Source organism: uncultured Sphingomonas sp. (assembly GCF_937871615.1).
Taxonomy (GTDB): Bacteria; Pseudomonadota; Alphaproteobacteria; order Sphingomonadales; family Sphingomonadaceae; genus Sphingomonas.
Map to the genome: position 1 here is coordinate 56747 of NZ_CALMPA010000039.1, position 85528 is coordinate 142274.

Sequence of the window (85528 nt, forward strand, 5' to 3'; positions counted from 1 at the left end):
CAGCGCGGCGTCGACGTGATCGTCGATTCCGCGCACGCCTGGGGGCAGCTCGATTTCAAGGTCGATGATCTTGGCGCCGATTTCGTCGGGTTCACCTGCCAGAAATGGATCGGCGCACCGCTCGGCGTGGGCGTGATCTATATCCGACGCGATCGGCTCGATGCGATAGACGTGAATATTGGCGAGGATGCCGCGCCGCGCGATACCACGCAGCAGCGCATCCACACCGGCACCACCGATATCGCCGCGCTGCTGACGGTCAACGACGCACTCGATTTCCACCAGCGGATCGGTGCCCGCGCCAAGGAAGCGCGCCTGCGCCATCTGCGGGACCATTGGGCCGAACAGGCCCGCGGCCTGCCGGCGATCGACGTTCTGACCCCGAGCGATCCGCGCATGACCTGCGCACTGACCTCATTCCGGATGAGCGGGCGCACCAGCATCGCCGACAATCGCGCGCTGGCGAAGCAATTGCTCGATCGCTTCGGCATCTTCACCGTCGATCGTGACGGGCCTGCGCGCGGGGCATGTGTTCGCGTCACGCCGGGCATCTTTACCGGGATCGGTGAGATCGACCGCCTGGTAAGCGCCCTGCGCATCCTGTCTCGATCCTGATATCCGGGAGTGAACGGCGGCCCGTGCGGCTTCGCCGCGGGGCCGCGCTTTGCAGCTTCTGCCGCGATATCACCGTATCTGTCCGGAGGAACCGCTTCGACGAGCGGTGGTGGAAGGGGCTGGATTCGAACCAGCGTACACTTGCGTGGGCAGATTTACAGTCTGCTGCCTTTAACCACTCGGCCACCCTTCCCAGGTGTCGCTTCGTCGAAGCGAGGGCGCCCAATGCCGAAGCCGGGCGGCGGTGTCAACGCACTGGTGTTCATCGCGGGCGACGGGCATAGCATCGCGCAACAAAATAACGCCGGAAGGGAAGACACAGGCATATGCGACATCTGTTGCTCGCGGCGGCGGCGGTCATCACCGTGCCGTTTCAGGCTCTCGCCCAGGATCAGGCGGCTACCGCGCGAATCATCGACGAGGGCATGAGCCATTCGCAGGTGATGCTAACCGCGCAGCATCTGACCGACGTGATCGGCCCGCGCCTCACCAATTCACCCGCGATCCGCAAGGCGGAGGAATGGACGCAGGCGAGATTTCGCGACTGGGGGCTGAAGAACGTCCACAAGGAAGGCTATCTGTTCGGGCGCGGCTGGTGGATCGAAAAATCGAGCGTGCGGATGGTGACGCCGCGCCCGATCCAGTTGACCGCGATCCCGATCGCCTGGACGCCGCCGACCAATGGCACGTTGAGCGCGCCGATCTTCGTCGCGCCAATGAAGCGCGTGCAGGATTTCGCGCAATATAAGGGCAAGCTCGCCGGCAAGATCGTGCTGGTCTCGCAGCCCGGCACCGGATCGGAGAGCACGCGGGCGCCGTTCCGCCGCTATACCGGCGAGGAACTCGCCAAGCTCGACGAGTTCGAACAGCCGAAATTCGATCCCGATGCCGACAAGCGCACGCTGGAGCACGCCGATTTCGAGGAACAGCGCGATGCCTTCCTGAAGGCGGAGGGCGCGCTCGCCTATGCCACCATCTCCTATCGCGACGGGATGCTGCTGCACGGCGAAGGCTATATGTTCGAGGCGGGCAAATCCCCCGCCCTGCCCGGCGTGCAGATCGCGGCGGAGGATTATCGCCGGCTCGCGCGGCTGGCGAAGACCGGCGATGCCCCGACGCTCGAAATCAACAGCCTGACGCATTATGACGACAGCGACGTCAACGCCTACAATATCTTAGCGGAAATCCCCGGCACCGATCCCAAGGCGGGATATGTGATGGCCGGCGCGCATCTCGATAGCTGGGTGGCGGGTGACGGCGCGACGGACAATGCCGCCGGTTCGGCGATGATAATGGAGGCGGCGCGCATCCTCTCCACGCTCGGCGTGCGCCCGAAGCGGACGATTCGCTTCGCGCTATGGACGGGCGAGGAGCAGGCGCTGCTCGGCAGCCTTGCCTGGGTGGAAAAGAATCTCGCCACGCGCGGCGCGGCGAACGATCCGCCGCTCACCGGCCAGCGGCGCTATTACGAATGGGGCAAGCGTTGGCCGATCAACAGGCAGCCGGGCTATGATGCGCTTGCGGCCTATTTCAATATCGACAATGGCTCCGGCAAACTGCGCGGCATCTATGCCGAGAACAATCCGGCGGCGGGCAAGATATTCGCCGAATGGATGGCGCCGTTCCGCGCGATGGGGATGACGCAGGTGGCGATCGCGCCGACCGACGGGACCGATCACGTGTTCATGCAGGCGGTTGGCGCGCCCGGTTTCCAGTTCATTCAGGATCCGCTCGATTACGGCAGCCGCACGCATCATTCGTCCGCCGACACCTTCGATCACCTGAAGGCGGATGATATGCGGCAGGGCGCGACGATCCTTGCCTCCTTCCTGCTGAATGCGGCCAATGCCGAAAAGCCCTTGCCCCGGCCGCCGCTGCCGACCAAGCCGGTTGTCACCGATCCCTTTGCCTATCCGGAAAACAACTGATGGCCCGTCGTGGACACCGCCCCTCCAAGCCCAGCGGAGGCCGCACGCGCTTCTGGGGGCGCCACGCCGTCATCGCGGCGCTGGCCAACCCCGAACGCGTCGTGCGCAAGATGTGGGGCACGCGCGAGGCGCTGGCCGGTCTCGATCTCCCGTCGGACCTGCCGGTGGTCTTCGCCGATGTCGCCGATCTCGGTCGCATGGTGCCCAGCGATGCGCCGCATCAGGGGCTGGTGGCCGAGGTCGATCCGCTGGAGGAAATCTGGCTGGGCGACCTGCTTGAACAGGGGCGCGACGATCGGCGCCCGCTAGTCGTGCTCGATCAGGTGACCGATCCGCATAATGTCGGCGCGATCATGCGCTCGGCGGCGGCATTCGATGCGCTGGGCATCATCACGCAGGATCGCCACGCGCCGCCCGAATCCGGGGTGCTGGCGCGATCCGCCTCGGGCGCGCTGGAAACCGTGCCATGGGTGCGCGTGGTGAATCTCGCCCGCGCGCTGGAGGAAATCGCGGAGGCGGGTTTCTGGCGCATCGGGCTGACCGGCCATGCCACGCTGACGCTGGGCGAGGCGATCGGCAATGAGCGGATCGCGATCGTGCTGGGCGCCGAGGGCGAAGGAATGCGCCAGAACACCGAGGCGCATTGCGATCAGCTCGCCAAGCTGCCGATCTCACCGAAGGTCGAGAGCCTGAACGTATCGAACGCCGCCGCGATCGCGCTCTATGCGGTCGCGGCGCGCGGGTAGGAAAGCGCTGCGCCGTCACCGTGCGGGCGGCGCGCCGTGAACCCCGGCGCGAAGCCGGGGAAGCTATCCTGCCACCAAGCGACGACGGCAAAGCCGCCGTCGGACGGGTCCGCTGGCGCGGCCCGCTGGCCGTGTCGGGCGATACGCTTTGCGCACCGGCGTGCGGCCCGCGCGCCTTCGCCCGTCAGTCTTCTTCGGCGATGCGCACCTTCAGGCCGTCAAGCTCCGCGGTGAACGGAATCTGGCACGACAGGCGCGAGTGCGCGTCGCGATCGCTTGACGAATCGAGCAGGTCGTTCTCGTCCTCGCTCATCGCCGGCAGTTTGGCCGCAAATTCCGGGTCGACATGGACGTGGCAGGTGGCGCAGCTGCAGCAGCCACCGCACAGCGCCAGGATCTCATCAATGCCGCCATCGCGGATCACCTCCATCACCGACAGACCCGCTTCGCCGTCCAGCGCGCGCTCTTCCCCATCCCGCGTTACGACGATAAGCTTCGGCATCATGCTCTCCGTTGAAATTTCCCAGCCCCATGCCTTCCTTCGCGAGATGCCGCAATGGGGCTGAGCGAGGCGCAACTTCGCGCGGGTATCGACGAATTGGGGGTGATCGAGCCCAAATTCGCGTCCGCGCTCGCCCGCGTCGGCTATCCCGCGCCCCGGATTCGCGATCGCGGCTATGCCACGCTGTTGCGCACGATCGTCGGGCAGCAGGTGAGCGTGAAGGCGGCAGACGCCGTTTGGCGCAAGCTGGAAGCGCAGATCGGCGACCCCACCGATCCGGCAATCGTCGCGCGCGCCAGTGACGAGGAACTGCGCGCCTGCGGCTTTTCGCGCCAGAAATCGGGCTATGCGCGCAGCCTCGCCGATGAAGTGCTGAGCGGGCGGCTCGATCTCGCCAACCTTCCCGCTGACGACGAGGAAGCGATCGCGAACCTGATTCGCGTGAAAGGCATCGGTCGCTGGTCGGCGGAAATCTATCTGCTGTTCGCCGAAGGGCGCCCCGATATCTGGCCGGCGGGCGATCTGGCGGTGCAGATCGAGGTGGGGCGTATCCTCGGCCACGAAACCCGCCCGAGCGAGAAACTGACCCGAGACCTCGCCGAAGCATGGCGCCCCCATCGCGGCGCGGCGGCGATCTTCACCTGGCACCATTATGGCGCGGGAGTGGATGCCGCGCCGGTGTGAATGTGGGGGAGCGGCATAACCTGACCAGGCGGCGAGGTTGGCGTGTCCGGGCGTTAGCAGGGCAGTTCGTGCCCGCGTGAATTTGCGGGGCAAACAGCCAGGATTGGGTGGGAAGCAGCCTAGCGGCTTTCGTCGAAGATAAGCGAAAACCGGCCACTTATCCTGACGCCTCGACCCATTGCCGAAAGACTCCAATGGCAGCCAGTAAGTCCAGCGGTCCGCAGGCAACGGCAAAGGTGTCGCCTTCTAGGCGCGCGACCCACCAGCTTCCGGTCCGCTGCCATTCCTCCAGATCACCGCTAGGCTCACCATGTTCCGCGCGCTCGAAGGCTCGACCTTGCATCTGCGTGTCGGCCAAGTCGATCTTCAGCGACCAGCCGGGGTTGTCGATCGTGTCGATCTTTACTCCGTAGGAGAGCTCCCAGTCGCTATCGCATTGGGCCAGATACCAGCGGCTGAGCCAGGCTAAATTGTCGTCGCTCATACGAGCAGCATCAACCAGCGCGGCTATGTCTGCAATCGAGAATGGCCAACCGCACCGGAAACGGCAACAACTGCGGCGCCAACGGCCTGCCCGGTGCTGGCGGCCGGTTTCGCGCCAGCGAACGGCTTGAGGTAGGTGGTTAGCTGCCGATCCCGTGAGGCCAAAGTACCATCGCAGCGGTGCCGATAATTCCAAGGCAGAAGGGGATTGCGAGTAGCGCGGTTGCGGCCCAGAATTTACCTGGCTCGCTTTGGCGGTTCCCCGATAGATGGAGGCCGAAATAACCGCACTCCATAGTGCCGAAGCGAAAGCCATTGACGAGGAGCCATCCGAACAAGCCGGTGACGCAAACCATCAGCATTGGGCTGTAAACGCCTTCACTCATCATTTCGCCCTCCGCTTCGCGCGGCAAAATGCGCCACCTTGCGAACGGCCATTATTGCGGCGCTTCCCGCCGCCGCCAGTCGCCCGCCCTCACCGCGCCGGTCGCCACACCTGCGTCTGGCAGAACATCGCGACGCAGCCCTGCACGTTGAGCGAGCCATCCGCGTTGCGGACGACGATCGACTTGAATGTCTTGCCCCGGCGTGGATCGTAGATTTCGCCGCGCCAATCCTTGCCCTGATCGGTGAGGCCCAGCAGGATCGGCATTCCGAGGAACGGGCGCGTGCGGAGCGCGGGATCGGGATTCTTCACATCCGTCGTCGGCGCTCCCGGCGTCGGCTTCACGATCGTCGCGAGCTTGCCGCACATCGCATTGTTGCACGCGACGACAGCGACGATGCCCGATCCATCGGCTGTGAAATAGCGCCCGGCGATCGGCTCCGCGGCATAGGCGCTCCATGACGAAGCGGCGAGAACCAGCGCGGCGGCGAGCGGGGGGAGGCGGTGCATCGGGCGAAGGTGCCGCCAGCGGCGGCTTTCGGCAAGCCTGTTTCCATTGATCGTGAATCGCGGTTGAACCGCATCGCACCGTCCCGCATTGAGGCCGGGATGACCCGGTCCCTCATTCAGACGATGCGTTCCCTGCCGGAAAGCCATGCCACGATCCCCGTGCCGCGCGGCGCCGGTTTCTGGCGTAAATTCCTCGCCTTTGCCGGGCCGGGCTGGCTGGTCGCGGTCGGCTATATGGACCCCGGCAACTGGGCGACCGACATCGCCGGGGGATCGGCGTTCGGCTATGCCCTGCTCTCGGTCGTGCTGCTGTCGAACCTGATGGCGATCGTGCTTCAGGCGCTGGCCGCGCGGCTTGGAATTGGGGCGGGGCTCGATCTCGCGCAGGCGTGTCGCGCTTATTATTCGCGCCGCGTGTCGATGGTGCTGTGGGTGCTGTGCGAGATCGCGATCGTCGCCTGCGATCTGGCGGAGGTGCTGGGCACGGCGATCGCGCTCCAGTTGCTGTTCGGCCTGCCGCTGGTCGCCGGCGTCTGCGTCACCGCGCTCGATGTGCTCCTGATCCTCGCGTTGCAGCGTTTCGGCTTCCGGCGGCTGGAGGCGTTTATCGCCGCGCTGCTCATCATCATCGCCGGCTGTTTCGCGCTGGAACTGATCTGGGCCGGGCCGGACTGGCGCGCGGCGGCGCGCGGGCTGGTGCCGACCGCCGAGATCGTCCGCAATCCGGCGATGCTCTATATCGCGATCGGCATCCTCGGCGCCACGGTGATGCCGCACAATCTCTACCTTCATTCCGCCGTCGTGCAGACCCGCGCCTTCGGGCCCGCCGAAGGGGAGCGGCGCGAGGCGATCCGCATGGCGACGATTGATTCCACCGTGTCGCTTGGCCTTGCATTCTTCATCAACGCCGCGATCCTGGTGCTGGCGGCGGCGACCTTCCACGTAGCGGGGCGCACCGATGTGGCGGAGATCGAGGATGCGCACCGCCTGCTGGCGCCGATGCTTGGCGTGGGCGCGGCGAGCACGGTGTTCGCCATCGCGCTGCTGGCGAGCGGGCAGAACTCAACCGTAACGGGCACGCTCGCCGGGCAGATCGTGATGGAGGGGTTCCTCGATCTGCGGATGCCGATGTGGCTGCGGCGGGTGGTTACGCGCGGGCTGGCGCTGGTGCCGGCGGTCGCGGTGGTGGTGGTGATGGGCGATGGCGGCGCGACCAGGCTGCTGCTGCTCAGCCAGGTGATCCTCAGTATGCAATTGCCGTTCGCGGTCATCCCGCTGGTCGCCTTCACCGGCAGCGGCAGGGTGATGGGCGCCCACGCCGCGCCGCGCTGGCTCCGGGCGCTCGCCTGGGTGATCGCTGGCGTGATCGTGGTGCTGAACGCGATCCTGCTATGGGGTCTGGCGTTCGATCGCTAAGCCGGCTCAGCCGATCATGCGCGCGGCGATCGCCTCCCGTCGGGCGGCGTCCACGCCCAGCACCTGTTCGGCATAGCGCGCGATATCGCCATGCCGCTCGCGGATCGCGGCAAAGGCAGTGCGGAGATAGTCCGCCTCGACCGACATGAGCGCGATCACCGCCTCATCGCTCATCCGCGGGCCGTAACGCTCGCGGACCGAGCCCGCCGCGCTGGCGATGCGGCGCGCGGGATCGCCGGCGGTGTTGGTGAGGAGATAATCCGCCATCACCTCATCGTCGTTCACGCCCAGCAGATGGTGAAACAGCGCGACCGCCAGCCCGGTGCGATCCTTGCCGGCAAGGCAGTGGAGCAGGCTCGCCGCGCCGCGCGTCTCCAGCGCTTCGAAATAGAGCCTGAGCGAGCGGATCAGCACATCGCGATACGGCATGGTGGCGTAAAGCCGCTTCATCCCGGCGCGCGCCTCATCGGCGGTGGTGATTCCGGCCCCTGCCTCCTCATGCGGGGCGAGTTCGCTGCCGGTCGTCTCGCCGGGGGCGAAGATCACCACACCATCGAATCCGGGATGCCGCAGGCACGGGCTGATCCGCCGCTCCATATCGCCGCGCAGATCGACCACGGTGGCGATGCCGAGCGCGGCGACACTGGCGAGATCGCCCGGCGTGGCGTCGCCATGCTGGCCGGAGCGCCACAAAAGCCCCGTGCGGATGCGGCCCGCTGGCGTGTCGTAACCGCCATAATCGCGGAAATTGTGGATGCCTTCGAAGCTCAGCACGCGATCAGTCATGCAGATTGGCTAGCCGATCCGCATCGCATTGTCGCCACCGCCCAGGCGAAATGGCTCAGGATTCCTCGCCGCGATATTTGATTTCGAGATAGCGCCCGCGCGTGGCGAGCGAATCGAGATCGCCCTGCGCGAGTTCCTCGGACATCTGCCCGATCTCGCGCTCGATCAGTTCCAACCCGTCGACAAGCTGCCGATCCGGGGTCTTGCCGTTGCGCGGGGTGGCGCGCAATTCGCGCGGAACACGCTGATAATCACGGACGAATTCCGGAAGCTGCTCGCCCACCAGCCGGCGGATTTCGGCGGTGGCGGGTGTTTCCTGTTGCAGCGCGGCCAGTTGCGCGCCGAGCGTATCGAGCCGCACCCCGATCCGATCGGCGACCGATATCGCCGGTGCGGGAAGCGCCAGGCGTTGCGCGTCGAGCCAACGCGCGGTTTGCGTCGGCAGCGCGCGGATATCGGCCTGGCGCAATCGCTCCGGCGCGACCGGCGCGTCAGCCGGCCAGATCGCCAGCGTCACCGTCGCGGCGAGCAGCAGGGCCATCACCGCCGTCGCCCCCATGATGCCAAGCGGCATGACCAGCCCGATCGCCACCGCCGCGATCAGGATCACCGCATCGGCGATCGCGATCCGCGCCAGCCGTTGGCCGAGCCGCTTCGCGCCCGCGCCGCGCCGGCGACGCGCCATATAGTTGCTGTCGTAGCGCGCGCCGGTGATCCGCTCATATGCCGCGCGGGCCGCGGCGATCGTTTGATCCGGGGTGTCGTTCACACCGACTCCAGCTTGAAATCATCCTGCGGCGCGGCGATCTGGTTTTGCGCCGCACCCTCGGCCCGCGCGATATAGCCGCGCGATTTCTCCACTTCGCGGCCCAGCGTGTCGACCGTGGTTTTCATCGAATCGAGCGCCTTCATCTTGAATGTGTCGATCGCGTCCATCGTGTCGTAGATATTCTGGAATGCGCGTTGCAGCGTTTCCAGCGGGATCGCGGAAGACGCGGCCTGCTCATGGATGCGCGCGGTGTTCGCGCGCAGCAGCTTGCCGGTCGAATCGATGATGTTGGCGGTGGTGGTGTTGAGCTGGGTGATCTGATCGAGCACCAGCTTCTGGTTGGTCATCGCCTGCGCCACGGTGACGGCGGTGCGCAGCGCCGAAACGGTGGTGGTGGAGGCGCGATCGACGCCCTTGATAAGCTCGACATTGTTCTTCTTGACCAGATCGAGCGCGAGATAGCCCTGCACCGTCACCGCCATCTGCGTCAGCAGATCCTGCGTGCGCTGGCGGGCGTAGAACAACGCCGTCTCGCGGATCGCCTTCGCCTTGGCCGGCTCGGTCGCGTCGAGGTCGTTCGCCTTGTCCTCAAGCTTGCCGTCCATCAGCTTGGACAGATGGATCATCTGTTCCAGCCGGCCCATCGCGGACCACAGGTTCGCGCGCTCGGTGTCGATCGCGGCATTGTCCATCAGCAGTTCGTCCTTGCCCGATGCAAGGCTGCGCAGGATCGAGGAAATGTGCGTCTGGCTCGACTTATAGGAGTCGAAATAATTGCGCATCTTGTTGCCGAAGGGGATGATCCCGAACAGCTTCTGCGGCGCGGAGAGATTGCCCTTCCGGCCGGGATCCAGGTCTTCAACGACGCGGCGGAGCTGTGCCAGATCCTTGCCGACCCCGGTTTCCTGATCCATCGCGCGCACCGGGCGATCGAGGAAGCGGTTCGACTGGCCGGCGGCGTCGCGGATTTCCTTCGCGCCCATCGCGGTGATCGCATCGACGCGCTTGCCGAATTCGGGCGAATTGGCATCCTGTGCCACCAGTTGCTCGACGAAATGGTCGACGCGTTCCTCCAGCCTGGATTTCGTGCCATCGTCGACCGGGACGAGGCCGGCGGCCTTCTCGGCGGGCACGGTCGGAACCGGATCGGGCGGCGTCAGCTTCAACGCCGGCTCGTCGGTGATCGTCTCGGGGGTCGTCGCCATCATTTCCTCCAGCGCTCCGCGAACATGACGCGTTCGCGCATCGCATTCAACTGTATTGCATATGTAACACGGCAGCGATCCGGTTCAACAGGGTCAATGACACAGCTTCGCCACGCGATATTTCAGTCGTTACCTGGGGCGTCCGGACGGATACGAACATCAACGGACAATGGGAGGATGGAGCGGGTAACGGGAATCGAACCCGTGTATTCAGCTTGGAAGGCTGCTGCACTACCATTGTGCTATACCCGCGCGCCGGGCGCTCGCCTGCCACAGCAATGCCGCATGGGTCAACCATGGGCGTGAATTAGGGAGAGGATGATGAACGAGGCGATCACCCCGTATTACCTGAATGTCGCGCAGGCCGAACTGGACGATCTCGCAGCGCGCCTCGCGCTTACGCGCTGGCCCGAACCCGCGACGGTGGATGGCTGGGATCAGGGCGTGCCGCTCGATCGCGCGCGGGCGCTCGTCGCCTATTGGCGGGACAGCTATGACTGGCGCGCGTGCGAGGCGCGGCTCAACGCGATCGGCCAGTTTCGCACCACGATCGACGGCGCCGGCATCCACTTCCTCCACGTGCCTTCGCCCGAGCCGGATGCGCTGCCCCTCGTCATCACCCATGGCTGGCCGGGATCGGTGATCGAATTCCTGAAGGTGATCGGCCCGCTGACCGATCCCGCCGCGCATGGCGGGAACCCGCGCGATGCCTTCCATGTCGTGGTGCCCTCGCTCCCCGGTTACGGCTTTTCGGATCGCCCCGCGGATCGCTGGCCGGTTCCGCGCATCGCGGCGGCCTGGATCACGTTGATGAAGCGGCTCGGCTATGATCGCTTCGTCGCGCAGGGCGGGGACTGGGGCTCGGCGGTGTCTTCGGCGATCGGCGCGAGCGGCGATCCGGCGGTGGCGGGCATCCACGTCAACATGATCGTCTCGCCGCCCTCTCCCGAAGACATCGCCGGCGCGACGCCGCAGGAGCAGCAGGCATTGGCGTCGCTGCAACGCTATATGGCCGACGGCAATGGCTACGCCCGCCAGCAGGCTACCCGCCCGCAAACGCTGGGCTACGCCCTGACCGATTCGCCCGCCGGCCAGGCGATGTGGATCTTCGAGAAGTTCCGCGAGTGGAGCGATTGCGGCGGCGATCCGCTCAACGCGCTGACGATGGACGAATTGCTCGACAACATCATGCTCTACTGGCTGCCCGGCACCGCGGCTTCATCGGCACGGCTCTATTGGGAGAGCTTCAACGATTTCGCCGCCGGCAGGATCGAGGTGCCTGTAGCGTGCAGCCTGTTCCCCAAGGAGATTTTCGGTGCCTCGCGGCGTTGGGCTGCGCGGCGCTATCCGAACATCGTATATTGGGGCGAGCCGCCGCGCGGCGGCCATTTCGCGGCTTTCGAGCAACCCGAACTGTTCGTCGAGGAATTGCGCGCCGGTTTCCGCGCGATGCGCTGAACCCCGCATCCTTCACGCGATCCTTACCATTGCCGCGCTAGGCGAACGCGCGATGCTGCACGATCCCGCGCTTGCCCTGAACCTCGGCGCCGATGCGCGCCCCGCCTCCGCCGTGTCGCGCGGCGTAGGGATCGCCGGGCTCGCCGGGCTGATCGCGTGGATCGCGGTGGCGCGGCATTTCGGGATGGACGGCCCCTATGCCGCCCTGGTCAACGTCGCGGCCTGCGCCGTGCCGATGATCCTGTGGTCGCTGCTGGTCGACAAGGTGCACCGCAACCCCTCGACCGGGATCGACTGGGCCACGGCCAGGCCGTGGCGCGAAACGATCGACATCAGCCTCACCAAACTCACCGGCCTGTGGGTGACTTGGGCGGCGATCGCGCTGATCTATGCCACCGGGCGCTTCTATTGGGAGGGCAATTTCCAGTTCGCCATGTGGTGTTTCGAGCGTGCCGCGCCCTTCCTGTTTGCGCTCTCGATTCCCTATGTGCTGTGGCTCGACCGCCGGCTGATCGAGCCGCGCGACGGGGCATGGGCGCTGGGCGCATGGTTGCTCGGGCAGGGCAGGCCGGATCGCGAGGCGATATATAACCACCTGCGCTCATGGGCGGTGAAGGGCTTCTTCCTCGCCTTCATGCTGGCGATCGTGCCGCCCGGATTCGGCGAGTTCATCCGCACCGACACCTTCGGGCTGGTCACCGATCCCGTGCGGCTGGCGAACTGGCTCATCACCTTCATGTTCGTGATCGACGTGGCCTTCGCGACGGTGGGATATCTGCTGACCATGCGCCCGCTCGACGCGCATATCCGCACGGCAAACCCCTATGCGGCGGCGTGGATGGCGGCGCTGATGTGCTATCCGCCGTTCATCCTGATGGATGCGGGCGGCCCGCTCGATTATCATCCCGGCACCGCGGAATGGACATATTGGCTGGCGGGCCACCCGATCCTGCTCGCGGCGCTGGGCGCGGTGCTGGTGGCACTGACCGCGATCTACGCCTGGGCGACGGTGGCGTTCGGGATGCGCTTTTCGAACCTCACGCATCGCGGCATCCTGACGCATGGGCCATATGCGTGGTCGAGGCATCCGGCGTATCTGTCGAAGAACCTGTTCTGGTGGCTCTCCACCATCCCGATCCTGTCAACCGGCAGCCTCGTAGATGCGACGCGCGCGACGCTGCTGCTTGGTGTGGTCAGCGGCGTCTATTACTGGCGCGCGCGGACGGAGGAGCGCCACCTGTCCGCCGATCCCGATTATCGCGCCTATAGCGCGTGGATGGCGCGCAACGCGCCGGTGCCGCGCTTCTTCGCATGGGCGAGCGGCAAAGCTCGCGAAATTCACACGAGCGAATTATCGGGATGAACGAATAATAGCCATTAACGCGTTGAAATATATACACCACACTCAACGCACCTTAGAAGCTTTCCTCGCCATATACCCGCGACACATCGCCGCCCCATGCGCCGTGATAACGCTCCAGCAGCACCTCCGCCGGCACCTTGCCGCTGCGGACGATCTCCCGCAGCGGATCGAGGAAGCCGGTTTCGTTGTCGCCGGAGCGGCTGAGCCGCGCGCGCGCCGCGAGGCCGGCGCTGGCGATATCCAGCACCGCGCCCGCGATATCGCGCAGCGTGCCGCCGCCGGGGAGCGGCGCGGCGAGGCCGAGCTTCGGCGCGGCGCTCCGCAGCGCCTCGCGCTCCTCCATCGTCCAGTGCTTCACCATATCCCATGCCGCGTCGAGCGCGCCCTGATCGTAGAGCAGCCCCACCCAGAATGCCGGCAGCGCGCAGATGCGGCTCCACGGCCCGCCATCCGCCCCGCGCATCTCAAGGAAGGTCTTGAGCCGCACTTCGGGAAAAGCGGTGGAAAGGTGATCGTTCCAGTCCTCCATCGTCGGCTTCTCGCCGGGCAGGACGGGCAATTCGCCCTTCAGGAAATCGCGGAACGACAGGCCCGCCGCGTCGATATATCTGCCCTCGCGATAAGCGAAGTACATCGGCACATCGAGCATATATTCGGCGTAACGCTCATAACCGAAGCCATCCTCGAACACGAACGGCAGCATCCCCGTGCGCGCGGGATCGGTATCCGACCAGATATGGCTGCGATACGAAAGATAGCCGTTGGGCTTGCCTTCGGTGAACGGCGAATTGGCGAACAGCGCGGTGGCAAGCGGCTGAAGCGCGAGGCCGACGCGGAATTTCTGCACCATATCGGCTTCGCTGGCGTAATCGAGGTTCACCTGGATCGTGCAGGTGCGCAGCATCATGTCCAGCCCCATCGAGCCGACGCGCGGCATATGGCGCAGCATGATGGCGTAGCGGCCCTTGGGCATGATCGGCAGTTCGGCGCGGGTCTTGTCCGGCCACATGCCGAGGCCGAGGAAGCCGATGCCGAGCTTCTCCCCCGCCGCCTTCACCTGTTCCAGATGGCGCCCGGTTTCGGCGCAGGTCTGGTGAAGGTTGTCGAGCGGCGCGCCGGACAATTCGAACTGCCCCGCCGGCTCCAGGCTGACGGCGCCATCCGGGCCGGTAAGCGCGATGAGCTTGCCGCCCTCCTCCACCGGCTGCCAGCCATATTGCTGAAGCTCGGTCAGCAACGCGCGAATGCCGCCCGGCTCGTCCCATGACGGGGCATGATGATCGGCAATTGAATAGACGAACTTTTCGTGTTCGGTGCCGATGCGCCAGCGTTCCCTTGGCTTCTCGCCGCGCGCGAAGCTGGCAATTAGCTGATCGCGCGATTCGATGACCGGCGAGTTGCTTTCCGAAACGGTCTTGGTCGTCATGCTCGCGCCTTACGCGGGGATGAACGGGTCCGCTAGAGGGCCTGTTGCGCCCGCGCGCGACCGATCAGGTTGACCGTCAGGAACTGCGCCGCGAACAACAGCAGCTTCGAGGCGAGCGGGAAGATGCCGATGAAGGCGGGCCACGCCGCGGTGAAGGCCAGCGCGAACAGCAGGTTCAGCCCGGCGGTCAGCAGCATCAGCGCCGCCCAGACGAAGCCGAACAGCGTCATCAGATCGCCGATTCGCGCCAGATCCGCCGGCGAGACATAGCGGTTCATCCACCCCCGGCGCAGCATCGCCACCCCGACGACCGCATAGATGACGCTGGGCTTCACCATCACGAAACGTGCATCGCCGCCAAGTATCACCGCCCCTGCGGAGAGCAGGATCAGCGCGAGGCTCACCCATTGCAGCGCCGGCACGCGCCGATGCCGCAGAGCCTCCCACCCCACCACCGCGCAACCAACCGCCGCACCCACGATCGTCGCGGGAACCAGCGCAACATGCGCCGCCAGCAGGATCGCGAAGACGATCACGCCGAGCGAATCGAGCAGCAGTGGCACCAGAGCAGAGACAAGCGGCCTGAGCATGATCGTATCGCCCAATGTTTTCGCTGTTAACATCGTAATGCCGCGCGCCGCCGCCGGAGTCAATCACGAAGTTTCCGCCGTAAACATTGCGGCGGGGAGAGCGTTACCGCCAGTCGCCAGCGCCGGCCATCCATATCGCAACGGCAGCGGCGGCGGCGGTGTCCGCACGCAGGATGCGCGGGCCAAGCGAGATCGCCACCGCGCCCGGCGTCGCGCGAATCGCCGCGCGCTCATCATCATCGAAGCCGCCTTCGGGACCGATCAGGATCGCCGCCGCGCCCGGCTTCATCGCCACGCGCGCGGGCGCCCCGCCCTGCTCGTCGGCGAAATAGAGCGCGCGATCTGCCGGCCACTCCCGCAGCAACGCGGCGAGCTTCACAGGCTCCGCCACTTGCGGCAGCGCGGTGCGACCGCATTGCTCCGCCGCCTCGATCATATGCGCGCGCAGCCGATCGGTGTTCGGCTTGTCCACCACCGTGCGCCGCGTGACCACCGGCACCAGCCGCGCGACGCCAAGCTCGCACGCTTTCTCCGCCATCCAGTCGACGCGCCCCTTCTTGAGCGGCGCAGCGATCAGCCACAGATCGGGCACCGCCTCACGCGGGGCGAGTTGCTCGCGCACGTCGAGCATCACCTCGCGCCGCCCGACGCTTTGCGCCACCGCGAGCCATTCGCCGGTCGCGTCATCAAACAATTTCACCGGATCGCCCGGCTTCATCCGCATCACCTGCCCCAGATAATGCGCCGCTGGCCCGTCGATCCGCCGCGCGCCGGGCGCAAGCGGCTCGGCCACATAGAGGCGCGGCGTGGAGCGCGGCGGCCAGGCGGGAGTAGCGATCACTTCGTTCGGCCTCGTCCGATCATCCATCGCGCGAGCATGAACAGGAGGAAGCCGGCGAAGGCAATGCCGATCACCGCCAGCGTAATCACCCCCGCCACCCGCAGGATCGCGTAGAACAGGGCCTCGACGAATCGACCGATCGCTACCGACAGATGGATCAGCGGACGCGCTTCCAGCTTTGCGTCTTGCAGCCGAAGCCCGCGAACAGGCAGCCCGTGCCGACGATCGTGTCGCGATCGACCAGTTCCAGCGTGCCATCGAACGTCCTGTCGATATCCGGCACATAGACCTGGCCGTACCACAGGCCATCTTCCTCACGCTGAAAATCGTGAAACAATTCGGTGCCGATCAGCCGATCCGTGCCGCCGCGCGCGGCATCCGCCTTGGCCTTCTCGTTCGCCGCCACGACGCGACCGCACAACCCCCGCCCGCATGGCGCGATACGGATACGCACGCTATCCGCATCATTACGCCACGTGCCCGCGAGCGCCGGCCCGCGCTGCGCCGCGACCGGCATGGCAATCGAAACCAGCGCGGCCATCGCCGCGATCCGCATCAAGGACATACGCAAACACTCCCTTTCGCCGACGCCCATATCTAGGGGCAGCCGATCAGGAACGGCAAACCCTGCCAACCGGCTGTGGCGGAAGCGAGGCGCGGCGGATAGGAAGCATCGCGTGACCGACACATCCGATATCGTCCCCGATACGCAACATCGCGGGATCGTCGCCGCGCTCCCGGCGCGATTGCGCAACTTCGCGCTGCTCGCGCGCTTCGATCGCCCGATCGGCTGGTGGCTGCTGTTCTGGCCGGGCGCATGGGCGGTGGCGCTGGCTGGCGGCGCGGCGGAACGCTGGCCGCTGATCCTGTGGCTGCTCGCGGGCAGCATCGCGATGCGCGGCGCGGGCTGCGTCTATAACGATATCGTCGATCGCGAACTGGATGCGAGCGTCGCGCGCACGCGATCGCGCCCGCTGGCGAGCGGCGCGGTGTCACTCAAGGCGGCGTGGGCCTGGCTTGCGCTGCTCAGCCTCGTCGGGCTGGCGGTGCTGCTGCAACTGAGGGTGGATAGCGCGATCATCGCGGTCGCCAGCCTGGCGCTGGTCGCCGCCTATCCGTTCATGAAAAAGATCACCTGGTGGCCGCAGGCCTGGCTTGGCCTGGTGTTTTCATGGGCCGCGCTGGTCGGCTGGAACGAGGCATGGGGCGGGGTCGCGCTGCCGGGGCTGCTGCTCTACGCCGGGTCGATCTGCTGGGTGATCGGCTATGACACAATCTATGCCCTGCAGGATCGCGAGGATGACGCGCTGATCGGCATCCGTTCATCGGCGCTGGCGATGGGCAGGCATGTGGTGCCGGGGGTCTCCGCCTTCTACGCCGTGGCGCTGGCGCTGTGGAGTGGCGCCTTGTGGCTGGTTCGGCCCGATCCGCTGGTGTTCGTCGCGCTGTTGCCGATGGCGGCGCATCTCGGCTGGCAGGTGCTGACGCTCCGGCCCGACGATGGCGCCGGCGCCCTCGCCCGCTTCCGCGCCAACCGTTTCGCGGGGCTGCTGATGTTCCTCGCCTGCGCCGTGGTCGGCACGCGGCTGTAGCTCACACCTTGCATCCCTTCCCGCGTGCAAGGCCGCGCAGGAAGCCACGCCGCGCCAGCCCGGCATAGGTCGCCGCCTGCATCCGGCGCTGCGCGGCGGCGGCGCCGCTCACCTCGCGCACCAGCCCGCGGAACGGGATGATCGTATCGACCACCGTTTCCCCGGCCACCTTGGCGATCTGCCCCGCCTTTGTGCCCGATACCGGCGCCGCTTCGCCGAAATCGGGGCCAAGCGCCGCATCGAGCGCGGCGATACCATGTGAAAGCTGGGCGCACGAAGCGGTGCCCTGCATGGCATAAGGCGCGGCGGCGGCGCGCTGGAGCACCGGCGGCACCTTCTTGTTGGCGATGCCCACATCATGCGCGGGACGCGCGGCGATCTTCCCCGCTTCGGACAGGGTGGAGGCGTTGTTGTCCTGCACTTCCTGCGCGGAAAGCGCGGCGGGCAGCGCCACGGCAATCACCCCCAGAACCGCGATGGCGATACGCATCGTTCGTTTCCCCTTTTTCCGATTCGGCCCGCACCCTCCGCATGTCGCACGGGCAATCGCCGATTGAACGCAGCAATGCGCGGTGCGATCCGTCCGCGCGGCACATCGCAAAGCGCGCCCGCGCGTTGCACGATCGCGCGCCTTTCGCTCAGCCGTGAAGCCTATTCATTGCCGATTGGAGCGATTCTCCTGTTTGCGGCACTGGCCTGCATCATGTACCTGACGCGAAATCTCGACTGGAGCGGCCTCCGCTCCGCGACCGCAACAGACTGAATCGGGAAGAACGATGGCCGAATTCACCTTGCCCGCGAACAGCAAGATCAAGGGCGGACGGAAAATCCCCTCGCCCCAGCCCGGCGGCAAGATGCGCAATTTCAAGATTTATCGCTACGATCCCGATTCGGGCGAGAATCCGCGCTACGACACGTTCGAGGTGAATCTCGACGAATGCGGCCCGATGGTTCTGGACGCGCTCATCAAGATCAAGAGCGAGCAGGATGCGTCGCTCACCTTCCGCCGCTCGTGCCGCGAAGGCATTTGCGGCTCGTGCTCGATGAATATCGACGGCAAGAACGGCCTCGCCTGCACCACCGCGATCGAGGACATGAAGGGCGAGGTGAAGATCACCCCGCTGCCTGCGATGGACGTTATCAAGGATCTCGTCCCGGATTTCACGCATTTCTACGCGCAATATGCCTCGATCACGCCGTGGTTGCAGACCGTGACGCCGGCGCCCGCCGGCAAGGAACGGCTCCAGTCGCCCGAGGATCGCGCCAAGCTCGACGGCTTGTACGAATGCATCCTGTGCGCGTGCTGCTCCACCTCCTGCCCGAGCTACTGGTGGAACAGCGACAAGTTCCTCGGCCCGGCGATCCTGCTCCAGGCCTATCGCTGGCTGGCCGACAGCCGCGACGAGATGACCGGCGAGCGGCTCGACGCGCTGGAAGATCCCTTCCGCCTGTATCGCTGCCACACGATCATGAATTGCGCCAACGCCTGCCCGAAGGGCCTCTCCCCGGCCAAGGCGATCGCGGAAATCAAGAAGATGGAAGCCGAACGCGTCGTCTGATGCGGCCCTTTTGGAATGCACCTGCGATGCATGTCGCACCGTAGGTGCCGCCGGAAAACAGAATGACCGAGCCGAAACCTGAATTCCTCTACGAGGAGCACCCCGATCATCCCGGCTGGATGAAATGGGGGTTCAAGGATTCGACGCGCTACAACGCGTTCCTCGGCGACATGATCGTCCGCGTGGAGAACGGCATCGCCCACGTGCGGATGACGCCGGAGCGGCAACACTCAAATCTCGCCAATGTCGTTCACGGCGGGGCGATGCTGGGCTTCATCGACGTATCGCTATTCGCCGCCGCGCGCAGCTTCGGCCTGGTTGCGGCGGGCACCGCCGTGACGCTCGATCTCAACACCCATTTCATCGGCGGCGGCAAGATCGGCGAGCCGCTGGAGGCGCGGGTGGAGTTGTTGCGCGAAACCGGGCGGATGCTGTTCCTGCGCGGGCTGATCGTGCAGGGCGATGATGCCGGCGTGGTGGCCGAATTTTCCGGCACGATCAGAAAGCCCGGCGCGAAACGCTGACTCGCTATCAAGGCCGGGTCGCCCCGCTCATCGCGCCGGGGCGGCGAATGGAGCAGATAATTGGGTAAAGTCCTTTCCGCTTATGACGCGCTGATCGCTGCCGGAGAATTGCGCCCCGATGCCGAGCAGGGCGCCGCCGCGCGCCGGCTCGACGCGCTGGCGAGCGAACTGGAAAATCCAAAGACCAAGGGACTGTTCCGCCGCCGCCCCGTGCCGCCGCGCGGCATCTATCTGTGGGGCGATGTCGGTCGCGGCAAATCAATGCTGATGGATCTGTTCTTCGCCAATGTGGCCTGTCAGCGGAAACGCCGGGTCCATTTCGGCGAGTTCATGCTTGAGGTCCATGGCCGCATCGCGATCGAGCGCCGCAAGGAAGCGGGCGACCCGATCATCCCCGTCGCCACCGCGCTGGCGGCGGAGGCGCAATTGCTCGCGTTCGACGAGATGATGGTGACCAATTCGCCGGACGCGATGATCCTGTCACGGCTGTTCACCGCGCTGATCGAAATGGGCGTTACCGTCGTCACCACATCGAACCGCGTGCCCGCCGACCTCTACAAGAACGGGCTCAACCGCGAACATTTCCTGCCGTTCATCGCGCTGATCGAGCAGCGGCTCGACGTGCTCGCGCTCAACGGCCCGGTCGATTACCGCCGCGACCGGCTAGGGCAACAGGATACCTGGCTGGTCCCCAACGGCGCGAAGGCAACCGCCGAACTGTCCGCCGCCTTCTTCCGCCTCACCGATTATCCGCCCGAGGATCGCGCTCACGTGCCAAGCGAGGATATTCTCGTGCAGGGCCGCGCGCTGCATGTGCCCAAATCGCTGAAGGGCGTCGCGGTGTTCAGTTTCAAGCGGCTATGCGCGGAGGCGCGCGGCAGCGCGGACTATCTGGCGATCGCAAGACGCTATCACACCGTCATCCTCGTCGGCGTGCCCGTGCTCGGCCCGGAAAACCGCAACGAGGCGGCGCGCTTCGTCAGCCTGATCGACGCGCTGTACGAATATAAGGTGAAGCTGCTCGCCGCGGCGGACGCGCAGCCGGACCAGCTTTATCCGAGCGGCGACGGGCGGTTCGAATTTCAGCGCACCGTCAGCCGGCTGGAGGAAATGCGCTCCGAGGAATATCTCGCGACGGGCCACGGGAACTGAGCCGAGCCGGCAATGGAACAGCTTGAAACGCGATGAAATGCACCTTATTGCTATTGCGAACTGATTGCAGTAAATTCCTTAACCTGCGATCTTTATAGGTTGCCCCCAGCGTCGGATGGGCGTAGGCGACCTATCCATTCACGCCGCAACTACTGACGGAAAGGGATGGAATGGCCCGCAAGAAGATCGCGCTGATCGGCGCCGGAAACATCGGTGGCACGCTCGCGCATTTGGCGGCCCTCAAGGGCCTTGGTGATATCGTCCTGTTCGACGTGGTCGAAGGCGTGCCGCAGGGCAAGGCGCTCGATCTGTCGCAGTGCGGACCCGTAGAGGGCTTCGATGCGAAGATCACCGGCACGAACGATTACAAGGATATCGCGGGCGCCGATGTCATCATCGTCACCGCCGGCGTCGCCCGCAAGCCGGGCATGAGCCGTGACGACCTGCTCGGCATCAACCTGAAGGTGATGAAGTCGGTCGGCGAGGGCATCAAGGCCAATGCCCCCAACGCTTTCGTCATCTGCATCACCAACCCGCTCGACGCGATGGTGTGGGCGCTGCGCGAATTCTCCGGCCTGCCGCACAACAAGGTCGTCGGCATGGCCGGCGTGCTCGACTCGGCACGCTTCAGCCACTTCCTCGCCGACGAATTCGGCGTGTCGGTGAAGGACGTGAACACCTTCGTGCTCGGCGGCCATGGCGACACGATGGTGCCGGTGCTCGAATATTCCACCGTCAGCGGCATCCCGGTCAGCGATCTGATCGCGATGGGCTTCTCCACCAAGGAGAAGGTCGACGAGATCGTGAAGCGCACGCGCGGCGGCGGCGGCGAGATCGTCGCGCTGCTCAAGACCGGCTCGGCCTATTACGCGCCCGCCACCAGCGGCATCGCGATGGCGGAAGCCTATCTCTACGATCAGAAGCGCATCCTGCCGTGCGCGGCCTATCTCTCGGGCCAGTATGGCGTCGACGATCTCTATGTCGGCGTGCCGGTGGTGATCGGCGCGGGCGGCGTGGAGAAGATCGTGGAGGTCAAGCTCGGCGACGACGCCAAGGCCGGCCTTCAGGTCTCGGTCGACGCGGTGAAGGAACTTCTCGTCGCCTGCAAGGGCATCGACGAAACACTGAAGTGATCGTGCCCCCGGCCCCGTCGACGCGGGGCCGGGCCACCGAAAGAGACAACCCGGCTCCCGCGCGCGCGGGAGCGCAGTCCCGGCCCCCGGTTACGCGGGAGCACAAGAAGTTGGGAACCCGCATGAGCATTCTCGTCGATAAGAACACCAAGGTCATCACCCAGGGGATGACCGGCAAGACCGGCACCTTCCACACGAAGGCCGCGCTTGATTACGGCACGCAGATGGTCGGTGGCGTGACGCCGGGCAAGGGCGGCACGATCCACGAAGAACTCGGCCTGCCGAACTTCGACACCGTCGCCGAAGCCGTCGCCAAGACCGGCGCGACCGCCAGCGTGATCTACGTGCCGCCGCCCTTCGCGGCAGACTCGATCCTTGAGGCGATCGACGCCGAAGTGCCGCTGATCGTCACGATCACGGAGGGCATTCCGGTGCTCGACATGGTGAAGGTGAAGCGCGCGCTTTCCGGCAGCAAATCGCGGCTGATCGGCCCGAACTGCCCCGGCGTGCTGACGCCGGGCCAGTGCAAGATCGGCATCATGCCGGGCAACATCTTCAAGCAGGGCTCGGTCGGCGTCGTCTCGCGCTCGGGCACGCTCACCTATGAGGCGGTGTTCCAGACCTCGAACGCCGGCCTTGGGCAGACCACCGCGGTCGGCATCGGCGGCGATCCGGTCAACGGCACGAACTTCATCGACGTGCTCGAACTGTTCCTCGCGGACGAGGCGACCAAGTCGATCATCATGATCGGCGAGATCGGCGGCTCGGCCGAAGAAGAAGCGGCACAGTTCCTTCGCGACGAGGCGAAGCGCGGTCGCAAGAAGCCGATGGCCGGCTTCATCGCGGGCCGCACGGCGCCTCCGGGCCGCCGCATGGGCCACGCCGGCGCGATCGTGTCGGGCGGCCAGGGCGGCGCGGAAGACAAGATCGCGGCGATGGAAGCAGCCGGCATCAAGGTTGCGGCGAGCCCGAGCGAACTCGGCTCGACGCTGCTTGAGGTGCTGAAGGGCTAAATTGATGTGTCAGGCCGCCGCCCCCGGCGCAGTGCGGGGGGCCGGCGGCCTGAGGCTCCGGCACCTGCCGGGGCGGCGGAGTTGAGTTGAAATGGGCTACGAAGGCCAGGATTTCTCGGATATCGCAGGCGGCGTTTCGCCCGCGTTCATCGACGCGCTCTATGCGCGCTACAAGACCGCGCCGGAAAGCGTTGAGCCGGGCTGGCGCGGCTTCTTCGAGGGGCTGGAGGGTGCCGCGACCGGCCCCTCGTGGGAAAGCGACCGCTGGCCGCTGACCACGACCGACGACCTGACGGCAGCGCTCGACCCGACCCAGATGGAGCCGGCGCCCAGGCCCGCCAAGGGCAAGCCCGCCGCCGCCGCGTCGGCGCCCGCCCCCAGCCAAGATGCGATCGTCAAGGCCGCCGCCGATGCGATCCGCGCGCAGATGCTGATCCGCACCTATCGCGTGCGCGGGCACCTCGCCGCCAATCTCGATCCGCTCGGCCTGTCGGGCCTGCGCGAGCTGCCGGCGGACCTCACCACCGAATATCACGGCTTCTCCGACGCCGATCTCGATCGCCCGGTCTATCTCGGCGGCACGCTAGGCCTGCAATGGGCCTCGGTGCGCGAACTGGTCGCGATCCTGCGCGCCAATTACTGCGGCAACGTCGGCCTTGAATATATGCACATCGCCGACGTGGAGGAGCGCCGCTTCCTCCAGGAGCGCATGGAAGGCAAGGACAAGGCGATCCAGTTCACCGCCGACGGCAAGAAGGCGATCCTGAACAAGGTGATCGAGGCCGAGCAGTGGGAACGCTTCCTCGGCAAGAAATATGTCGGCACGAAGCGCTTCGGTCTCGACGGCGGCGAAAGCATGATCCCGGCGCTGGAAAGCGTCATCAAATATGGCGGCCAGATGGGCGTCAACGAAATCGTCTACGGCATGGCCCATCGCGGCCGGCTCAACGTGCTCGCCAACGTCATGGCGAAGCCGCTGCGCGTGATCTTCCACGAATTCGCCGGCGGCTCGGCCAACCCCGATGATATCGGCGGTTCGGGCGACGTGAAATATCACCTCGGCACCTCCACCGACCGCGAGTTCGACGGGCACAAGGTCCACATGTCGCTCGTCGCCAACCCGTCGCACCTTGAAGCGGCGGACCCGGTGGTGCTCGGTAAGACCCGTGCGATCCAGACGATCGCGGGCGATCTGGCCGAACATTCGAAGTCGCTCCCCGTGCTGATCCACGGCGACGCGGCCTTCGCCGGCCAGGGCATCGTATGGGAATGCTTCGGCTTTTCCGACATTCGCGGCTACAACACCGGCGGCTGCCTGCACTTCGTCATCAACAACCAGATCGGCTTCACCACCAGCCCGCAGTTCGCGCGCTCCTCGCCCTATCCGTCCGATGTGGCGAAGGGCGTGCAGGCGCCGATCTTCCATGTGAACGGCGACGATCCCGAAGCCGTGACCTTCGCGTGCAAGATGGCGATCGAATATCGCCAGACCTTCCACCGCGACGTGGTGATCGACATGTGGTGTTATCGCCGCTTCGGCCACAACGAGGGCGACGAGCCGAGCTTCACCCAGCCGCTGATGTACAAGGCGATCCGCAGCCATCCGCCGGTGAGCGAGATTTACGGCCAGCGCCTGATCGCCGAAAAGGTGATCGACCAGGCGTGGATCGACGAAACCGTGAAGCAGCAGACCACGCTGCTCGAAGGCGAGTTCGAGGCCGGCGCCAGCTACAAGCCGAACAAGGCGGACTGGTTCGCCGGTCGCTGGTCCGGCCTGTCCGTCCCGGCTGACCCCGAAAGCGCGCGCCGCATCGCCGACACCGGGCTGGAGCCGAAGCTGTTCGACGCGCTAGGCCGCCTGCTGACGACTGTTCCGGATTCGATCTCGATCCACAAGACGCTCGCCCGCGTGCTCGACGCCAAGCGCGAGATGTTCCGCTCCGGCGAGCATTTCGACTGGGCGACCGGCGAGGCGCTGGCTTATGGCGCGCTCTTGTCGGAAGGCTATGGCGTCCGCCTCTCGGGGCAGGATTCCGGGCGCGGCACCTTCTCGCAGCGCCATGCCGTGTGGGTCGATCAGAATGACGAGCACAAATATGTGCCGCTGGCGAACGTCGAACATGGCCGGTTCGAGGTGCTGGACAGCCCCTTGAGCGAATATGGCGTGCTCGGCTTCGAATATGGCTATGCGCTCGCCGATCCAAAAACGCTGGTGCTGTGGGAGGCGCAGTTCGGCGATTTCGTCAACGGCGCGCAGATCATGATCGACCAGTTCATCGCGAGCGGCGAGGCGAAATGGCTGCGCGCCAACGGCCTCGTCATGCTGCTGCCGCATGGTTACGAAGGGCAAGGGCCGGAGCATAGCTCCGCGCGGCCGGAACGGTTCCTCCAGCTCTGCGCCGGCGACAATATGCAGGTCGCGAATTGCACCACGCCGGCGAACTATTTCCACCTGCTGCGCCGGCAGATGCACCGTTCGTTCCGCAAGCCGCTGGTGGTGTTCACGCCGAAATCGCTGCTGCGCCACAAGATGGCGGTATCAAGCGCGGCGGACTTCCTCGGCGACAGCCACTTCCGCCGTATCCTGTCCGATCCGTCGGCCCCGGCGGACGTGGATACGAAGCGGGTGGTGCTGTGCACCGGCAAGGTCGCCTATGATCTGATCGAGGCGCGCGACGCGGCGGGTGACAAGAACACCCAGATCATCCGCATCGAGCAGCTCTATCCCTTCCCCGGCGAGCCGCTGACCGCGCGCCTGGCGCGGATGCCGAACGTTGAGGAAGTGATCTGGGCGCAGGAAGAACCGCGCAACAACGGCTATTGGTTCTTCGTCGAGCCTTATATCGAGCAGGCGCTGGTCAACGCGAAAAGCCCGGTGAAGCGCCCGCGCTACGCCGGTCGCGCCGCCGCCGCATCGCCCGCGACCGGGCTGATGAAGCGCCACCAGGCCGAACAGGGCGCGCTGGTGGCCGATGCGCTCGGCCACAATGTTCGCGAGGAAATCCGCCGCACCCGCGAGGGCGATTCGGCGAAGAAGACCGGCAACGCCGGCGCGTGACCTTTCCGTTGCCCCGGCGCTTGCCGCCGGGGCCTCACAGTGACAGCAATATCCCGGCTCAAGCAGGGATGACGAGGTAGAGATGGCAATCGAAGTTCTGGTCCCAACGCTGGGCGAATCGATCACCGAGGCGACGCTGGGCGAATGGCTCAAGCAACCCGGCGACAAGGTCGCGGCTGACGAGCCGATCGCCAGCCTCGAAACCGACAAGGTATCGGTGGAAGTCCCCTCCCCCGTCGCGGGCGTGATGGGCCAACATGCCGTGCAGGTCGGCGATACGGTTCAGGTCGGCGCGATGATCGCGACGATCGAGGCCGGCGGCGCTGCTGCCGCGCCGGTCGCCGCGCCGGCGGCTCCCGCGGTCGAGCCGGCTGGCGACACCCCTGCCGCGCTCTCCCCCTCGGTGCGCCGCGCCGTGCTGGAGCATGGCGTCGATCCCGCGACGATCAAGGGCACCGGCAAGGACGGTCGCCTGACCAAGGAGGATATCGACGCCGCCGCCGCGACCGCCAAGGCCGCCCCGGCTCCCGCGATCGCCGCGCCGGCCACGCCGTCCGCCACCGCCTCGACCGGCCGCAAGGAAGAACGCGTGCGCATGACGCGCCTGCGCCAGACGATCGCCAAGCGCCTGAAGGAAGCGCAGAACACCGCCGCGATGCTCACCACGTTCAACGACGTGGATATGACAGCGGTGATGGAAGCCCGCGCCAAATACAAGGATCTGTTCGAGAAGAAGCACGGCGTGCGCCTTGGCTTCATGGGCTTCTTCGTGAAGGCCGCGTGCATGGCGCTGAAGGATATTCCCTCGGTCAACGCCTCGATCGAGGGCGATGAGATCATCTATCACGATTATGCCGATATCTCGGTCGCGGTCAGCGCGCCGAACGGGCTGGTCGTGCCGGTGATCCGCGATGCCGATCAGCTCACCGTCGCGGGAATCGAAAAGACGATCGGCGATTTCGGTCGCCGCGCCAAGGACGGCACGCTCAAGATGGACGAGATGAAGGGCGGCACCTTCACCATCTCGAACGGCGGCGTGTTCGGCTCGCTGATGTCCACCCCGATCATCAATCCGCCGCAGTCGGCGGTGCTCGGCCTCCACCGGATCGAGGATCGCCCGGTGGTGCGCAACGGGCAGGTCGTGGTGCGCCCGATGATGTATCTCGCCTTGAGCTACGATCACCGCCTGATCGACGGACGCGAGGCGGTGACCTTCCTCGTCGCGCTGAAGAACGCGATGGAAGATCCCACCCGCATCCTGATCGACCTCTGATCCTTCCGCCGCCGGCCTCCACCAAGAGGCCGGCGGTTTTGGTTTGAGGGGACGGAGCGCGAGGTGACGGCTTATGGTGGGTGGTTACGTTTCGGGATGGTGATACGGCATTAGCTGCCATCCCACAGGCTCAGTCGTAGGCTCGGCGCGGTCGACCACGTCGGATGTCACGAGCCGCGCCATGGGGCAAACGGGTCTCGAAATGACAAAGCTGTCGCCGTGCATCTTCGTCGCCCGCTTTGGCCGCACGACGGATCCAATGCCGATAACCTCGCAAATCGCGTTGATTAAAACACAACATCGCCATGTTGTAGGCGGCGACCGGATCGCCTCGACGAAACGCTCGATAGTTTAAGCCTTTAACCGAAAATGGGTCGGACGCCGAAAAACCATCATGACCAATACGCCGGCTTAGCTCAGTCATGGCGCTCGGATAGCGCCGGAGGGCCAAATGCCACAGCAACCCCATACCATTCCCCGGCGAGCGACCGTTCAGCCAAGCATCGGCTAACCTCTGAAGCTTTTCGTCTGACGCATGGCCCATGCCCCAGCCTATGACGCTACCCGATGTTTCTCAACGTCCAGTGCCAGTGAAGTTGCGATCCTGCTTCAACGGCAAAAAGTGACGCGAAACCAGCCCCTTCCCGATCAGCGCCGCGTTTCGCTGAGCGGCTTGAGCGAGGTGCCGCTCAGATACATCATCGTCACCGAAATCTCGGTCACCCCCTGCCCCACCTTCACCGCCGTCTGCTTGGGTGACGGCTTCCTGCCGAAGATGAAATCCCAGATCGTCACGCGCGGATTGCCCGAGGCACCGCCCCCGTCCGAGCGATCGGTCTGATTGTTGGCGTTCGCATCATGCCGCACGTCGATCGCATAATTGCCCGGCGCGGCGACCGCCATGCAGACGCGGATCGGCTCTGTGCGCGGCGTGGGAATTTCCACCTTGGTCCGCCACTTCACCTTGTCGAACCAGGTGGACGTATCGCCGCCGAACGTGCGGACGCGCACCGTGCCCTGGCGATTCTTCAGCCCGGTGATGTTGACGAGGATCGCCGGGCCACCGCCCGGCGCGCAATGCGCCGCTTCCGGCCCGAGGATCGCGGGCGTTTCCGCCATCGCAGGAGCCGCCAGAAGAAGAATTGCTCCAAACGCCATCATTGAACGATAGGCCATCAAGACCCCATCGCCGCGAGTTGCGGCAGTTTTGCGGCGTGACGCGGGAGAATTGCGGCGTCAGTTCGCCGCCAGTTTGCGCAGCGCGCCAAGCGTATCCTCCACGCCCTGCGCCTGGTCTCGCGTCGCCGCACGGCGCGTCGCGCCGCGCTCCAGCCGGTCGAGCAGCGCGCTGATCGACGCGGCGGGCTGATCCGCCACCTCTCGCGCGCCGGGCAGGGGAAAGGTTTCAAATCGTTCGCCGCGTTCCGCCGCCCCGGTCGCGATCGGCACGCCCGCCAGCGCATCGGGATCGAACGCGGCGAGCGGCAGATCAAGATCGTCGGGCAATGATTGTTCCGGCCCATCCGGCACCGCGCCCTCGCCAATGATCGGCAACGGATCGCCAAGCTCGCTGCGCGCCGCGATCGGCGCGCGCGCGGGTGCATCGGGATGCGCATCCGCCCGGCGCAGCAGCGGCGTCGCGCCAAGCCGCGTGGCGCGGCGCGAGCGGCCCACGAACAGCGACGACACGAGGCGCGGCATCAGCCCGAGCAGCGCGATCGCCCCACCACCAGCAAGCGCGAGCAACGTCCGCCCGGTCACCCCGATCGGCGGCGCGGCAAGCGGCACGAACATCGCGAGCCGCGATCGCTCGATCACGCCATCCAGAAGCGCGGCGGGCGCGGCGGCGATCAGGCCCGCCGCGACCAGCCCGATCGCCAACGACAGGACGGGAAGGATTCCCTTCATGCGGAACTGCTTGTAGCGGTTATCTGCGACCATGACTCGTCCATACGCGCGGCGTTGCTCAGCCGCTGGTAAACCGGATCGTAACGAGAAACATTTGACAACCAGTTACGCTCCGCCTCGACGAAGGCGCGCGCGCGCTGGCGCCGGGCATCCCACTCATTCCGATCGGCAAGCAAGGCGGCCAGCGCGGTCGCGATCGCCTGCGGATTGTCCGCCGCGAACAAGGTGCCCGTATCGCCATCGCGGATCAGTTCGCGGTGGCCGCCGACATCGGATGCCGCGACCAGCCGCCCCTGCGCCATCGCCTCCAGCGGCTTCAGCGGCGTGACGAGATCGGTGAGCCGCATCCGCTTGCGCGGATAGGCCAGCACCTCGATGAGGCCGTAATAACGCTCGACCTGATCGTGCGGCACGCGGCCCACGAAGCGGATGTGCGCGCCCACCGGAGACGCCGCCGCCTGCGCGCGTAGCGCCTGCTCCATCGGGCCGCCGCCTACCAGCAGCAGTTGCGCCTTCGGGCGCGCCGCGACGAGCGCGGGCATGGCGGCGATCAGATCGTCCAGCCCCTCATAATCATAGAAGCTGCCGATAAAGCCGATCGTATCGCCTTCCAGCCCGAGTTCGGCGGCAAGCGCGTCGTCGCGCGGGCCGGGCGCGCCGAACAGGCCGAGATCGACGCCGTTGGGCGACACCATGATCTTCTCACGATCAATGCCGCGCGCGATCAGATCGTCGCGCAGCCCCTCGCAGATCACCGCCACCGCGTCGGCGCGGCGCACGGCCCAGGTTTCCAGCGCACGGGTCGCGCGATAGCGCGCGGAGCCTTCGCGCCCCGTGCCGTTGCCCACCGCCGCATCCTCCCAGAACGCGCGGATCTCATAAACCAGCGGCAGCCCCCGCCGCCGCGCGACGCGCAACGCCGCGAGCGCGCCAAGCACCGGCGAATGGGCATGGAGCACGTGCGGGCGGAATTGCTCTGCCACCGCCTCGATCCGGCGCGAGAAAGCCGCGATCTCCGCCAGTTCGCCGATCGGCGCGGGAAGCGCGCGCGGCGGAACGGTGCGGTGGAAGTCGATCCCGTCCACGCGCTCGAAGCGCGCCTCGGTCGGCCCCTGTCGCGGCCCCGTAACGGCGGCCACTTCCAGCCCGCGCGCCATCTGCGCGGTGAGGATCGCGCGGGTACGGAAGGTATAGCCGCTATGCAGCGGCAAGCCATGATCGAGGATGTGGAGAATACGCATCACGCGCAAGCTCTTGCCACGCGATCATTTAACGCCGCGTCAACCGCATCGCGGCTAGAGCGGGATCGACCACGGCGGACGCAGCAATATGGAACGCAGGCGCAGATGATCGACAATTTCGCGCTGGGCCTGACGCACGGATTGCTGCTGCTCGCCGCATTTCTGCTGTTGCGCCGCCCCGATCTCGATCGCGAGGCTTCTCCGCGCGATGAAGCGCCGCGCAAGGGGCGCCGCCCGCGTGCGTGATCTGGCTTTCATCGGCTTCCTGGTCGCGCTGCTCGGCATGGGGCTGCGCAAACCGTTCCTGTTCGTGCTCGCCTATGTCTATATCGACATCGTCTCGCCGCAGCGGCTGACCTATATGCTGCTCAACAGCGTGCCGATCTCGCTGATCGCGGTGGCGCTGGCGGTCGGTGGGTGGCTGCTGTTCGACGACAAGCGCGATTCGCGTTTCGCCCCGCGCCAGGCGCTGATCCTGCTGCTGATGCTCTATTGCGGCATCACCACGCGCAATGCGGATTTCCCGGTGGAGGCGCTGGATAAATGGGATTGGGTGTGGAAGGCGCTGGTTTTCGCCGCCTTCCTGCCGCTCACCCTGCGCACGCGGCTCAGGATCGAGGCACTGCTCCTGTTCATGACGCTGTCCGCCGCGTCGATCATCATCGTCGGCGGGATCAAGACGCTGGCGTCCGGCGGTGGCTATGGCGAACTGAACCTGATGGTCGCCAACAATTCCGGGCTGTACGAGGGCAGCATCATCTCCACCGTCGCGATCTGCATCGTGCCGGTGGTGCTGTGGCTTTCACGGCATGGCACGTTGTTCGGCACCGGCTGGCGGGTGAAGATGTTCGCTTATGCCCTGATCTTCGCCTGCCTGCTGATCCCGGTCGGCACCTCGGCACGCACCGGGTTGCTGTGCATCGCGCTGCTTGCGGCGCTGATGCTGCGCGAGGTGAAACGCCCGATGCTCTATCTCGCCGCGCTGGCGCTCGCCGGGGTGGTGGCGGTGCCGTTCCTGCCATCGGCGTTCAGCGATCGCATGGCGACGATCAAGACCTACAAGGCGGATGAATCCGCCTCCACCCGCATCGCCGTGTGGCAATGGACATGGGAATACGCCAAGACCCATCCGTTCGGCGGCGGCTTCGAGGCCTATCGCCAGAACCAGATCCGCTACGATACCGTGGCCGTGAAGGGATCGGGCGCATCGACCACCGTGGAGCGCAGCCTGACGGTGGACAAGAGCCGCGCCTATCATTCCAGCTATTTCGAAATGCTCGGCGAACAGGGGTATCCCGGCCTTGCGCTGTGGCTGACGATCAGCGTGATCGGGCTGATCCGCATGGAGATATTGCGGCGGCGGCATCGCGAGGGCGAATATGCCTGGGGCGGCGCGCTGGCGGGAGCGCTGCAACACGCGCATCTGATCTATCTGCTCGGCGGCGCATTCGTCGGAATCGCGTTCCAGCCGTTCATCTACATGCTGCTCGGCGCGCAGATCGGGCTGGATAGCTATCTTGGCCGTCGCCAGCGGGAAAGCGTGTGGCGCCAATCATATCGCGTCCGTGCGGCGCACGAACCGACCGCCGCCGCCGCCGGATAGGCATCCGCGCACAGCAAAGGATCGACGCGCGCGAGAGAGATTCAGCCGAACGCACGCTGACGGCGTTTCACAAGGCCTTGCGCGCGCGCTGAAATACACGCCACTTGAGCGATGACGAACGCGGCGTCATTGCGTTCCCGATAACCGGAACGCCAGCCGCCCCGGCGGCCTGACCAAAGGAATGCAGATGAGCAACAGCAGCAGCGCGGCGAAAGCGCCCCTCCTGCCCCACCGGAACTGGGACGAGCAGTTCCGCGCGCTCTATCATTCGAGCGCCGAATGGTTCGCGGACCATTGGGCGCAGATCGCGGTCGCGATCGCGATCGCAACAGTGATCGCCGCGATCCTGATCTGGGCGCGCAGCCTCGGGCCGAGGCTCGCCAGCCGCAGCCGCAGCGGCAAGGGCTGGCCAGCGGTGTTCGGCCGCGCGATCCAGCGTACCGGCAATCTGTTCATCGCGCTGCTCGCGGCGAAACTGGTGCTGGGCTATGCCGACGCGCCACGCCCGGTCGCCGGCACGATCAACTTCCTGTTCACCATCGTCGCGGTGTTTCAGGCGGCGAGTTGGGCGCGCGAGGTGATTATCGGCGCGATCGAACGGCACACGCATTCGGACAATTATTCCGGCGAGGCGCTGATGAGCGCGATGGGCGTGATCCGCGTGCTGGTGAGCTTCGCGGTGTTCGCGATCGCGCTGATCGTGGTGCTGGACAATCTCGGCGTGAACGTGACCGGGCTGGTCGCCGGGCTGGGCGTGGGCGGCATCGCGATCGGCCTTGCCGCGCAGGGCATTTTCGCTGATCTGTTCGCGGCGCTGGCGATCATCTTCGATCGTCCGTTCCGGCGCGGGGATTCGATTTCCTATGACACGTCCTCCGGCACAGTGGAGGAGATCGGGCTGAAATCCACCCGCGTGCGCGGCAATGACGGCGAACAGCGAATCATCTCGAACCGCAAATTGCTCGACAAGGAAATCCTCAACCTTTCCAAGCGCGATTATCGGCGCAGCAAGTTCGTCCTGCGGCTGGCCTATGAAACCCCGGTGGAAAAGCTCGAACGCTTCCCCGCGCTGGTGAAGCAGGTGATCGAGGAATGCGGGCTGGTCTATATCCGCTGCGGGTTCATCCAGTTCTCGCCATACAACCTCGATTTCGAAATAGATTTCGACAGCGAATCCGCCGATTACGCCGCGTTTTTCGAGGCACGCCACAAGGTTGGCATCGCGCTGCTCAGGATGTGCGAGGAACAGGGCATCACCATCCCCTATCCCACCCAGTCCAGCGTCGCGCTCGCGCCGGACGGTCAGCGTATCATGCCCTATCCCGATCCGGCACAGGGCGCGGCGGCGCCTTCCGCCGGATAGCCGCCCGCCGGCGCATTTTCGAACATCGGGTTCGCGCGGGCCACTGGTGCGGCGTGCATTCTTAAAGCCTGCGGTCGGGAAAGCTTGCGACCCCCCGCGTTCCACGCCTAGAGGGAGCGAGATCGCGCTTCAGGCGTGAGGTCAAACCAGTGGAGGGTTCGTGACGATCGACGAGATGAAAGCCAGCATCGGCAAGGAAACCGTGTCCGACTGGATCGACGTGTCGCAAGACATGATTGACAAATTCGCCGACGCCACCGGCGACCATCAGTTCATCCATGTCGATCCCGAGCGCGCGAAGCTGACGCCGTTCGGCACGACGATCGCGCACGGCTTCCTCACGCTGTCGCTGCTGCCGCTGATGTCGGCGAAGAACCCCGACGCACCGAAGCTCGACGGCGTGAAGATGGGCGTCAACTACGGCGGGAACAAAGTGCGCTTCCTCGCGCCGGTGCCGTCGGGCTCGCGTGTGCGCGGTCGCTCGAAGATCACCGAGTTCGAGGAAAAGCGCCCCGGCCAGTTCCAATATACCACCGAAACCACGGTGGAGATCGAAGGCTCCGAAAAGCCCGCGATGATCGCCGAATGGATCACGCAGATATTCGTCTGACCCTTGCGGCCAGCGATTGATTTTCCCTCCCCCGGAAAGTCCATGTTTCAGGAGAAATAAGCCATGCGTTCCGCCGTCATCGTTTCCACCGCCCGCACCCCGATCGGCCGCGCCTATCGCGGGGCGTTCAACAACACTTTGTCGCCGACGCTCGCCGGCCATGCGATCCGCGCCGCGGTGGAGCGCGCCGGGATCGACGGCGCCGAAGTGCAGGACGTGGTGCTTGGCGCAGCACTCCAGCAGGGCGCGCAGGCGACCAATATCGCGCGCACCGCGCTGCTGCGCGGCGGGCTTCCGGTGTCGGTATCGGGCATGTCGCTCGATCGTCAGTGCGCCTCGGGGCTGATGGCGATCGCCACCGCCGCGAAGGAAATCATCGTCGACAACATGGATGTCGCGATCGGCGGCGGCGTCGAATCGATCAGCATCGTCCAGACCCCGCAGATGCGCGTGCAGCCCGATCCCGAACTGATCGCGATGCACAAGGACATCTATATGCCGATGCTGCAAACCGCCGAGGTGGTCGCCAAGCGTTACGGCATCAGCCGCGATGCGCAGGACGAATATGGCTTCCAGTCGCAGCAGCGCACCGCCGCCGCGCAGGCCGCCGGCAAGTTCGATGCGGAGATCGTTCCCGTCACCGCGAACATGGCGATCGTGAACAAGGAGACGAAGGAAGTCTCCTATAAGGAAGTAACCCTCGCCAAGGATGAGGGCAACCGCCCGGAAACCACGCTGGAGGGGCTGAAGGCGCTCACCCCGGTGCTCGGCCCCGATCTCAACATCACCGCCGGCAACGCCTCGCAGCTTTCCGATGGCGCATCGGCCAGCGTGCTGATGGAGGAAAAGCTCGCCGAGAAGCGCGGGCTCACCCCGCTTGGCCGCTATGTCGGCATGGCGGTGGCGGGCACCGAGCCGGACGAGATGGGCATCGGCCCGGTCTTCGCGATCCCCAAGCTGCTTGAGCGCTACAACCTCAAGATGAGCGACATCGGCCTGTGGGAACTGAACGAGGCGTTCGCGGTGCAGGTGCTCTATTGCCGCGACAAGCTGGGCATCCCCAATGAATTGCTCAACGTCAACGGCGGCGCGATCTCGATCGGCCACCCTTATGGCATGTCCGGCGCGCGGATGACCGGCCACGCGCTGATCGAGGGCAAGCGGCGCGGCGCGAAATATGTCGTCGTCACGATGTGCGTCGGCGGCGGCATGGGCGCGGCGGGGCTGTTCGAGGTTCTGTAAGGCTATTCGGCAATCTCTCCCCGTTCACCCTGCGTCTGTCGAAGCCCTGCCCTTTCTTCATTGGAAGAAGGCCAACCCTTCGACAGGCTCAGGGCGAACGGAGGCGGGAAACCATGCACCGAAGCCCCGGCCCCACCACGGGCCGGGGTTTTTCGCATGTTCGCCCCCTGTTCTCCCGCCGTGATTTTCGTGGCAAGGTGCCGCGCGTGTCGGACGCCCTTCCCCCGCGCAAGATCATCCATATCGACATGGACGCCTTCTACGCGTCGGTCGAACAGCGCGACGATCCCGCGCTGCGCGGCCGCCCGGTGGCGGTGGGCAGCGCGCAGGCGCGCGGCGTGGTGGCCGCGGCAAGCTATGAAGCGCGCGTATTCGGGGTGCGTTCGGCACTACCCTCGGCAACCGCATTGCGGCGTTGCCCGGAGCTGGTGTTCGTTCGCCCGCGCTTCGATGTCTATCGCGCGATCAGCCAGCAGATCCGCGCGATCTTCGCCGATTATACCGCGCTGATCGAGCCGCTCGCGCTCGACGAGGCGTATCTCGACGTGACGGAGGACCGGCGCGGGCTGGGATCGGCACGCGCCATCGCGCAGGAAATCCGCGCCCGCATCCGCGCCGAAACCGGGCTGACCGCGTCCGCCGGGGTGAGCTACAACAAGTTCATCGCCAAGCTCGCGTCGGATCAGAACAAGCCCGATGGGCTGTGCGTTATCCCGCCCGCGAAAGGCCCGGCATTCGTCGCCGCGCTCCCCGTATCGCGCTTCCACGGCGTCGGGCCGGTCACCGCGCGGCGGATGGCGGCGCTTGGGATCGAGACCGGCGAGGATCTGCGCGGGCAGAGCCGCGAGTTCCTCCGCGCGCATTTCGGCAGCCACGCCGACTATCTTTATGGCGCGGCGCGCGGAATCGACGAGCGCCCGGTGCGCGCCGACCGCCCGACCAGATCAATCGGCGCTGAGCGAACCTATGGGCACAACCTGATCGACACGGATGAAATCATCGCCGCGCTCGATTACGTCGCGGAAAGCGCGTGGGAGCGCGTCGCGCGCAGCGGCGAGCGCGGCCGCACCGTGACCCTGAAGTTCCGCCGCGCGGATTTCCGCACCTTCACCCGCGCGCGCTCGCTAACCGATCCGGTGGCGGACAAGACGCAATTCGCCGCGATCGGCCAGGCACTGCTTCTCCGCGAACTGCCGGTTGCAGGCGGCATCCGCCTGCTCGGCCTGACGCTATCGAACATCCTCGATGCAAGCGAAGCGGCGCAGCCCGCCTTACCGCTCGCCTGAGCGCGTCAACCGCGACCGAGCGCCTGCTCGCCGAGCAGGATCGCGCCGAGCGGCCCCGCATCGTCCCCCAGCGCGGCGGGGACGACGAACGTGTCCACCTCCGCAATCTCGGGCAAAGCGATATAGCCATTGAGTGAGCGATACAGCTCTGCGCGGATCAGCGGAAACAGAAACGGGTTGCCAGTAATCACCCCGCCACCCATCACGATCCGGCGCGGCACGCCGGTCATCACCAGCACGTGAAGCAATTGCGCCAGCGTATGCGCCACCGATCGCCATTCGGGATGATCGTGCGGCACCGCCTGCCCCGCGATCCCCGTCCGCGCGGCGATCGCGGGGCCGGATGCCAGCCCCTCGATGCAGGCGCCGTGAAACGGGCAGGCGCCGCGCCAGTCGTCCCCCGTCATCCGCGCCGGGCGGACGTGCCCAAGCTCGCCGTGCGTCAGCCCGTCGACCGCTGATCCTCGAGCGATCAGCCCCACGCCGATCCCCGTCCCCACCGTGACATAGGCAAGGTCCGCCAGCCCCTGCCCCGCCCCCCAGCGCGCCTCGGCCAGCGCCGCGCCGATCACATCGGTGTGGAAACCCACCGGCACATTGTAACGCGCGCGCAGCCGCTTCGCGATATCGGTGTGGGACCAATGCGGCTTGGTGGTGACGGTGATGCTGCCGTAATCCGCCGAATGGCGATTGATCGAAATCGGGCCGAAACTCGCGATGCCAAGCGCGGCGAAGCCCTGCCAGCCGTCAATCACCGCCTCCAGCGCGGGAAGCGTTTCCTCCGGCCGCGTCGTCGGCACGCGGATGCGCGCCACTATCTCATCCGGCCCGCGCGCGAGGATCGCGATACATTTGGTGCCGCCCAGTTCGATGCCCGCGATCAGCGGCGCTTGCGGCATCTCATTCGGTCTCCAGCACCGCGGCGTCGATGCGCCGCAGCAGCGCCATGAACCCCTCCAGTTCAGCGGGCGCGAAACTTGCGAAGATGCGCCGCTCCAGCTCAAGCGCCTTGGGCGCGACCAGCGCATAAAGCTCGCGCCCCGACGCGGTGAGCGACAAGAGGTGCGAACGCTTGTCGGTCGCGTTCGGCGCGCGCGCCAGCAGCCCGCGATCGACCAACGCGATCGCGGCGCGGCTGACGGTCACCTTGTCCATCCGTGTGCGCTCGCCGATTTCGGCCTGATTGATCGCGTCCCACTCGGCGATCACGGCCACCAGCCGCCATTCGGGGATGCTGAGCCCGAACATCGATTCATAAGCGCGCGCGATGCGGTCGCTCACCAGATTCGAGGTGATCGAAAGGCGATACGGCAGGAACCTATCCAGCTGAAGGCGATTGGTCATCCAGGGCATCGTAGCATTTGACACGACAGGCTCAACACACGATACTGGTTTCAATTGTTACCATTTATGGAAGATTCGCCATGACTGCCGACAACCCCCTTGGCCTGAACGGGTTCGAGTTCGTCGAGTTCACCTCGCCCGATCCAGCGGCGATGGGCCGGCAATTCGAACAACTCGGCTTCACCGCGACGCATCGTCACCCGACCAAGAACATCACGCGTTACAAGCAGGGCCGCATCAACCTGATGCTCAACCGCGACGAGGCCGGGCGCGTCGCGGCGTTCCGGGGCGAGCACGGCCCCTCCGCCAGCGCGATGGCGTTCCGCGTCGCCGATCCGGCAGCGGCGATGAAATGGGCGCTGGCGCATGGCGCCAAGCCGACCGATGAGGACGATACGGTGATCCAGGGGATCGGCGGCAGCTACCTCTATTTCATCAAGGACGGCACCGATCTTTATGCCGACTGGGCGGAAATGCCCGGCTGGCGCGAGGCGGAGGCGAAGAACAATGTCGGGCTCGATCTGCTGGACCATCTCACGCACAATGTCCGCCGCGGGCAGATGCGGGTGTGGAGCGAGTTCTACCGCACGCTTTTCGCGTTCGAGGAGCAGAAGTATTTCGATATCAAAGGCCAGGCGACGGGCCTGTTCAGCCAGGCGATGATCGCGCCGGACAAGGCGATCCGCATCCCCTTGAACGAAAGCCAGGACGACAAGTCGCAGATCGAGGAATTCATCCGCGAATATCATGGCGAGGGCATCCAGCACCTCGCGCTGACCACCCCTGATATCTACGATACGGTGGAGCGGCTGCGCGCGCGCGGCGTGAAGCTTCAGGACACGATCGAGACCTATTACGAACTGGTCGACAAGCGCGTCCCCGGCCATGGCGAGGATCTTGCGCGACTCAGGAAAAATCGCATCCTGATCGACGGCAATGTCGGCGATGAGGGCATCCTGCTCCAGATTTTCACCGAGAATATGTTCGGCCCGATCTTCTTCGAGATCATCCAGCGCAAGGGCAACGAAGGCTTCGGCAACGGCAATTTCCAGGCGCTGTTCGAAAGCATCGAGTTGGATCAGATTCGTCGAGGCGTCATCAAGGTCGATGCCTAAGCATCGACCGGATGCGAGCGCGAAGGCGCTCGGCCTCGACCGGCCGGCACGGCAAGCCGGGCTTCGGGCACGGCTTTGCCGGGTCCGACGCCCGGCGGGTTGCGAAGGAAAGCAATAGGATGACCACCGCCTATCTCCCCGGCTTCGGCAACCACCTCTCCACCGAAGCGGTGCCCGGCGCACTGCCGATCGGTCGCAATTCACCACAGAAGCCGCCGTTCGGCCTCTATGCCGAGCAGCTTTCCGGCACCGCTTTCACCGCGCCGCGCGCCGAGAACCGCCGCTCATGGCTCTATCGCCTGCGTCCGTCTGCCGAGCATCCGCCGTTCGTCCGCTACGATGGCGCGCCGCGCTTTTCACCGGCGACCGTGGCGGGGCCGCTCGCGCCCAACCGGCTGCGCTGGGATCCGATCGCCGCGTCGCCCGCCGGCACCGACCTGATCGACGGCATGACGACGATGCTCGCGAACGGCGACCCCGCGCATCTGGAGGGCGTCGCGCTGCATCTCTACGCCGCCACGCGCGACATGGCCGAGCGCGTGTTCGTCAATGCCGATGGTGAAATGCTGTTCGTGCCGCAGGAGGGGCGGCTGGAGTTGCTGACCGAACTTGGCCGCGTCGAGGTATCCCCCGGTCAGATCGCGCTCGTGCCCCGCGGCGTGCGTTTCCGCGCATTGCTGCCCGATGGCGCCGCGCGCGGCTATGTCTGCGAAAATTACGGCGCGATGTTCCGCCTGCCCGATCTAGGCCCGATCGGCGCCAACGGCCTTGCCAATCCGCGCGATTTCGAAACGCCGGTCGCGTGGTTCGAGGATCGCGACGCGTGCGTCGAGGTGATCCAGAAGTATCTCGGCCATTTGTGGCGCACCGAATTACGCCACTCGCCGCTCGACGTGGTGGCGTGGCACGGCAATCTCGCGCCCTGGCGTTACGATCTTGCGCGATTCAACACGATCAACACCGTGAGCTTCGATCATCCCGATCCGTCGATCTTCACCGTGCTCACCTCGCCCAGCGACGTGCACGGGCGGGCCAACGCCGATTTCGTGATCTTCCCGCCGCGCTGGATGGTCGCGGAGGGCACGTTCCGCCCGCCATGGTTCCACCGCAACGTGATGTCGGAGGCGATGGGGCTTATAACCGGCGCCTATGACGCGAAGGCGGAAGGGTTCAGCCCCGGCGGCCTCTCGCTCCACAACATGCTGTCGGGCCACGGCCCGGACAAGGCGACGTGGGAGGCCGCGTCGAACGCCGCGCTCCAGCCGCACAAGATCACCGGCACGATGGCCTTCATGCTCGAAAGCTGCTGGCCCTATCGCCCGACCGATTTCGCGCAGGCCCATGCCCAGCCCGATTACGACGAATGCTGGGCCGATTTCCCCAAGGCGATTTTGCCCTGAGCGAGCGCCTTTCCGCCACGCCGCCCGGCATCGCGCTCGGCCCGCTTGACCAGATCGCCGACGGCGCGGCGCGCAATTTCGTGATCGAGATGCGCGCCGGACGGTTCCACGGTTTCGTCGTGCGGCGCGGGCGCGATGCGTTCGGCTATGTCGATCGCTGCCCGCATATGGGCCTGCCGCTGGCGCAGACGCTCGACGATTATGTCACGGGCGGGATGATCGCGTGTAGCTGGCACGGCGCGGTGTTCGATATCGCAAGCGGCAAATGCCTTGGCGGCCCCTGCCCCGGCGCCACGCTGACGGCGTGGCCCGTCGCGGTGCGGGACGGCGCGATCGTTACCGCCTGACCCAATATGTTGCGATTTCGTGACGGACGAGGCATTCTGCCCCGTTGCTATGGAGGCACGGGCAAGATGGCGAAGGTTTCGGCCAACGGTATCGAGATCGCATATGACGAGTTCGGCGCGAAGGATGCGCCTGCAGTGCTCATGATTATGGGGCTCGGCGCACAACTCGTGCGCTGGCCGATGAGCCTCGTCGATGCGCTGGTCGCGCGCGGCTATCGCGTGATCCGCTTTGACAATCGCGATTGCGGCCTTTCCACCAAGTTCGATGCCGCTGGAACGCCCAGCCTTGCGCTGATGGCGGTTTCGCGCGTGCTGCGTCGGCCGGTGCGCGCGCCCTATTCCCTCTCCGACATGGCGGCGGATGCCGCCGGGCTGCTCGATGCGCTGGGTATCGAGCGGGCGCATATCATGGGCGCGTCGATGGGCGGCATGATCGCGCAGCTTTTCGCGGCTAACTGGCCGGAGCGCACATTGTCGCTCACCTCGATCATGTCCTCCACGGGCAATCCCGCGCTGCCCGGCGCATCATTGCAGGCGATGGCTATCCTGCTGCGCCGCCCGCGCGGCAGCGATCCGGCCGCGATCGTCGCGCATGGCGTGAAGGCATCGAAGGTGGTCGGCGCGCGTTTCCAGGAAAACGAGGCGCTGATGGCCGAGCGTTACCGCGAGGAGGTGACGCGCAACCATGAGCCTGCGGGTTTCATCCGGCAGATGGCGGCGATCCTCGCCGATGGCGACCGGCGCGAGCGGCTAAAGACGATCACCGCGCCCACCGTCGTCGTGCATGGCGTGGATGATCCGCTGGTGCCGATCGCCGGCGGACGCGACACCGCCGCGAGCATCCGCGGCGCCCGGCTGGTTGAAGTGCCCGGCATGGGCCACACTTTGCCGCCGCAGGTCATCCCGGCGGTTGTAGCGGCGTTCGAGAGCGTCGCGCGCCCGGCAGACCGCTTCGCCCGCGCAGCCTGAGCCGCGCGGGCGCGGACATCACAGCCGTACCAGCATTTTTCCTGTGTTGCCGCCGGTGAACAGGCCGCGAAACGCGGTCGGCATCGCCTCGATCCCGTCATGGATCGTTTCGTGGCGCTGGAGCTTCCCCGCCTGCAACAACGCACTCATGTCGCGATAGAATTCCCCCACGCGCCCGATGAAATCGCTGACGATGAAGCCGCGGATATTGATCCGCGCGCCGATCACCTTGGCGAGATAGCGCAGCTCCTGCGGCTTCCCGTCATTATAGATGTCGATCATGCCACAGATCGCGAAGCGCGCATTCATCCGCGCGGCTAGCAGCGCGGCATCAAGATGTTCGCCGCCGACGTTATCGAAATAAACGTCGATGCCCTCCGGCGCCGCTTCCATCAGCCCGCGCGTGACCGAGCCCGCCTTGTAATCAATCACATGATCCGCGCCGATTGATTTCACCCAGGCGCACTTTTCCGCGCCGCCGGCCGAGCCGATCACCGTCATGCCCTTCGCCTTGGCGACCTGCACCACCGTCGAGCCGACCGCGCCCGCCGCCGCGGAGACGAACACCACATCCCCCGGCTTCGCGGCCGCGATATCCAGCAACCCGAAATAAGCGGTTGTGCCGGGCATACCAAGTTGGCCCAGATATGCCTGATCCTCCACGCCCAGATCGGGCAGCTTCTGCGCCTCGCCGGCGTTCAGCACCGCTTCTTCGCGCCAGCCGAGCATATGCTGCACCTTCGCGCCCACCGGCAGATCGGCGTTCCGGCTTTCCACCACTTCGCCCACCGCACCGCCCTGCATCGGCTCGCCGAGCGCGAACGGCGGGACATAGCTTTTCACGTCGTTCATCCGCCCGCGCATATAGGGATCGACCGACAGCCAGCGGTTGGCGACGCGAACCTGCCCCTCACCAAGCGGCGCGGACGGCAAATCCAGCAATGCGAAATTGCCATCCTCCGGCATTCCCGACGGACGCGATTTCAAGCTCCAGGCACGCGGCATCGCTCTTATCCTCTCTCGCTGATTTTGAGCATCCGGTATGGCGCACGCGGCGGCAAAGACAAGAGCGAAGCACCCGCACGCGCACCGCACCAACCATTATCGGCGGGTGACGCGCGGGCCGAGGTTCAGAGGCGGCGATCCCATCTGCCGCCGCGATCGCCGCCGCCGTAGCGTGCCTGATCGCGATCCTCATCGCGCCAATGCTGTTTCACATCCTCCACCGTCTTGATGAGCGTCACCCGAGTGTCCACCTCCGCGATCCAGCCCGATGGGATCGAATGATGCCGGCCACCGGCATCCGCATCGCTTTTCGTCAGCACGATATGATCGCCCCGCACCTTGTCGACGGTGCCGACATGCGCGCCGTCCATACCGACGACCTCCATATGCTCGACCACCCGGCCCAGCGAGTCGCGCTGTGTCTGGCGATTGGCGCGCCAGTTGATGAACTCCTGCTCGAACTTCACCCGGTTTTCCCGGCGAAATTCCTCATAATCGCGGTCCAGCGCGGCGATCTGCGCGTCGCGCCAATCGCCGTAATGAACGTCATCGCGGCTCGCCGGCGCCCCGCCGAAACGCTCGTCCGACCACATATCGGCCTGCCGCCGGCGCTCGGCATTCTCGTCACCGAACCAGGAGCGGACCTCATCCCCCGCGCGCGCCAGGAATCCGCGATCGCGATAATCGTCGTCCCGCGCCGAGCGCGCATAACGGATGCCGCGATCGCGATGACGCGCGGCATGGCGCTCATCGTCGTCCCAGTCGCGGCGGTGGCCGACATCCTCGAACCGGCGTCCGCCCGATGCGTAGCTGCCGTGATATTCGGGCAGCGGGGCTTCCGGGCCATAGCGCTCGCGCTCGAACCGGGCGCGATCGGCGTCAGCCATCCCGGCGGCGAGATATTCGCGCGCGCTGGAATAGCTATAGTCGCGTCCGGATCCGTAATCGCGACCGAAATTCGATGGATCGCCACGGCGCGGATTGCGATCGTAGCGCATCGCTTTCTCGCCAAAAAATTCGTAGCTCATCGCTTTCCCTCCAGGAAAATAGGCGTTGTCGCCACGCTTTCCGCCCACACTTGTCGCGAGCGGGCATCGCTATGCGAAAAAGCGCCGGAAACCATTATTGTTCCATATGTTACACTTGCGTATCAAATGCTGGACGCACAGCGAAAACGCGTGCCTGCGGGTAAAGTTTGCCCGTGTCGCACGAGAGGCGTTGCATCGCCGCAAAGAGGTCGCTAAGGGCGTCGCTCCCGGCGCAAGCCGGAGACCGGGCGGGGCCGTAGCTCAGATGGGAGAGCGCTGCAATCGCACTGCAGAGGTCAGGGGTTCGATTCCCCTCGGCTCCACCACCCGCCCGATTTTCTCGATATCGCCCGATGCGATCACGCGGCCACGCTCGGGGGCGATCCCTGCGCGCAAAATCAATTCGTGCATTGACCATCCGCCCCGGCGGGTGATGATGCGATCCCGACGCGGAAGCGCCCGCCCGAACGGGCATACGGAAAGGCAGGCAATCCAAAGATGAGCGATAACGATCTGCCGGAAGCGATCCCTGCGTCGACTTTGGTGATTTTCCGCGCCGCCCCCGGCGCGCCGGAATTGCTGATGGTCGAACGCGCCAAGGCGATGGTGTTCGCCGGGGGCGCGATGGTGTTTCCCGGTGGCCGGGTGGATGCGGGCGATCATGCGCTCGCCCTGCGCTTCGGCGGCGGCGAGGAAGCAGCCGCGCGCATCGCCGCGATCCGCGAGACGATCGAGGAGGCCGGGCTGCCGGTGGGGTTGAAGAATCGCCTGCCCGTCGATGCGCTGGAGGCGATGCGCGGCGGGCTTCACGCGGGCAAGCCCTTCGCCGAGGTGCTGGCGGAAGCAGGTGCGGAGCTTGATCTTGAGCCGCTCGTCCCCTGGGCGCGCTGGCTGCCCGCCCATGCCCATATGCGGCGCTTCGACACGCGTTTCTACCTCGCGGAACTGCCGGCTGACGCGCCCCGCGCGACGGTCGACGCGACCGAGAATGTCCGGCTGGTATGGGCAACCGCGCAATCGGTGCTGGACGATGCCGACGCGGGCAAGCTCGCGATCATCTTCCCGACGCGGCGCAATCTGGAGCGGCTGGCCCAGTTCGGCAGCTTCGCCGACGCCGCCACCCACGCCAACAGCACGCCGGTCTGCACGATCACGCCATGGGTGGAGCAACGCGACGGGGAGCAGCATCTCTGCATCCCCGACGACGCCGGCTATCCGGTGACATCCGAGCCGATCGACGGCGCGATGCGCGGCTGATACGCGCCAACGCGATCAGTGCGGCAGCGCGCCTTCCTCCACTTTCTCCACCCAATGCGGGAAGAAACTGGGCTGGCGGGATGACCAGCCCGATGCGGTGGCGGCGGCCTCGCTGATCGACTGGAGCAGCTTGCGGCGCAATTCGGGATGGAGGTGCGGCAACGCGGCGGCGGCGCAGAACGCACCCGGCAGCCACGGCCTGACGTTCGCGCCGATCAGCCGCTCGTAAAGGAAGCGATAGGCCGAGAAGGTCAGCAGCCGCCCCTGCCCCAGATCGAAGGCGGTGATGGTGATGAGCGGCGCCAGAAACGCTTCGACGCGATCGAGCCCGCTGTCATCGGGGATCAACGCGCGGATTTCGGGGAGACGCTCATAATGATGCGCCTGTGCGCGGATGCTCGCCGCCTCAACCACATCGCGCGACCAGCGCGCCAGCGCATCCTCGCGATCCAGGCCGATATCGAGCGCGCGCCGGATATAACGCTGCGTCGATGCGGCGAACCCGGCGAACTCCTTCATTTCGGCCAGCGCCATCGCACCTTCCGCCGGCTTCATCCTGGCACTCATCGATCCACCTCGTCTCGTACCAATCGAGCAGGATCATCATGCGCCGGGATGGTTAACCCTTCCCTTAACGCCGTGATGTCCGGCGTTAATGATTGAATCACGGAGCCCGCGCCGCGACAACAAGCGAGCGACGAACCGAGGGATTTTGTTGCTTTTGAATGTCATGGTGCGCCTTTTGCGCAACAATCACGCATCCTGCTGGCGCTCCGCTTCCTCGCTATAGCCAGACGATGGCGCGGGATCGTGGCTATGTCGCGGCTGGATCGTCGACGGCGTATCAGATGCGTCCATCGACTCATCCAGCCCCACATCGAGCTTGGCCTGCTTGTCCGAAGGATTTTCCCGCAAACGCCGGGCGATCGACGCGTCCTGCCCGGCATCCTGCCGGGGATCGTGGCTTTCGGGGGGCATCGCTATCTCCTGATCTGTCGAGGAAAGAACGATGGAATGCTCGGCGCGTTCCTGCCCTTGTTCAACCGTTCACCGCGCCGACCAGCGCGAGCAGCGCGCGCAGGCGCGGCACGCCGCCGGGCGTGGCGATGTAGCGCGGCTCCCATTGCGGCTGGAATTTCTCCTTGAACGCGCGCAGCCCGGTGAAGCGATAGAGCCGCTCGCCGCGTTCGAACAGGGCGCGCCCGATCTTCGCCCAGATCGGCGCGAGGCGATCCTCCGGCATCCCCGAAAGCGGCGCGAGGCCGAGGTTGAACGTCTCATGCCCCTGCTCCCGCCCCCATTGGAACAGCCGCACGAACATCATGTCCATCGTGCCGGCGGGCGCATCGGGCAGGTGACGCATCAGATCGACCGACATCTCGCCCCCCGCCCCGTTTGCCCAGATATTGGCGAAAGCGAGCATCCTCTCGCCCTGTCGCACCACCGCGATCGGAAAGCGCGCAAGATAATCGGCGTCGAACGGGCCAAGGCTGAAACGCTTCTCCTCGCCCTCCTTGCCCGCCAGCCACGCATTGGAAACGGCACGCAGTTCCGCGATCGCCGCCGGAACCTGCGTTGGCGGGATCACGGCAAAGCTCATCCCGTCGCGCGTCGCCCGGCGCAAGGCGGCGCGGAAATCCTTCGCCCGCGGGCCTTCGAGCGAGAAATCGGCAAGATCGACATGCGCCTCCTCGCCATATTTCATCACCTCCAGCCCCATGTCGATCATCAGCGGCAGCATCTCGCTGCTGATCTGGTAGAAGCACAAGCGCCCGTGCGCCGCGTCGCAGGCGTGGCGGATCGCCCAGACCAGTTCGCCCCACGCCGCTTCCGGCCCCACCGGATCGCCCATCACGATCCAGGTGCGGCCACGCACACTATACATCAGGAAAGCATCGCCGGCGGCTGAGATCACGAACCTTTTGTCGCCGGTGAACGCAAGATTCGCATCGGCCCGCGCGGTATGCGCGAGTGCTGCCTGCGCCACCGCTTCCGGCAGCTCGGCGCTGGCCGCCGGGCGCGCGCTGCGCCCCACCAGCAGGTGCCAGATCGCGATCGCCGCTATCAGCACTCCGGCGGCGAAAGTCGCGCGCAGGAAGCGCGGCGCATTGCCGTGCAACGCGAACTTCCACCACAAGGCGTCGCTGTACGGCACGCGCTTATAGGCGAAGAAACCGGCCCATGCGCTCAGGCCCAGCGCGGCGGCGGCCGCGGCGAGCCAGCGCCCGTCGAGCGGCTCGGTCGCGATGCCGCCGCGGCGATAGAAGGCGGGCCGCGCATATTGCAGCACGACGAGAACGACGAACTGCAACATCGCCTCCTCGTAATCGAGCCCCTTGAGCAGCGAAAAGACGATCCCCGCGATCAGCAGGATTCGCGCCAGCACGAAGCCGCTGCGCAGCCGCGCGTTGAGCGCGGGCGCGACGAGCAGCAGGAGCGTGCCGACCAGGCTGCCGGCGAGATGCGATCCTTCGATGAACGGCAGCGGCAGCATTTCATCGAGATCGCTCAGCCGCCCGCGCGCACCGGGCAGCGCCCCCGATACGAGCAGGATGAACCCGGCCACGAACACCAGCAGCGTGATCGCATTGGGCGCCAGCGCCCGCCCCACCTTGTCGAGCATCGAGAGGCCGGCGCCGATCGGGCGGCGCAGCGCGCTCGCCTCGCGCAGCACGAGCACGATCGCGGCGAGGAACAGCGGCAGGAGATAATAGACCAGCCGATAGAGCAGCAGCCCGGCGAACACCGCCGGCTTGTCCGCCGGCAGCGCCGCGAGCACCACCGCCTCGAACACGCCCAGCCCGCCCGGCACATGCGCGAACACCGCAATGACGATCGCCAGCACATAAGCGACGAAGAATGTGGGATAAGCCTCGATCGACAGCCCCGGCACCAGCACGAACAGCACCGACGAAGCGAGTACCAGATCGACGATCGACACGCCGACCAGCGCGAGCAGATGCCTCGGCTCGGGCAGCGGCAGCGCGAAGCGCGCGATCCCGATGCGGCGGATGCCCCCCGCGCGCAGGATCGGCAGCACCAGCGCCGCCGCCAGCAGCGCAAGGCCGCAGCCATGCGCCGCCTTTGCCTCCAGCGTCCAATGCGCGATGTGCAGTGGCGCGTCCTGCACCAGCAATGCCGCGCCCGCTGTCGCGGCGATGCCGTTCCAGAAGGCGAGCGTGCCGATCGCCCCGACCTTCACCGCATCGGCGAGCGAAAGCCCCGCCTGCCCGTAAATGCGATAGCGCGCCGAATTGCCGGTCAGCAGCGACAAGCCGAGATTGTAGCTGATCGCATTGCCCAGGAACGAGGCCGTCGCGCCAATCTGCCACGGCTGCGGCCGCGCGATCACGCGCAGCGCGATCCAGTCGTGCAGGGTCAGCAACGTATAGCTCGCCGCGGTCAGCAGCATCGCGAGCGCGATCCGTTCCGCGGGCACCGCGCCGAGCGCCGCGCGCACCTCATGCAGATGAACTTCGGCAAGCACGAGCCGCAACGCGATGAAGCCAAGCAGCGCCATGCACGCCACCCCCGCGGGCACCCACCAGCGGCGATGGCGCGAAAGAAGCTCAGAAATCGCGAGGCCCCGGCGTTGCATCACCTGAGCCGATGCCACTCCTGCGAGCGGCAGAAATAATGCCGGACGAGACAATTGGAAATCTTCAGCCGGTCCGGCGCGATCAGGCTGATGTGCGAGGGGAAGCTGCGCCCCATATCCGGCACGAACAGCCGGCCGGACCATGTGCCGCCACGGCTGGGGTGATAGTTGCGCAGCAATTGCGTGCCGACAAGGTGGGTTATACCAGCCGCACGCGCATCCGCCATCGCCTGATCGTTGGCCCAGACGATCGTGCCGCACACGCCATTGTTGCACGGCATGGTGCGCACCGCGAGCGTGCCGCGCGGATTGCCCCACACGCCGATCGGCATGGCGATCGCCGCCGCCGCGCCGGGCGCCGCGAGCAGCGCGCCGAGCGTGATCGCCGCAACGGTCTTCCAGCCTTTCATCCCCGTCCCCCCGATCCCCGCATCGGCAATGCCGTCACGCGGGCGAGCGCGCTCATAACATTGCGCGTGATCGCAGCGGTATCGAAATCGAGGAAATGGCCGCCGGGCATCGCGATATTCGTCACATTCGGCTGGGTGATGCCCGCGCAGGCACTGTCGGCTTCCTCCGCGCCATGGATACAGACCAGCGGCGCCCAGGTGATTGCGCCGATGCCGCGCCGCGCGTCGCTGTCCGGCGTGCCGAGGTAGGTGATGTTGCTGGGATCGGCGCGGAAGAACACATGCCGCCCCGGCACGATCAGCACCACCGCCGCAACGCGGTGGCGCAGATTTTCGGGCAGGGCCGGGAGCGCGGCGGCAAGCACGTCCGCGCCGAACGAGCGACCGATCAGCACCAGCCGTTCGGCGTGGGAAGCCGCCAGCGCGGTGCGCACCGCATCGGCGATGATCGCATCGGTCTCGGCAGCGGTACGCCGGGCGCGGAACGCAACCGGGGTGTTGAACCCGATCACTGGAATCCCGCGCGCCGCCAGCAGATCGGCCATGGTGTCGCCCGGCCCGAAGCGCAGGCCCATGTCGCCGGAGAGATAAAGGGCCGCGACGTCTCCATGCGCTGGCCCGGTCGCCGCCATGGCTTCATATGGATCGCGATCGAAATAGCTGCCGCGCCAAAGCAAGCCGATCAGGATCAGCGCCAGCACCGCAAGGCCGGCCAGCAATCGCCGCACCCAGCGCCTGCCTTGCCTGTTCGCCACGATTTCCGGTTTTCCGTGCATGAGCCCGCAATATCAATCCACCTGTATTCACGCGGTTTCAGCAACATGACGAAATCGTCACGCTGCGGATGCGCGATTGACTCGCCCCCTTGGTGAGAACAAAATAGGAACTTATTTCCTGTTGCGAGTCCCGACCCTGTGTCCATCCCACCATCATTGTTAGTTAACAGACTGACCCAGGGTGCAGTGACATTTTAGAGATTCACAGGGGCCAGGATCTCCGATTCAACACTGGCTTTTGGATGCTGGTGTGACAGGCGAGGTACTTCGGGACGATCAATGGGAACGGCTGCGGGAGTTTGTGCCGGGCGGACGCAAGGGCAAACGTGGCCCTCGCAGCGACGGCGGGCTGTTTCTCGATCCACACTGACAGCACGCAACGGAACCGATCCGCCGTGCCGCTTGCCGTGACGCGCGGTTCGCCGTTCACCGACGCTGGCGGCAGTGGCCCCGGCGATCACGCCGGGGCTGTCATGCCCTTACTTTTTTGCTGAACGGTGATGAGCGCGATGCGCCTTCGCACGGTGATGCGTCGCGTGATGCGAACGCTTCACATGATGCTTTTTCGCGGCGTGATGCTTCCTCGCCTCATGATGCCGTGCCTGCCGCATATGATGGCTGGCCGAACGGACACCCTGCACGCAATTGTCGCGCACCGTGGCCGAACAGGGAGGATAATCCGCAGCCGACGCGGAGCCTGCCGCAGTCAACATCCCCAACGCGAGTGCTCCGAGAAGGACGATCTTTTTCATGATCTCTCACCTCCGTCTTGTTTTCTCTCGTCCGCGTCCGCCGAGCCATCGGCGGACACGCGACGCGACATTGCCCGCACATCGGGTAAAATCCCAGTTAATTCGTGGTCATCCTCCGGCCACCCGCGCCATCGCCCCGATCAACTGCCGATCACCTGCTCGATCACGCCGAAAATCGGGTGATGCCGATCGTCCTCCGCCCAGATGCGCACGGTATCGCCGCGTTTCAGGAACGGGGTTGCCGGTTTGCCGGCCAGGATCGTCTCCACCGTGCGCACCTCGGCGATGCAGCAATAGCCCACGCCGCCCTGCGCGATCGGCTTGCCCGGACCGCCATTCGCATCGCTATTCGATACCGTGCCCGAGCCGATGATCGTTCCCGCGCCCAGCGCGCGCGTCTTCGCCGCATGGGCGATCAGAGTGCCGAAATCGAACGTCATGTCGACCCCCGCCTCGACCCGGCCGAATGCAGCGCCGTTCACGTCGACCATCAGCTTGCGATGCAATTTGCCGTCCCGCCACCACTCGCCAAGGCTGTCGGGCGTGACGAACACGGGAGAAAAGGCCGACGCCGGCTTGGACTGGAAGAAACCGAATCCCTTGCCCAATTCCCCCGGAATGAGATTGCGCAGCGACACATCGTTGGTGAGGCCGATCAGCCGCACGGCGGCCAGCGCCTCCTCCCGCGTCGCGCCGAGCGGCACGTCGCCGGTGACGACCACCACTTCGGCCTCAAGATCGCAGCCCCATGCCTCGTCGGCGAGCGGGATCGCATCACGCGCGCCGAGGAAGCCATCCGACCCGCCCTGATACATCAGCGGATCACGCCAGAAGCTCTCGGGCATCTCCGCGCCCCGCGCCTGCCGCACCAGCGCGACATGGTTCACATAGGCCGATCCGTCCGCCCATTGGAAAGCGCGCGGCAGCGGCGCGGCGGCATCATGCTCGTGGAAACGTTCGCGCGGGATCGTCTGATGCTCCAGATCCGTCGCCAGAAGCTCAAGCAGTGGCGCGATCCGATCCCAGTCATCCAGCGCCGCCTGCAGCGTCGGGCAAAGGTGAGTCGCATCGGCACACCAGGCGAGATCGCTGGAAACCACGACGAGCTTTCCGTCGCGACCATGCTTCAGGCTTGCTAGTTTCATTTGTTACGATCTCCTTCGCCGGCTCTTTGCCGCGATCGGCCGGCTGAGTCGAGAGCGTGGGCCGACGCGCGCGTCCGCGCAAGCCGCCGCAACGCTCCATAACAAAAGTTACTTGACCCCCCGCCTGCGCACCGCGAGAAGGCTCACAACAGTTTTGGACATAAGGATTGCCCAGCATGTCGCTCGATACCGTCGCCGGTCGTTTCGCCTATAACGAGGATCACGAGGCGTTCCGCCAGACGGTCCGCAGCTTCCTCGCCAAGGAAGGCGTGCCCAATTCGGATCAGTGGGAAAAGGATCGGCTGGTGCCCAAATCCTTCTGGCAGCAGGCGGGCGAAATCGGGATGCTCTGCCCCACCGTGCCGGAAGCCTATGGCGGGCTGGGCCTCGATTTCGGCTATAACGCGATCGTCGACGAGGAAATGGCCTATGCGGGCGTGCCCGCCGGCTTCTCGCTCCAGTCCGATATCGTCGCGGGTTACATGGAAACCTACGGCTCGGAGGAGCAGAAGAAGGAATGGTTGCCCAAGATGGTGTCGGGCGACGTGATAACCGCGATCGCGATGACCGAGCCGGGCACGGGCAGCGATCTTCAGGCGATCCGCACCACCGCGCGCAAGGATGGCAATCACTATGTCATCAACGGCTCGAAGACCTATATCACCAACGGCCAGAACACCGATCTGACGCTGGTGGTCGCCAAGACTGATCCCAACGCGCAGCCGGCGTGGAAGGGAATGTCGATCATTCTGGTCGAAAGCGATCGTGAAGGCTTCTCGAAGGGCCGCAAGCTCGACAAGATCGGGCAGGACGCCGCCGACACTTCCGAACTGTTCTTTGAAGACGTGCGCGTGCCGATCACCAACTGCCTCGGTGAAGAAGGCATGGGCTTCATCTATCTGATGAGCCAGTTGCCGCAGGAGCGGCTGTCGATCGCGGTTTCCTGCCAGGCATCGGCGCAGAAGGCGTTTGACGACACGGTCGCCTTCACCAAGGAACGCAAGGCGTTCAAGGGCACGGTGTTCGATTTCCAGAACACGAAGTTCGTCTTGGCCGACATCAAGTCCAAGCTCCAGATCGGCTGGGCGCACCTCGACTGGGCGATCGCGCGCCACCTGAAGGGCGAACTGACCAACGAGGAAGGCGCGGCGGCCAAGCTGTGGCATACCGATCTTCAGTGGGAAGTGATGGACAAGTGCCTCCAGCTTCATGGCGGCGCGGGCTATATGAACGAATATCCGATCGCCCGCATGTGGCGCGGCGCGCGCGTCAGCCGGATCTACGGCGGCACGAACGAGATCATGAAGGAAGTGATCGCGCGCAAGCTGTAAGCGCGGCTACGTCCGCGCCGGTCGCGCAGCGAACAGCTTGCGCGGCCGGCGGACGGGCGCCCTTCAATGGCGCCCGATCCGGCCGACGGCGCGACGCCCCACTCCCCCGCGCGGACCAACGGAGCCGAAAGGCTGGCGTAAAGAAGCTGAGACATCGGCGCAGGCGCCTCTTGGCAAATACCCTCCAAACGCGGCATCCTCGCGCCATGCCGCCCGCGATCACCTTCACCGTCGCCCCGCGCGCCGATGGCGACATGTCGGCGATCCCGATCGACTTCGATCAGCGCGCGGTGTTCGGCACTGCGCGACCGCCGGTGGTGGTGACGATCAACGGCTACAGCTATCGCAGCACGATCGCGATCATGCGCGGCGAGGCATTCGTGCCGCTGCGCCGATCGCACCAGCAGGCGGCGGGTGTTGTGCCCGGCCAGCCTTTTGGCGTGACGCTCGCGCTCGACACCGAACCGCGCATCGTCACATTGCCCGCCGACCTCGCCGCGATGCTCGATACGGCGAACGCGCGCGCCGGATGGGGCCGGCTGAGCTTCACCGCGCAGCGCGAGCATGTCGAAGCGATCGAGGGCGCCAAACGCCCGGAAACACGCGCAAAACGCCTCGCCGCCGCGCTTGCCGCAGCCGCCTCTCGCGTGCCGTGACTTGACATTTCGCCGCCGCGCCCGCATCTGCGCCGCCGATCGAGGCGTTTAAAAACGCAGCGTGATCGGGCCTTTCGCGGCCCCGGCTCCGCCTCGATTGTCGTTCGGGCATCCCAAGTCACGCGGGGCGTCAATCTTCCCGCCTCCGCGCGCGCCCTTCGGCCCGCGCGGCCCGGCATATTTGCAGGTATTTCATTTCATGAGCTTTTCCGAACTCGGCCTGACCGACGCGCTTGTCCGCGCGCTCGACGCCAAAGGCTATGAGACCCCCACCCCGATCCAGCGCGACGCCATCCCCGTCGTGCTCACCGGGCGCGATCTGCTGGGCATCGCGCAGACCGGCACCGGCAAGACGGCGGCCTTCGTGCTGCCGTCGATCCAGCGGCTGGCGGAATCCCCCAAGAAGCTGCTGCCGACGCATTGCCGGATGCTCGTTCTCGCGCCGACGCGCGAGCTTGCCAGCCAGATCGCCGACAACGCGCGCGGCTATGCCCGCAATTCGCAACTGTCGGTCGCGACGGTGTTTGGCGGCACCAGCATTTCCAAGAACCGGCATGATCTGATGCGCGGCGTCGACATCCTCGTCGCCACGCCGGGCCGGTTGCTCGATCTGGTGGAGCAGCGTTTCTGCAACCTGTCGATGCTCGAAATCCTCGTCCTCGACGAGGCGGATCAGATGCTTGACCTCGGCTTCATCCATGCGCTGCGCAAGATCGTCCGCATGGTCCCGCGCCGGCGCCAGACGCTGTTCTTCTCCGCGACCATGCCCACGTCGATCCGCGAGCTGGCGAGCCAGTTCCTGCACGATCCGGCGACCGTTTCGGTCGTGCCCGCATCGACCACCGCCGAGCGCGTCGATCAGTGCGTCACCTTCGTCAACCAACAGGAAAAGCAGGCGCTCCTCACCATCCTGCTGACCGAGGAACCGATCGACCGCGCGCTGGTATTCACCCGCACCAAGCACGGCGCGGACCGGGTCGTCCGCCTGCTCGGCGGCAACGGCATCGCGGCAAGCGCGATCCACGGCAACAAGAGCCAGGCGCAGCGCGAACGCGCACTGGCGGCATTCAAATCGGGCGACGTGCCGATCCTCGTCGCAACCGATATCGCGGCGCGCGGGATCGACATTTCCGGCGTCAGCCATGTGTTCAACTTCGAACTGCCCAACGTGCCGGAACAATATGTCCACCGCATCGGCCGCACCGCGCGCGCCGGGGCCAGCGGCGTCGCGATCTCATTCTGCGCCGAGGATGAACGCCCCTATATGCGCGACATCGAGAAGCTGACGCGGCTGCGCGTGCCGGTGCGTGCGCTGCCCGCCGACTTCATGAACCGTGCCGAGGCGCTCAAGGCCGCGCGCGTGCGCGTCGCCGGCCCCGATCCCGCCCCGCGCGAGGATCGTCCGCGCGGACCACGCGGCCCGGCGCGACCCAAGGCGAGCCACAGCCCGACCGCGACCCGCGACTATTCGAACGCCAGCCGCCGGCGTGGCGGCGGCGGTGGCGGTCGCCCCGGCGGTGGCGCTGGTGGTGGCGGCGGTGGCCGCAATCGTGGTCGTGGTCGCGGCCCCGGCGCGCCTGCCGGCGCCTGAACGGGTCAGCGCGGCGCGGCGATGAACCCGGCGATGGCTTCGGCCACGCCGGGCGCGAGCGGCAGCGACTCATCGCCATAAGTGGCGAGATTGGCGGCGCGATCATCGCCCGCCACCGCCTTCAGCACGTGGTTCATGCCGGGGATGATCGCCAGCCGCGCGTGGGGCTGCGCCTCGTGCAGCGCCTCGGCATCGGCGACCGACACCTGAAGATCGCGATCGCCCTGCACGATCAGCACCGGCCCGGCATAGCCCGCGATCAGCCGCGCGGGGTCCAGCGCGAACAGGCTCTTTAGGAACCCCTGCACACGCGGCGCGAAGATGCGCTGCACCACAGGGTGCATCCTGCTCACATCTGCGTCGTGCCCGGCGGCAAGCGCATCCAGCGCGGCATCAGCATCGGCGAGGATCGGCGCGTTGGCCGGGTTGGCGTGAAACTGCGCGCGCATCACCACATCGAGCCGGCGACCCGGAGCGGAAATCAGCACCAGTCCGCAAATCGCAGCCGGCTGCCGCGCGGCGGCGAGCGCGACCAGCCCGCCCTCGCTATGCCCCGCGACCCACACGCACCGCGCGCCGGTTTGCGCACGGATCGCGGCGATCCACGCGTGAACGTCCGCCGCATAATCATCGAGTGTCACCGCATTAGGGTCCGCCACAGCGGCCTTGCTGCCGAACATCCCGCGCTTGTCGATCCGCACGCTGGCGATACCGCGTTCGGCCAATGCGTCGGCGAGCAGGCGATAGGACTGCGCGGTTATGCCAAGCGGGCTGTCGCCGTCGCGATCGGTCGGCCCGGAACCGGGGATAATCAGTACGATCGGCGCGCCCGGTTTCGTCCGCGCCCAGGTGCCGGCAAGCGCGCCCAGCGGCCCCGGCGCGGTGATCGCCTCCTCGCGTGGCGGTGCCTCGCCGATCGGCAACGCCACCATCGCGGCTGCCGCCGCCAGCGCGACCAGGCTCATCCCAACTCCGTCAACCACTCATCCTCGGGCGCGCGCGGGCTGCGCGTGCGATTGGCGGCTTCTTCCGGGTCTTCATAGCCGATCGCCACGCCGCAGAACACCATGCGCTCCGCCGGGGTGCCGAGGAAATTCTCCACCGTCTGCGGATAGACCGCCCAGCATTCCTGCGGGCATGTCGCCAGCCCCGCCTCCACCGCGAGCAGCATCAGATTTTGCAGGTACATACCAAGGTCCGCCCATTGCGGCGGCCCCATCCGGCGATCGACCGTGACGAAATAGGCGGCGGGCGCGCCGAAGAACTGGAAATTGCGCGCGAACCAGATCGCGCGGGCGCGGCGATCCTCGCGCGGGATGCCGAGATGGCCGTAGAGCAATTCCCCGATCTGGAAACGGCGCGCGTTCATCACCTCCGGAATCTCGCGCGGGTAGATATCATAGCCCGGCGTTTCGCTTTCGCGCCGTTCGATCTTGCCCCGCATGATCTCCTTCAGCCGCGCCATCGACGCGCCGTGGACGATATCGACATGCCAGGGCTGGAGGTTCCCGCCGGTTGCGGCGCGCGCGGCGGTCAGCGCCAGTTCGCGCAGCAGCGCCGGATCAACCGCCCGATCGAGGAAACCGCGCACCGATCGCCGCTCGCCTATCGCCGTGCTCACGTCCATTATGCTCTCCACCCCTTGCCGTTCGCGTCAATCCGCGCCAAATGCGGTGCCGGGATAACATCTGTTATGGAGAGTCGGAAGATGCCTGAGGCGTATATCGTCGAAGCGGTTCGGACGGCCGGGGGAAGGCGTGGCGGCAAGCTCGCCGGCTGGCACCCGGTCGATCTCGCGGCAAAGGTGCTGGATGCGGTGGTGGAACGGTCGGGCATCCCCGGCGAGGCCGTCGAAGACGTCATCATGGGCTGCGTCAGCCAGGGCGGCGAACAGGCCGGGCAGGTCGGCCGCAACGCGGTGCTCGCATCGGTGCTGCCGGAAAGCGTGCCGGCGGTGACGATCGACCGCCAGTGCGGCTCCAGCCAGCAGGCGATGCAATTCGCGGCGCAGGCGGTGATGTCGGGCACGCAGGACGTGGTGATCGCATCGGGCGTGGAGAGCATGACGCGCGTGCCGATGGGCTCCACCTTCAAGCTGTTCTACGATGCCGGGCTCGGCAAGAACAAGTCGCCGGGGCTGGAGGAGAAATACCCCGGCATCGTCTTCAACCAGTTCGCTGGCGCCGAGATGATCGCGAAGAAATACGGCTTCACGCGTGAGGCGCTGGATGAGTTTTCGCTCAACAGCCACCGCAAGGCCGTCGCCGCGACGCAGGCGGGCAAGTTCAGGGATGAGATCGTAGCACTTGAGATCGAGACGCCCGACGGCAAGGAGCAGCACGCTTCGGACGAAGGCATCCGCTACGACGCCTCCGCCGAGGGCATGGCGAGCGTGAAGAAGCTTTCGGAAACCGGCGTGCTCACCGCCGCCTCGTCCAGCCAGATCTGCGATGGCGCGAGCGCGGTGCTGATCGTCAGCGCCGAGGCGGTGAAGAAATATAATCTCAAGCCGCTGGCGAAGATCGTGGGCCTCACCGTTACCGCCGGCGATCCGGTGGTGATGCTTGAGGAGCCGCTGTTCGCCACCGACAAGGCGCTGAAGAAAGCCGGCCTGTCGATCGACGATATCGACCTGTTCGAGGTGAACGAGGCGTTCGCCTCCGTGCCGATGGCCTGGCTCAAGCATACCGGCGCGAAGCCCGATCGGCTGAACGTCAACGGCGGGGCGATCGCGCTCGGCCACCCGCTCGGCGCGTCGGGCACCAAGCTGATGGCAACGCTCGTCCACGAATTGCGCCGTCGCGGTGGCCGCTATGGCCTGCAAACCATGTGCGAGGGCGGCGGCGTGGCCAATGTCACGATCATCGAGAATTGCGACTGGAAAGCGGCCTGAGCCGCGATTTCACGGGAAAAAGTGAGGGTTAAAGATGAAGCTTGATAACACTGTCTCCGCCGTCATCACCGGCGGTGCCTCCGGCCTCGGTGCGGCGACCGCGCGGCTGCTCGCAGCGAAGGGCGTGAAGGTCGCGCTGTTCGATCTGCAAGAGGAAAAGGGCGAAGCGCTCGCCAAGGAACTCGGCGGCGTGTTCTGCAAGGTCAACGTCACCGACGAAGCCTCGGTCGACGAAGGCTTCGCCAAGGCGCGCGCCGCGATCGGCCAGGAGCGCATCCTCGTCAACTGCGCCGGCACCGGCAACGCGATCAAGACCGCGAGCCGCAGCAAGGAAGACGGCTCGATCAAGCACTTCCCGCTCGATGCGTTCAACTGGATCATCCAGATCAACCTCGTCGGCACGTTCCGCTGCATCGCCAAATCGGCGGCGGGCATGTTGACGCTCGATCCGATGGAAGACGGCGAGCGCGGCGCGATCGTCAACACCGCGTCGGTCGCGGCGGAGGACGGCCAGATGGGTCAGGCGGCCTATTCGGCATCGAAGGGCGGCGTCGTCGGCATGACGCTCCCGATCGCGCGCGATCTGATGGGCGAAGGCATCCGCGTCAACACGATCCTGCCGGGCATCTTCAACACCCCGCTGCTCGCCGCCGCGCCGCAGAACGTGAAGGACGCGCTGGCCGCTTCCGTCCCGTTCCCGAAGCGCCTCGGCGATCCTGCCGAATATGCCGCGCTCGCCACGCTGATGATCGAGAACGGCTATTTCAACGGCGAGGACGTGCGCCTCGACGGCGCGATCCGCATGGCCCCGCGGTGAGCCGCAGCGCGGGAGACGGGCTGGCCCACGCCAACCCGCGCCTCGCGCAAGGCCGGCCGGCGGGTCGCATAGCGACCCGTCCGACGACGCGGGATTAACTCCCGCGTCGTCCCTCGTCCATTTAGGATCACGCTGATGCCCCGCCCCGCCGCATGGCGCCTGTCGCCAGACGCTTATCCGATCCGCGAGACGATCCAGACGCGCTATCAGGATCTCGATCCGAACGGGCATCTCAACAACGTCGCCTTCGCCGCTTTGTTCGAAACCGCGCGGGTGCGGATAAACCAGTCGCTCGGCAGCCGGGAAGCGACACCGGGCTTTCGCGCCGTCGTCGCGCGCAACGAAATCAATTATCTCGCGGAAGGCAGCTTTCCCGATCCGGTCGAGATCGCGATCGGCATCGGCACAATCGGTAACCGCAGTTGGGAAATGCTCGCCGCGATGTTCCAGAACGGCCACGCGATCGCGACCTGCGACACGGTGATCGTGATGACCACGCCTGCGGGGGAAGGGATTCCCGATATCATGCGCCGGCGGCTGGAAGGTCTGCGGGTGACGGGAGGTTAGGCCTCGCCTCTCGAACTGGCGCCATTAACGCCAGAAGAGCTACATAAGCCAGGCCAATGGTCAGCAGCATATATCGGCCCGGATCGGCGACGCCGAATACGACCAGCATCGCGAAATTTCCGACGCCCAACCCTGCGGATAGGATCGCACCGAATCTAACGCCATCGTTCCGGCGTATACAGCTCAACAGCAACACCGAAAGGCAGGCAATCAGCCCCGCGCCTTGTGCTTTGGGAAATTTGAACAACAATCGCTCCAGCCAACGCATCGCATCTGTCGCAGCGGACGGTCGCCACAAGCCGACCACCCGATCGCTGTGAAGGTCAGCCATCTCCCGACGCATTTCCGCCAGCGCATCGGGACTGGTTGCGTCATTGATTGCCTGACCATCAATGCCCCACGTGGCGTGATCCCGCGATTCAAGCAAATAACGCACATAGGTCAGCCTGTGGCGAAAATAGGCCAAAGGATGCGCGCAATCTCGATCAGCCACCGCTGCGTCAATGGCCCATCGAGGCGATCATAGGCCGCTGCATAACCTCCACACGGCGTCCAATGTGCAAAACTGTCCCACATATAGGGAACGTAGCAAGACGCGACGCTCTGCAGCGTGCTGGTCGGCCAGCCGCGTACCGAATCAAAGGCGTTCTGACCGGTTCTGACCGATATGCCCGCAAGATCGAACAGGACGAGTTGCTTATCAGGGTGCAGGTTGCGCGCCGCGAAAATCCTGGAATCTACCGTCCGATTGAGTGGAATGGCCAACGCCCCCGCCACGAGAAGGATTATCATCAGGACAAGGTAACATCGCCACGACCTGACAAAAAAAAGGGGCTATGACAGCTCCGGCAACGACGATGACCATGAAGTTCGGCGTCTTCGACAATAGAAATAGCGCAATAACTGCAATGAATATCGCCATTCCCATTACACTAAATCCACGACCAATTGACCGTCGCGCTAATTGGACCGCAATCAGTAACGTCAAAAATATCGTGGAATCCTTGCAGATATAACCGAGGCTGCCGGACAGAACGAGGCGCAACAGCAGTTCACCCGTCAACACCGCCTGTTCCCTTGGGTTGCGGGGAAAACGCGGTAGAAACCCGGCAAAGATGCCGAAAAGCGTCACCTGCATTATCAGGGCGGCTGCCGGTTGTCCGCTCTAGCGGAGCAGGCAGGCTCCAGAACCATCCCAGAGTTGCCGAATGCCAATTGTTCGTCAGACCCGGCGCCTCTGCCGCAACGACAGAAAAGAGGGAATCAGCATTCAGCCTGCCGGGATAGTTCAGCAAGAAGCAAAGCAGGGCGAATCCGATACCAACCGGCCAATGGAAGCGCCAATTTGGATCGACAAGGCGCGGACTCGCACCGGCGCCCGTTCGCCCGATCAAGCCGAAAAGACCTTTCATCCGGACGGTCTAACGGAAACGCCGTTTAGGTTAGGTATATTTCCCGCGCCAACGGAGCCGATCGACGAAGACGGATGCCGAATATCCGGCGCGTGCGAGAAGCTACAACGACTGCCCGTCATCCACGTCGATCACCGCGCCGGTTACCTGCGCGGAGGCATCCGCCGCGAAATAGAGCATCATCGGATCAAGCGCGGTGATCCCCATCATCCGCTTGCGATGGAAGCCCGCGATCTGCTTCGCGCCGCCTTCGGTCTCGAACCAGTCGCCCGCGATTTCCGTCTGAACATAGCCGGGCTGGATGACGTTGACGTTGATCCCCTGTCGCACCCATTCGCGCGCCAGATTGCGCCCGAGGTGCGCCACGCCCGCCTTCGACGCGGCATAGGCGCTGTCGCCATGCCCGGTGAGATGCGCGGTGATCGAGCCGATGATGATCGCCCGCCCCTTGCCGCTCTCCCGCGATCCGCCCGCGATCAGCCGCTTCGCGCCTTCGCGCACGGTGAGATAGGCGCCGAGGAAATTGGCGTCGAGCAACTGCCGCAGCCCTTCCACCGACACCTCGGTCGCGCGACCGGAGTGGCTCATGCCGGCATTGGCGACGATCGTGTCCACCGTCCCGAACCGCGCCTCCGCCGCGTCATAAGCGGCGATGGTCGAGGCCTCGTCGCCAACGTCGAGCGCCACCGCCAGCGCGTTCGCGCCGATCTCCGCCGCCAGCGCCTCGACCCGCTCGACCCGCCGCGCGCCGAGCACAACCTTCGCGCCCGCATTCGCATAGAGCCGCGCGAAATGCGCGCCAAAGCCCGAAGACGCACCCGTAATCAGCGCCACGCGCCCATCCAGCCTGAAAGCCATATCCGCCATCTCCTTAGTTCCCTCAGGTCGTTGGGGGGCGCGGACGAAATGGTCAACCCATCTTGCCCCTTGCCAGCGGCGCGGCGCGCGGCAAAAGCATCCGTCAAAAGGGGAAGCGTTCGATGTCCATCCTGTCAGACCGCTGGATTCGCGAACGCGCGATCGCCGACAATATGATCGAGCCGTTCGTCGAGGCGCAGCGCCGCGATGGCTGCATCAGTTACGGCCTGTCCTCCTACGGCTATGACGCGCGCGTCGCCGACGAATTCAAGATTTTCACCAACGTGGACAATGCGTTGGTCGACCCGAAGGATTTCGCGGCGAACAGCTTCGTCGATCGCAAGACCGACGTGTGCATCATCCCGCCGAACAGCTTCGCGCTGGCGCGCACGGTGGAATATTTCCGCGTGCCAAGCGACGTGCTGGTGATCTGCCTCGGCAAATCGACCTATGCGCGCTGCGGCATCATCGTGAACGTCACCCCGCTCGAACCCGGCTGGGAAGGGCATGTGACGCTGGAATTCTCCAATACCACGCCATTGCCGGCCAAAATCTACGCCAATGAAGGCGCGTGCCAGTTCCTGTTCCTGCAGGGCAACGAGCCATGCGAGACGACCTACGCCGACCGGGCCGGTAAATATATGGGCCAGCGCGGGGTGACGTTGCCGCGGTTGTAGGTGTGGATGGCGCTCGATGCGAGTTCATGCCGGTGCGCCAACCGAGCAGCTATCGACGATCGGGCGCTCTGGGCGAAGTTTCGCGCCACTCTAACGCCAGCTTGCGAACGCCTTGGCCGTCGGTAACATCGGACGGATGCTCGGTCTGATATCCGTAGCCGTCCCGCTAATGACGGCGCTCGCAACGCCCGTTGCCTCGTTACGTATGGAAAGCGGGGAGTCCGCTTTCTCCGTCATTGTAAGTGAAGATCAATCGAATGGATATCAGATCCAATTCGATTGCGTGCGTACCTGCAGTCACTTCACCAGCCTGCGCGAACCGATAGGCGATACCCCGCTCGGACTGTTCACCCGCGATTAGGACGACCTGCTGTTCTCACTGTGGAGCGCCGGATCGACTTATCGGGTCCGTGTCTGGCGCGTAACCAATGCCGGAGCGCTCAAGATCGCCGAACTGTCGAGTCGAGGAAGGCCAGACTTCTTGAGCGACAGGGCTGGGCACGCCGTCATTCGCACCTACGAAAGCACAGCCGAGATCGGTCTTCGACACGCGACATTATGGATCTACGAACGAGGCAAGTTCATGCCGTCCAAGGCGCAAGAAGACGATTAGAGCGTCGAACACTGGATATGGATTGTTCGCCGAGGCCCGAATTCGCAGACGGCAAATACCCTTCGACAACCTCCAGGGCGACGAGGGAATGAGTGATCCGCCTTACGCCACACTCTCGATTCTTCGTATTCGATAACCGGCCCGACCTCCGCGCGCTGAAAGCCCCCAAAGAAAAGGGCGGCCCTGAAGGACCGCCCTCACCTAATCGCAATCTCAAGCCGAAGCCTTTAGAAATCGCGATAATATTGCTCGTTCCCGATGAAGCCGAGCTTGGTCACGCGCGAACGCTTGATTACCGCGAGCGTCCGGTCGACCACTTCGTAGCGCGCCTGCGGATCAGGCTGGAAGTGCAGTTCCGGTTCCGGGACCATGCCCGCCGCGACATCGAGATACTGACGCAACGTCACCATATCGACGGGCGTGCCGTTCCAGGTGACCGTGCCGTTGACCGCGATCGCAACCTTGTTCTTGTCCGGCTCGACCGGCGGCGGGGTCGGGTTTGCCTGATTCTGCGGCAGATCAACCTTAACCGCGTGGGTCTGGATCGGGATGGTGATGATGAACATGATGAGGAGCACGAGCATGACGTCGATCAACGGCGTCGTGTTCATTTCCATCATCGGCTCGCCGTCGTCGCGGCCGCCACTCATTGCCATGTCGTGTTACTCCTGACCGCTTCGCTTACAGCCGCTCGGGATTTTCGCCGGGCGGCGGCTCTGAAATGAAGCCAACCTTGGCGAAGCCAGCCATCTGCATGTTAAAGATCGCGCCGCCGATGCAACGCCACGGCGTATTCACGTCGCCGCGGATATGCGCCTCGGGCAGTTCGAGGCCGGGGGCGTTCGGACCACCCTGGCGGGCGATCTCGGCCTTCAGCTTGGCCACCGCGCGATCGAGCAGCTCCTGGTGGGTCACCGGGGTAAGGCCCCAATAGACCTTGCAGACGCCGTCCGCGCTCGTGATCGAGAGCGAGACGTTTTCGGGTTTGGTCGTCGTCGGGTCGAAACGAACGTCCGGAAGCTTCAGCTTCACGCTCTGGACCACGACCGGAACCGCGATCAGGAAGATGATGAGGAGCACCAGCATGACGTCCACCAGCGGGGTCGTGTTGATGTCCGACATCGGGGTTTCGGTAGCGGAATCACCGCCAACGCTCATCGCCATGTGTCAGGCTTTCCTACTCATTCGGCCGTCGGGCTCACCCTTCGGCGGGTTGGCGGGGCCGTTACGAGAACGGCCCCGCCTTCCCTATTTTATCTTACGCGCGGGTCTGCGTGCCGGCGGCAGCCGCGGGCTTCGCGGGCGCCGGCTTCGGCGCGCCGGCCAGCGACGGACGAACCGCGCCCTTGGACGCGAGATAGCCGAGAACGTCGTTCGAGAAGGCCGAGAGGTCTTCCGCGATGCCCTTGTTGCGGCGCTGCAGCCAGTTGTACGCGAGCACCGCCGGAACCGCGACGACGAGGCCGAGCGCGGTCATGATGAGCGCTTCACCGACCGGGCCGGCAACCGCGTCGATCGACGCCTGGCCCGCCGCACCGATCTTGATGAGCGCGCGATAGATGCCGATAACCGTACCGAACAGGCCGATGAACGGCGCGGTCGCGCCGACGGTCGCGAGGAACGCCAGGCCGCTGCCGAGCTTCGAGTTGATCGAGGCTTCCGAACGGGCGAGCGAACCATGCAGCCAGTCATGCGCCTCGACCGGATCGGTCAGCCGCGAGTGCTGGTCCTGCGCGGCAAGGCCGTCGTCGACGATCTGCTTGTAGGCCGAGTTCTTCTCGAGCTTGGCCGAACCCTCGCGCAGCGAGTTAGCGTTCCAGAAACCCTCGCGAACGCGCTTCGCCTGGTTGATGATCTTCTGCTGCTCGAACAGCTTCGAGAACAGGATGTAGAACGAGACGATCGACATCAGCACGAGGATGCCGAACACGGTCTGCGAGATCAGGCCACCCTCCTTGAGGGCGGGGATCAGGCCGTACGGGTTGTCGCCGTGGGCGGCCGGCGCGGCAGCAGCCGCGAGAATGGTGGTGATCATAAAGTTGTTAGTCCCTTGAAAAACGAATGGCGTCAGAAGGTGGTGTGGAAATGGGTCATTCCGGAATGACCCATTTCACCGGCAGCGAGGTCCTGGACACGATCGGCTGACCGTTCTCATCCTTAGCAGGCGTGTAGCGGACGCGGCTTTTCGCGATCCGGCACGTTGCCTGGTCAAGCGCGGCACTGCCGCTGGACGTGGACACCTCACAGTCGGTCACGCGACCGTCAGTGCCAATCGTGAGCGCCGCGACGACGCGCCCCTGCTCACCTGCACGCAACGCCGACGGGGGATAATTGTCCGAGTTGAAATACTGACCCGGATTACCCTTCGCGACAGCCGCATGCGAAATCCGCGGTGGCGCAGGCGGCGGCGCCGGAGGCGGCGGCGGCGCGAGCACCGGCGGTGCCGGCGGCGGATTGGGCACAACCGAGATCACCGGCGCCGCGCTCGTCGTCTGGACGATCGGCGGCGGAGCAACCACCGGCGGTGGCGTCAATTTAACGTCTGGCGGCGGGGGTGGCGGCTCATCCGGCGGCGGGGGCGGTGGCTCCTCAACGTCGAACGTATTTAACTTCTCCGACACCTTTTTCACGTATTGGTACGCGAGGCCGGTGACGAAGGCGTAGCCGAGCGCAAGGTGAATCGCCGCGACGATAACGATCGCGACGACCTTGCTCCCGCTCATCTTCTGGTCAGCGTAGGCCATTCAGCAGTGAAACTCCCTCATCCCTAGGGCCACTAGGGCCGGACCCCCGATCCAGCGCATCGAACCGGCGACCCAGTACGTCCGTAAGCTAGAACATCCCACGGTACGGCGCGACTCCTATCGCGCCGTACCGAGGCGTGCAAACGCTTTGTCTGGCACAGCAAACGTACGGTCCCCGCATGACAGAATTATTTCTGTATCGGAAGGCCCCAATGGCCTAATCCAGGCGATATGAAATCACGCATGTTTTCCCGCGCGCTGGCACTGGCCGCGCTCGCCGTTTCGCCCGGATTTCCGGCCTTCGCGCAGCAACGCGCCGCCCCATTGGCGGAGCCTGGCCCCATCGCCCCGCCCTATGCCGACATGGCCGATCTGGTGATCGCAAGCCCGCTGGTGATCGATGCGACGATTCGTTCGACTTCTAAGATAAAACCCGTCGAAGCGCCTGGCCTCGCCCCCGGCGCGACCCGATTCTACGTCGAAGCGGACGTCAATGCGCTGATTCGCGGCCCCGGCGCGATTCCGCCGCGCATCGGCTATCTGCTCGATGCCGCGCCGGACGGAACCGGGCGCATACCGAAATATAAAAAGTCCCGCGTCCTGTTGTTCGCCCGCCCGGTTCCCGGTCGCGGCGACCAGATTCAGCTCGTGACGCCGGGGGCGCAACTTGGCTGGTCACCGGCGAGCGACGCGCTCGCGCGGCGGATCACCGGAGAGGTGCTCGCCAGCGACACGCCGCCGGTGGTAATCGGCGTCGGCAATGCATTCCACGTCGCGGGCTCGTTACCCGGCGAGGGCGAGACGCAGATATTCCTGCGCACCGCGGATCACCGCCCTGTTTCGCTGTCGATTCTTCGCCGCCCCGGCGAGCGCCCGCGCTGGGCGGTGGCATTGTCTGAGATCATCGACGACGCGGCCGCACCGCCAAAGCCCGACACATTATTATGGTATCGCCTCGCGTGCGGGCTGCCGCGCGAGCTTCCCGATGACAGCGTGGCATCGCTTTCCGCCGCCGATTCGGCGCAGGCGCGCGAAGATTATCGCCTCGTGCTGGAGCGGCTCGGCCCGTGCGGGCGCACCCGCCCGCCCGTCAGCGGCGGTGGCGGACCAGCGTGATCCCGATCGATTCGCCGGCTTCGGCGATCGCCAGCTTGACGATCTTCACGGTCACCCGCAGCACGCGGCGATCCTGAAGGAACAGGGTTTCGGCGATATGGTCCGCGACGCCCTCGATCAGCGTGAAATGCACGCCGGGCGGCAACGCGCTGGTCGCCGCGCGCTTCAGATCGAGATAGTTCTTCGACGCGCCGAGCGGCGTATCCGGCGCGTAATGAGCCGGCGCTTCGAGCCTGACGCCGATCGAGATGCGCAACGGCTGCGGCAGATGCGTTTCCTCGGAATAGATGCCGGTCAGCACCGGCACCTCCAAATCGTGCACTTCCAGTTCGAGGCTGTCGTCCATCACGCGCTCGTCAGAGGGGGTTGTCCGCCGATGCGGAAGAAGCGGCGCGTCTAGGCCGCCCCCCGCGGCGGGGCAAGCGAATCAGGCCGCCGCACTCGGGCGCGCGCTCGCCGCGGCGTGCCAGCGCCTGAGATTGGCCGCCGATTCGGGCACCACGAGCTTGGCCGCCTTGGCGAAATCAATCGTCGCCAGCGCGGTGATATCGGCGAAGGTATAGGTTTCTCCGGTCATCCATGGCCGCGCCGCCAGTTCCTTATCGAGCATGTCGACGAACATGTCCCACATCAACATGCCCCGCGCAGCAAGTTGTGGAATTTGCGCCATATTCGGCCAATTTCCCGCCGCACCGCGCCCGGCGAACGCCGGATTTCCATTGCGCAGCACATAGACGGCGGCGGCATAGCCCTCATTCTCGATCCGCCGCGTCATGCTTTCGATTCGCGCGATTTCCAGCGCATTGCCGCCAAACAGCGGCGGATCGGGATGCAGCGCCTCGAAATACCGGCAGATCGCCGCCGATTCGCAGATCACCTCGCCATCATCGAGCAGCAAGGCGGGCACCATGCCGCGCGGGTTTACCGCGAGATAGGCCGGCCCAAGCTGCTCATCCGCGCGCAGGTCGATCATCACCCGTTCCACGGCGATGCCCTTCTCCGCGAGATAGATCCTCACCCGCCGCGGGCTGGGCGCCCAGACTGCATCGTAAAGCTTCACGGCGTCATTCCACTTGCGTTCAGACACACTATCGCTAATCCGCGCCGCCCTTGGCGTCCATCAGGGAATGAGGCGATTGATCGAGCTTGTCGCACTGGACAAAATTGATAGCGACGCGATCGAGGCATTGCTCGATCGCGCGTTCGGCAGGGATCGCCATGGGCGCACCGCTTACCGGCTGCGCGCCGGAACCGAGCCGATCCCCGGCCTAAGCCTCGCCGCGCTGGATGGTGGAGCGCTGGTCGGGACGATCCAGTGCTGGCCGGTCGTCTTCACCGCCGACAAGGGCGGTGCGGTGCCGCTCACCTTGCTCGGGCCGGTCGCGGTGGAGCCGGGGCGGCAACGCGACGGGATCGGCCGGCTGCTGATGACCGCCAGCCTCGACGCCGCCGTCCGCGAGCGGCTGGACAGTGCGATCATGCTGATCGGCGATCCGGAATATTACAGCCGCTTCTTCGGCTTCAGTGCCGAGCGCACCGCCGGCTGGCGCCTGCCCGGCCCGGTCGAACGGCATCGCCTGCTCGCGCGCGGAAACGCCGTGCCGGATGGCGCTGGCACGATCGGCCCGCGCCTCGCCATATCCGCCTGAGCTTTACCGCCCCGATCTTTACGAGAACGCCCCCCTCCCCTACGCGCTGGTTATGCCGATGGCGCCGCCGCCCGATTTCGAAACGCTGACGATCGCCGATATCGCGCGATTGGCGGAGGGCGATCGCCTGCCGCCGGTCGAACGCTGGCATCCCGAACATTGCGGCGACAGCGAAATGCGGATCGCGCGCGATGGCACCTGGTTTCATCAGGGTTCGCCGATCGGGCGGCAGGCGATGGTCCGCGCGTTCAGCCGCATCCTGCGCCGTGAGCCGGACGGCGGCTATGTCCTCGTCACGCCGGTGGAAAAGCTAGACATCGCGGTGGAGGACGCGCCCTTCGTCGCGGTGGAGATGAAGGCGGAGGGCAGCGGACGCGACGCGACGCTCGCCTTCCGGCTCAATACCGGCGATCTCGTCACCGCATCCGCCGATCATCCGCTCAGTTTCGCGGAACGGCCCGATGGCCCGCATCCCTATCTGCGCGTGCGCGGCGGGCTGGACGCACTGGTGACACGCGCGATCTATTATGACCTCGCCGAACGCGCGCTTGCGGGAGACGACGAGTCGATCGGCGTGTGGAGCGCGGGGGCATTCTTCCCGCTGGTGCCATGAGCAGCCTCGCCGACCGGCTGCATCGCGCGCTCGCCGCCGGGCTGGCCGAACAGCCGACATTGCTGACCGGCGACCGCGCCGATCGCGATCTCGGGCCGGATGAGATGATGCGCCCGGCGGCGGTGCTCATCCCCGTCACCGATCGCCCGCACCCCGGCGTCATCCTCACCCGGCGCCCCGAAACGATGCGCCGCCATCCGGGGCAGATCGCCTTCCCCGGCGGCCGGCTCGATCCCGGCGAGGATGCGGTGGCCGCCGCCCTGCGCGAGGCGGAGGAGGAGATCGCCCTCCCGCGCGGCCAGGTCGCGGTGATCGGCGCGGTCGATCGCTACCGCACCGTCACGGGCTTTCTGGTAACTCCGGTTATCGGCGTGGTGCCCCCGGACCTGCATCTGGTCGCCAACGCGGCGGAGGTGGCGGCGGTGTTCGAAGTGCCGCTCGATTTCCTGCTCGATACCGCCAATCACATCGAAGCCACGGTGGAATGGCAGGGACGCGAGCGCCATTATTACGAGATCACATGGGACGGGCAACGCATCTGGGGCGCGACCGCGGCGATGATCGTAAACCTCGCACGACGACTGAGATGGACGGCATAAACATCTATAAAATAAAGCTCCCAGCCGCTGAGTGGCTCAAGCGACCGGGGCTGGATCGACTGGCCGATGCGCTGGGCGCAGCGACCGGGGACGCGCGCTACGTGGGCGGCGCGGTGCGTGATACGTTGCTCGGGCTCGACGTGGCGGACATTGATATCGCCACCCGCCACCCGCCCGCCGAGGTTATCGCGCGGCTGGAAGCCGCCGGCATCCGTGTGATCCCGACCGGGATCGACCATGGCACCGTCACCGCCATCTCCAGTGGAACGGTGGTGGAGGTAACCACGCTGCGCCGCGACGTTTCCACGGACGGGCGCCGGGCGACGGTGGCATTCACCGATGACTGGCGCGAGGATGCAGCGCGGCGCGATTTCACGATGAACGCGCTCTACGCCGATCCGCTCACCGGCGCGATTCATGACTGGTTCGGCGGGCTCGCCGATCTCGCCGCGCGGCGCGTGCGCTTCATCGGCGATCCCTATCAGCGGATCGCGGAGGATCATCTGCGGATCCTGCGCTTCTTCCGGTTCCACGCCCGGTTCGGTGACGCGATTGATGCCGACGGGCTTGCCGCCTGCACCGCGCGCGCGAACGATCTGATGGCGCTATCGCGCGAGCGGATCGCCGCGGAACTGCTCCGGCTGCTCGTCGCGCCGGGTGCGGTGCCGGTGGTCAGGCTGATGATCGAGCGCGGCATTTTCCGCCCGGTCCTGCCGGAGATCACCTGCATGGCCGCGTTCGAGGTGCTCGCGGCGCATGAGGCGGCGCAAGGTGTCGCCCCTGATGCGATCCGCCGCCTCGCCGCGCTGATCGCGCCGGGCGACGCCGAAGCGGTCGGCGCGCGGCTCAAGCTCTCCAATGCCGATCGCAAACGATTGCAGGCGGCGCATGGCGGCGCGGGCGACGAGGGCGCGCGCGCGCTCGCCTATCGCGTCGGCCCGGCGATCGCCACCGATCGCCTGTTGCTCGCGGGCGAAAGCGTCGCGCCGTTACGGGGCTGGACCCCGCCCAATCTGCCGATCGGCGGCGGCGAAATCGTCGCGCGTGGCGTGGCCAGGGGGCCGGAGGTCGCGAAGCTGCTGCGGCAGGTGGAAAGCGAATGGATCGCGCGCGGCTTCCCCGGCGCGGCGGAGACGATCGCGATCGCCGATCAGTTGTTGCGTTCGCGCAGCAGCGAATAAGCCTTGTCCGCCTCCAGCGGCGGGGCATAGGCATAGCCCTGGCCGTAAGTGCAGCCGAGCGCCGCGAGCGTCTGGCCCACCTCGTCGGCCTCGATGCCCTCCGCCACCGTATCCATGTTCAGCGCGGCGGCGAGGCCCAGCACCGCGCGGACGATCGCCACCTTGTCGCGATCGGCCAGCATCCCGGTGACGAAGCTGCGATCAATCTTGAGGATGTCGATCGGCAGTTTCTGGAGATAGACGAGGTTCGAATAGCCGGTGCCGAAATCGTCCATCGCGATCGTCGCGCCCAGTTCCTTCAGCGCATGAAGCACGCGCGCGATGCGCTCCGGTTCGGAAACCAGCGCGCTTTCGGTAAGCTCCAGCCGCAGCCGCCGCCCCGGCACCCCGTGCAGATCGAGCGCCGCCGCGACGATCGGCGCCACCGCATCGCGCTGCAACTGGATCGCGGAGAGATTGACCGACATGGATACGCCGCAATCCCCGCCCGCGCGCTGATCCCACGCCGCCAGCGTGCGCACCGCCTCGTCGATCGCCCAGCGACCAAGCGGGAGGATCAGCCCCGATTCCTCCGCCACCGCGATGAAGCTGGCGGGCGAACGCGCGCGCCCGTCTTCATCCGTCCAGCGCGCCAATGCCTCGAAACTGACGATCCGCCCGCTCGAAAGATCGCAAATCGGCTGGAAATGCAGCGTCAACCGCCGATCCTCGATCGCGCGGCGCAGCGCGGTTTCCAGCGCAAATTCCTCACGCGCGCGAACGAACGCCTGATTCTGGTAAGCCTCGGCCTGCCCGCTCTGCTTGGAACGCTTCACCGCGAATTGCGCGTGGCGGATCACATCTTCCGCCTCCCCTGCCGTTTCATCGACGAAGGCGATGCCGATCGAGCAGGAAACGTGAATCTCGTAATCGCTCAGCCGGAACGGCGCGGCGAGCACCGCGCGGATACGCTTGGCGACATGCTCCGCCTCGTCCCGGCTCTCGTCGATCGACAGCAAAATGCCGAATTCGTCGCCGCCGGTGCGCGCCAGCACATCGCGCGCGCGAAGCGCTCCTTTCAGCCGCCGCGCCAGCGCCATCAGCAATTCGTCGCCCGCCATGCTGCCGAGGCACGCGTTGATCCGGCTGAACCGATCGAGATCGACGACCATGACGGCGCACGCCGCATCGCCCGCGGCGATCACGGTTTCGAGCATATCGCCGAACCCGCCGCGATTCGGCAGGCCGGTAAGGCTGTCGATCGTCATTTCGCGGCGCAGATTCTGCTCGGTACGCAATTCGCCGGTATGATCTATGAAGCTGACGAGGCAGCGCGGCTCCGCGCAATAATCGACGCGCGCGAGCGTCACGGTGAAATGGCGCTGCTCAACGGCATTTCCGGTGTTCCAGGTGAATTCCGCGCGGGCATCGCCGCGATCGAGGAACGCCGCCACGCGCGGCGCCATTTCATCCAGCCCGCGATCCAGCGCCAGCCGGCGAAAGGCGGTATTCGGCATCTCGCGCACCAGCCGACCGTTATCGACACCGGCGATCACCGCGGCGATCGGCAACAGCTCAAGCGCGCCCTCAGCCGCGGTCATGCCAACGGGCATGACCGACGGGATGGCTTTCGCGAAGACTGCCCCTGTCGTCATCAACGCTCCGTCTGGCATATGGAGCGTTAAGGATGACCTAAACATACAAGTGCTTCGTGGAAGAAGCTGAAAACGGGCCTGTGTTCGTCGCCCGGCGCGCTGCGCTAAAAACGGTTGTCGCGCGGGAAGCCGTTGGGCGGCATCCGCCCTGCGGCCCCGCGCGCCGTGCGCCACGGCGACAGGTCACTCTCGGTCCGCACGCGCCCCGTCTCGCCACCCATCGACCAGCTCAGGCCATCGGCATAGCGAAAAGCGATGGCATCGGAGAGGCCGCCATCGCGATAGCGCTGAAGCTGCACCCCCTGCCCGCGCGTCATCTCGGCCACCTCGGATAGCGGGAACACCACCATCTTGCGGTTATCGCCGATCGCGGCGACGTAATCCGCGCCTTCCGGGATCGGCCTGGCGAGGAGGAGCTTCGCGCCGGTGCGCGGGGTCATCACCGTCTTGCCCTTGCGGGTCTCGGCGGTCACGTCCGCCGCCGCCACGACGAAACCACGCCCGTCGCTCGCCGCGATCAGGATCTTGTCGAGCCGCGCCGCGCTCATGAACGCGGTAATCCCGACGCTGCCGTCGAGGTCGATCGACGCACGCACCGGCTCGCCAAAACCGCGCCCGCCAGGCAGTTTATCCGCCGCCAGCGTATAGAACCGCCCGTTCTCCGCCGCGAGCAACAGCTTGTCGGTGGTCTGCGCGTGGAAGGCATAGGCCGGGCCGTCGCCTTCCTTGAACTTCAGCGTCTCCGCCGAGGCGAGATCGACATGGCCCTTCATCGCCCTGATCCAGCCGCGCTGCGACAGGATGACGGTGATCGGCTCGCGCTCGATCATCGCCTCAAGCGGGATTTCGCGCGCGGGGGCGGCTTCCTCGATCGTCGTGCGGCGCCTGCCCAGCGCGGTTTCCGGGCCATAACGATCGCGGACCTTCGCCATATCCTTCTTGAGCCGCGTGCGCTGCCGCGCGTCGGAGCCGAGCAACGCCTGAAGCTCGGCCTGTTCCTTGCGCAGCGCGTCCTGCTCACGCTTCAGTTCCATCTCCTCAAGTCGGCGCAGCGAGCGCAACCGCATGTTGAGGATCGCTTCCGCCTGCCGGTCGGTAAGCTGGAACTCGGCCATCATCACGGGCTTCGGCTCATCCTCGGTGCGGATGATCTCGATCACCCGATCGAGGTTGAGAAAGGCGGTGATATAGCCGCCGACCAGTTCCAGCCGGTCAGCGATCTTGGCAAGGCGATGTTCGGTGCGCCGGCGCAGCACGACGAACTGATGCTCGACCCACGCCTTAAGCGCCTCCTTCAGGCTCATCACGCGCGGGGTGCGCGTCTTGTCGAGCACGTTCAGGTTGAGCGGCACGCGCGTTTCGAGATCGGAGAGGCGGAACAGCCCGTCCATCAACACCTGCGGATCGACCGTCCGGCTGCGCGGCTCCAGCACCAGCCGGATTTCCGCGTCGCTCTCGTCGCGAACGTCGGAGAGAATCGGCAGCCGCTTTTCGTTGATGAGCGCGGCGACCTGCTCGATCAGCTTGCCCTTCTGCACGCCATAGGGAATTTCGCTGACGACGATCTGCCAACCGCCGCCCTTTTCGCGCTCCACCGTCCAGCGGCAGCGCACGCGGAAACTGCCGCGCCCGGTGGCATAGGCTTCACGGATCACCGCCGCGCTGTCGACAAGCAAGCCGCCCGTCGGGAAATCCGGCCCCGCCACATAAGCAAGCGGATCGGCGGCGGGATTGTCGATCAGCGTGATCGCCGCGTCGAGCAATTCGGCGGCGTTATGCGGCGGGACCGATGTAGCCATGCCGACCGCAATACCGCTCGCGCCATTCGCCAGCAGATTGGGGAACATGCCGGGGAACAGCTCCGGCTCCTGATCCTCGCCGTTATAGGTCGGGCGGAAACCAACGGCATCCTCGTCCAGCCCGTCCATCAGGTCGATCGCAACCTGCGTCAGCCGCGCTTCGGTGTAGCGATAGGCGGCCGCGTTATCGCCGTCGATATTGCCGAAATTGCCCTGCCCGTCGACCAGCGGATAACGCAGCGCGAAATTCTGCGCGAGGCGCACCATCGCGTCATAAACGGATTGATCGCCATGCGGGTGATATTTGCCGATCACATCGCCGACGACGCGGGCGCACTTCTTGTATCCGGAAGCGGGATCGAGCTTGAGCAGCCGCATCGCCCATAACAGGCGGCGGTGCACCGGCTTCAGCCCGTCGCGCACATCCGGCAGCGAGCGCGCGGTGATCGTGGAGAGCGCATAGACGAGATAGCGTTCGGAAAGCGCGCTATCGAACGGCGCGTCGAGGATGCCGATCGGCGGTTCTGCGAAGTCGGTGGCCATGAGCGATCGGGCTTTAAGGGGCAAACGCTATCAGGACAACGGCGCGTTCCGCGCCACCTCGGCCAGCAGCCATTCGCGAAAGCGCGCGATCTTGGGCACGCGGCGGCGATGTTCGGGGCAGACCAGCCAATAGCCGAAATTGCGCGTCGAGGTCTGTTCGAACAGGCGCACCAGCCGCCCCTCCGCCAGATCGTTGCGCCAGAAGAACGGCGTCAGCATCGCCACCCCCTGCCCGGCCATCGCGGCATTGCCCTCATGCGCCTGAGAATCGAGCCGCATCCCGGCACGAAGCGCCCCCGGCGCGACTTCCACCCCCGCCTCACGCAACCAATGCGCCCACCACGGATCCTGCGGGCTGATGAGCGGCAGGCGGAGCAGATCGGCGGGCGCAAGCCGGCCACCATGCGCGGCGAGGAATTCAGGGCTGCACATCGGGGTGAAATCCACCCGCATCAGCAGATCCTGCGACAGGCCGCCCCATCCGCCAAGCCCGGCGCGGATCGCGATATCGACATCCTCGGCCGCGAAATCGGTCAGCGTATCGCTGGTCTGCAGCCGCACGGCCATTTCCGGATGCGCGATCTGGAACGCGCCAAGCCGCCACACCAGCCAGGTGTTCGCGAAGGTGTTCGAGGTGGAAAGCGTCAGCACCGCCTCATCCTCCGCCCGGATGCCGGCGAACGCGGCGTCGATCGCATCAAACGCCCGCGTAAGCTGCGTCGCGGCCCGTTTCCCCGGCTCGGTCAGGATCACGCGGCGACGCTCGCGGCGGAACAATTGCGTGCCGAGCCGCTCCTCCAGCAAGCGAATCTGATAACTCACCGCCGCCTGGGTCATGCCCAGTTCCTGCCCGGCGGCGGTGAAATTCTCATGCCGCGCGGCGGCTTCAAACACGCGGACGGCGGCAAGCGGAGGGATTCGGCGCATCGCCCATCAATAAGTACAGCTTGTCTATCGAGTCGAGCGATTTGTTGGCGCCAAACGGCGTCCTGCGGCATTGGGGCCAGGTCAACGCAAACGGACAGGAGGAAGAATTGCGCGACGATTTTCTAACCCAGTCCTGGGCAAATTCACATCTTTCGTTCACCCGCTCGGTGGCGGCGGCGATTTCGGGCTTTGCCGCCACGGCCAGGATCGGTTTCGCGCGGCTGCATCGGCAGCAGTTCGACGCCCCATGGCGTCAACACAACCCGCACTGCGGCTGATCGCCTTTCCCGGCGTCGCGCGCGAAAGCGACCTCCCCCAAGCGATCGGCGGCTCCGCCCCTCATCCCGCCGCCGATCGGTCGCTCGCCGCGACAGCCGGGAATCCATATCCGAATCCGCGTCCCCGAAAAATCGACACGAGACAAAGGGGATGTGAGCGGCGATAGATAGGCGCTCACATTCCATTTCGGCCTTCCCGATCCATGACCGCGCGCGCATTCCTGACCTGGGCTGATCTCACCGGCCGACCGCGCCCTTCGTGCGATCGCACATTCGTCTATGGCGCGGACCCGTATCAGAAGGTGGACCTATGGCTTCCCGCCGGTGACGGGCCGCACCCCGCAGTGGTGATGGTCCATGGCGGGTGCTGGGAGAGCGCGATCGCGGACCGGACATTGATGGACTGGCTGGCCGACGATCTCCGCCGCGCCGGCATCGCGGTGTGGAATATCGACTATCGCGGCGTCGATCGCCCCGGCGGCGGCTATCCCGGCACCTTCGAAGATGCTGGCGCGGCGGCGGATCTGTTGGCGATCCACGCAACGGCATTCCGGCTCGATACCCGGCGCATCGTCGCCGTGGGTCATTCCGCCGGTGGTCATCTCGCACTCTGGCTTGCCGCACGCGCGCGCCTTCCAGCAGACAGCCCGTTGCGACGCCCCGATCCGCTCAAGATCGCGCATGTCGTGAGCCTGGGCGGGCTCCCCGATCTGGAAGCGACCGCCGCCAGCCCGGATAACGGCTGCGGCACCGAGGTTATCGCGCGGCTCGCCGATTTCTCGCGACCGGCGCCGTTCGCCGACATCTCGATCCCGCACCTGCTGCCGCTCGGCGTGCCGCACGATCTGGTGAACGGGCGCGAGGATCGCATTGTCCCCTATCGCCTGGCGACCGACTATCTTGCCACCGCCACCGCCGCCGGGGACCGGGTGGCGCTGCATACGATCCCCGCGACCGGGCACGTCGAACTGGTCGCACCCGAATCCGCCGCATGGGCAACCGCCAAAACGCTGATCGGCGCGGCGCTCGCACCTCGGTTCGCAGGCGGCGCATAGTACTGATCCGCGCCATACGATGGCCGATTGATTGCGCGCACCGTCCCCTTCCCGTATAGCGCGGGTTCGAGACTCCCGCCCCGGCCGCGCGGCACCGCGCCGCCGGGGCTATTCCTTTTCAGGGGATTGGTGATGGCGCGGCGGCGGCAGATCTATGAAGGCAAGGCGAAGATCCTTTATGAGGGGCCTGAACCCGGCACGTTGATCCAGTATTTCAAGGACGACGCGACCGCCTTCAACGCGCAGAAGAAGGGCACGATCAACGGCAAGGGCGTGCTCAACAATCGCATTTCCGAGCACGTCTTCACCCTGCTCGATCATATCGGCGTGCCGACGCACTTCATCCGCCGCCTGAACATGCGCGAGCAACTCATTCGACAGGTGGAGATCGTGCCGATCGAGGTGGTGGTGCGCAACGTCGCCGCCGGATCGCTGAGCAAGCGGCTCGGCATCGAGGAAGGCACCCGCCTGCCGCGCACGATCCTGGAATATTATTACAAGGACGACGTGCTCGGCAACCCGCTGATTACCGACGAACATATCGCCGCCTTCGGCTGGGCGGGGCAGGAGGAGATGCATGACATCGCGGACCTCGCGATCCGCATCAACGATTTCCTGTCGGGCCTGTTCGCCGGCGTCGGCATCCGGCTAGTCGATTTCAAGCTCGAATTCGGCCGGATCTGGGACAATGATTATGGCCGGATCATCCTGGCCGACGAAATCAGCCCGGACAATTGCCGTCTGTGGGACATGACCACCAACGAAAAGCTCGACAAGGATCGCTTCCGGCGCGATCTCGGCGGCGAGGCGGAGGCGTATCAGGAGGTCGCGCGGCGGCTGGGGCTGTTGCCCGAGGGCGAGGATTCCGCCGTCCTCGATCTCGAAACGCATCGCAAGCGCCGGGGGAAATAACCCCCTCGGGCGGCGCGCAATCGCCCTGCCCGAAACGGCCACGGCCCTCCTCCGGCGATGGTGCCGGAGAAGGGCATGGTTGAAGGGCTGCGGCTTACTGGTGCGCCGGTGCCGCGCCGGGATGCGCCGCCTGCGCCTGCTTCTGCGCGGCGACATTGGCTTTGTGCTTATAATAATAATGGCCCGCGGCGCAGCCCGCCATCGCGCCGGCAATGGCATGATGCCCGGCATAATGCCCGGCGACACCACCCGCGACCGCGCCGCGGATGCACCCCTTGGCGAGCGCAGGCGATCCGCTGAGCGCGAGCGCACCGGCGGCTGCGGCAAGCATCAACTTCGATTGCTTCATGATTTCCTCCTGAGCGAGAGCGCATCTTCTGGCAGCCGCCGCCTGACACAATCGCGTCCGGCGGATGAAATCGCGGTAATCGTCCGTCGCGCTTTCCCGGCCAACAGGCAGTTCCGGCTGCGTCGAATCCGCCTACCGCGCCGTCTTCGCGCCGAAGATACGATCGAGGACGGCATCAGCCATTTCGCTCACCGTATCCGCCACGCGCAGCGGGTCGATCATGCCGGGATCGCCCGGCTTCGCGCAACAGCCCGCCGCCTCGGCATTGACGCGATGCTTCATCGCGGCGGTTGCAGCGGCCGCGGCGGCCATCGTCAGCCCGGAGGCGATGATTTCGCGCCCGGCAGCGGAATTCGCCTTGTCGAGCAGCACCTCGCCCGCCTGTCGCAGTTCCTTCGGAATCTTCAGGCCTGCGATCTTCTTCGGAATCCGCTTCGCCTTCTTGCCGTCCTTCTTCGCCATCATCCGTTCCCACGCCGACCAGTGTGCCATTGATATAAGACACATCCACCGATCCGCCAGCCCCGCCGCTCGGCTTGCCGCTTTTGTTTGCCGCCCCCATCTTTACAGGGCTGGAAAGCCTCGCGGAACAGAAGTAGAACCTCTTTCATGCTGACTCACATATCCGTCCGCGGCGCGCGGGAGCACAATCTCAAGAACGTCGCGGTGGATATCCCGCGCGATACGCTGACGGTGATTACCGGGCTGTCGGGATCGGGCAAATCGAGCCTCGCCTTCGATACCATCTATGCCGAGGGGCAGCGCCGCTACGTCGAGTCGCTGTCGGCCTATGCGCGGCAGTTCCTCGAACTGATGCAGAAGCCCGATGTCGATCATATCGAGGGCCTTTCCCCCGCCATCTCGATCGAACAGAAGACGACGAGCCGCAATCCCCGCTCCACCGTCGCCACCGTCACCGAAATCTACGATTACATGCGCCTGCTGTGGGCGCGGGTCGGCGTGCCTTATTCGCCCACCACCGGGGAGCCGATCAGCGCGCAGACCGTCAGCCAGATGGTCGATCGCGTCATGGCGCTTCCGGAAGGAACCCGGCTCTACCTGCTCGCGCCGGTCGTGCGCGGTCGCAAGGGCGAATATCGCAAGGAACTCGCCGAGTGGCAGAAGGCCGGCTTCACCCGCGTGCGCATCGACGGCGAATTGCATGAGATCGACGAAGCGCCCGCGCTCGACAAGAAATACAAGCACGATATCGAGGTGGTGGTCGATCGCCTCGCGGTGAACCATGGCATCGCGACGCGGCTGGCCGACAGTTTCGAAACCGCGCTTAAGCTGGCCGATGGCCTCGCCTATGTCGATCTGGCCGACGGCGTGGTGCCGGGGCGCGAGGATGAGGCATCCGCCGGCGGGCAGATGAAGAATGCCGGCATCCCGGCCAACCGCATCGTCTTTTCCGAAAAATTCGCCTGCCCGGTCAGCGGCTTCACCATTGCGGAGATCGAGCCGCGGCTCTTTTCGTTCAACGCGCCGCAGGGCGCGTGCCCGGCATGTGACGGGCTGGGCGAAAAGCTGATCTTCGATGAGGATCTCGTCGTCCCCAATCACGATCTTACGCTCAAGAAGGGCGCGATCGTGCCATGGGCGAAATCGAACCCGCCCTCGCCTTATTACATGCAGGTTCTGGGCAGCCTCGCGCGCGAATTCGGCTTCAACCTCGAAACGCCGTGGAAAGAACTGCCGGGCGAGGTGCGGTTAATCATCCTGCATGGCACCGGCGGCAAGCCCGTCACGCTCACCTTCGTCGACGGCAAGAAATCATATGACGTGAAGAAGCCGTTCGAGGGCGTGATCGGCAATCTCAACCGCCGTATGCTCCAGACCGAGAGCGCCTGGATGCGCGAGGAACTGAGCAAATATCAATCATCGCAGCCGTGCGAAGTGTGCGACGGCGCGCGCCTCAAGCCGGAGGCGCTGGCGGTGAAGATCGCGTGCGAGGATATCAGCCACGCCACGCGCATGTCGGTGGTCGATGCGCTGCAATGGTTCAACACGCTGCCCGATCACCTCAACGATCAGCAGCGCGCGATCGCCGAACGCATCCTGAAGGAGATCGTCGAGCGACTGGGCTTCCTCAACAATGTCGGGCTGGATTATCTCAACCTCGATCGCACCTCGGGCACGCTTTCCGGCGGCGAAAGCCAGCGTATCCGCCTCGCCAGCCAGATCGGCAGCGGGCTTTCCGGCGTGCTCTACGTGCTCGACGAGCCGTCGATCGGGCTGCATCAGCGCGATAATGACATGCTGCTCGCCACGCTGCGGCGGTTGCGCGATCTCGGCAACACCGTGCTGGTGGTCGAACATGACGAGGATGCGATCCGCACCGCCGATTATGTGATCGACATGGGGCCGGGCGCGGGCGTGCGCGGCGGGGAGATCGTCGCGCATGGCACGCTCGATCAGTTGCTGAAGTCGCAAGGATCGGTCACCGCCGATTATCTCAATGGCACGCGCGCGGTTCCCGTGCCCGCGAAGCGCCGCAAGGGCAGCGGCAAGAAGCTCACCGTGCATAACGCGACCGCCAACAACCTGCGTGATGTGACGGCGAGCATCCCGCTCGGCACCTTCACCTGCATCACCGGGGTATCCGGATCGGGCAAGTCGAGCTTTACCATCGACACGCTTTACGCCGCCGCCGCGCGGCAGCTCAATGGCGCGCGCATCCTTGCCGGCAGGCATGAGAAAATCAGCGGGTTGCAGCATCTCGACAAGGTGATCGACATCGACCAGTCGCCGATCGGCCGCACCCCGCGATCGAACCCGGCGACCTATACCGGCGCCTTCACCCAGATTCGGGATTGGTTCGCCGGCCTGCCCGAATCACAGGCGCGCGGCTACAAGCCCGGCCGGTTCAGCTTCAACGTCAAAGGCGGGCGGTGCGAGGCGTGCCAGGGCGACGGCGTGCTCAAGATCGAGATGCACTTCCTGCCCGATGTCTATGTCACCTGCGACGTGTGCCACGGCGCGCGCTACAACCGCGAAACGCTGGAGGTGAAGTTCAAAGGGCATTCGATCGCCGACGTGCTCGACATGACGGTCGAGGATGCCGCGGAATTCTTCAAGGCGGTGCCCCCGATCCGCGACAAGATGGCGATGCTGACGGAAGTGGGCCTCGGCTATGTCAAGGTCGGGCAGCAGGCGACGACGCTGTCGGGCGGCGAGGCGCAGCGGGTGAAGCTAGCGAAGGAGCTATCCCGCCGCGCCACCGGCAATACGCTCTACATCCTCGATGAACCCACCACGGGGCTGCATTTCGAGGACGTGCGCAAGCTGCTGGAGGTGCTGCACGCGCTGGTCGAGCAGGGCAATACGGTGGTGGTGATCGAGCATAATCTCGATGTCATCAAGACGGCAGACTGGATCATCGACCTCGGCCCCGAAGGCGGGGTGAAGGGCGGCGAGATCGTCGCCGAAGGCACACCGGAGAATGTCGCGTCGGCGAAGGGCAGCTTCACCGGCCATTATCTCGCGCCGTTGCTCAAGCGCGCACCCGCTGAACCTGAACTCGTGAAATAGCACGCCCTTGCCCTGCGGCGCGGCCACGGGCGCCCGCCGGCCCGGTCGCAAAATTCTGAAAACGACTGGCCAGAGCGCGCCGGGCACGACAAGAACGCTCCAATGACGCTTTCAACATTCTCCCGCGCTGGTTTCGTGCTGCTTGCCTCCGGCGCGCTACTCGGGGCCAGCCAATTGGCCGCCGCGCCCGGCGACGGCACCATCGCGATCGTCGGCGCAACCGTGTTCGACGGCACCGGCGCTGTGCCGCACGTGGCGACGGTGGTGATCCGCGACGGGCGGATCGTATCGGTGAAGCCCGGCACCGGCGCGCCCGGCGGCGCGCGCGTGATCGACGCGCGCGGCAAGGCGCTGCTCCCCGGCTTTTTCGATCTCCACACGCACTGGACCCCGGCGGGCGAGCCAAGCACCACGCCACAGATCGCCACCGATTACGTCAAATCCGGCGTCACCACGATCAACGATTTCCACGAACAGCCCGAAAGCTATGCCCCGCGTCGCGAATGGCTGAAAACGCTCGTCTCGCCGCACGTCAACTTCGCCGCGCGGATCAGCACGCCGGGCGGGCACGGCGCGGATTGGGGCGATCAGGCGACGACGATCTGGATCAACACGCCCACCGCCGCACGCGCCGCGATCGAGACGCTGAAACCATACAAGCCCGATCTCATCAAGGCGTTCACCGACGGCTGGCGCTATGGCACCGCGCCAGACAACACGAGCATGGACGGCTGGACGCTCAATGCGCTCACCGATGCGGCGCACAAGGCGGGATGGAAGGTGCTGACCCATACCGTCACCGTCGATCGCGGGCTGGTCGCGGCGCGCAGCGGCGTCGATTCGCTCGCCCACGATCCGCAGGACCGCGACATGACGGCCGACGAGGCGAAGGCGATCGCGGCCACGAAAATGGCGGTGGTGCCGACGCTCGCCGTCTATGATCCCGACAAGAACGGCCCGGCCCGGCCGGATGATCCGCGCTATCGCCAGAGCCTCGCGAAGTTCAGCCATGCGCTGCATAATGTGAAGGTACTGTTCGATGCCGGGGTGCCGATCGGCGTTGGCACCGATGCAGGGATGCCCGCGACGCCGCATGGCAGCTCGACATTACGCGAAATGGAATTGCTCGTCCGCGCCGGGCTGACACCGGCGCAGGCGCTGATCGCCGCGACGCAGACCAGCGCGAAGATCATGGCGCAGGATGGCGATCGCGGAACGATCGTGCCGGGCAAACGCGCCGATCTCGTACTGATCGACGGCAAGCCGTGGGAACGGATCAGCGACGTTTACAAGGTGTCGCGGGTGATGATCGACGGGCGGCTGGTGTTCGGCCCCGGCGCCCCCGCGCTGCCGGCGGCGAACCGCGCGACGCATATGCCCGCCACCAATGTCCCGGCGCTGGTCGATGATTTCGAGAAGCCCGATGGGCGCAGCGCGCTCGATACGCTGCGGCTCGAAACCGGCGATGGCGGGATGGATCGCTCGCTGGAAATCACGCAGATCGTGCCACGCGCCGATGGCGGCCACGCGTTGCAACTCGCCGCGCGGATGGCGGTGAAGGACGGCGCCTATGCCGGCTTCGCGGTGCCGCTGACGCGCGGCTCGGTCCAGCCGGTGGACGTGCGCCGCTACACGGGCGTGCGGTTCGACATCAAAGGCCCCGGCGATTTCGCGCTGCGACTGAACGGGCTGGAGGGTAGCTGGTCCGCCCCGGTGAAGGGCGCCGTCGGCTGGACGAGCATCGAGGTGCCGTTCAGCGCGCTCCAGCCGGTCAAAATGGGCAATCGCGCGGGCAGGCCATGGTCTGGCGACGATATCGTTCAGATCGAACTGGGCGGCACGCGGCCTAGCGGCCAGACGATGACCTTCGCGATCGACAATATCCGCTTTTACTGAAGCGAATGCGCCGATCACCGCCAGCGCGGATGATCGGCGCCTTATTTTCCTTCGATCGCCAGCGCCTGCTCTAGCAAGCCGCGACCGATCACCTTGAGCGCTAGCGTTTCCTCCGCGCCTTCGAAGATCGACAGCACGCGCGCGTCGATCCAATAGCGGCTGACCGCGCTTTCCTCAGCATAGCCCATGCCGCCGTGGATCTGGAGCGCCTCACGCGTCACCATCTCTGCCGAGCGGCAGGCGATCAGCTTGGCGAGGCTCGCCTCCATCCGCCCCCCGCCCTCGTCCAGCGCGCGGCCAACCGCATATGCCAGCCCGCGACAGGCGGCGAACCGCGCCGCCATCTGCGCGATCTTCACCCGCGTAAGCTGGTAATCGACGAGCGGTGCGCCGAACACCTTGCGATCCTTCGCATAGGCAATGGCCGCGTTCAGCGCGGCGCGCATCACGCCCAGCGCGCGGCCCGCCGTCTGGATGCGCCCCCCGGTCATCCCCGCCATGGTGAGGTAGAAACCGCGCCCGAGCCCGGCTTCGCCGCCGACGACATTGCCGTCCGGCACGAAGAAGTCCTCGAAGGCGAGGTCGAACGAATGCATCCCGCGATAGCCGACCGTCGGGATCGCCCGTCCGCGCAACACACCCCCGCCGGGCTGTTCGCAGATGAAATCATGCCCGTCGAACGACGGCTTTTCGACCAGCAACAGGCTTAACCCGCGATAACCGAGCGAGCGATCCGCGTCGGTGCGGGTGACGACCATCAGCAGCCCGGCCTTGCCCGCGAAGGTGCACCAGGTCTTGGCGCCATTGAGCAGCCAGCCGCCGTCGACGGGCATGCCGCGCAACGTCAGCCCCGCCACGTCGGAGCCATGATCCGGTTCGGTGATGGCGATTGCGCAGAGCGGATCGCCCGCCGCGATGCGCGGCAACCAATGTGCCTTCTGCGCCTCCGTTCCGCCCGCCATCAGCGCGCGGCTCAGGATCTCCGGTCGGGTGATGAGGCTACCCGCCGCCGCCAACGACGCTTCGGACAGCGCCTCCGTTACCGCGATCATCATCGGCGTGTTTTCGCCCTCCGCCGGCGCGGAGCCGCCGAACTGCTCCGGGATGGAAAGCCCGAACACCCCCATCTCGCGCATCGGCCCGAGCAAGGTCTCGGGCACGGTAAGATCGCGCCGGTGAATCTCCTCCGCCAGCGGCGCAACGATATCGCGCGCGAAACGGCGGAAGGCGTCGCGCGCCAGCAGCGTCTGCTCATCAAGCGGAACATCGCCCAGTTCGCCGGTTGCCTCGGCCACCGCCTGCCCCAGCGCGGCAAGAGACTCCGGCGTTCCCGCCTCGCGCCTCAACCGTCGCACGTCGGCGACGATCGCATCCAGCGTGGCCAGCGGCAGCCCCAACGCGAGGAAGATGCCTTCCAGCCGCCCGAGAACCAGCGGTGCCACCTCCGCCGCGAAGGCGAGGCCAAGCCGCATGTCGAGCGCGGATCGCTCGCCCACATCCGATGTGGCGTACCGGGCGGCGAGCAGGTCCGCGTAGCACAACGCCAGATCATAAGTGATCGACTGATGCGCATCGAGCGCGGCAGTGTTCAATCGCCCGCCGGATGAGCAAGCGCCCGCGGTTGCGCGTACCGCGCTCGCCAGTGCAGCATCGAGCGAGGCCAGCGCCTCGAATTGCTCAGTCACAGCCCGTCCCTCCCAACCCCGGCGCGGATAGGAGAAATATGCGCCGATCGCCAGCGCCCCGGCATCCGGGCGATGACGATCAGCGTATCGAAACGAGGCGGTTCAGCCCTGCCGGCCGCGCGGCCCGCCCGGCTTGCGGCCCGGACCTTTGCCAAAACCCGCGCCGCCACGCGGCCGCGCGTGCGGGGGGCG

89 protein-coding genes, 3 tRNA genes and 1 pseudogene (1 of these 93 only partly in view) are annotated in these 85528 nt (G+C 65.8%); 46 read left to right on the forward strand and 47 right to left on the reverse strand.

Annotated features, from left to right (window positions below; genetic code table 11):
* Nucleotides 1-615 carry the 3' portion of an aminotransferase class V-fold PLP-dependent enzyme gene (locus Q0316_RS10240; RefSeq protein WP_298671913.1) on the forward strand. The gene continues 666 nt to the left of window position 1, outside the view, so the window shows 615 of its 1281 coding nt (coding positions 667-1281); the start codon falls outside the window, past its left edge; the stop codon is at nucleotides 613-615.
* Nucleotides 616-722: 107 nt separating this feature from the next.
* Here the strand turns inward: Q0316_RS10240 and Q0316_RS10245 are convergent.
* Nucleotides 723-808, reverse strand: a tRNA-Tyr gene (locus Q0316_RS10245).
* Between the two features lie 133 nt (nucleotides 809-941).
* Here Q0316_RS10245 and Q0316_RS10250 point away from each other — a divergent pair.
* Nucleotides 942-2543, forward strand: coding sequence for a M20/M25/M40 family metallo-hydrolase (locus Q0316_RS10250; protein WP_298671916.1), 1602 nt, complete (start codon nucleotides 942-944; stop codon nucleotides 2541-2543).
* The gene (gene rlmB, locus Q0316_RS10255) at nucleotides 2543-3289 is read left to right on the forward strand and encodes a 23S rRNA (guanosine(2251)-2'-O)-methyltransferase RlmB (protein ID WP_298671919.1); all 747 of its coding nucleotides are present in this window, start codon (nucleotides 2543-2545) and stop codon (nucleotides 3287-3289) included. Before Q0316_RS10250 ends, rlmB begins: the two co-directional genes overlap by 1 nt.
* Before the next feature lie 184 nt (nucleotides 3290-3473).
* Here rlmB and Q0316_RS10260 read toward each other — a convergent pair whose 3' ends face one another.
* Entirely contained in the window at nucleotides 3474-3791 is a 318-nt protein-coding gene (locus Q0316_RS10260; RefSeq protein WP_298671921.1) for a 2Fe-2S iron-sulfur cluster-binding protein, read from the reverse strand.
* A 54-nt stretch (nucleotides 3792-3845) separates the two neighbouring features.
* Here Q0316_RS10260 and Q0316_RS10265 point away from each other — a divergent pair, with 54 nt between their 5' ends.
* Nucleotides 3846-4475, forward strand: a complete 630-nt coding sequence (locus Q0316_RS10265; RefSeq protein ID WP_298671922.1) for a DNA-3-methyladenine glycosylase 2 family protein — start codon at nucleotides 3846-3848, stop codon at nucleotides 4473-4475.
* Nucleotides 4476-4632: 157 nt separating this feature from the next.
* Here the strand turns inward: Q0316_RS10265 and Q0316_RS10270 are convergent, their stop codons facing one another.
* The 3 genes from Q0316_RS10270 to Q0316_RS10280 all read right to left on the reverse strand — a co-directional run bounded on the left by Q0316_RS10270 (nucleotide 4633) and on the right by Q0316_RS10280 (nucleotide 5853).
* Nucleotides 4633-4959: an immunity 53 family protein gene (locus tag Q0316_RS10270; protein ID WP_298671923.1), complete on the reverse strand. Its 327-nt coding sequence runs from the start codon at nucleotides 4957-4959 to the stop codon at nucleotides 4633-4635.
* A 139-nt stretch (nucleotides 4960-5098) separates the two neighbouring features.
* Nucleotides 5099-5347 carry a hypothetical protein gene (locus tag Q0316_RS10275; protein WP_298671924.1) on the reverse strand — a complete coding sequence of 83 codons (249 nt, stop codon included), beginning with the start codon at nucleotides 5345-5347 and terminating at the stop codon, nucleotides 5099-5101.
* A gap of 86 nt (nucleotides 5348-5433) precedes the next feature.
* The gene (locus tag Q0316_RS10280; RefSeq protein ID WP_298671925.1) at nucleotides 5434-5853 is read right to left on the reverse strand and encodes a DUF2147 domain-containing protein; all 420 of its coding nucleotides are present in this window, start codon (nucleotides 5851-5853) and stop codon (nucleotides 5434-5436) included.
* 123 nt (nucleotides 5854-5976) lie between these two features.
* Between Q0316_RS10280 and Q0316_RS10285 the strand changes: the two genes are divergently transcribed.
* Complete coding sequence (locus tag Q0316_RS10285) at nucleotides 5977-7269, forward strand: Nramp family divalent metal transporter (RefSeq protein ID WP_298671926.1); 1293 nt, start codon at nucleotides 5977-5979, stop codon at nucleotides 7267-7269.
* Between the two features lie 6 nt (nucleotides 7270-7275).
* Here the strand turns inward: Q0316_RS10285 and Q0316_RS10290 are convergent, their stop codons facing one another.
* From Q0316_RS10290 to Q0316_RS10305, 4 genes are all read right to left on the reverse strand, one after another.
* Complete coding sequence (locus Q0316_RS10290) at nucleotides 7276-8055, reverse strand: tyrosine-protein phosphatase (RefSeq protein ID WP_298671927.1); 780 nt, start codon at nucleotides 8053-8055, stop codon at nucleotides 7276-7278.
* A 55-nt stretch (nucleotides 8056-8110) separates the two neighbouring features.
* The gene (locus Q0316_RS10295) at nucleotides 8111-8824 is read right to left on the reverse strand and encodes a hypothetical protein (protein WP_298671928.1); all 714 of its coding nucleotides are present in this window, start codon (nucleotides 8822-8824) and stop codon (nucleotides 8111-8113) included.
* Nucleotides 8821-10029 (reverse strand): toxic anion resistance protein, encoded by a 1209-nt coding sequence (locus tag Q0316_RS10300; protein WP_298671930.1) that lies wholly within the window; start codon nucleotides 10027-10029, stop codon nucleotides 8821-8823. Before Q0316_RS10300 ends, Q0316_RS10295 begins: the two co-directional genes overlap by 4 nt.
* 178 nt (nucleotides 10030-10207) lie before the next feature.
* A tRNA-Gly gene (locus Q0316_RS10305) sits at nucleotides 10208-10281 on the reverse strand.
* A 69-nt stretch (nucleotides 10282-10350) separates the two neighbouring features.
* On the opposite strand from Q0316_RS10305, the gene Q0316_RS10310 reads away from it, so the two are divergent.
* Both Q0316_RS10310 and Q0316_RS10315 read left to right on the forward strand, forming a co-directional pair.
* Nucleotides 10351-11487 carry an epoxide hydrolase family protein gene (locus Q0316_RS10310; RefSeq protein ID WP_298671933.1) on the forward strand — a complete coding sequence of 379 codons (1137 nt, stop codon included), beginning with the start codon at nucleotides 10351-10353 and terminating at the stop codon, nucleotides 11485-11487.
* A 52-nt stretch (nucleotides 11488-11539) separates the two neighbouring features.
* Complete coding sequence (locus Q0316_RS10315) at nucleotides 11540-12850, forward strand: isoprenylcysteine carboxylmethyltransferase family protein (RefSeq protein ID WP_298671937.1); 1311 nt, start codon at nucleotides 11540-11542, stop codon at nucleotides 12848-12850.
* Between the two features lie 52 nt (nucleotides 12851-12902).
* Here the strand turns inward: Q0316_RS10315 and Q0316_RS10320 are convergent, their stop codons facing one another.
* The 4 genes from Q0316_RS10320 to Q0316_RS10335 form a co-directional block, all read right to left on the reverse strand.
* Nucleotides 12903-14276 carry a glutamate--cysteine ligase gene (locus Q0316_RS10320; RefSeq protein ID WP_298671939.1) on the reverse strand — a complete coding sequence of 458 codons (1374 nt, stop codon included), beginning with the start codon at nucleotides 14274-14276 and terminating at the stop codon, nucleotides 12903-12905.
* Between the two features lie 32 nt (nucleotides 14277-14308).
* Complete coding sequence (locus tag Q0316_RS10325) at nucleotides 14309-14899, reverse strand: septation protein IspZ (protein WP_298671941.1); 591 nt, start codon at nucleotides 14897-14899, stop codon at nucleotides 14309-14311.
* Nucleotides 14900-14969: 70 nt separating this feature from the next.
* On the reverse strand, nucleotides 14970-15707 hold the full coding sequence (locus Q0316_RS10330; RefSeq protein WP_298672108.1) for a 16S rRNA (uracil(1498)-N(3))-methyltransferase: 738 nt from the start codon (nucleotides 15705-15707) through the stop codon (nucleotides 14970-14972).
* A gap of 157 nt (nucleotides 15708-15864) precedes the next feature.
* Entirely contained in the window at nucleotides 15865-16272 is a 408-nt protein-coding gene (locus tag Q0316_RS10335) for a DUF2147 domain-containing protein (protein ID WP_298671944.1), read from the reverse strand.
* A gap of 112 nt (nucleotides 16273-16384) precedes the next feature.
* Between Q0316_RS10335 and ubiA the strand changes: the two genes are divergently transcribed.
* Nucleotides 16385-17299 (forward strand): 4-hydroxybenzoate octaprenyltransferase, encoded by a 915-nt coding sequence (ubiA, locus tag Q0316_RS10340; RefSeq protein ID WP_298671946.1) that lies wholly within the window; start codon nucleotides 16385-16387, stop codon nucleotides 17297-17299.
* Nucleotide 17300: 1 nt separating this feature from the next.
* On the opposite strand, the gene Q0316_RS10345 is transcribed toward ubiA, so the two are convergent.
* A complete protein-coding gene (locus Q0316_RS10345) occupies nucleotides 17301-17789 on the reverse strand; it encodes a hypothetical protein (RefSeq protein WP_298671948.1) in 489 nt (162 codons plus the stop codon).
* Between the two features lie 75 nt (nucleotides 17790-17864).
* Between Q0316_RS10345 and Q0316_RS10350 the strand changes: the two genes are divergently transcribed.
* From Q0316_RS10350 to odhB, 8 genes are all read left to right on the forward strand, one after another.
* Nucleotides 17865-18062, forward strand: coding sequence for an inner membrane CreD family protein (locus tag Q0316_RS10350; RefSeq protein WP_298671950.1), 198 nt, complete (start codon nucleotides 17865-17867; stop codon nucleotides 18060-18062).
* A 13-nt stretch (nucleotides 18063-18075) separates the two neighbouring features.
* Nucleotides 18076-18858: a succinate dehydrogenase iron-sulfur subunit gene (locus Q0316_RS10355; RefSeq protein WP_298671952.1), complete on the forward strand. Its 783-nt coding sequence runs from the start codon at nucleotides 18076-18078 to the stop codon at nucleotides 18856-18858.
* Nucleotides 18859-18920: 62 nt separating this feature from the next.
* Nucleotides 18921-19382, forward strand: a complete 462-nt coding sequence (locus tag Q0316_RS10360) for a PaaI family thioesterase (RefSeq protein WP_298671954.1) — start codon at nucleotides 18921-18923, stop codon at nucleotides 19380-19382.
* Between the two features lie 60 nt (nucleotides 19383-19442).
* Nucleotides 19443-20534, forward strand: a complete 1092-nt coding sequence (zapE, locus tag Q0316_RS10365; protein WP_298671956.1) for a cell division protein ZapE — start codon at nucleotides 19443-19445, stop codon at nucleotides 20532-20534.
* Nucleotides 20535-20704: 170 nt separating this feature from the next.
* Nucleotides 20705-21667 (forward strand): malate dehydrogenase, encoded by a 963-nt coding sequence (mdh, locus tag Q0316_RS10370; protein WP_298671958.1) that lies wholly within the window; start codon nucleotides 20705-20707, stop codon nucleotides 21665-21667.
* 122 nt (nucleotides 21668-21789) lie between these two features.
* A complete protein-coding gene (gene sucD, locus Q0316_RS10375) occupies nucleotides 21790-22680 on the forward strand; it encodes a succinate--CoA ligase subunit alpha (protein ID WP_298671960.1) in 891 nt (296 codons plus the stop codon).
* Between the two features lie 91 nt (nucleotides 22681-22771).
* Entirely contained in the window at nucleotides 22772-25738 is a 2967-nt protein-coding gene (locus Q0316_RS10380) for a 2-oxoglutarate dehydrogenase E1 component (RefSeq protein ID WP_298671962.1), read from the forward strand.
* Between the two features lie 82 nt (nucleotides 25739-25820).
* A complete protein-coding gene (odhB, locus tag Q0316_RS10385; protein WP_298671965.1) occupies nucleotides 25821-27011 on the forward strand; it encodes a 2-oxoglutarate dehydrogenase complex dihydrolipoyllysine-residue succinyltransferase in 1191 nt (396 codons plus the stop codon).
* A gap of 130 nt (nucleotides 27012-27141) precedes the next feature.
* Here odhB and Q0316_RS10390 read toward each other — a convergent pair whose 3' ends face one another.
* The 4 genes from Q0316_RS10390 to Q0316_RS10405 all read right to left on the reverse strand — a co-directional run bounded on the left by Q0316_RS10390 (nucleotide 27142) and on the right by Q0316_RS10405 (nucleotide 30160).
* Nucleotides 27142-27555 (reverse strand): hypothetical protein, encoded by a 414-nt coding sequence (locus tag Q0316_RS10390; RefSeq protein WP_298671968.1) that lies wholly within the window; start codon nucleotides 27553-27555, stop codon nucleotides 27142-27144.
* Between the two features lie 104 nt (nucleotides 27556-27659).
* Nucleotides 27660-28187 (reverse strand): DUF2141 domain-containing protein, encoded by a 528-nt coding sequence (locus Q0316_RS10395; RefSeq protein WP_298671969.1) that lies wholly within the window; start codon nucleotides 28185-28187, stop codon nucleotides 27660-27662.
* A gap of 60 nt (nucleotides 28188-28247) precedes the next feature.
* Nucleotides 28248-28952, reverse strand: a complete 705-nt coding sequence (locus tag Q0316_RS10400; RefSeq protein ID WP_298671971.1) for a hypothetical protein — start codon at nucleotides 28950-28952, stop codon at nucleotides 28248-28250.
* Nucleotides 28916-30160: a TIGR04063 family PEP-CTERM/XrtA system glycosyltransferase gene (locus Q0316_RS10405; RefSeq protein WP_298672110.1), complete on the reverse strand. Its 1245-nt coding sequence runs from the start codon at nucleotides 30158-30160 to the stop codon at nucleotides 28916-28918. Before Q0316_RS10405 ends, Q0316_RS10400 begins: the two co-directional genes overlap by 37 nt.
* Before the next feature lie 105 nt (nucleotides 30161-30265).
* On the opposite strand from Q0316_RS10405, the gene Q0316_RS10410 reads away from it, so the two are divergent.
* The 6 genes from Q0316_RS10410 (at nucleotide 30266) to dinB (ending at nucleotide 36264) form a co-directional block, all read left to right on the forward strand.
* Complete coding sequence (locus Q0316_RS10410; protein WP_298671973.1) at nucleotides 30266-30406, forward strand: hypothetical protein; 141 nt, start codon at nucleotides 30266-30268, stop codon at nucleotides 30404-30406.
* Nucleotides 30399-31763, forward strand: coding sequence for a putative O-glycosylation ligase, exosortase A system-associated (locus tag Q0316_RS10415; RefSeq protein ID WP_298671974.1), 1365 nt, complete (start codon nucleotides 30399-30401; stop codon nucleotides 31761-31763). Before Q0316_RS10410 ends, Q0316_RS10415 begins: the two co-directional genes overlap by 8 nt.
* 187 nt (nucleotides 31764-31950) lie before the next feature.
* Entirely contained in the window at nucleotides 31951-33126 is a 1176-nt protein-coding gene (locus Q0316_RS10420; RefSeq protein WP_298671976.1) for a mechanosensitive ion channel family protein, read from the forward strand.
* Between the two features lie 175 nt (nucleotides 33127-33301).
* Nucleotides 33302-33736 carry a MaoC family dehydratase gene (locus Q0316_RS10425; protein WP_298672113.1) on the forward strand — a complete coding sequence of 145 codons (435 nt, stop codon included), beginning with the start codon at nucleotides 33302-33304 and terminating at the stop codon, nucleotides 33734-33736.
* Between the two features lie 63 nt (nucleotides 33737-33799).
* Nucleotides 33800-34978 carry an acetyl-CoA C-acyltransferase gene (locus Q0316_RS10430; RefSeq protein WP_298671978.1) on the forward strand — a complete coding sequence of 393 codons (1179 nt, stop codon included), beginning with the start codon at nucleotides 33800-33802 and terminating at the stop codon, nucleotides 34976-34978.
* A gap of 197 nt (nucleotides 34979-35175) precedes the next feature.
* The gene (gene dinB / locus Q0316_RS10435; protein WP_298671981.1) at nucleotides 35176-36264 is read left to right on the forward strand and encodes a DNA polymerase IV; all 1089 of its coding nucleotides are present in this window, start codon (nucleotides 35176-35178) and stop codon (nucleotides 36262-36264) included.
* A 5-nt stretch (nucleotides 36265-36269) separates the two neighbouring features.
* Here the strand turns inward: dinB and Q0316_RS10440 are convergent, their stop codons facing one another.
* Together Q0316_RS10440 and Q0316_RS10445 are read right to left on the reverse strand one after the other, a co-directional pair.
* On the reverse strand, nucleotides 36270-37163 hold the full coding sequence (locus Q0316_RS10440) for an ROK family protein (protein WP_298671984.1): 894 nt from the start codon (nucleotides 37161-37163) through the stop codon (nucleotides 36270-36272).
* Between the two features lies 1 nt (nucleotide 37164).
* On the reverse strand, nucleotides 37165-37608 hold the full coding sequence (locus tag Q0316_RS10445; protein WP_298671986.1) for a MarR family winged helix-turn-helix transcriptional regulator: 444 nt from the start codon (nucleotides 37606-37608) through the stop codon (nucleotides 37165-37167).
* Between the two features lie 80 nt (nucleotides 37609-37688).
* Between Q0316_RS10445 and hppD the strand changes: the two genes are divergently transcribed.
* The 4 genes from hppD (at nucleotide 37689) to Q0316_RS10465 (ending at nucleotide 41439) form a co-directional block, all read left to right on the forward strand.
* Nucleotides 37689-38723 carry a 4-hydroxyphenylpyruvate dioxygenase gene (gene hppD, locus Q0316_RS10450; protein ID WP_298671988.1) on the forward strand — a complete coding sequence of 345 codons (1035 nt, stop codon included), beginning with the start codon at nucleotides 37689-37691 and terminating at the stop codon, nucleotides 38721-38723.
* A gap of 119 nt (nucleotides 38724-38842) precedes the next feature.
* Nucleotides 38843-40123, forward strand: a complete 1281-nt coding sequence (gene hmgA / locus Q0316_RS10455) for a homogentisate 1,2-dioxygenase (RefSeq protein WP_298671990.1) — start codon at nucleotides 38843-38845, stop codon at nucleotides 40121-40123.
* Entirely contained in the window at nucleotides 40120-40470 is a 351-nt protein-coding gene (locus Q0316_RS10460; RefSeq protein ID WP_298672115.1) for a Rieske (2Fe-2S) protein, read from the forward strand. The genes hmgA and Q0316_RS10460 overlap by 4 nt, the downstream gene beginning before the upstream one ends.
* Before the next feature lie 66 nt (nucleotides 40471-40536).
* Nucleotides 40537-41439 carry an alpha/beta hydrolase gene (locus Q0316_RS10465; protein WP_298671991.1) on the forward strand — a complete coding sequence of 301 codons (903 nt, stop codon included), beginning with the start codon at nucleotides 40537-40539 and terminating at the stop codon, nucleotides 41437-41439.
* 18 nt (nucleotides 41440-41457) lie between these two features.
* Here the strand turns inward: Q0316_RS10465 and Q0316_RS10470 are convergent, their stop codons facing one another.
* Nucleotides 41458-42444: an NADP-dependent oxidoreductase gene (locus tag Q0316_RS10470; protein WP_298671993.1), complete on the reverse strand. Its 987-nt coding sequence runs from the start codon at nucleotides 42442-42444 to the stop codon at nucleotides 41458-41460.
* Between the two features lie 125 nt (nucleotides 42445-42569).
* Complete coding sequence (locus Q0316_RS10475; protein WP_298671995.1) at nucleotides 42570-43472, reverse strand: DUF2171 domain-containing protein; 903 nt, start codon at nucleotides 43470-43472, stop codon at nucleotides 42570-42572.
* A gap of 250 nt (nucleotides 43473-43722) precedes the next feature.
* Between Q0316_RS10475 and Q0316_RS10480 the strand changes: the two genes are divergently transcribed.
* Both Q0316_RS10480 and Q0316_RS10485 read left to right on the forward strand, forming a co-directional pair.
* Nucleotides 43723-43798 (forward strand) — tRNA-Ala (locus Q0316_RS10480).
* Between the two features lie 172 nt (nucleotides 43799-43970).
* Nucleotides 43971-44729 (forward strand): NUDIX domain-containing protein, encoded by a 759-nt coding sequence (locus Q0316_RS10485; RefSeq protein WP_298671997.1) that lies wholly within the window; start codon nucleotides 43971-43973, stop codon nucleotides 44727-44729.
* A 15-nt stretch (nucleotides 44730-44744) separates the two neighbouring features.
* On the opposite strand, the gene Q0316_RS10490 is transcribed toward Q0316_RS10485, so the two are convergent.
* The 5 genes from Q0316_RS10490 to Q0316_RS10510 all read right to left on the reverse strand — a co-directional run bounded on the left by Q0316_RS10490 (nucleotide 44745) and on the right by Q0316_RS10510 (nucleotide 49492).
* Nucleotides 44745-45296, reverse strand: coding sequence for a hypothetical protein (locus Q0316_RS10490; protein WP_298671999.1), 552 nt, complete (start codon nucleotides 45294-45296; stop codon nucleotides 44745-44747).
* A gap of 186 nt (nucleotides 45297-45482) precedes the next feature.
* On the reverse strand, nucleotides 45483-45707 hold the full coding sequence (locus Q0316_RS10495) for a hypothetical protein (protein WP_298672001.1): 225 nt from the start codon (nucleotides 45705-45707) through the stop codon (nucleotides 45483-45485).
* Between the two features lie 61 nt (nucleotides 45708-45768).
* Nucleotides 45769-48327, reverse strand: coding sequence for a bifunctional lysylphosphatidylglycerol flippase/synthetase MprF (gene mprF, locus Q0316_RS10500; RefSeq protein ID WP_298672002.1), 2559 nt, complete (start codon nucleotides 48325-48327; stop codon nucleotides 45769-45771).
* A complete protein-coding gene (locus tag Q0316_RS10505) occupies nucleotides 48327-48737 on the reverse strand; it encodes a DUF2147 domain-containing protein (RefSeq protein WP_298672004.1) in 411 nt (136 codons plus the stop codon). Before Q0316_RS10505 ends, mprF begins: the two co-directional genes overlap by 1 nt.
* Nucleotides 48734-49492, reverse strand: coding sequence for an AcvB/VirJ family lysyl-phosphatidylglycerol hydrolase (locus Q0316_RS10510; protein ID WP_298672005.1), 759 nt, complete (start codon nucleotides 49490-49492; stop codon nucleotides 48734-48736). Before Q0316_RS10510 ends, Q0316_RS10505 begins: the two co-directional genes overlap by 4 nt.
* 271 nt (nucleotides 49493-49763) lie before the next feature.
* Between Q0316_RS10510 and Q0316_RS10515 the strand changes: the two are divergent.
* Nucleotides 49764-49874 (forward strand): annotated as a pseudogene (locus Q0316_RS10515) (IS5/IS1182 family transposase); the annotation flags it as partial.
* Nucleotides 49875-49992: 118 nt separating this feature from the next.
* Here the strand turns inward: Q0316_RS10515 and Q0316_RS10520 are convergent.
* Nucleotides 49993-50265: a hypothetical protein gene (locus Q0316_RS10520; RefSeq protein ID WP_298672008.1), complete on the reverse strand. Its 273-nt coding sequence runs from the start codon at nucleotides 50263-50265 to the stop codon at nucleotides 49993-49995.
* A 140-nt stretch (nucleotides 50266-50405) separates the two neighbouring features.
* Nucleotides 50406-51410, reverse strand: coding sequence for a fumarylacetoacetate hydrolase family protein (locus tag Q0316_RS10525; protein ID WP_298672011.1), 1005 nt, complete (start codon nucleotides 51408-51410; stop codon nucleotides 50406-50408).
* 176 nt (nucleotides 51411-51586) lie between these two features.
* Here Q0316_RS10525 and Q0316_RS10530 point away from each other — a divergent pair, with 176 nt between their 5' ends.
* The 3 genes from Q0316_RS10530 to Q0316_RS10540 all read left to right on the forward strand — a co-directional run bounded on the left by Q0316_RS10530 (nucleotide 51587) and on the right by Q0316_RS10540 (nucleotide 54988).
* Entirely contained in the window at nucleotides 51587-52741 is a 1155-nt protein-coding gene (locus Q0316_RS10530) for an acyl-CoA dehydrogenase family protein (RefSeq protein WP_298672013.1), read from the forward strand.
* 206 nt (nucleotides 52742-52947) lie between these two features.
* Nucleotides 52948-53397, forward strand: a complete 450-nt coding sequence (locus tag Q0316_RS10535; protein ID WP_298672015.1) for a YdeI/OmpD-associated family protein — start codon at nucleotides 52948-52950, stop codon at nucleotides 53395-53397.
* A gap of 199 nt (nucleotides 53398-53596) precedes the next feature.
* Nucleotides 53597-54988 (forward strand): DEAD/DEAH box helicase, encoded by a 1392-nt coding sequence (locus tag Q0316_RS10540; protein WP_298672017.1) that lies wholly within the window; start codon nucleotides 53597-53599, stop codon nucleotides 54986-54988.
* A 5-nt stretch (nucleotides 54989-54993) separates the two neighbouring features.
* Here Q0316_RS10540 and Q0316_RS10545 read toward each other — a convergent pair whose 3' ends face one another.
* Both Q0316_RS10545 and Q0316_RS10550 read right to left on the reverse strand, forming a co-directional pair.
* Nucleotides 54994-55953 carry an alpha/beta fold hydrolase gene (locus Q0316_RS10545; protein ID WP_298672020.1) on the reverse strand — a complete coding sequence of 320 codons (960 nt, stop codon included), beginning with the start codon at nucleotides 55951-55953 and terminating at the stop codon, nucleotides 54994-54996.
* Nucleotides 55950-56615, reverse strand: coding sequence for a nitroreductase (locus tag Q0316_RS10550; protein ID WP_298672023.1), 666 nt, complete (start codon nucleotides 56613-56615; stop codon nucleotides 55950-55952). The genes Q0316_RS10545 and Q0316_RS10550 overlap by 4 nt, the downstream gene beginning before the upstream one ends.
* 81 nt (nucleotides 56616-56696) lie before the next feature.
* Here Q0316_RS10550 and Q0316_RS10555 point away from each other — a divergent pair, with 81 nt between their 5' ends.
* The 3 genes from Q0316_RS10555 to Q0316_RS10565 all read left to right on the forward strand — a co-directional run bounded on the left by Q0316_RS10555 (nucleotide 56697) and on the right by Q0316_RS10565 (nucleotide 59265).
* On the forward strand, nucleotides 56697-57881 hold the full coding sequence (locus Q0316_RS10555; RefSeq protein ID WP_298672025.1) for an acetyl-CoA C-acetyltransferase: 1185 nt from the start codon (nucleotides 56697-56699) through the stop codon (nucleotides 57879-57881).
* Nucleotides 57882-57915: 34 nt separating this feature from the next.
* A complete protein-coding gene (locus tag Q0316_RS10560; RefSeq protein ID WP_298672026.1) occupies nucleotides 57916-58698 on the forward strand; it encodes an SDR family NAD(P)-dependent oxidoreductase in 783 nt (260 codons plus the stop codon).
* 135 nt (nucleotides 58699-58833) lie between these two features.
* Nucleotides 58834-59265: a thioesterase family protein gene (locus tag Q0316_RS10565; RefSeq protein ID WP_298672027.1), complete on the forward strand. Its 432-nt coding sequence runs from the start codon at nucleotides 58834-58836 to the stop codon at nucleotides 59263-59265.
* Here Q0316_RS10565 and Q0316_RS10570 read toward each other — a convergent pair.
* The 3 genes from Q0316_RS10570 to Q0316_RS10580 form a co-directional block, all read right to left on the reverse strand.
* Nucleotides 59222-59758: a hypothetical protein gene (locus Q0316_RS10570; RefSeq protein WP_298672029.1), complete on the reverse strand. Its 537-nt coding sequence runs from the start codon at nucleotides 59756-59758 to the stop codon at nucleotides 59222-59224. The two genes, Q0316_RS10565 and Q0316_RS10570, sit on opposite strands and share 44 nt — an antisense overlap.
* Before the next feature lie 207 nt (nucleotides 59759-59965).
* The gene (locus Q0316_RS10575; RefSeq protein WP_298672030.1) at nucleotides 59966-60397 is read right to left on the reverse strand and encodes a hypothetical protein; all 432 of its coding nucleotides are present in this window, start codon (nucleotides 60395-60397) and stop codon (nucleotides 59966-59968) included.
* A 382-nt stretch (nucleotides 60398-60779) separates the two neighbouring features.
* Entirely contained in the window at nucleotides 60780-61535 is a 756-nt protein-coding gene (locus Q0316_RS10580; RefSeq protein WP_298672033.1) for an SDR family NAD(P)-dependent oxidoreductase, read from the reverse strand.
* Nucleotides 61536-61657: 122 nt separating this feature from the next.
* Between Q0316_RS10580 and dcd the strand changes: the two genes are divergently transcribed.
* Nucleotides 61658-62212, forward strand: a complete 555-nt coding sequence (gene dcd, locus Q0316_RS10585) for a dCTP deaminase (RefSeq protein ID WP_298672036.1) — start codon at nucleotides 61658-61660, stop codon at nucleotides 62210-62212.
* 840 nt (nucleotides 62213-63052) lie between these two features.
* Here dcd and Q0316_RS10590 read toward each other — a convergent pair.
* The 4 genes from Q0316_RS10590 to Q0316_RS10605 all read right to left on the reverse strand — a co-directional run bounded on the left by Q0316_RS10590 (nucleotide 63053) and on the right by Q0316_RS10605 (nucleotide 65569).
* Nucleotides 63053-63481, reverse strand: coding sequence for a biopolymer transporter ExbD (locus Q0316_RS10590; RefSeq protein WP_298672038.1), 429 nt, complete (start codon nucleotides 63479-63481; stop codon nucleotides 63053-63055).
* Between the two features lie 25 nt (nucleotides 63482-63506).
* Nucleotides 63507-63989 (reverse strand): biopolymer transporter ExbD, encoded by a 483-nt coding sequence (locus Q0316_RS10595; protein ID WP_298672040.1) that lies wholly within the window; start codon nucleotides 63987-63989, stop codon nucleotides 63507-63509.
* 94 nt (nucleotides 63990-64083) lie between these two features.
* Entirely contained in the window at nucleotides 64084-64860 is a 777-nt protein-coding gene (locus tag Q0316_RS10600; protein WP_298672042.1) for a MotA/TolQ/ExbB proton channel family protein, read from the reverse strand.
* 55 nt (nucleotides 64861-64915) lie between these two features.
* On the reverse strand, nucleotides 64916-65569 hold the full coding sequence (locus Q0316_RS10605; protein ID WP_298672044.1) for an energy transducer TonB: 654 nt from the start codon (nucleotides 65567-65569) through the stop codon (nucleotides 64916-64918).
* Between the two features lie 231 nt (nucleotides 65570-65800).
* Here Q0316_RS10605 and Q0316_RS10610 point away from each other — a divergent pair, with 231 nt between their 5' ends.
* On the forward strand, nucleotides 65801-66685 hold the full coding sequence (locus tag Q0316_RS10610; RefSeq protein ID WP_298672046.1) for a hypothetical protein: 885 nt from the start codon (nucleotides 65801-65803) through the stop codon (nucleotides 66683-66685).
* On the opposite strand, the gene Q0316_RS10615 is transcribed toward Q0316_RS10610, so the two are convergent.
* Together Q0316_RS10615 and Q0316_RS10620 are read right to left on the reverse strand one after the other, a co-directional pair.
* Nucleotides 66660-67031, reverse strand: a complete 372-nt coding sequence (locus tag Q0316_RS10615; protein ID WP_298672048.1) for a dihydroneopterin aldolase — start codon at nucleotides 67029-67031, stop codon at nucleotides 66660-66662. The two genes, Q0316_RS10610 and Q0316_RS10615, sit on opposite strands and share 26 nt — an antisense overlap.
* 81 nt (nucleotides 67032-67112) lie before the next feature.
* Nucleotides 67113-67772, reverse strand: coding sequence for a glutathione S-transferase family protein (locus Q0316_RS10620; protein WP_367179687.1), 660 nt, complete (start codon nucleotides 67770-67772; stop codon nucleotides 67113-67115).
* Nucleotides 67773-67812: 40 nt separating this feature from the next.
* Between Q0316_RS10620 and Q0316_RS10625 the strand changes: the two genes are divergently transcribed.
* The 4 genes from Q0316_RS10625 to Q0316_RS10640 are packed head-to-tail and all read left to right on the forward strand — an operon-like array spanning nucleotide 67813 to nucleotide 70727.
* On the forward strand, nucleotides 67813-68334 hold the full coding sequence (locus Q0316_RS10625; RefSeq protein ID WP_298672052.1) for a GNAT family N-acetyltransferase: 522 nt from the start codon (nucleotides 67813-67815) through the stop codon (nucleotides 68332-68334).
* A gap of 52 nt (nucleotides 68335-68386) precedes the next feature.
* On the forward strand, nucleotides 68387-68947 hold the full coding sequence (locus Q0316_RS10630; RefSeq protein ID WP_298672117.1) for a DUF1285 domain-containing protein: 561 nt from the start codon (nucleotides 68387-68389) through the stop codon (nucleotides 68945-68947).
* On the forward strand, nucleotides 68944-69546 hold the full coding sequence (locus tag Q0316_RS10635) for a CoA pyrophosphatase (protein ID WP_298672054.1): 603 nt from the start codon (nucleotides 68944-68946) through the stop codon (nucleotides 69544-69546). The genes Q0316_RS10630 and Q0316_RS10635 overlap by 4 nt, the downstream gene beginning before the upstream one ends.
* Nucleotides 69534-70727, forward strand: coding sequence for a CCA tRNA nucleotidyltransferase (locus Q0316_RS10640; RefSeq protein WP_298672057.1), 1194 nt, complete (start codon nucleotides 69534-69536; stop codon nucleotides 70725-70727). Before Q0316_RS10635 ends, Q0316_RS10640 begins: the two co-directional genes overlap by 13 nt.
* Here Q0316_RS10640 and Q0316_RS10645 read toward each other — a convergent pair.
* The 3 genes from Q0316_RS10645 to gcvA form a co-directional block, all read right to left on the reverse strand.
* Nucleotides 70697-72307: a bifunctional diguanylate cyclase/phosphodiesterase gene (locus Q0316_RS10645; RefSeq protein WP_298672060.1), complete on the reverse strand. Its 1611-nt coding sequence runs from the start codon at nucleotides 72305-72307 to the stop codon at nucleotides 70697-70699. The genes Q0316_RS10640 and Q0316_RS10645 overlap by 31 nt on opposite strands.
* A 158-nt stretch (nucleotides 72308-72465) precedes the next feature.
* The gene (gene parC / locus Q0316_RS10650) at nucleotides 72466-74703 is read right to left on the reverse strand and encodes a DNA topoisomerase IV subunit A (RefSeq protein WP_298672063.1); all 2238 of its coding nucleotides are present in this window, start codon (nucleotides 74701-74703) and stop codon (nucleotides 72466-72468) included.
* A gap of 30 nt (nucleotides 74704-74733) precedes the next feature.
* On the reverse strand, nucleotides 74734-75630 hold the full coding sequence (gene gcvA, locus Q0316_RS10655) for a transcriptional regulator GcvA (RefSeq protein WP_298672065.1): 897 nt from the start codon (nucleotides 75628-75630) through the stop codon (nucleotides 74734-74736).
* A gap of 20 nt (nucleotides 75631-75650) precedes the next feature.
* Between gcvA and Q0316_RS10660 the strand changes: the two genes are divergently transcribed.
* The 3 genes from Q0316_RS10660 to purC all read left to right on the forward strand — a co-directional run bounded on the left by Q0316_RS10660 (nucleotide 75651) and on the right by purC (nucleotide 77875).
* Nucleotides 75651-75908, forward strand: a complete 258-nt coding sequence (locus Q0316_RS10660; protein WP_298672068.1) for a hypothetical protein — start codon at nucleotides 75651-75653, stop codon at nucleotides 75906-75908.
* Nucleotides 75909-76111: 203 nt separating this feature from the next.
* Nucleotides 76112-76963 carry an alpha/beta hydrolase gene (locus Q0316_RS10665; protein ID WP_298672071.1) on the forward strand — a complete coding sequence of 284 codons (852 nt, stop codon included), beginning with the start codon at nucleotides 76112-76114 and terminating at the stop codon, nucleotides 76961-76963.
* Nucleotides 76964-77095: 132 nt separating this feature from the next.
* The gene (gene purC / locus Q0316_RS10670) at nucleotides 77096-77875 is read left to right on the forward strand and encodes a phosphoribosylaminoimidazolesuccinocarboxamide synthase (RefSeq protein WP_298672074.1); all 780 of its coding nucleotides are present in this window, start codon (nucleotides 77096-77098) and stop codon (nucleotides 77873-77875) included.
* Nucleotides 77876-77969: 94 nt separating this feature from the next.
* Here the strand turns inward: purC and Q0316_RS10675 are convergent, their stop codons facing one another.
* Together Q0316_RS10675 and Q0316_RS10680 are read right to left on the reverse strand one after the other, a co-directional pair.
* The gene (locus Q0316_RS10675) at nucleotides 77970-78224 is read right to left on the reverse strand and encodes a hypothetical protein (RefSeq protein ID WP_298672077.1); all 255 of its coding nucleotides are present in this window, start codon (nucleotides 78222-78224) and stop codon (nucleotides 77970-77972) included.
* Between the two features lie 132 nt (nucleotides 78225-78356).
* Nucleotides 78357-78716 (reverse strand): hypothetical protein, encoded by a 360-nt coding sequence (locus Q0316_RS10680; protein ID WP_298672080.1) that lies wholly within the window; start codon nucleotides 78714-78716, stop codon nucleotides 78357-78359.
* A 117-nt stretch (nucleotides 78717-78833) separates the two neighbouring features.
* Here Q0316_RS10680 and uvrA point away from each other — a divergent pair, with 117 nt between their 5' ends.
* Together uvrA and Q0316_RS10690 are read left to right on the forward strand one after the other, a co-directional pair.
* Complete coding sequence (gene uvrA, locus Q0316_RS10685; RefSeq protein WP_298672082.1) at nucleotides 78834-81755, forward strand: excinuclease ABC subunit UvrA; 2922 nt, start codon at nucleotides 78834-78836, stop codon at nucleotides 81753-81755.
* Nucleotides 81756-81857: 102 nt separating this feature from the next.
* Nucleotides 81858-83651 (forward strand): amidohydrolase family protein, encoded by a 1794-nt coding sequence (locus Q0316_RS10690; protein WP_298672085.1) that lies wholly within the window; start codon nucleotides 81858-81860, stop codon nucleotides 83649-83651.
* 41 nt (nucleotides 83652-83692) lie between these two features.
* On the opposite strand, the gene Q0316_RS10695 is transcribed toward Q0316_RS10690, so the two are convergent.
* Both Q0316_RS10695 and Q0316_RS10700 read right to left on the reverse strand, forming a co-directional pair.
* Nucleotides 83693-85336, reverse strand: coding sequence for an acyl-CoA dehydrogenase (locus Q0316_RS10695; RefSeq protein ID WP_298672088.1), 1644 nt, complete (start codon nucleotides 85334-85336; stop codon nucleotides 83693-83695).
* On the reverse strand, nucleotides 85333-85528 hold a 196-nt coding region (locus Q0316_RS10700; protein ID WP_298672091.1), incomplete at its 5' end, for a hypothetical protein. The genes Q0316_RS10695 and Q0316_RS10700, both read right to left, overlap by 4 nt.

Coding starts and splice junctions, on each gene's coding strand:
- Q0316_RS10250 (WP_298671916.1), top strand. CDS start 942: ATGCGACATCTGTTGCTCGCGGCGGCGGCGGTCATCACCGTGCCGTTT.
- rlmB (WP_298671919.1), top strand. CDS start 2,543: ATGGCCCGTCGTGGACACCGCCCCTCCAAGCCCAGCGGAGGCCGCACG.
- Q0316_RS10260 (WP_298671921.1), bottom strand. CDS start 3,791: ATGCCGAAGCTTATCGTCGTAACGCGGGATGGGGAAGAGCGCGCGCTG.
- Q0316_RS10265 (WP_298671922.1), top strand. CDS start 3,846: ATGGGGCTGAGCGAGGCGCAACTTCGCGCGGGTATCGACGAATTGGGG.
- Q0316_RS10270 (WP_298671923.1), bottom strand. CDS start 4,959: ATGAGCGACGACAATTTAGCCTGGCTCAGCCGCTGGTATCTGGCCCAA.
- Q0316_RS10275 (WP_298671924.1), bottom strand. CDS start 5,347: ATGATGAGTGAAGGCGTTTACAGCCCAATGCTGATGGTTTGCGTCACC.
- Q0316_RS10280 (WP_298671925.1), bottom strand. CDS start 5,853: ATGCACCGCCTCCCCCCGCTCGCCGCCGCGCTGGTTCTCGCCGCTTCG.
- Q0316_RS10285 (WP_298671926.1), top strand. CDS start 5,977: ATGCGTTCCCTGCCGGAAAGCCATGCCACGATCCCCGTGCCGCGCGGC.
- Q0316_RS10290 (WP_298671927.1), bottom strand. CDS start 8,055: ATGACTGATCGCGTGCTGAGCTTCGAAGGCATCCACAATTTCCGCGAT.
- Q0316_RS10300 (WP_298671930.1), bottom strand. CDS start 10,029: ATGGCGACGACCCCCGAGACGATCACCGACGAGCCGGCGTTGAAGCTG.
- Q0316_RS10310 (WP_298671933.1), top strand. CDS start 10,351: ATGAACGAGGCGATCACCCCGTATTACCTGAATGTCGCGCAGGCCGAA.
- Q0316_RS10315 (WP_298671937.1), top strand. CDS start 11,540: ATGCTGCACGATCCCGCGCTTGCCCTGAACCTCGGCGCCGATGCGCGC.
- Q0316_RS10320 (WP_298671939.1), bottom strand. CDS start 14,276: ATGACGACCAAGACCGTTTCGGAAAGCAACTCGCCGGTCATCGAATCG.
- Q0316_RS10325 (WP_298671941.1), bottom strand. CDS start 14,899: ATGTTAACAGCGAAAACATTGGGCGATACGATCATGCTCAGGCCGCTT.
- Q0316_RS10335 (WP_298671944.1), bottom strand. CDS start 16,272: ATGTCCTTGATGCGGATCGCGGCGATGGCCGCGCTGGTTTCGATTGCC.
- Q0316_RS10345 (WP_298671948.1), bottom strand. CDS start 17,789: ATGCGTATCGCCATCGCGGTTCTGGGGGTGATTGCCGTGGCGCTGCCC.
- Q0316_RS10350 (WP_298671950.1), top strand. CDS start 17,865: ATGCGCGGTGCGATCCGTCCGCGCGGCACATCGCAAAGCGCGCCCGCG.
- Q0316_RS10355 (WP_298671952.1), top strand. CDS start 18,076: ATGGCCGAATTCACCTTGCCCGCGAACAGCAAGATCAAGGGCGGACGG.
- Q0316_RS10360 (WP_298671954.1), top strand. CDS start 18,921: ATGACCGAGCCGAAACCTGAATTCCTCTACGAGGAGCACCCCGATCAT.
- mdh (WP_298671958.1), top strand. CDS start 20,705: ATGGCCCGCAAGAAGATCGCGCTGATCGGCGCCGGAAACATCGGTGGC.
- sucD (WP_298671960.1), top strand. CDS start 21,790: ATGAGCATTCTCGTCGATAAGAACACCAAGGTCATCACCCAGGGGATG.
- Q0316_RS10380 (WP_298671962.1), top strand. CDS start 22,772: ATGGGCTACGAAGGCCAGGATTTCTCGGATATCGCAGGCGGCGTTTCG.
- odhB (WP_298671965.1), top strand. CDS start 25,821: ATGGCAATCGAAGTTCTGGTCCCAACGCTGGGCGAATCGATCACCGAG.
- Q0316_RS10390 (WP_298671968.1), bottom strand. CDS start 27,555: ATGGGCCATGCGTCAGACGAAAAGCTTCAGAGGTTAGCCGATGCTTGG.
- Q0316_RS10395 (WP_298671969.1), bottom strand. CDS start 28,187: ATGGCCTATCGTTCAATGATGGCGTTTGGAGCAATTCTTCTTCTGGCG.
- Q0316_RS10400 (WP_298671971.1), bottom strand. CDS start 28,952: ATGGTCGCAGATAACCGCTACAAGCAGTTCCGCATGAAGGGAATCCTT.
- Q0316_RS10405 (WP_298672110.1), bottom strand. CDS start 30,160: ATGCGTATTCTCCACATCCTCGATCATGGCTTGCCGCTGCATAGCGGC.
- Q0316_RS10410 (WP_298671973.1), top strand. CDS start 30,266: ATGATCGACAATTTCGCGCTGGGCCTGACGCACGGATTGCTGCTGCTC.
- Q0316_RS10420 (WP_298671976.1), top strand. CDS start 31,951: ATGAGCAACAGCAGCAGCGCGGCGAAAGCGCCCCTCCTGCCCCACCGG.
- Q0316_RS10425 (WP_298672113.1), top strand. CDS start 33,302: ATGAAAGCCAGCATCGGCAAGGAAACCGTGTCCGACTGGATCGACGTG.
- Q0316_RS10430 (WP_298671978.1), top strand. CDS start 33,800: ATGCGTTCCGCCGTCATCGTTTCCACCGCCCGCACCCCGATCGGCCGC.
- Q0316_RS10440 (WP_298671984.1), bottom strand. CDS start 37,163: ATGCCGCAAGCGCCGCTGATCGCGGGCATCGAACTGGGCGGCACCAAA.
- Q0316_RS10445 (WP_298671986.1), bottom strand. CDS start 37,608: ATGACCAATCGCCTTCAGCTGGATAGGTTCCTGCCGTATCGCCTTTCG.
- hppD (WP_298671988.1), top strand. CDS start 37,689: ATGACTGCCGACAACCCCCTTGGCCTGAACGGGTTCGAGTTCGTCGAG.
- hmgA (WP_298671990.1), top strand. CDS start 38,843: ATGACCACCGCCTATCTCCCCGGCTTCGGCAACCACCTCTCCACCGAA.
- Q0316_RS10465 (WP_298671991.1), top strand. CDS start 40,537: ATGGCGAAGGTTTCGGCCAACGGTATCGAGATCGCATATGACGAGTTC.
- Q0316_RS10470 (WP_298671993.1), bottom strand. CDS start 42,444: ATGCCGCGTGCCTGGAGCTTGAAATCGCGTCCGTCGGGAATGCCGGAG.
- Q0316_RS10475 (WP_298671995.1), bottom strand. CDS start 43,472: ATGAGCTACGAATTTTTTGGCGAGAAAGCGATGCGCTACGATCGCAAT.
- Q0316_RS10485 (WP_298671997.1), top strand. CDS start 43,971: ATGAGCGATAACGATCTGCCGGAAGCGATCCCTGCGTCGACTTTGGTG.
- Q0316_RS10490 (WP_298671999.1), bottom strand. CDS start 45,296: ATGAGTGCCAGGATGAAGCCGGCGGAAGGTGCGATGGCGCTGGCCGAA.
- Q0316_RS10495 (WP_298672001.1), bottom strand. CDS start 45,707: ATGCCCCCCGAAAGCCACGATCCCCGGCAGGATGCCGGGCAGGACGCG.
- mprF (WP_298672002.1), bottom strand. CDS start 48,327: ATGCAACGCCGGGGCCTCGCGATTTCTGAGCTTCTTTCGCGCCATCGC.
- Q0316_RS10505 (WP_298672004.1), bottom strand. CDS start 48,737: ATGAAAGGCTGGAAGACCGTTGCGGCGATCACGCTCGGCGCGCTGCTC.
- Q0316_RS10520 (WP_298672008.1), bottom strand. CDS start 50,265: ATGAAAAAGATCGTCCTTCTCGGAGCACTCGCGTTGGGGATGTTGACT.
- Q0316_RS10525 (WP_298672011.1), bottom strand. CDS start 51,410: ATGAAACTAGCAAGCCTGAAGCATGGTCGCGACGGAAAGCTCGTCGTG.
- Q0316_RS10530 (WP_298672013.1), top strand. CDS start 51,587: ATGTCGCTCGATACCGTCGCCGGTCGTTTCGCCTATAACGAGGATCAC.
- Q0316_RS10535 (WP_298672015.1), top strand. CDS start 52,948: ATGCCGCCCGCGATCACCTTCACCGTCGCCCCGCGCGCCGATGGCGAC.
- Q0316_RS10540 (WP_298672017.1), top strand. CDS start 53,597: ATGAGCTTTTCCGAACTCGGCCTGACCGACGCGCTTGTCCGCGCGCTC.
- Q0316_RS10545 (WP_298672020.1), bottom strand. CDS start 55,953: ATGAGCCTGGTCGCGCTGGCGGCGGCAGCCGCGATGGTGGCGTTGCCG.
- Q0316_RS10550 (WP_298672023.1), bottom strand. CDS start 56,615: ATGGACGTGAGCACGGCGATAGGCGAGCGGCGATCGGTGCGCGGTTTC.
- Q0316_RS10555 (WP_298672025.1), top strand. CDS start 56,697: ATGCCTGAGGCGTATATCGTCGAAGCGGTTCGGACGGCCGGGGGAAGG.
- Q0316_RS10560 (WP_298672026.1), top strand. CDS start 57,916: ATGAAGCTTGATAACACTGTCTCCGCCGTCATCACCGGCGGTGCCTCC.
- Q0316_RS10565 (WP_298672027.1), top strand. CDS start 58,834: ATGCCCCGCCCCGCCGCATGGCGCCTGTCGCCAGACGCTTATCCGATC.
- Q0316_RS10580 (WP_298672033.1), bottom strand. CDS start 61,535: ATGGCTTTCAGGCTGGATGGGCGCGTGGCGCTGATTACGGGTGCGTCT.
- dcd (WP_298672036.1), top strand. CDS start 61,658: ATGTCCATCCTGTCAGACCGCTGGATTCGCGAACGCGCGATCGCCGAC.
- Q0316_RS10590 (WP_298672038.1), bottom strand. CDS start 63,481: ATGGCAATGAGTGGCGGCCGCGACGACGGCGAGCCGATGATGGAAATG.
- Q0316_RS10595 (WP_298672040.1), bottom strand. CDS start 63,989: ATGGCGATGAGCGTTGGCGGTGATTCCGCTACCGAAACCCCGATGTCG.
- Q0316_RS10600 (WP_298672042.1), bottom strand. CDS start 64,860: ATGATCACCACCATTCTCGCGGCTGCTGCCGCGCCGGCCGCCCACGGC.
- Q0316_RS10605 (WP_298672044.1), bottom strand. CDS start 65,569: ATGGCCTACGCTGACCAGAAGATGAGCGGGAGCAAGGTCGTCGCGATC.
- Q0316_RS10610 (WP_298672046.1), top strand. CDS start 65,801: ATGAAATCACGCATGTTTTCCCGCGCGCTGGCACTGGCCGCGCTCGCC.
- Q0316_RS10615 (WP_298672048.1), bottom strand. CDS start 67,031: ATGGACGACAGCCTCGAACTGGAAGTGCACGATTTGGAGGTGCCGGTG.
- Q0316_RS10625 (WP_298672052.1), top strand. CDS start 67,813: ATGAGGCGATTGATCGAGCTTGTCGCACTGGACAAAATTGATAGCGAC.
- Q0316_RS10630 (WP_298672117.1), top strand. CDS start 68,387: ATGCCGATGGCGCCGCCGCCCGATTTCGAAACGCTGACGATCGCCGAT.
- Q0316_RS10635 (WP_298672054.1), top strand. CDS start 68,944: ATGAGCAGCCTCGCCGACCGGCTGCATCGCGCGCTCGCCGCCGGGCTG.
- Q0316_RS10640 (WP_298672057.1), top strand. CDS start 69,534: ATGGACGGCATAAACATCTATAAAATAAAGCTCCCAGCCGCTGAGTGG.
- Q0316_RS10645 (WP_298672060.1), bottom strand. CDS start 72,307: ATGACCGCGGCTGAGGGCGCGCTTGAGCTGTTGCCGATCGCCGCGGTG.
- parC (WP_298672063.1), bottom strand. CDS start 74,703: ATGGCCACCGACTTCGCAGAACCGCCGATCGGCATCCTCGACGCGCCG.
- gcvA (WP_298672065.1), bottom strand. CDS start 75,630: ATGCGCCGAATCCCTCCGCTTGCCGCCGTCCGCGTGTTTGAAGCCGCC.
- Q0316_RS10665 (WP_298672071.1), top strand. CDS start 76,112: ATGACCGCGCGCGCATTCCTGACCTGGGCTGATCTCACCGGCCGACCG.
- purC (WP_298672074.1), top strand. CDS start 77,096: ATGGCGCGGCGGCGGCAGATCTATGAAGGCAAGGCGAAGATCCTTTAT.
- Q0316_RS10675 (WP_298672077.1), bottom strand. CDS start 78,224: ATGAAGCAATCGAAGTTGATGCTTGCCGCAGCCGCCGGTGCGCTCGCG.
- Q0316_RS10680 (WP_298672080.1), bottom strand. CDS start 78,716: ATGGCACACTGGTCGGCGTGGGAACGGATGATGGCGAAGAAGGACGGC.
- uvrA (WP_298672082.1), top strand. CDS start 78,834: ATGCTGACTCACATATCCGTCCGCGGCGCGCGGGAGCACAATCTCAAG.
- Q0316_RS10690 (WP_298672085.1), top strand. CDS start 81,858: ATGACGCTTTCAACATTCTCCCGCGCTGGTTTCGTGCTGCTTGCCTCC.